This is a genomic window from Streptomyces sp. NPDC020801, assembly GCF_044334385.1.
Classification (GTDB): domain Bacteria; phylum Actinomycetota; class Actinomycetes; order Streptomycetales; family Streptomycetaceae; genus Streptomyces.
In genome coordinates this window covers 1-112,672 of the sequence record NZ_JBIRST010000018.1, presented here as the reverse complement: position 1 = coordinate 112,672, position 112,672 = coordinate 1, and the positions used below count along the sequence as shown (strand labels likewise).

Genomic DNA, 112,672 nt, shown 5'->3' with positions numbered 1-112,672 from the left:
GTGTGTGCGCCGGAGCAGTCCGTGGTCCTCCAGGGCGCGCAGATCGCGTCGTACGGTCTCCTTGGCCACGCCCAGTTCGGCGGCGAGCGTGGTGACGTCGACCGAACCCGTGCGGCGGGCGGCCTTGACGATCTCTCGCTGCCGTTCCTCCGCGGTCTTCGCCGTCATCGCCGTCACCTGCCTTCCGTGCCGTGTTTCTGGTTCGTTCGCCCGGTGGCGCTCGAACCGGTGGTGCCCGTTCGGGCCCGGTGGGGCCCATGAGGGAAGTTCTACAGCGGGTATGCGGCGGTGACCAGGTCTGTTGCGCGCCCGACCGTGCCCGATCCTGCCCGTTCGGCTCGAGGTGAGCCCATCTCGGACCTGGGGCGGAAAGGGGGCGGCGGGTGAGATCGGGCAGCCTCTGTGCCCGAACGGCGCAGCGGCGGGCCCGTTCGGTGCCCGCCCGCTCCGCAGTGTCCCCTCAGTACGGCCAGATCGGCGGGTCCGTCACGAAGTGACCGCCCAGGTAGGCGTGCGCCTCGTTGTCCGGGTCCAGCTCGCCCTGCTCGGCGATCAGCTTCCCGGCGTACGGCTCGGAGTCGTCCTGCGGCTCGTAGCCGAGCGCCCGCGCGGTGCTCAGATCCCACCACAGCCGGGTGTTGGCGGAGGAGCCGTAGACGACGGTGTGCCCCACGTGCCCGGCGGTCAGGGCCGCGTGGAAGAGCCGGGCGCCGTCGGCGGGGCTCATCCACACCGAGAGCATCCGCACACTGGTCGGCTCGGGGAAGCAGGAGCCGATGCGCACCGAGACGGTCTGAAGGCCGTGCTTGTCCCAGTAGAGCTGCGCGAGGTCCTCGCCGAAGGACTTCGACAGGCCGTAGAAGGTGTCCGGGCGGCGCGGGGTGTCGATCGGGATCAGCGCGCCGGGGTCGAGAGGCACGTCCCCCCGCGGGCGGGGGGTGTGGCCGACCGCGTGGTTGGAGGAGGCGAAGACGATCCGGCCGACGCCCTCCGCGCGGGCCGCCTCGTACAGGTTGTACGTGCCCTCGATGTTGGCCTTGAGGATCTTCTCGAACGGGGCTTCCAGGGAGATGCCCGCGAGATGGATGATCGCGTCGACGCCCCGGACCGCCTCGCGCAGGGCCTCCTTGTCGGAGAGGTCCGCGGTGATCGCCTCCGGCTCGCCCTCGATGGGCCGCATGTCGAGCAGGCGCAGCTCGTAGCCGTACCCGGGCAGCAGGCCCCGCATCAGGGTGCCGAGCCCGCCGGCGGCGCCGGTGAGCAGAACGGTGCGGGGAGCGGGCATCCTCGGTCTCCTTGGATCGCAGCCTCGACGGCCGTATGCATGGACGTTATTCACATGCATGGACACGCTATGAAGGGGGTCGCCGCCTCGTCAAGTGTGCCGTGGAGTGGTGAAATCCGCTGCCGTGTCGCCGCTTTGCGCGCTTGACCGGCCCGGAGGAACCGCCTTAGCGTGGGCATGTTCATAAGTATGGACGCAGATCAGAAACATGAGTGCCTGCCCCAGGGAGAGCCCGTGCCGTCAGCCCCCCTCGCCGAACGCCTCGGCCTCCCCACCGGGCCGCTGTTCTTCCCCGTCACCGCCTTCGGCCCCGACGGCACGATCGACCTCGACGTCTACCGCACCCATGTGCGCCAGGGCGTCGAGGCCGGGGCCGCGGCCGTCTTCGCCTGCTGCGGTACCGGGGAGTTCCACGCGCTCACGCCCGAGGAGTTCGGGGCCTGCGTCCGCGCGGCCGTGGACGCGACGGACGGCCGTGTGCCGGTCGTGGCGGGCGCCGGATACGGCACCGCGCTCGCCGTGCGCTACGCCCGGCTCGCCGAGGCCGCCGGGGCGGACGGGCTGCTCGCCATGCCGCCGTATCTCGTGGTCGCCGGTCAGGAGGGGCTGCTGCGCCACTACCGCGAGCTGGCCGCCGCGACCTCCCTGCCGGTCATCGTCTACCAGCGCGACAACGCGGTCTTCACTCCGGGCACAGTCGTCGAGCTGGCCCGCACCGACGGGATCATCGGCTTCAAGGACGGCGTGGGCGACCTCGACCTCATGCAGCGGATCGTGAGCGCCGTACGCACCGAAGTACCGGGCGAGTTCCTGTACTTCAACGGTCTGCCGACCGCCGAGCAGACCCAGCTCGCCTACCGCGGCATCGGCATCACCCTCTACTCCTCCGCCGTCTTCTGCTTCGCCCCGGAGATCGCCCTCGCCTTCCACAGGGCGCTCCGCGAGGGCGACGACGCCACCGCGCACCGGCTCCTGGACGGCTTCTACCGCCCGTTCGTCGAACTGCGCGCCCAGGGGCGCGGGTACGCCGTCTCCCTGGTCAAGGCGGGGGTACGGTGGCGCGGACTGGATGTGGGTCAGGTGCGGCCGCCGCTGCACGAACCGTCCGAGGACCACGTCACGCAGCTCGGCCGGCTGATCGAACGCGGCTGCGCGCTGCTCGGGGAGGACGTGTGAAGGCGTCGGCGTTCGTCTACCCCTGGGACGTGAACGGCGACCCCGGGGCCCCGGCGCGCATCGCCGCGCTCGGCGTGGGGCAGGTGACGCTCGCAGCCGCCTACCACTCCACCCGTGCGCTGACCCCTCGCCACCCGCGCCACCGTGTGGTCACCGCCGGGCACGCCGCCGTGCTCTACCCCGCGGACGCCCGCTGGCAGGGCCGTACCCTGCGGCCGTACCCGGCGGGCGACTGGGCGCCGGGGGACGCCTACGGCGAGGCGGCGGCGGCCCTCGCCGGGGCCGGTCTCGAGGTGCACACCTGGGTCGTCCTCGCGCACAACTCCCGTCTGGGCGCCGAGCATCCGGGCACCTCGGTCGTCAACGCCTATGGCGACCGCTATCCGTGGGCGCCGTGCATCGCGCAGGCCGCCACGCGCGCGTACCTCACCGACCTGGCCGCCGAGGCGGCGGTGCGGCCCGGGGCGCGCGGCACCGAACTGGAGTCCCTCGGATGGTACGGGCTGGCCCATCCGCACGCCCACGACAAGACCGCCGGGGTCGGCCTCGGGAACGCCGGGCAGTACCTGATGTCGCTCTGCTTCTGCCCGGACTGCCGCGCGGGCTACGGCGCGCGGGGCCTGGACTCCGACGAACTGGCGGACGCCGTACGCACCGCCCTGGAGCCGGTGTGGCAGGGGTCGGCGCCCTCCGACGGCGGCTGGCCGGGCGTCGGGAAGCTGCTCGGCGAGACGAAGGCGAACGCCACGCGCGCGTGGCGTGACGACACCGCCCGCACGCTGCAGGAGGCGGCGGTCGCGGCGGTCCGCGCGGCGGCCCCCGCCGGCTTCCGGGTACTGCTGCACGCCGACCCGGTGTCCTACCACTGCGGCGCCAACGCCGGCGTGGATCCCGGGCACATCCTGTCCGTCGCGGACGGCGTGGTGGTGCCCTGCACGGGCGGGCCCGGCCCGCTCACCCCGTTCGCCGAACAGGGACGCGCGGGCGCCGTCCTGGCCGCCAACTTCACGATCGTCTCCGGCATGGGCGGCCGGCCGGCCACCCTGGCCCAGGACGCCGATCGCGCGCGGGACCTGGGAGCGGGCGAACTGCGCCTGTATCACGCCGGGTTGGCGTCGGAGAGCGACCTGGCGGCGGCACGCTGGGCGCTCACGCGACTCTGACGGGGGCGGTCGCCGGGCCGGGCGGTCGCCGGGCCGGGCGGTTGCCGGGTGAGCCGGGCCTGGGGGCCGCGCTCGTGCATCGGATCCGGGGCGCGGGGACTCCGTGCGTTTCGGGTTGGTGCGGGTGCGGGTGCGGGTGCCGGGGGGTGTCCTGGTGGCGCAGCGTTCGGGGCTCGCGCGACTCTGACGGGGGCGGTCGCCGGGCCGGGCGGTTGCCGGGTGAGCCGGGCCTGGGGGCCGCGCTCGTGCATCGGATCCGGGGCGCGGGGACTCCGGTCGTGTCAGGTCGGGTGGGCGTCGGACGGCGAACCGGCGGGTCCCGCGGATGGGGCAGGTGCCGAAGCGGTGGCGCGGCCCGGGCGGCACTCCGCCGGAACCCGTCGGTAATGGTCCCGGGGGCCGTGGTGCTTGCGGGGCGGCCGGCCCCTCCCCATGGGAGCCGCCCCGCCGTGGGCGGCCCGCGGCGGCCGGGGAGCCCCGCGCCCGAGCCCCCGGCCGGCCGAGCGATGAGTTCCGGGACCGGCGGCGGTCTGTCCTTCGAGTGAAGGATCCGAACGACGTGAGGAGCAGCCCATGACCGACACGATCTTCGACCTCGGCCCGCAGGCCCGGGTGGTGGCCCGGCTGGCGGAGGGCGTGCGCGACGAGCAGCTCACCGACCGGACGCCGTGTCCGGACTTTGCGGTGAGCAATCTGCTGGGACATCTGGTGGGTCTGGCGGTGGCCTTCCGGGACGCCGGCCACAAGGACCTGGGTGTCACGACCGACACCAGCCCGAACGCCGCCGTGCCCGACATCGGCCCCGGCTGGCGCGAGGAGCTTCCCAAGGCCCTGGACGACCTCGCCGCCGCCTGGCGCGATCCGGCCGCCTGGACCGGCATGACCCGCGCGGGCGGCGTGGACCTGCCGGGCGAGCTCGCCGGCGCCGTGGCCGCCGACGAACTGGTGATCCACGGCTGGGACCTGGCCCGGGCCACCGGCCAGGAGTACGAGCCCGACCCGGTCGCGCTGTGGGCGTCGTACGGCTTCCTGCGCATGGCGGCCGACGACCCGAACCGGGGCAACGGCCTGTTCGGCCCGGTCGTGCCCGTCCCGGAGGGTGCCCCGCTGCTGGACCGGGCGGCCGGGCTCAGCGGGCGGGATCCGGGCTGGAAGCCGTGAACCGGCCAGGTCCGGCCGAACGGGCGGAAAGGGGCGCAGGGCGGGACGTCTGACCGTACGCTCCCCACCATGCCCCTCAGCCTCACCGTTCTCGGCACCGCCTCCCCGCACCCGCGCCCCGGCCGCCCCTGCTCGGGCTATCTTCTGCGCGGAGGCGGCGCCGAGGTCTGGGTGGACGCCGGGCCCGGCACCTTCGCGGAGTTGCAGCGGCACACCGACCCGGCACGACTCACCGCGATCTGGATCTCCCACCTGCACGCCGACCACTGCGCGGATCTGCTGGCGGCCGTCTATGCGTTCGCCTTCGGTGGGGCGACCCCGCCCGCGCCGGTCCCGGTCTACGCGCCGGCGGACCTGCCCCGGCGGCTGGCGGGCTTCTTCGGCCGTCCTGACGCCTCCTTCCTGGGTGGCATCCTCGACTTCCGGCCGCTGTACGACGGCCACGAGGTACGCCACTGGAACCTGCGCCTGGCCGCGCGCGCCGTTCTCCACGACGTGGAGGCGTACGGGCTGCGCGCCGAGTGCCAGGGGAGCGTCCTCGCCTACTCCGGCGACAGCGGACCGTGCGAGGCGCTCACCGACCTCGCCCGCCGCGCCGACGTGTTCCTGTGCGAGGCCGACATCGACCTGCGTCGCGAAGGCGGACACCAGGTCCACCTCACACCCGAGGACGCCGGGGCCTGCGCCAAGGGCGCGCGCGAGCTCCTCGTCACGCACGTGGGACCCACGCTCACCCGGGAGTCGGCCGTGGCGCGGGCCGCCGCGGTCTTCGGCGGCCGCACCTCCGCCGCCCGGGAGGGCGAGACCCGGACCTTCTGACCCGGCGGACCCCGTGTCCACCGGCGCCCGCCATGGACTTCCGCGCACTTGCACCCCCGCACCTCCACCTGCTTAACGCAGGGCGGCGGCGACCAGGCCTTCGAGGGCCTCGCGCGGTACTTCGCCGCCGCTCACCAGCCGGTCGAAGACCAGTCCGTCGATGCAGGTCAGCAGGATGTGAGTGCGATTCTCGACGTCCGTCACGCCGTGCGTGGTGAGGAATAGCCGGACGGCCTCGCGGCCGGCGTTCTCGCGGGGTACGAGGATCTCGCGCAGCTCAGGGTCACGCACGCTCTCGACGGCGCAGGCGTAGCGGGCGAGCGAGCGGCGGCGGCCCTCGCCGGTGAGTCGCTGCCGGGTGAGCAGTGCCATGCCGTCCACCAGCTCCTCGACGGTGCGCAGGGGTGGAAGCTCTTCGGCCATCGTTTGCAGTTCCGCCTGGTCGAGTTGGACCAGGCGGGTGACGAGTCCGGTGAGCAGCGCGGCTCGGGTGCGGAAGTAGGCCGACGTGGTGCCGGGCGGCATGGTCGCCTTGCGGTCGACTGCGCGGTGGGTCAGGCCGCGGATCCCTTCGTCGGCGAGTACGTCGAGAGCCGCGTCCGCGAGGAGGGTGCGCCGATCCGAAGCCATGGCTCCTTTCTACACCTGTAGAACCTCGGATAGGCTTATCTTCTACAGGTGTAGAAGAAGTGGGGCTTCGGCATGGGCAACACGGCAGTGGTGGTCGGAGGGGGCATCGGCGGGCTGGCCGCCGCGATCGGCCTGCGCCGCATCGGATGGGACGTGACGGTCGTCGAGCGCGCGTCCATGCTCGAGGACGCGGGGGCGGGCATCTCACTGGCCGCCAACGGCCTGCGGGCACTGGACGAACTCGGCGTCGGCGAGGCGGTACGGGATGCCTCGCGAGGCCAGTACAGGGGCGGCACTCGCACGCCACGGGGCGGTTGGCTGGCCCGGATGGACGGCTCGGCGCTGGAGAAGGCGGTGGGCACGCCCATCATGGGCATCCCCCGCTCCACCTTGCACCGGCTGCTTCGCGACTCCCTGCCCGCCGAGGCGCTGCTGATCGGCTCCGAGGCGGGCTCGGTCGAGCAGACCGGCCCCGGGACGGTTCGAGTCGGCTGCGGCGACACGGTGCTGGACGCCGATCTGGTGGTGGCGGCCGACGGCATCGGCAGCAAAGTGCGCAGCCATCTCTTCCCGGCCCACCCCGGCCCGGTCCACAGCGGCTCGACGGTGCTGCGCGCCATCACCGAGCAGGCGGTCGACCTGCGCACCGACTTCGAGCTGACCTGGGGGCACGGGGCCGAGTTCGGGCACATCGCCTTCCACGACGGGCGGGCCGAGTGGCACGCCGTCCTCAACCTCCCCGCCGGGACGCGGTTCGCCGACCCGCTGGCCGAACTGCGCAGAAGATTCCACACCTGGCACGGCCCGATCCCCGCCCTGCTCGACGCGACCCGGCCCGCCGCCGTGCTGCACCACGACGTTGACGAACTCCGCACGCCGCTCCCCTCGTACACGGTCGGCCGGACCGCGCTGCTGGGCGACGCGGCACACGCGATGACCCCCAACCTCGGACAGGGCGCCTGCCAGGCGCTGGAGGACGCGGTCACCCTGGCCGCCGCGCTCGCCACCGGCCCGACCGTCGAAGCCGCGCTCACCCGCTACGACGCCGAGCGCCGGCCGCGCAGCCAGGCGGTCGCGCGGGCCGCCCGGCAGGCCGGGCGAATGGGTCAGCAGCTCTCCCACCCACTGGCCGTCGCCCTGCGGAACACGGCGATGCGGCTGACACCCTCCCGCGCCGCAACGCGCATGATCCTTCGGCACCACGCCTGGGTCCCACCACAGCTGAACTGATCCGATTCGCACCCCGCCAACTCACCACCAGACACCTTCCGGAACAAAGTCGACAAGGTCCTCCCCGCACCTCCGTGCATTTCCGCCAGGCACCTCCCCGGACGTCCGCCGGTCTTCGCGTACCTCCCCTGCCGCAGGCGCTGACGAAACCGCGCGCCGCCTTCGCCCGGGACGCGGGGCTCGACCGCTTCGTGTGGGTGGCCGGCCTCGCCGAGCCCGCCCCGCTGAGAGCCGCCTTCCGCTCCGGAAGAGGTGCAATGCGGGCCGGACCGGTTCCGAGCGGGTTCTGGCCGACTCCACCGAGACGGAGGACGGCTGCCCGGCCGTCGGCTTCGTGACCGTCAGGTCGCGTGGCGGGATTGCGTATCGATCGGATAACGTCCCTCGCGCCCATGTGCGTGATGCGCGTAGACAGTGCGTGACCTGGTGCATCAACCACCAAACCAGATCCGGAGATTCCATGCGGAAGTCCCTCAGAGCAGCGGCCGTCGTCGCCAGTTGTGCCATCGCCGGTGGCGCCCTCTACGGCGCCGGTGCGGCCACGGCCGGCCAGTCGACGGCCAACTCCACCCACGAGCCCTACAACATCGGGCTCCTGGTCAAGGACATCGACACCTACTACGGCACGGCGCTCGACGCGGGCGGCGTCTACCAGGCGTCCCCGGACAGCCCGTACGCCAAGGACCTGGCGCGCGTCGACGCCGACGCCAAGCGGTACATCGACAAGGCGGCCCGCAAGGCCCACCACCGGGGCGAGAGGCCGGCCGTCGTCTTCGACATCGACGACACGCTGCTGCTCAGCCTCGACTACGAGAAGCGGTACAACTACACGTACAACCCGGCCACATGGGCCGACTACGTGAACCGGGCCGACCGCCCGGCCGTCTTCGGCAGCCCCGAACTCGTGCAGTACGCCGAGAAGAAGGGCGTCGAGGTCTTCTACAACTCGGGCCTGAGCGAGGCGCAGCGCTCCGCCGCCGTGGAGAACCTGAAGAAGATCGGCGCCGATGTGAACCTCGACGCCGGCCACATGTTCCTCAAGGACAAGGCCAACCCGCCGTCCTACCTGAGCGACTGCGCCACTCCGGGGACCTGGAACTGCACCACCGTCCAGTACAAGTCCGGCACCCGCAAGCACATCGAGGACCTCGGGTACGACATCGTCGCCAACTTCGGCGACCAGTACTCCGACCTCGACGGCGGCTACGCCGACCGGACGTACAAGCTGCCCAACCCGACGTACTTCGTGAGCTAGCCGGCACCGTTCGCACGCTGCGCGGATCGCGCCCCGCCCGGCCCACGGGACGAGCGGGGGCGGTTCGGCCGCGCGGGCGGCAACGGCAGGTGATTCGTACGGATCCTCGAACAAGGTGTGGCAGGCCGAACGGAAGTGACGTCGATTCCGTAACACGGGGAAAACCTGAAAGCGCTTCGACAGGGGAACAATCCAGCCAGCATCCGCACCGATCACTCAGGCACCGAGGAGCACCAGCCATGTCCGAAACGCAGAAGGCGGTCGACCGGCCAAGTGCCGCGCCCCCGGCGACAGGCGGCGTCGACGGCTTCTTCAGGATCTCCGAACGGGGTTCCACCTTCGGCCGGGAGATACGCGGCGGTCTCGCCACGTTCTTCACGATGGCCTACATCCTCGTCCTGAATCCGATCATCCTGGGCAGCGCCAAGGACAAGTTCGGCCACCAGCTGGACACCAGCCAACTGGTCACCGCCACCGCGCTGGTGGCCTGTGTCATGACGGTCATCATGGGGGTCGGCGGCAACCTGCCGCTCGCCATCGCCGCCGGCCTCGGCCTCAACGCCGTCGTCGCCTTCCAGCTCGCCCCGCTGATGAGCTGGGCGGACGCGATGGGTCTCGTCGTCATCGAGGGCATCCTCATCTGCGTGCTGGTGCTCACCGGGCTGCGGGAGGCGATCATGAACGCCATTCCACAGCAGCTCAAGCAGGCCATCGGCGTCGGTATCGGCCTGTTCATCGCCTTCATCGGCTTCGTCGACGCCGGCTTCGTCAGCCGCATCCCGGACGCGGCGAACACCACGGTCCCGGTTCAGCTGGGCGCCGTGGGCCGGCTGACCGGCTGGCCCGTCCTGGTCTTCTGTCTCGGGGTGCTGCTCACCATCGCGCTGATCGCGCGCAGGGTGAAGGGCGCGATCCTGATCAGCATCGTCACCATGACGGTCGTCGCGATCGCCGTCAACGCCGTCGCCGACGTCAAGAGCTGGGGACTGACCACCCCCAAGGTGCCCGACAAGATCGTGGCCACCCCCGACTTCGGACTCGTCGGTCACTTCAGCCTGTTCGGCGCCTTCGGCGAGACCGGCGCGATCACCGTCGTCCTGCTGGTCTTCACGCTGATCCTGTCGGACTTCTTCGACGCCATGGGGACCATCGTCGGCATCAGTGCCGAGGCCGGACTGCTGGACGAGCAGGGCCAGGTGCCCGGCATCGGACGGGTGCTGTTCATCGACGGCGCCGCGGCGATCGCCGGCGGCGTGGGCTCGGCCTCCTCCAACACCGCCTACATCGAGTCCGCGGCCGGCGTCGGCGAGGGCGCCCGCACCGGCTTCGCCAACCTGGTCACCGGCGGGCTGTTCGGCCTGGCGCTGTTCCTGACCCCGTTGCTGACCATCGTCCCGCTCCAGGCCGCCGCGCCCGCGCTGATCGCCGTGGGCTTCCTGATGATGACCCACGTCAAGCACATCGAGTGGGACCGCCACGAGATCGCCATCCCGGCCTTCCTCACCATCGCCGCGATGCCGTTCACGTACTCCATCACCGACGGCATCGGCGCCGGATTCCTGTCCTACGTGCTCATCAAGACCGTCCTCGGCAAGGCCAGGGAGGTCAACTGGCTGCTGTGGGGTGTGTCCGCGCTGTTCCTGGTGTACTTCGCGATCGACCCGGTGGAGCAGGTGCTGGGCGTGAGGTGACTCAGGCCTTCAACGCGGCCCGCATCACCGCCCTGGCCACCGGCGCGGCCAGCCCGTTGCCGCTGACCTCGGAGCGGGCCGCGTCCGACTGCTCCACGACCACCGCCACAGCGACCTTCTTGCCGGTCGCCTCCGAGGTGCCGTACGACGTGAACCAGGCGTACGGCACCTTGCTGTTGTTCTCGCCGTGCTGGGCCGTGCCCGTCTTGCCGCCCACCGTCACGCCGGCGATCCGCGCATTGGTGCCGGTGCCCTGCTCGACGACCGTCCGCATGGCCGACTGCAGCTGCGCGGCGGTGGTGGAGCCGAGGATCCGCTTGGAGTCCGCGGAGTCGTCGTGGTTCCGGAGCACGTTGCCGTCGCCGTCGGTGATCTGCGAGACCATGTGCGGCGAGACCGACTCCCCGCCGCCTGCGATGGCCGCCGACACCATGGCCATCTGCAACGGGGTGGCGGTGACGTCGAACTGGCCGATGCCGGTGAGCGCGGTCTGCGCCTTGTCCATGCCCGGGGGATACGCGCTCGGGTACGCCCGCACGGGCACGTCCTGCGAGTGGTCGTCGAAGCCGAACTTCTCCGCCATCGCCCGCACCTTGTCCTGGCCGAGGTCGACGGCCATCTTCGCGAAGACGTTGTTGCAGGAGTACTGCAACGCGGTGCGGATCGTGGCGTTCGCGCAGGGGGCGGCCGGGTTCTCGTTCGACAGCACCCGCGTGGTGCCCGGCAGCGTGTACGGGTCCGGGCTGCCGGTCTGCACGTCCACCGAGGCGTACAGCCCGTCCTCCAGCGCGGCGGCCGCCACGACCAGCTTGAACGTCGAGCCCGGCGGCAGCGGCCGGCGCAGGGCGCGGTTCGTCATCGGCTTGTCGGGGTCGTCGGTCAGCCGCCGCCAGGCGCTCTTGCCACCGGTGCCGAGCACGGTGGGGTCGTAGGACGGAGTGGAGACCACCGCGAGGATCTTCCCGTTGGCCGGGTCGATCGCGACGGCGGCGCCCTTCTTGTCGCCGAGCGCGTCGTACGCCGCCTTCTGCACATCCGGGTCGATCGTGGTGACCACGTCGCCGGGCGCGGCCCGCCGGCCGGTGACGGTGTCGAGCGGGTTCTTCAGCCGGCTGTCCGTGCCGTCGAGGAGGTCCTGGTAGATGCCCTCCAGCTGGGTCGCCCCGTACACCTGCGAGCTGTAGCCCGTCACCGCCGCGTACAGCTTGCCGTCGCGGTACGTGCGCCTGTACTTGAGGTCACCGCTCGTCATCTGCGCGGACCCGGTGATCGCGCTGCCGCCCACGATGATGTTCCCCAGCGGCTCCGAGTACGTCTCGATCGCCCTGCGCCGGTTGTCCTTGTCGTCCGCGAGGGCCCTGCCGTCGTAGAACTGCACCCAGGTCGCCCTGACCAGCAGAGCGAACACGAGCAGCAGCGTGAAGACGGACGCCCGCCTGATCGTCTTGTTCATCCCGCTCAGGACGACGAGCACGAGGGAGCGAATCGTTCCCTTCCGCCCCGTTTTCTCATCGGGCGTTCATGAACCGGACCCTCACGCACCCCGCCGGTCGCCGCGCAGGAAGCCCGCCTCGTACGCGGCGATCACCACCTGGGTGCGGTCCCGGACGCCGGCCTTCGCCAGCACCGCCGCCACATGCGACTTCACCGTGGCGGGCCCGATCTCCAGACGCCGGGCGATCTCCGCGTTCGTCAGCCCGGCCGTCATCAGCCGCAGCACCTCGCCCTCCCGGCCGGTGAGCCTCGCCACCCAGGCCGGCGGCGCGGCGTACGCGCGCGCGTGCTCGGTGGCCAGCGCCCGTACGGCCGACGGGAACAGCAGGGTGTCGTGGCGCGCGACCAGCCGTACCGCCTGGACCAGGGTGTCGGCGTCGGCCCGCTTGAGCAGGAACCCGCAAGCCCCGGCGCGCAGGGCGTCGTAGACGTAGGAGTCGTTCTCGAAGGTGGTGACGACGACGATCCTGGGCGGCTCGGCGAGCGTGGCCATGATCTGCTCGGTGGCCCGGATGCCGTCGACCTCGGGCATGCGGACGTCCATCAGCACCACGTCGGGGCGCACCGCACGCACCACCGACACGGCCTCCGCCCCGGTCGCCGCCTCGCCGACGACCTCGAGGTCGGCCTCGGCGGAGAGGATGGCGCGCAGGGCGGTGCGGACCATGCGCTCGTCGTCGGCGAGCACGATCCGCAGGGGCGAGGGGCTGGTCATACGGGTCCCTTCAGCGGCAGTCGTACGGACAGGCGCCACGCTCCCCGGACCGGTTGCGCGTCCACGGTTCCGCCCAGCAGCCGGGCACGGTCCGCGATGCCCCGCAGTCCGTGCCCGCCGCCGGGCCGGGAAGCGGGCCCCTTGCCCAGGGGGTTCTCCACGGTGATCTCCAGTTGCCCGTCGACGGCACCGATCCGGACGGCGACGGCGGCGTGCTCGCCCGCGTGCTTGAGCGCGTTGCTCAGCCCTTCCTGAACGATGCGGTACGCCTCGCGGGAGATCACCGGCGGCAGCGTCCGGGGATCGGCCGCGACCTCGGCCGTGACGCGCAGGCCGCCCGCGCGGGTGCGGCGCAGCAGACCGTCGAGGTCGGCGGCGAGGGTGGGCGCCGGGGCGGTGCCGGGGGCGTCGCCCTCCCGCAACAGGCCCAGGACCGCGTCGAGTTCGCCCACCGTGCGCCGTGCGGTGTCCACGATCGCGGTGAGCGCCTCGCGTACGAACTCGGGGTCGGCGTCAAGAACCCGGCGGGCCGCGCCGGCCTGGAGGGTGACCGCGCTGAGGGCGTGGCCGACCGAGTCGTGCAGCTCGCGGGCGAGCCGGTTGCGTACGGCGAGGCCGGCGGCGCGGGCCTCGGCGGCCGCGAGCCGGTCCTCGGGGCCGGGCCCGAGCAGCGCGGGCGCCCAGCGGGCCAGAAGGGCGCCCGAGCCGGCGGCGCAGGCGGCGAGCGAGACCAGCATCGCGCAGCCCGCGACGGGCGCGAGCGTCAACGCCCAGGGCCGGAACAGGACTTCGTTCAGCCCCAGCGGCGAATCGCGCAGGCCCGGGAGGAAGGGGAGCACGATCAGCACCACCGCGAACGGCGGCACGGCGAGCGACATCCCGGAGACGACACCGCCGAGCCCGAGATGCAGCGTGAACCAGGCCGCCGTACGCCCCTTCGCGGCCCGCGTCCGGGCGGGCCCGTCGGCCAGGCCGTCCGAGTCGATCCCGCACAGGGCGCGCACGGCGGCCACCGACATCGGCCGGGTCAGGGGGAACGGCGAGGTGATCGCGGCGAGCGGCAGGCCGACGGCGAAGGAACCGAGTTGCAGGGGCAGGGAGCGGAAGATGTCCGAGGAGTCGGTGAGCGGGCCGACGATCACCGTGCCGACCAGGAAGTACGGCATGGACAGGGCGCCGCCGAGGACCAGATGGATCCAGCGGCGGCGCGCGCTGCGGCCGAACAGCAGCCGGGCGGCCCTGCTCACACCGGCCGCTTCGGGGTTCCGGCCGAGCGCTCCGCGAAGAAGTGGGCGCCCAGGGCGGCCACGAGGATGCCGGAGATCATCTGGCCAGCGTAGGTGAGGTTCATCAGCTGCGTGGGCCGGTCGGCGAGGTCGTCCACACCGCTCAGAGGAGCCAGCGACAGCCAGCCGCCCCAGCAGACCAGGACCCCCGAGCCGACCCAGGCCAGGGCGAGCGGCACCACCACCGGCAGCGCCCGACCGCGGCGGAAGGCGAGCAGACAGGCCCCGGCCACGGCGGCGAGGAGGAAACAGAGGTCGGTCGCCTCCAGGGCGTGGAAGTCGGCGGTGCGGTCCGCGGCGCGTCCGGCGCTCAGTCCGGCCGCGCCGCGGACCGAGGGCGTGGAAGTCGGCGGTGCGGTCCGCGGCGCGTCCGGCGCTCAGTCCGGCCGCGCTCCCGCACGCCCACAACAGGTGCTGTGTCAGGGGGAACAGGGCGAACAGACAGGCTCCGGCCGCACACACGCGCTGGGCCGCGCCGATCGGGCCGACCGGCAGTTCCCACACCCGCCCCCGCCACAAGTGGCCCCAGCGGTCACGGGCGTAGAACAGGAACAGCGCCCCGAGGGCCAGCCCCTGCACGATGAACGCGGGGTACACCACCCCGTACACCCACTCGTCGAGGAACGGCCTGCGGCCGGTGCCGGACGGCTTGTCGACCGTCCCGCCCAGCGCTCTCACCAGCAGCTGGAGGGGGAAGCCCGTCACGATCGGCGCGAGCAGCCCGGTGGCGACCCACACCGGGAACGCGAGCGTCCAGGCCGGCACCCGCAGCCCCCAGGGCCGGGTCAGCAGCAGCGCCAGTGCGATCACGGCGGCGTCCATGAGCACGGTGACGCCATTGGCGACGACCATCGCCGTGCGGTGCTCCAGCAGCGTGCTGCCCGCCGGGATCCCGATGCGGCTGCCGGCGATCCAGGCGGCCTTGAGGCACAGGTACGGCAGACAGGCCGCAACGGCGACGAGGGGCAACGCGCGGCGGAACCGGCCGGGGCCGACGGGCCGGTGCGGGTCCGGAGCGGTGGTGGTGCTGCCCTGCTCGAGCGGGGCCGGGAGCTCGGGGGGAAGTGGCTGCGTCATGCGATCACGCTCCCGCGCGGAGCGCGCTCAGCACCTCCTGCGCGACGACGAACCGCCTCCGCCGGTCGGGGGAGACGCGTCTGCTCCCGGCGCGCCGCGAAGAGCGTCAGCCCTTCAGTACCAGCACCACCTCGTCGATCTCCTCGCCCCGCGCGGGGGCGAACCCCCGGGCCTGCGCCGTCTGCCGGAAGCCGCACTTCTCCAGCACCCGCAGCGAGCCCGCGTTGTCCGCCGCCGCCCGCGCGTACAGCGGGCGTTCGGGCACCTCGGTCAGCAGGGCGCGCAGCGCGGCCGTCGCGATGCCCCGCCCCCAGTAGGCGCGGTCCACCCAGTAGGTGACCTCGCGCTCGCCCGGCTCGCCGTAGACCGCGGCGCTGCCCACCACGTCACCGTCCGCCAGGATCGTGCGCAGCACGTCGGAGGAGGTCCGGATCCTGTCCCACCGGGCGTCGAAGGCCGCGCGGTCGGCCGGGTCCTTCGGGGTGAACGCGGCCATCCGCAGGGCCTGCGGATCGTTCATCTGCCGGAAGAACACCGGCAGGTCGCTGTCGTGGACCTCGCGGAGCACCACGTCCATGGCTCAGAGCCTCCGGGTGGCGAGCGTCAGACGGTCACGGGCGTCGAAAAGGGCATCCTTCACCATCTGCTCGTGCGCGGGCGTCAGGCGCGCCACCGGGATCGAGCAGCTGATCGCGTCCCGGGCCGGGGTGCGGTAGGGGATCGCCACGCCGAAGCAGCGCAGCCCCAGCGTGTTCTCCTCACGGTCCACGGCGTAGCCCTGCTCGCGGATCTGGTGCAGCTCCTCGATGAGCTTCTCGCGGTCGGTGATGGTGTTCTCGGTCAGCGCGGGCAGCGTCTCGGGGAGCATCTTGCGGACCTGCTCGTCCGAGTACGTGCTCAGCAGCGCCTTCCCCAGCGAGGTGGAGTGGGCGGGCAGGCGCCGGCCGACCCGGGTGAACGGGCGCAGGTAGTGCTGCGACTGGCGGGTGGCCAGGTAGACGACGTTCGTGCCGTCCAGACGCGCCAGGTGGATCGTCTCGGTCGTGTCGTCGGACAGCCGGTCCAGGGTCGGACGGGCCGCGGCGACCACCTCGTCGCCGTCGATGTAGGAGGTGCCGACGAGCAGCGCCCGCACGCCGATGCCGTAGCGCGTGCCGGTCGCGTCGGTCTCCACCCAGCCCAGCTCGACGAGGGTGCGGAGCAGCATGTACAGGCTGGACTTGGGATAGCCGACGGCCTCCTGGACCGCGGCCAGGGAGTGCATACCGGGCCGGCCGGCGAAGTACTCGAGCAACTCCACGGTCCGCACCGCGGACTTGACCTGCGCCCCGCCGCCTGTCTCGCCTGCCGACATCGCCCTTGACCCCTTCGTTGGACGAGAACCTGGAGATATAGTCTCCGACAGCATATTCATCACCAGAGACAGCGTTCAGTATATCGAACGCCGCTGATGAATGACCCCGTACTGCGGCAAGACATGTGGAGGGACCCGCGGTGGCAGCAGCACCAGTCTGGAGTGTCGACCCCCGTACCGGGAAGCAGCGGGAACAGGTTGCGGTGGAGGCCACAGTCCAGGAGGTGGACGCCGTCGTCCGGACCGCGCACGAGGCGCGCGGCCGGCTCGCCGACCGCTCGGTCCGCGCGGCCTTCCTGCGCACCGCCGCCGACGGGCTGGAGACGGCCAGGGACCAGCTCGTCGAGGCGGCCGACGCCGAGACCGCGCTCGGCCCGGTCCGGCTCACCGGGGAACTCGCCCGGACCTGCTACCAGTTGCGGGCCTTCGCGGACATCGTCGACGAGGGTGCCTTCCTCGACGTGATCATCAACCACCCCGACGACACCGCCACCCCGCCGATTCCCGACCTGCGCCGCTACAAGGTGCCCCTGGGCGTCGTCGCCGTCTACTCCGCCTCCAACTTCCCCTTCGCCTTCTCGGTCGCCGGCGGCGACACCGCGAGCGCGCTGGGCGCGGGCTGCCCGGTCGTCGTCAAGGCGCACCCCGACCACCCGGCGCTGTCCGAGCTGGTCGCCAAGGTGCTGCGGAACGCCGCCGCCCGGCACGGCATCCCCGGGGGCGTCGTCGCACTGGTGCACGGCTTCGAGGCGGGCATCGAGCTGATCAAGCACCCGCTGGTCGCCGCCGCCGGCTTCACCGGTTCGGTACGGGGCGGCCGGGCCCTCTTCGACGCGGCGGCCGCGCGTCCGGTGCCGATCCCGTTCCACGGCGAACTCGGCTCGCTGAACCCCGTCGTGATCACCGAGGCGGCGGCCGCCGAGCGGGCGGAGGCCATCGGGGCCGGTCTCGCCGGGTCGATGACCCTCGGCGTCGGACAGTTCTGCGTCAAGCCCGGACTGGTGCTCGCCCCCACGGGCGCCGCCGGCGACCGGCTGATCAAGTCCCTGACGGACGCCGTCAGCGACACCGACGCGGGCGTCCTGCTCGACCACCGTATGCGCGACAACTTCCTCGCCGGGATCGCCGAGCGGACCGCACTGCCCGGTGTCGAGTCGCCGGTGACCCCCGGCGCGGGCGGCGAGCACACCGTCAGCGCGGGCTTCTTGACGGTCCCGGCCGGGAAGCTGACCGGCGAGGGGGCGTACGACCTGCTTCTGGAGGAGTGCTTCGGTCCGGTCACCGTAGTGGCCCGCTACGAGGACGAGCACGAGGCCACGGCCGTCCTCTCCCGGCTCCCCGGCAACCTCACCGCCACCGTGCACCTGTCGGCCGGGGAGGTGGCCGGCGAGGGCCGCGGTGCCGAACTCCTCGCCGAGCTGACCCCGCTCGCCGGCCGCGTCCTCGTCAACGGCTGGCCGACCGGTGTCGCGGTGGCCCCCGCCCAGCACCACGGCGGCCCCTACCCGGCGACCACCTCTACGTCCACCTCCGTGGGCGCAACGGCGATCGAGCGGTGGATGCGGCCGGTGGCCTACCAGAACGCCCCGGAGGCCCTGCTGCCGCCGGAACTGCGCGACGGCAACCCGCTCGGCCTGCCCCGCCGCTTCAACGGCCGGCTCGAGCGCTGACCCCCACGCCCGTCCGTGCGGAAGGACACTGGGAGACTCGGGGAATGGACGCAGAGCTCCCCGAACTCCCCTTCCCGCTCCGTACCTACGGTCCCGACGGCCACTGGTCCCACGAGGACGGGGTCCTCACCGGATGGGCCGGCCCCCGGCAGGACCGGTTCGTGCCTCCCACCGGCGAGGCGCTGGACCCCGCCTCGGACGCGCCCCGGCTGCTCGGGGCGCCCGAGGGGGACTTCCAGCTGATCGCCCGGGTCACGGTCGGATTCAGCGGCTCCTTCGACGCCGGCGTGCTCTACGTCCACGTCGCCGAGCGGGCCTGGGCCAAGCTCTGCCTGGAGTACTCCCCGGACGTGCCCACCGTCTGCACGGTGGTCACCCGGGGACACTCCGACGAGGCCAACTCCTTCACGGTGGACGGCAGTTCCGTCTGGCTGCGGGTGAGCCGCACCGGCCGCGCCTTCGCCTTCCACGCCTCCCGCGACGGCGCGCGCTGGACCTTCGTGCGCCTGTTCACCCTGGGCGGGGAGGAGGAGGCGGGCGCGGCCCTGGTGGGCTTCATGACCCAGTCGCCGCTGGGCGAGGGGTGCGTGGTCACCTACGACCACATCGAGTTCAGGCCGCACTGGCCGGCCGATCTGCGGGACGGCAGCTGAGCCGCGGCCCGGCCCGGCCCGGCCCGGCCCCGGGGTACGGCCCGGCGGTCCTGCTGCGCGGTACGGCCCGGCGGTCCGGCCGCCGGGGAACCGGAGCGAAGGCGTCCACGTCCTTCGTTGCATGATCCATGACCGTGTGCGCGGAAGCCTGGTGATCCGTACGGCCGTGTCCGCCGAGGCCGAGACCATCGCCGCGCTGCACGCGCGGGCCCGGGCGACGTACTACCCGGAGGGCATCCCGGACGACGGCACCGACTGGGTGGCCGCCTGGCGGGGAGCCGTCGAACGCCCCGGCGGGCAGGTGCTGTGCGCCGTCGAGCAGGGCCGCGTCGTCGGCATCGCCTCCTTCCGTACCCCGCCGGACGGCACCGCGGACACGGTCACGCTGTTCCAGTTCCACATCGACCCCGGCCACTGGCGATTGGGCATCGGGACCGCCCTGCACGCGGCCTGCGTGGAGCAGTGGCAGGCCGAGGGCCGGCGCGCCGCCGTCCTCGACGTGCACTCCGGCAACCGGCGGGCACAGGCCTTCTACGCCCGTCTGGGCTGGACGCAGGACCCCGGGCAACCGCCCGCCGAGGGCGACCACCACCTGCGCCTGTGCTACCCGGTGACCGGCGAGGACCGGGAACCGGCCGGGGAATGAGACACGCTGCTTGAACGTTCACACACTCGGCGGAGGGCCGCTCCGCCCGCGTCCGTACGAGCTGGAGAGAACCGAGAACATGCGCGTCGAGATCTGGTCGGACATCGCCTGTCCCTGGTGCTACGTGGGAAAGGCGCGCTTCGAGAAGGCGCTGGCGGCCTTCGAGCACCGCGACCGGGTCGAGGTGGTGCACCGCTCCTTCGAGCTGGACCCGCACCGCGCCAAGGACGACGTCCAGCCCGTGCTCACCATGCTCAGCCGGAAGTACGGCATGAGCGAGGCCCAGGCGCAGGCCGGCGAGGAGAACCTGGGCCGGCAGGCCGCCGCGGAGGGACTCGCCTACCGCACCCGGGGCCGCGACCACGGCAACACCTTCGACATGCACCGCCTGCTGCACCTGGCCAAGGAGCGGGGGAAGCAGAGCGAGCTGCTGGACGCGCTGTACCGGGCCAACTTCGCCGAGGAGCGGTCCGTCTTCTCCGGGGGCGACGAGCGGCTGGTGGAGCCGGCGGTCACCGCCGGGCTCGACGCCGACGAGGTCCGCAAGGTGCTCGCCGACCCGGCCGCCTACGCCGACGAGGTACGCGCCGACGAGCGGGAGGCCGCGCGGCTCGGCGCCACCGGCGTGCCGTTCCTCGTCCTCGACCGCACCTACGGCGTCTCCGGCGCCCAGCCCGCCGAGGTCTTCGCCCAGGCCCTCACCCAGGCATGGGGCGACCGTTCGCCACTGAGCCCCGTCCCGGGCGGGGACGGCGCGCAGGCCTGCGGCCCGGACGGATGCGCGGTGCCGCGGAGCTGATCACCGGCGCGGAGGCGCAGGTCAGGGCGGATGCATAAGCGGTCCTTGGGCGAACCGCGCAGAAATCGGCAATGGACTTCGACTTCACGGGGCCGCACAGTGGTCCCATGGAGACCTTCGAGACCCTCGTCCGCACCGAGTTCGCCCCGAAGAACACCTACCTGAACACCGCGAGCACCGGGCTGCTGCCCGGCCGCACGGTCGACGCGCTGCGCACCGCCGTCGAGGCGGCGGCGGCCGGGCGGCCGACCGACATGTTCGCCGACGTCGAGGCGGCCCGTGCCGCCTTCGCCCGGCTGACCAGGGTCCCCGCCCGCCGGGTGGCGGCCGGGGCCTCGGTCGCCGTCTACAGCGGACTGATCGCCGCCTCGCTGCCCGAGGGCGCCGAAGTCCTCACCGCCGAGGGCGACTTCAGCTCCGTGGTGAACCCCTTCCACGTCCGGCGCGACCTGAAGGTGCGCAGCGTGCCGCTGGAGCAGGTCGCCGAGGCCGTGCGGCCGGGCACGGCGCTGGTCGCCGTGAGCGCCGCGCAGTCGGCGGACGGCCGGATCGCCGACCTGCCCGCGATCCGCGCCGCCGCACGCGAGCACGGGGCGCGCACCTATGTCGACGCCTCCCAGGCCGCCGGCTGGCTGGACCTCGACGCCGACGCCTGCGACTACGTCGCCTCCGTGGCCTTCAAGTGGCTGCTGTGCCCGCGGGGCGTGGCCTTCCTCGTCGTACCCGAGGACCTCGGCGGCCTCAGCCCGCTCTTCGCCGGCTGGGTGGCGGGGGAGCGGCCCTGGGACAGCTGCTACGGCCCGGTCGGCGAACTCGCCCACTCCGCCCGGCGGTTCGACGAGAGCCCCGCGCTCTTCTGCTACGCCGGGGCCCGCCGCTCCCTGGAACTCGTCGAGGAACTGGGGGTGGCAGCCGTACGCGCCCACGACCTCGCCCTCGCCGACCGCTTCCGCGAAGGCGTGCGCGCCCTCGGCCACGAGCCGCTCGCCGCGCCCGGATCGCCGATCGTCTCGGTGCCCGGCCTCGGCCACCGGCAGAGCCGGCTGAGCCGGGCGGGTGTCGAGGTCTCCGACCGCGCGGGCAATCTGCGGGCGGCCTTCCACCTGTACAACACGGCGGCGGACGTGGACCGGCTGCTCGACGTGCTGGCCGGGTGAACACCACCGGGCAGGGGCCTCCTCGCGTCCCACGCGAGGAGGCCCCTGCCCGCGGCAGCCATGGCGTTCGTTTCACCGGAGCGAGATCCCTCGCCCCGATGCCGCCTTTCCCGGGGGCCAACCCCCGGACCCCCGGCCGGCTCGACTCACTTCACCGGAGCGAAATCCCTCGCCCCGATGAAGGTCGGCCGCCGCACCGGTGCCGCGAACGGCTCCACGGCCGTGTTCTCCACACTGTTGAACACGATGAAGACATTGCTGCGCGGGTACGGCGTGATGTTGTCGCCGGAGCCGTGCATGCAGTTGCAGTCGAACCAGGTCGCCGAGCCGGCCTTCCCGGTGAACAGCCGGATGCCGTGCCGGCCCGCCAGCGAGGTCAGCGCCTCGTTCGACGGTGTGCCCGCGTCCTGCATCTGCAGTGACTTCTTGTAGTTGTCCTTCGGTGTGGCCCCCGCACAGCCGAGGAACGTCCTGTGCGACCCCGGCATGATCATCAGCCCGCCGTTGGTGTCGAGGTTCTCGGTCAGCGCGATCGAGACGGAGACGGTCCGCATGTTCGGCAGGCCGTCCTCGGCGTGCCAGGTCTCGAAGTCCGAGTGCCAGTAGAAGCCGCCGGCCCCGAAGCCCGGCTTGACGTTGATCCGCGACTGGTGGACGTACACGTCCGAGCCCAGGATCTGCCGGGCCCGGCCGACGACGCGCTCGTCGCGCACCAGCTCGGCGAACACCTCGCTGATGCGGTGCACCTCGAAGACGGAGCGGATCTCCTGGGACCTGGGCTCGACGATCGAGCGCTCGTCGGCCCTGATCCGCGGGTCGGCCACCAGCCGGTCCAGCTCCTGGCGGTAGACGGCGACCTCGTCCTCGGTGATCAGCTGGTCGACGGCGAGGAAGCCGTCGCGCTCGAAGGCCTGGAGGTCACCGGCGGGGATCGGACCGGGCGTGTCGGGGGAGCCCCAGAGGACGGGGTCCTGGCGGGGCACGGTCACCTCGGTGGCGCCGCGGGTGGGGTACAGGTCCGTGACGCCGCCCGTGACGCCGCCCGTGGCGGCGGGCGTGGTGGTGGGAGCGGTCATGGGGTTCTCACACCTCCTCGGTGAGCAGGGGGTATACGCCGTTCTCGTCGTGGTCCTCCCGTCCGGTGACGGGCGGGTTGAACACGCAGATGCAGCGGAAGTCCTCCTTGACGCGGAGCGTGTGGCGCTCGTGGCCGTTCAGGAGGTACATGGTGCCGGGCGTGATCGTGTACGTCTTCCCGGTCTCGCGGTCGGTCAGCTCGGCCTCACCCTCGACGCAGACGACGGCCTCGATGTGGTTGGCGTACCACATCGACGTCTCCGTGCCGGCGTACAGGATCGTCTCGTGCAGGGAGAAGCCGACCTTCTCCTTGGCGAGGACGATGCGCTTGCTCTCCCAGGTCCCGGACGCGGACTTCACATGCCGGTCGGTGCCCTCGATGTCCTTGAACGAACGGACGATCACGGTGGTGCGTGCCTCCTTGCTGGGGTTGTCCAGGTGTTGCGGTGCCCGGGTGTCCGGGTGTCAGGCGGTCTCGCGCACCGCCCGGGCGAGGGTGCTCAGGCCCTCGTCCAGTTCCTCGGGGCTGATGGTCAGGGCCGGCAGCAGCTTGACGACCTCGCTCTCGGGACCGGAGGTCTCGACGAGCAGTCCGAGCTCGAAGGCGCGCCGGGCGATCCGCTCCGCTCGGCCCCTGTCGTGGAACTCCACGCCCCACACCAGGCCGCGGCCGCGGTACTCCTTGACGTCGGCGAGGTTCTCCTCGGTGATCGCGATCAGCCACTGCTCGACGAGCTCGCCGCGGGCGCGGGTCTGCTTCTCCATCGCCGACCCGTCGGTCCAGTACGCCTCCAGCGCGGCCGTGGCCGTGACGAAGGCAGGGTTGTTGCCGCGGAAGGTGCCGTTGTGCTCGCCCGGCTCCCACACGTCCAGCTCCGGCTTGAACAGGCACAGCGACATCGGCAGCCCGTAGCCGCTGATGGACTTCGACACGGTGACGATGTCGGGGGTGATGCCGGCCTCCTCGAAGGAGAAGAAGGCGCCGGTGCGGCCGCAGCCCATCTGGATGTCGTCCACGATCAGGAGCATGTCCTGGCGTTCGCACAGGTCGGCCAGGGCGCGCAGCCACTCGGGGCGCGCCACGTTGATGCCGCCCTCGCCCTGCACGGTCTCCACGATCACGGCGGCCGGCTTGTTGAGACCGGAGCCCTGGTCCTCCAGGAGCCGCTCGAACCACAGGAAGTCCGGGACCTTGCCGTCGAAGTAGTTGTCGAACGGCATGGGCGTGCCGTGCACCAGCGGTATGCCGGCGCCGGCCCGCTTGAAGGCGTTGCCGGTGACGGCGAGGGAGCCGAGCGACATGCCGTGGAAGGCGTTGGTGAACGACACGATGGCCTCGCGCCCCTTCACCTTCCGGGCCAGCTTCAGCGCCGACTCGACGGCGTTGGTGCCGGTCGGGCCCGGGAACATCACCTTGTACGGCAGGTCGCGGGGACGCAGCACCAGGTCCTGGAAGGTCTGCAGGAACGTGCGTTTGGCGGTGGTCGACATGTCGAGACCGTGGGTGACGCCGTCGCGCTCCACGTAGTCGATCAGCGCACGCTTCAGGACGGGATTGTTGTGGCCGTAGTTGAGGGAGCCGGCGCCCGCGAAGAAGTCGAGGTACTCGTGGCCGTCCTCGTCGTACATGCGGCTGCCCCGCGCGCGGTCGAAGACGGTGGGCCAGCCGCGGCAGTAGCTGCGCACCTCGGACTCGACGGTCTCGAAGACGCTCAGGTCGGGCTGGGTGATGGTCACGACGAATCGCTCCTCGGGTGGGGGACTGGGAGGTCGGTTGAGGCGGGAGGGGAGTCGGCCGGGCCGCCGGGCGGCGTCGCGCAGCCGGGCAGCCCGGAGAGCGGGCTCAGAGGGCGAGCGGCCCGATGCGGTAGAGGATCTCGGGGTCGTGCGGCCCGTCCGGGAACTGCTCGGTGGCGAACAGGACCTCGCGCTCGACCGCGGCGCCGTGGCGGGCGCCGAAGGAGGTGAAGAGCCGCTCGGAGGCGGTGTTGCCGGGGGTGATCGTGGTCTCCACGAAGGCGAGTCCGCGCTCGGCGGCGACCCGGGCGGCGAGTTCGTCCAGCAGCCGGGCGGCGAGGCCCCGGCCGCGCTGGCCGGCGTCCACGGCCACCTGCCACACCAGGAGGGTCCGCGGACGGTCGGGCCGCACGTACCCGGTGACGAAACCGACCGGCTCGCCGTCCGCGCCGCGCGCCACCGCGGACGTGGCCGCGAAGTCGCGGCACCACAGCAGATAGCTGTACGAGGAGTTCACATCCAGCGTCCCGGAGTCCTTGGCAAGCCGCCACAGCGCGGTGCCGTCGGCGACGGTGGGGCGCTCGATACTGGGGGTCTCCGGCAATTCCGTGTGGGCGGTTCGCAGGTCTGCTTGTGCGGCAGTCATGCGAAATGAACTTACCGAGCCGAATTCAAAAATGCATCGTCCGTCGCTCTTACGCGAATCGCGCTCATGTGTTATCGCGTGGGCGCGCGATCGCGCGAAGGCGTGGCTTGATGTGGAGGTTTGCCCGATAATTACTGGACAAAAAGGCTGCCTATGTGGAGTGCATCACAATGACGAAACCCTCACGAGACCCCCCTGGATTGCACCGCTCGGCGTTCGCAGAACCTTCGCGTTTACGGATTGGAAAACGGGGCAGGAGAAGTGGGGCGACTGCCCGAATTGAATAGCAGAATTACCCCGCCTTTCAAGTCCCGGTAACCCCGTCGATCCGCTCCCGCAAAATGTCGGCATGCCCGTTGTGCCGGGCGTACTCCTCGATGACATGGATGAGCACCCACCGCAAGCTGACCTCCAGCCCCGCCATCGGCCCGCCGGCGATCCGCCCGGTGTCGTCCAGCCCGCGCCCCGCACTGAGCTCCCGCCCGCGGGCGATCTCCCGGCGCCAGGCGGCGAGGGCCTGGCCGAGTCCGCGATCCGGGTCGAGCGCGTACCCGGTCTCCTCCCCGAACACGGGCGGCACGTCGAGGCCGCCGACGACGCGCTGGAACCAGGTGCGCTCGACCTCGGCGAGGTGCTGGACGAGACCCAGCAGGGTGAGCGAGGAGGGCTCGGCCGAGGCCGTGCGCAGCTGCGCGTCGTCCAGTCCGGCGCACTTCAGCTCGAGCGTGGCGCGGTGGAAGGCGAGCCAGCTCTCCAGCATGGGCCGCTCGTCGCCGGTCATGAGCGGAACGGGACGCCCGTCGGGCAGCGTCGGCGGGGATTCGGTGGGCATTCCGGGAGCATGGCACGGATGCGCGGGCGGCGATGAGGGCTGCGGCCCCTTTCGGCCTCGGCTCCGGGCCGGGGCTCTGGCCCTCGGCCGGGCTCTGGCCCTCGGCCGGGCTCTGGCCCTCGGCCGGGCTCTGGCCCTCGGCCGGGTTCGGCCCGGTGCCGGGTTCTGGCCCCCGTCTCGGGTTCGGGCCCCCATGCAGGGCTCGGGCCGACGGAGGCGACGGCATCCAGGTGGGACAGGGCACCCTGCGCAGCGCCTCGCCCTGTGTGATCACGTCCTGCTCGGTGGCCGGCAGCCGCGCCACCCGGTCCTCGATCGAGGCGAAGCGGGCGGCGCCCAGTGGCGCGAGGTCCAGGAAGGGGTGGGTCGCGGCGGTGCTCTCACCTCCGGTCGTGGGTAGACGATCGGAGTGGTCGGCGGGAGGCGCGCGCCATCCGCCGACGACTTCTTAGGTCGAGCGGCCCAGCAACCATCGGATTGGTTTGAGAAGCTCAAACATATCCTTATAATCGGAACCCACAGTCACCCCATGGCGCGAAACCCGCACCGCGCGTTTTCCCTTCGTTCTCCACAGAGAGGTCGCCCCCGTGATCACGCTCTCCGGGCGCCGGGCCCGCATCCTGGCCGCCACCACTGCCACGGCCGGGCTGGTGCTCGTGGCCGGCTGCACCTCGAGCGGCAGCGGCGGCAGCGGCACCAGGACGGCCGCCGGCGGGGTCGAACTCGTCAAGGCCGGGCAGCTCACCACCTGCACCCACCTGCCGTACCCGCCCTTCCAGTCGGAGATCGACGGCAAGGTCCAGGGCTTCGACGTCTCGCTGATCGACCTGGTCGCCAAGGACCTCGGCGTGAAGCAGCAGATCCTCGACACGCCCTTCGAGAACTTCAAGACCGGCGCCTTCCTCAACTCCGGCCAGTGCGATCTGGCCGCCGCCGGTATGACGATCACCGCCGAGCGCAAGAAGCACGTCGACTTCTCCGACCCGTACTTCAACGCCACCCAGGCGGTCCTCGCCGACAAGAAGAGCGGCATCACCTCCTTCGCCGACATCAGGGCCAAGGGCAAGAAGCTGGGCGCCCAGGCACAGACCACCGGCGAGGACTACGCCAAGAGCAAGGGCTACGACCCGGTCTCCTTCCACTCCTCCGACGCGGTCCTCAACGGCCTGCGCACCGGCCAGGTCCAGGCCGTCGTCATCGACTACCCGGTCGTCCAGGGCTGGCTGAAGGACAAGGCCAACGCGGACGCCTTCAAGGTCGTCGACAACCTCAACACCGGCGAGCAGTACGGCTTCACGGTGAAGAAGGGCAACACCAAGCTCCTGGCCGCCATCAACAAGGCGATCGCCGGCGCCAAGTCCGACGGCACGTACAAGAAGCTGTACGAGCAGTGGATCGGCCCGTACGCCGCCGCCGCGGCCTCTCCCTCGGCTCCCGCCACCTCATGACCGACACCGACGCAACGGTCCAGCCCCGCAGGAAGGGGCTGACCCGGCGCCAGAAGCGCCGGCTCTCCCGCGGCGCCCAGTACGCCGTCTTCGTCGTCGCCGTGGTCGCCTTCGCGGCCTCGGCCGACTGGGGACGGCTGCAGAACCAGTTCGCCCAGGTGGACATCGCCAAGCAGATGTTCCCGGACGTCATCACGCTGGCGCTGAAGAACACCGTGCTCTACACCCTGTCGGGCTTCGTCTTCGGCCTGGTGCTCGGCGTGGTCGTCGCGCTGATGCGGCTGTCGTCCGTGGGCCCCTACCGCTGGCTCGCCGGGATCTACATCGAGATCTTCCGCGGCCTGCCCGCCCTGCTGATCTTCATCTTCGTCGGCGTCGCCGTGCCGCTGGCCTTCCCCGGCACGCAGATCGTCGGCGGTACCTACGGCAAGGTCGCCCTCGCGCTCGGCCTGGTCTCGGCCGCGTACATGGCCGAGACGATCCGCGCGGGCATCCAGGCCGTGCCCAAGGGGCAGATGGAGGCGGCCCGGTCACTGGGCTTCTCGCCGGCGCGGGCGATGGTCTCGATCATCGTCCCGCAGGCGTTCCGGATCATCCTTCCGCCGCTCACCAACGAACTGGTGCTCCTCTTCAAGGACTCCTCGCTGGTGCTGTTCCTCGGCGTCACCCTGGAGGAGCGCGAACTGTCCAAGTACGGCAACGACCTGGCCAGCACCACCGCCAACTCCACCCCGATCCTCGTCGCCGGCCTGTGCTACCTGCTGGTCACGATTCCGCTCGGCTTCGTGGTCCGCCGCATGGAGTCCGGCTCCCAGGAGGCGATCCGATGAGCCGCCCGGAGATCCAGGTCCGCGCTCTGCACAAGTCCTTCGGCGACAACCAGGTGCTCAAGGGCATCGACCTGGAGATCGGCCAGGGCGAGGTCGTCTGCGTCATCGGCCCCTCCGGCTCCGGGAAGTCCACGCTTCTGCGCTGCGTGAACCTGCTCGAGGAGCCCACCCGGGGCCAGGTCGTCGTCGGCGGCACCGAACTCACCGACCCCGACGTCGACATCGACGCCGTACGCCGCCGTATCGGCATGGTCTTCCAGCAGTTCAACCTCTTCCCGCACCTGTCGGTGACCGAGAACCTCACGCTCCCGCAGCGCCGGGTGCTGCGCCGGGACAAGGCGACGGCCGCGAGGATCGCCGCCGAGAACCTGGAGCGCGTCGGCCTCACGGAGAAGGCGGACGCCCACCCCTCCTCCCTCTCCGGCGGCCAGCAGCAGCGTGTCGCGATCGCCCGCGCGCTGGCGATGGGCCCGGAGGTGATGCTCTTCGACGAGCCGACCTCCGCGCTCGACCCTGAGCTGGTGGGCGACGTCCTCGCGGTGATGCGCATGCTGGCGCGCGAGGGCATGACGATGATGGTCGTCACCCACGAGATGTCCTTCGCGCGCGAGGTCGCCGACCGGGTCGTCTTCATGGACGGCGGGGTGATCGTCGAGGACGGCACCCCGGACCGGGTCATCGGCAACCCGGTCCACGAGCGCACCCGCCACTTCCTCTCCCGCCTCCTCGACCCGGCGATGGCCGAGGTGGAGGAGGAGACCCCGGACCAGGTGGACAAGGCGGAGCGGTAGCTCACTAGGGTGCGGTACATGAGCGATGACGCGGTGCTGCACGTGAAGGGGCGGGTGCTCGTCGGCCCGGACGAGGACCAGGTCCACGACGAGCTGTGGGTGGTCGGCGGCCGGATCTCCCACGAGCGTCCCGCCGGAGCCCGGGACGTGACGACCGTCGAGGGCTGGGCGCTGCCCGGGCTCGTCGACGCGCACTGCCACGTGGGCCTCGACGCGCACGGCCCGGTTCCCGAAGACGTCAGCGAGAAGCAGGCGCTGACCGACCGCGAGGCCGGAACCCTGCTGATCCGGGACGCGGGCTCACCCTCCGACACCCGCTGGATCGACGACCGCGAGGACCTGCCGAAGATCATCCGGGCGGGCCGGCACATCGCCCGCACCCGCCGCTACATCCGCAACTACGCCCACGAGGTCGAACCGGAGGACCTGGTCGCCTACGTCGCCCGGGAGGCCCGGCGCGGCGACGGCTGGGTCAAGCTGGTCGGCGACTGGATCGACCGCGACCTCGGCGACCTGTCGGCCTGCTGGCCGCGCGAGGCGGCCGAGGCGGCGATCGCCGAGGCCCACCGCCTCGGCGCCCGCGTCACCGCCCACTGCTTCGCCGAGGACTCCCTCCGTGACCTGGTCGAGGCGGGCATCGACTGCGTCGAGCACGCCACCGGCCTGACCGAGGACCTGATCCCGCTGTTCGCCGAGCGCGGCGTCGCGATCGTGCCCACCCTGGTCAACATCGCCCTCTTCCCCCGGCTCGCCGACGGCGGCCAGGCCAGGTATCCGCGCTGGTCGGCGCACATGCGCAGGCTCCACGAGCGCCGCTACGACACCGTCCGCGCCGCCTACGACGCCGGGATCCCGGTCTACGTCGGCACGGACGCCGGCGGCACGCTGCCCCACGGGCTGGTGGCGGGCGAGGTCGCGGAGCTGGTGAAGGCCGGCATCCCGCCGGTTCAGGCCCTGTCGGCGACCACGTGGAGCGCGCGCTCCTGGCTCGGCCGGCCGGGCCTCGACGAGGGCGCGCCGGCCGACCTGGTGGTCTACGAGGAGGACCCCCGGGCGGACGTACGGGCGCTGGCGGCACCGCGGCGAGTGGTGCTGAACGGACGGATCGTCGGTTAGGACGCACGCCGTCGGTCAGGGCGCACGCCGGCCGGTTGACGCTGCGTTACCCCGGGTGCGGGTGGGTCGTTGGGCACTCCCTCGTGTGCGCCGGTGCGTCAACCTGTGCGTTCGCACGGGCGGGGGTGCCGGCGTGACAGGAGGGAACACCCGTGCCGAAAGAATCGAAAAGACGGCCGGAAACCCCACGATGGAGTGAAGTCACTCAGGATCGCTGACCGTTCACTCTCAGTGCGTAATCCTTGCCGGGTCCCAAGCATTCCTCTCTGGGGGTCCCACACCTTGAACGGCCACACCTTCCGCAGCCCCGCACGCCGTTGCGCCACCGTCGCCGCGGCCACCGTTCTGGCCACCGGCCCGGCCACGCTGGCGGGCGCGGGCTCCGCGCACGCGACCGGCGTGCAGAACGGTCACGCGAGTGCCTCGGTCCTGCGTACCGGGCTCGACGTCTCCCTGCTCAACAAGACGGTGGACGTCCCGCTCGCCGTCTCCCTCGACGAGGTACAGGCGCCGCGCAGCGCGCGGCAGACCGCGCTGACCGCCCGCCTGGACGGCGTCGACGGCGGAAAGCCATTCAGCGTGCTCCGCGCGGACGTGGCGAAGGCGGACGCGACGGTCTCGGCGGGCGGGGCGGAAGGCACCGTGAACCTGGCCCACGCCCGCATCCACGTCCCCGGCCTGCCCCTGCTCTCCGTCATCGAGGTCGACCAGGTCACGTCCAGGGCGACCTGCGGGGCCGGAAAGCCCCCGGTCGCGACCACCGACGTCCCGGGCGCGGTGACGGTGCTCGGAAAGCGGGTGAGGCTCACCGCCGGCGGTACCACCGACGTCCGGGTGCCGGGCGTCGGCGAGGTACGCCTGGACCTGTCCAAGCGGGAGGCGACCGACCACACGGCCGCGGCGACGGCCCTCGACCTGAAGATCACCGTCAACCCGCTGAAACTCAACGTCGCCGAGGTGGAAGGCACGCTGACCCTGGCCAAGGCCACCTGCGAGTCCCCGACGGCCCCGGCGGGCCGGGAGTCCGCACCGCACACCCCGCCGCCCTCGACCCCGCCCACCGACCTGAAGCCCCAGGGCGCCCCCGCGAAGTCCGGCCTCGCGGAAACCGGAGGCAGCTCCCTGACCCCCTACCTGGCCGCAGGCTCGGCCGTCCTCCTGACAGCAGGCGGAGGCGTGGTCGCCCTGGCACGGCGACGGAGGGGCTGACGGACCCGAGTCCGAGCAGGCCCGCCGAGGTCGGGCCGCACCGTGCCGGGGGCGGAGGGACGGGGCCGCGGAAGGGTCAGCGGGCCAAGAGCGGCTGCTTCAGTCCTTGACCGGCGGACCAGCGCCCAGTGGATTATGCGACGGTGCCGACGACGGCGGCCAACTCCCGGTGGAGCGTGGAGCGCCGCGCTGATGCCGGCCCTGCCCAGTACCAGCGACACAGGTTCGGTGTGCCGATGCCGTCCGTCTCGTGCCAGGCGAACGACTCTGTGCGACTGGCCAAGGCGTGTGCTCCCCGCTTGAAGTCCGAGAAGCCGCGCGGTGGCCGAGAGCTCACGTACCGGTCCAGAGGCAGTCCGCGGCGGGCGACGGACAACGCGCGGACTTCCGGGTACGGCCAGCGGGGGTGGGTGAAGGGCGGCCGTTGCATGAAGTCTGATGCAGCCGGTGTGCCGGGGAATGCTTCCGTCGAGGCGAGCCTTTGGCGGGTGCTGCATCGCGTGCGGCGCAGTCGCGGAGGTCTCGCCGGTGCACATCCACACGGCCCGCCCATCCCACCGGAAACACAGCGGCACTTGATGCGGGCCGTGATCCGGATGGGCCGTTGAAACCCATATGTCCCGTTCTTTGGAGAGTCGTTCAAGGGCGTCGCGTCCGCGCTCCGGCACATCACGACGAGCGATTCCCGTGGTCTGCATGAGCGGCGACCCCAATCAGCGGTTCAAAGCGCGCATGAGGCGTTGGTCCTACTCCCAGCGATCGGCAAGCGACTCGGCCCGCAGCCCGGGGGCAACTGTGATGCTCGGGCCGACCAGTTGAAGATCTGAGTCACAACCGACCGTAACCAGCGAGATCACAATCCACAGCCGGAGTACTGGCCGGGGCCTGCTCGTCCCGACAAGCGGCAAGCCCGATCGGAGTTACCCGTTCGGCTCCGCGCCGGAACACTCCAAGGTCATGTTGCGTGTGTTTCCCAGCGGGACCAGCATGGAGGAGAGAACGTTTTCCACACCGTCGCCGGCCGCTTCCCGCGGGGCGATTCTCATGCTCGCCGCTTCCCGCAGCCGTGTCTGTACCTTTGCGGTTCCGTGCGTCGGTTCCGGTGCAGGCGATCGGTTTGTCCCGGCCCGGAGGCCTTTTCCGGCCGAGGGAGGAAACCCATGGCCACTGAAGCATCCATGCGGCCCGTTGAAGAGGGCACCCACCGTCCGGACGTCACTTACGCCCCGCTGGGCGGCGGCGTCGACCGTTCGGTCGTCGAGTCCACGCACACCGTCGAACCCACGTTGCTCGACTACCGGCCGAGAGCCGGTGGTGCCGCAAAGTTCGTCGACAACGGCGGTCAGGTCGTGCAGGTGGTCCAGTTGTTCCTCATCTACTGGGGCACCGCATGGACATCCACGTCACCACCGCCGACGCCGACATCGGCGCAGATCACCGCTGCGGCCCAGACCATGATGAGTAGCTCGTACATGGCCGGACTGACCGAGTACCGAGGCATCGGACGCGGTTTCGTCCGGGGGTCCACCGTGATCTCCACTGGTTCCACCCCGAACCCGCCGAACAACTTCACCGACGGACAGGTCTGGAACTTCGTCAACAGTCAACTGGCCGCCGGCACCTTGCCAGCTCCCGACGTCGACAACCAGACGCTGTACTGCGTAGTGATGCCGCCTGGGGTCAGCTCGAGTGGACCCTTTGCCGGGGAGCACAATTACAACACAAGGTCCGGACAGCGCATTCGCTACGCCTGGGTGACCAGCTCCAGCGGCCTCACCGGCTATACCCGAATCCTCAGCCATGAGCTGGTCGAGGCCGCGACCGACCCGGAAGGCACAGGGTTCCTGGGCGTCAGCGGCACATGCGCCGGGTCGGGTTGGTGCGAGATCGGCGACGTCTGCTCCTCCACTTCCACGCTCGATGGCGTGACCGTCCAGTCCTACTGGTCCAACGCGGCGGGGCAGTGTGTCGTCCCCGCGTGGCCCGCCCGCAGCTACCCGCGTATCGGCGTGCAATGGACCGGCACAGTAGGCCCGCACGCCTCCGCCCGCTGGTTCACCTTCAACTGGCCGGAATGGGAGCGCGTGGAGTGGAGGATGCTGCCCACGACACCCCGACCGGGAGCGCCTCAACTCAGGTGGGACGTCGCAGTGGAGCGTGCCTCGGGCAACAACCTGACCTACTGGATCACCGTCACCAACCTGACCGATCAGAGCGTGACGTTCGAGGGGCGCTACTGCGCACTCGGCCGCACCTGAAGCGACAGACACGCGAGGGAGCCAACAGTGATTACTGGAGTGCAGTTCCGCGGCACGCTGAACCCGAATCAAACAGGTCGCTGGTTCACGTACAACTGGGATGCGGCACAGCATGTGCTCTGGGAAGTCGTCCCCGACAGCGCACACCCCGGTGCTCCGCAGGTCGACTGGGATGTGGCCATCGAGCGCGGCGACCCCTCCCATGTCACCTACTGGATCACGATCACCAACCTGACCTCCACAGCGGTGCAGTTCGAGGCCCGGTACGCCATCGTCGCCTGAGGAGCGAGAGCCATGCGCTTTGTCATCGAGATCCCGGACGAGCTCTTCGCCCCTGCCGCCGCGGTGAGTCACGACGCCCGGGGCGGGGTCGGCCAGAACTTGGCAGACAGCCAGTCCGCCGGACCGGCGCCGTACATCACGGCAGGGGCAAAACTCTCCGGGCTCGGGTCCTATGACGCCCTGGATGCGGGGGAGGCCCGTCCGCGTGGCGGCGTGGTACCCACCGACGGCAGTGGATGCGCCCAGGACGCTGGCGCCGGGCCCGCCTGACTGACCCCCGCGATCGGCCCGAAGTCGCAAGCCCTCGCCGTTCGGTCAGCCATGATGGCAATGCAGGCACAGGTCTCCCCAAGTGATCAAAGAGCGTCGCAACTCCGTGATCACGGAATCTGTGCCTGCCTCAACTGCCGACCCAGCCCATCACTACACGTCGCGCACCGCGAGCAGTTCGACCGCGGCCCCGGACGACTCCGGCAGCGGTGCAGCGGCAGAACGCCGGGGATCTGGGGTCTGGGGCGCAGCCTCAGGGCCGGGAACCCCTCACCCCCGGCGAGTAGGGCGGGTGGGTGGGCAAGTCCCCGGTCAAGGCGGAGCTCAGCGCCCCCAGCAACCCGTCCACCGTCCCCCGGTCCCGCACCGCGAGCCGCAGCCACTCCACTCCCAGCCCCGGGAACGTGTCCCCACGCCGCACCGCGTACCCCAGGTCCCGCAACCGCCGCCGTACCCCGGCCGCCCCCGGCATCCGGACCAGCACGAAGGGGCCCTCGGCCGGCTCGATCACCCGCACCCCGTGCCCCGCGAAGGAGGCCAGGCCCGCCACCAGGTGGGCCCGGTCCGCCGCGATACGGTGCGCCGCTCGCCCCGCCTCCGCCAGCGCCCGCGGCTCCACGCACGCGACCGCCGCCGCGAGCGCCGGCGTGGACACCGGCCACAGCGGCTGGGCCCGCTCCAGCCGGGCGATCGTCTCCGCGTCGGACAGCACGTACCCGATCCGCAGGCCTGCCAGCCCCCATGTCTTGGTCAGGCTGCGCAGCACCACGAGGCCCGGCACGTCGGTACGCTCCGCCAGCGACTCCCGCTCGCCCGGCACCGCGTCCATGAATGCCTCGTCGACCACCAGTACCCGCCCCGGGCGCGCGAGCCCGGCGACGGCGGCCGCCGGATGCAGCACGGACGTCGGGTTCGTCGGGTTGCCGATCACCACCAGGTCCGCGTCCTCCGGAACCGCCGCCGCGTCGAGCCGGAAGCCGTCCGGCTCGGGCAGCAGCACCCGGCCCACGGTGTGCCCCGCGTCCCGCAACGCCGCCTCCGGCTCCGTGAACTGCGGGTGCACCACGACCGGCCGGCGCACCTTCAGCGCCCGCGCCAGCAGCACGAACGCCTCGGCCGCCCCCGCCGTGAGCAGCACCCGCTCCACGGGCAGCCCGTGCCGCGCCGCCACCGCCGCCCGCGCGGCCCGCCCGTCCGGGTAGGCCGCGAGCCCGCCGAGCGACTCGGCGATCCGCTCGCGCAGCCAGACCGGCGGGGTGTCCGCGCGGACGTTCACGGCGAGGTCGACCAGCGCGGACCCGCCGTCCCGGACCTCGGCGTCCCCGTGATGCCGAAGATCGTGCCCGCTCACCGCGGTGTCCTCAGTGCGCATGCGAGTGAGCGTGCCCTCCATGGTGGTGGTGCCCGTGGCCGTGGCCGTGGCCTTCGTGGTGACCGTCGTCGTCCGGGTGGAAGTGCGGTTGCTGCGGCAGTCCCACCTTGTCCTCGAAGCCCGGCAGCGCGATGCGGTACACGCACGAGTCGCAGTTCATCCGCAAGTCGCCCTTCACCGCCTCCTCGTACCGCTCCATCACCAGGTCGAGCAGCTCCGGCTCCGGCCCGATCACATCCGCCGGCCGCACCTCGACCTCGGGGTGCGCGGCCGCCCACTCCCCGGTCTGCTGCCGCACCCGGTCCGGCAGCACACCCGTGAACAGGAAGTACGGCAGCACGACGATGCGCCGCGCGCCGAGCCGCGCGCACCGGTCGAGACCGCTGGGCACGTCCGGAGCCGCCAGCGACACGAACGCCGTCTCCACGCCCGCGTACCCGCGCCCCTCCCACAGCAGCCGCGCCGCCTTGAACACCTCGGCGTTGGCGTCCGGGTCGGTCGAGCCGCGCCCGACCAGCAGGACGGTCACGTCGGACCGCTCCCCGGCCGTCCCGTCCAGCGCCTCCTCCAGCCGCCGCTGAAGCACGCGCAGCAGCGAGGGGTGCGGGCCCAGCGGACGGCCGTAGGTGTACGAGACCCCCGGGTGGCGTTCCTTCTCACGGGCCAGCGCCGCCGGGATGTCGCCCTTGGCGTGTCCGGCGGACACCAGCATCAGCGGCACGGCGGCGAACCGTTGCACGCCCCGCTCCACCAGCTCGGTGACCGCCTCGCCCAGCGGCGGCGGGGAAAGCTCGATGAAGCCGCCCGCGACCGGCAGTTCGGGGTGCCGGCGCCCCAACTCCCGTACGAAGTCGCGGAACGCCTCGGCTCCGGCGTCGTCCCGGGTGCCGTGACCGGCGATGAGCAGGGCGGGCGGCGTCGGGGTGGTCACAGGATCTCCTTCGAAGTGGGGTGGTACAGCAGGGCGTTGAGCGCGGCGGCGGCGACCGCCGAACCGCCCTTCTCGGACACGTTGCTCACGGCCGGCAGTCCGCTCTCGCGCAGCGCGGCCTTGGACTCCGCCGCGCCGACGAAACCGACCGGCAGGCCGATCACGAGCGCGGGCGAGGCGTCCAGCGTCAGCAGCTCCTCCAGGGCGGTCGGGGCGCAGCCGATCACCCACAGGGCGCCGGGGCCGACGTCCTCGTAGGCGAGCCGCATCGCGTGCGCCGAACGGGTCATCCCGGGCCCGGACCCGGCGTCCTTCAGCCGGCAGACGGTTTCGCGCCGGGTGATCCCGGCCGCGACCATCTCCACGTCCACGACCACGGGCGCCCCGGCGTGCAGCGCCGCGTGCGCCTCGGCGAGCTCGCCCTCGTCCAGGACGAGGTCGTCGGCGTAGTCCAGGTCGGCGGCGGAGTGGATGACCCGCTCCACCACCGCCCGGCTCAGCGGCGGGAAGTGCGAGGTGTCCAGACGGGCGCGCAGCCGCCGGAACGACTCCTGCTCGATCGGATGGACGACACGGTTCACCTGGCCTCCTCCGGACGGGTGTCCTGCCAGCGGTAGCCGCGCGGCGTGACCATGCGGCCCGCGATCGCACGGGTCGCGGTGTTGCCCACGGTCACGACCGTCATCATGTCGATCGTCGCCGGGTCCAGTTCGGCCAGCGTCGTCAGCCGGCTGGACTCGTCGGGCCGCGAGGCGTTGCGTACGGCGCCGACCGGCGTCGCCGGCTCCCGGTGTCCGGCGAGGATCGCCAGCGCCTTGGGCAGCTGCCAGTCCCGGCCCCGGGAGCGGGGGTTGTAGAAGGTCACGACGAGGTCCGCCTCGGCCGCGGCGCGCACCCGCCGTTCGATGACCTCCCACGGCGTGTGCAGGTCGGACAGACTGATCGAGACATGGTCGTGGCCGAGCGGCGCGCCGAGCACCGCCCCGGCCGCGAGCGCCGCCGTGACACCCGGCACGCCGATCACGTCGATGTCGTCGGACGCCTCGGCGAGCGCGGGGGAGGCCATGGCGTACACCCCGGCGTCCCCGCTGCCGATCAGTGCGACCGCGTGCCCGCGACGGGCCTCGGCGACCGCCGTGCGGGCCCGCTCCTCCTCGGCGCCGAGCCCGGACTCAAGGACCCGGGTGCCGGGCCGCAGCAGGTCGCGGATCTGGTCGACGTACTGGTCGAGCCCCACGAGTACGGAGGCGCGCCGCAGTTCGGCCGCGGCACGCGGAGTCAGCAGGTCCCGGGCGCCGGGCCCGAGCCCGACGACCGCGAGCCGCCCGCGCCCCGGCCGCCGAACGACGGCACAGGTGGCCATCGCGGGCTCGCCGTCCGCGCGCTCCGACTTCCGCTTGGGCACGAGGAGTTCACCGCCCCCGGCGAGCGCCGCGGCCTCCGCGACGGAGGGCGTGCCGACGGCGGCGAGCGGCGCGCTGGACGGATTGGGCACCGCGACGCCGGCCAGTTCCTCGGCGGAGTAGGTCACCAGAGGCACCCCCAGCCGCCCGGCCGCCGCGACGAGGCCCGGCTCGCCCGCCTTGGCGTCGACGGTGGCGAGTGCGGCGACGCTGCGAGCCGACAGCCCCGCGTCCCGCAGCGCGTCCTCGACCAGCCCGAGCACCTCCTCGGCCGGCACACCCCTGGAGGCGCCGACGCCGACGACGAGGGACGGCGGCCGCAGCAGTACCTCGTGCGTGCCGGGCTCGACCGCGCGGTCCGTCAGCCGGACCGTGTACGGCCCCTGCGGTGCCACCGGCAGCGCGGGCAGCGGCCACGGCACCTCGGTGTCGAGGACGACGGACTCGCCGTCCAGCAGCGCCCGCGACACCGCGGCGACGTCCCCCTCCACCGGGAGCCCGAGCGTGTCCAGCCCGGCCAGGCCCACGGAGTCCGTCGCCGTCGTCACCACGGGCTCGGCGCCCAGCAACGCGCCGACCTCCCGCGCGAGTTCGTTGGCGCCGCCGCCGTGCCCGCCGACCAGGGACACGGCGAACCGCCCGCCCTCGTCCACACACACCACACCCGGGTCGGACGTCTTGTCGCCCAGCAGCGGCGCGACCAGCCGGACGACCGCTCCCGTCGCCAGGAAGCACACGAGCTGCCCGCACTCCGCGAAGGCGGCGCGCACGGCGTCCCCGACGGGCCCGTCGTACACCCGGGTGCGGTCCGGCCACGTGGCCGCCAGCCGGTCCCGCGCAGCCGCCCCCGCCGCGGTGGCGGAAATGAGGCCGATCACTGAGCAACTCCTTCACTGGACGCCGGGGGCCGTACGCCCCACAGCAGGAAAACGGGATTGGTCGCCGCCAGCCGGGTCACGTCCCCCGGCAGCGGCACGAGCCGCGACGACTGCAGCAGCACGCCGTCGCAGTCGAACCCGGCGGCGGTGAGCGCCTCGCGCGCGGCCGGCACCCGGTCGAGCGCGGCCATGGCGACGACGACGGTCCGCCGGGCCCGCTGCGCGCACGCGCCGACGATCCCGGGCAGCTCGCGCCCTCCGCCGCCGACGAACACCGCGTCCGGATCGTCGCCGAGTCCGGCCAGCGCCTCGGGCGCCGAGCCGTGCACCGCCGCCACATCGACCCCGTGGGCGGCCGCGTTGGCGCGCACCCGCTCGATGCCGTCCGCCGTCTTCTCGACCGCGACGACGGCCGCGCCGAGCCGCGCGCACTCCACGGCCACCGAGCCCGACCCGGCGCCGACGTCCCAGACCAGGTCGCCCAGGCGCGGCCCGAGCCGGGCCAGGGCGAGCGCCCGCACCTCGAACTTGGTGATCATCGAGTCCCGGTGCGCGAAGGCGCCCTCCTCCAGCGCCCAGCCCGCGGGACCCGCCGCGGGCCCGGCGACCGTCCGTACGGCACCCAGTGCCCGCGCCTCGTCCAGGCACAGCACCACACTCACCGCCGTACCCCAGTCCCGGGCGGCCGCCTCGGCGGGCGTGACCCGTTCGACGCGCTCGCGCTCCGGGTCGCCCAGCGCGACCGCCACCACCAGCACCCGGTCGCGGCCGAGGGTGCGCGCCAGCGCGGCCCCCAGCTCGGCGGGTCCGGCTCCCGGCCCGGTCAGCACGGCGACCTTCGGCCGCGCCCGGCAGGCGTTGACGGCCGTGCGCAGGTCCCGGCCGTGCGCGCTCACCACCACCGCGTCGTCCCACGGCAGCCCGAGCCGTGCGAAGGCGGTGGCGACGGAGGAGACACCCGGACGGACATCCAGCCGCCGCGGCCCGAACCGCTCGGCCAGGGCCCGCACGATCCCGAAGAACCCGGGGTCGCCGGAGGCCAGCACGACCACCCGCCGCTCCTTGCCGAGGTACCCCTCGATGACGTCGAGCGCGGGCGCCAGCGGCCCCAGCACGACCCGCTCGGCCGTCTCCGGCAGCCGTACGGCGTCCAGGTGCCGGCGCCCGCCCACGACGAGTTCGGCGCCGAGGAGGGCCTCCGTCCCGTACGCCGTGCCGGTGCCGGTGCCGACGACCGTGATCACCTGCCCGCACCCCGCGCGCGCAGGGCCTTGCGGGCCTCCGGGTCGGCCTTGCGGTAGCCGTGGAAGTGACCCGGGTGGTACAGGTGCGAGCGCGTTCCGTGCGCGTCCAGGGCCGGGCCGACCAGGAAGAGCGTGTGCTTCCAGAGCTTGTGCTCCTTGACCGTCTCCTCCAGCGTGCCGATCGTGCACCGTACGACCAGCTCTTCCGGCCAGGTCGCCTGGTAGGCCACCACGACCGGCGTGCTGGTCGGATAGCCGCCCTCCAGCAGCTCCCGCACCAGCTGGCCGCTGCGGGCCGCCGACAGGAAGATCGCCATGGTGGTGCCGTGCCGGGCGAACTCGCGGACCTCCTCACCGGGCGGCATCGGCGTCTTGCCGCCACCGAGCCGGGTCAGGACGACCGACTGCGCGACCTCGGGGATGGTCAGTTCACGCTGTGCGAGGGCGGCGACGGCGGAGAAGGCGGAGACGCCGGGCACGACCTCCGTCTCGATGCCGATCCGCGCGCACCGGTCGAGCTGCTCCTGTGTGCCGCCCCACAGGGCCGGGTCGCCGGAGTGGATGCGGGCCACCTTCAGGCCCTCGGCGCGGGCCCGCTCGTAGACGGCGACGACGTCCTCCAGGGACATGGTCGCCGAGTCCAGGATCTCCGCGCCCTCGCGCGTGTGTTCGAGTACCTCCGCCTGGACCAGGCTGGCCGCCCAGATCACGACGTCGGCCTCGGCGATCGCGCGTGCGGCGCGGAACGTCAGCAGGTCGGCGGCGCCGGGGCCGGCACCGACGAAGGTCACCTTGCCGGCGGGGGCATCGGCCATGGGGTCGGGTCCTCTCGTACGGAATGTCACGGTGTGTACAGGTGGAGCGGGGGCCGGATGTGCGCGAGCGGGGGTTGATCCGATAGCAAGGGCACATGGCGGTCTTCGTCGCGCTCGGCGCGTTCCTGATGACGCTGGCCGGCGGCTGGACGGCTCAGCGGGTCACCGACCGCCGCCATCTGGTCCTGGGACTGGCGGGCGGCCTGATGCTGGGCGTGGTCGGCCTGGACCTGCTGCCGGAGGCGCTGCACGCGGCGGGCCGCGAGGTGTTCGGCGTACCGGCGGCCCTGTTGCTGTTCGTGGCCGGCTTCCTGCTGGCCCACCTGGTGGAGCGGCTGCTGGCCGCACGGCAGGCCGCGCACGGCGGCGACGAGGAACACCACCACCGCGTGCCGGAGGTGGGCCTCACGGCGGCCGCCGCGATGGTGGGTCACAGCGCCATGGACGGCGTGGCGATCGGCGCGGCCTTCCAGGTGGGCGGCGGCATGGGCGCCGCGGTGGCGCTGGCCGTGATCGCCCACGACTTCGCGGACGGCTTCAACACGTTCACCATCACCAGCCTGTACGGCAACGCGCGCCGCAAAGCGGTCGCCATGCTGGTGGCGGACGCGCTGGCACCGGTGGTGGGCGCCGCCTCGACCGCGTTCGTCGCCATTCCGGAGTGGTTCCTCGGCGGCTATCTCGGCCTCTTCGGCGGGGTGCTGCTCTATCTCGCCGCGGCCGAGATCCTGCCCGAGGCCCACCACGAGCACCCGGCCCGTTCCACCCTGCTGTGCACGGTCGCGGGCGTGGTCTTCATCTGGGTGGTCGTGGGCCTGGCGGCCTGACCGGTCCGCCCCCGCGCGGGTACGCCTCACAGCTTGCCGCCCCGCCCGCCCTCGCGCCGCGCGGGTGCGATGAGCGTCGACAGGTAGGGCAGGGCGGCGCCGTCGAGATCGGCGGCCGGCCGGATCGACTCCCCGGGCAGCCCCAGCGCCGACCCCCACACCGCGGTGCCGATCCGCCCGCTGTCGCGCAGCGCCTGGGCGACCTCGTGGGCCTGCCGCCCGAACTTGTACGCGACGACGGTCCCGGGCCCGTTCAGCGCCTCCTTCAGGACGGCGGCCCCGGCGGTCACGGGCACGAGCGTCAGGGGCTCGGTCCCCTCGGTGAGCACCGCCCCCGAACGCGCCGCGAGGTCCTGCATGGCGGTGATGCCGGGCACGGTCTCCACGACGGTCCCCGGTACCGCCTCGGCGACGGTCTGTGCAAGATAGGTGAAGGTCGAATAGACGTTGGGGTCACCGATGGTGGCGAAGGCGACGGAGGCGTGCGCGCGCAGAAGCCCGGCGACCCGCTCACCGGCGGCGTCCCACGCGGCCTCGCGCCGCGCCCGGTCGGACCGCTCGTTCAGCGCGAACACCACCCGGACGACCTTCTCCCCGGGCACGTAGTGCAGCACGGTGGCCTCGGCACGCCCCCGCTCCATGGTGTCCATCACCGGCACGACCACGACGTCCGCCGCACGCAGCGCGTTGACGCCCTTGACGGTCACCAGCTCCGGATCGCCGGGTCCGACTCCGACTCCGATCAGCCTGCTGCTCATGACGTCCGGCACCTCTCGACGAACCGACGGGCCACACCGGGCGAGGCCGCCCAGTGCGTGTGCAGATAACTCGCGTGCACACCTTGTTGTACGAAACCTTCGACCCGCCGGGCAGGAGCGCGTACGCCCCAGGCGGGAGCCGCCGGGGCCGTTCCCGAGCCGGGCTCGACGACGGTCCGGTGGAACTCGTGCCCGCGCACCCGCTGCCCGGCGGCGGCCAGCACGCTGTCGCTCACGGCCACGGCGTCCCGGTAACCGAGCGTGAGCCGCCCGCTCATCCGGGCGGTGACGTCCAGCACCCCGCACATCGGCCGCCCGTCCAGCTCCCGGCACAGATACAGCAGCCCGGCGCACTCGGCCGCCACGGGCGCCCCGCCCGACGCCAGCACGGCAACGGCCCTGCGCAACGGCTCGTTGGCGGACAACTCCTCCGCGTACACCTCGGGAAACCCACCGCCGACGACCAACCCACCAGCCCCCTCGGGCAGTTGCTCATCGCGGAGCGGATCGAAGGGGACGACTTCGGCACCGGCGGCAGCGAGCAGCTCGGCGTGCTCGGCGTAGGAGAACGTGAAGGCGGCCCCACCGGCAACGGCAACCCTCGGCGCCGCGCCGGCGCGGGCAGCAACCCTCGGCGCCGGGCCGGCCTCGGCGGTAACGGGCTGCGGTGGCGGCGCGTCACCCAGGACCTCACCCGGCTCCCAGCCCGCACAGGACAACGTCCCCGCGCTCCGCGCCAGCGCGACCAGCGCCGGCAGATCGCACCCCGCCTCCACCTGCCCCGCCATCGCCGCAACGGCGTCCACGGCCTGCGCCCGCCGCTCGGCGACCGGCACCAGCCCAAGGTGCCGCGACGGCGTGTCGACCTGCGGGGCCCTCCGCAGCACGCCCAGCACCGGCACCCCCACCGACTCCAGCGCCTCCCGCAGCAATCCCTCATGCCGGTCGGAGGCGACCTTGTTCAGGATCACACCCCCGACCCGCACCTCCGGGTCCCACGTCACGAACCCGTGCACCAGCGCCGCCACCGACCGCGACTGCGAGGAGGCGTCCACCACCAGCACCACCGGCGCCCGCAGCAGCTTCGCGACATGAGCGGTGGACGCCAGTTCGCCCTCCCCGGCGGCCCCGTCGTACAGCCCCATCACGCCCTCGACGACCGCGATGTCGCACCCGCGTGCCCCGTGCAGGAACAGCGGACCGATCAGCTCCGGCCCGCACAGATACGCGTCGAGGTTGCGCCCCACCCGCCCGGTGGCGAGCGCGTGATACCCGGGATCGATGTAGTCCGGCCCGACCTTGTGCGGGGACACGGAAAGCCCCCGCGCGGTGAGCGCGGCCATCAGCCCCGTGGCGACGGTGGTCTTGCCGCTGCCGGACGACGGCGCGGCGACGACCAGCCGGGGCACGGACGGGGACGTCACCACTCGATGCCCCTCTGCCCCTTCTGCCCGACGTCCATGGGGTGCTTGACCTTGGACATGTCGGTGACGAGATCGGCGAAGTCCACCAGCTTCTGGGGCGCGTTCCGCCCGGTGATCACCACATGCTGGGTCCCGGGCCGGTGCCGCAGCACGTCGACGACCTCGTCCGGGTCGACCCAGCCCCAGTGCATCGGGTACGCGAACTCGTCGAGCACGTACAGCCGGTACGTCTCGGCGGCCAGGTCCCGCTTGACCTGCTCCCAGCCCTCGCGGGCCTTCTCCTCGTTGGTGGAGTTGTCACCCTGGATGCCGTGCTGGACCCAGGACCAGCCCTCGCCCATCTTGTGCCAGTCGACGCTCCCGCCCTGCCCGGAGGCCCCGAGCACCCGCAGGGCGTTCTCCTCGCCGACCTTCCACTTCGCCGACTTGACGAACTGGAACACCCCGATCGGCCAGCCCTGGTTCCAGGCGCGCAGCGCCAGCCCGAACGCGGCGGTGGACTTGCCCTTGCCCACCCCGGTGTGCACGACCACGAGCGGCCGGTTGCGCCGCTGGCGTGTCGTCAGTCCGTCGTCCGGTACGACACTCGGCTGTCCCTGCGGCATTACGCGGCCCTCCTCGGAGTCCTCTGCATACCCTGCGTGCCCTGCGCCCCCTGCACATCCCTGACCAGCCCGGCGATCGAGTCCGCCCGCAGCTCGTCGAGCGTCACCGCGGTGCCCCCCAGCTCACCCGCGAGCTGCCCGGCCAGCCCCAGCCGCACCGGCCCCGACTCGCAGTCCACGACCACGGAGGCGATCTGCCCGGCCGCGAACAGCCGCGCCGCACGCGCCGCCAGTGCGACCGGCTCCGGACCGCCGGTGGCCCGCCCGTCCGTCACCACCACGACCAGCGCCCGCCGCGCCGGGTCCCGCAGCCGCTCCACCCGGAGCACCTCGTGCGCCCTGAGCAGCCCGGCGGCGAGCGGCGTGCGCCCTCCGGTCGGCAGCGACTCGAGCCGGGCCGCCGCCGCGTCCACCGACGAGGTCGGCGGCAGCGCGACCTCGGCCGCCGACCCCCGGAAGGTCACCAGCCCCACCTTGTCCCGCCGCTGGTAGGCGTCGAGCAGCAGCGACAGCACGGCCCCCTTCACGGCGCCCATCCGCTGCCGCGCCGCCATCGACCCGGAGGCGTCCACGACGAACAGCACGAGATTCCCCTCGCGCCCCTCCCGGGTCGCCTGCCGCAGATCGTCCCGCCGCACCACCAGCCCCGGCCCGGACCGCCCGCGCGCCCGCTGGTGCGGGGCGGCGGCCTGCACCGTCGCCGCCAGGTGCAGCTTGGTCAGGGCGCCCCGGGGCCGCCGGGCCCCGGTCGTCCGCCCGTGCTCGGTCCGCGCCCGCGACCGCCGCCCGGTGGCGCCCTCGCCGATGCCGGGAACGCTCAGCACCTTCGTACGGAAGGGCTCGCAGGCCCGGGCCGGGGTCTGCTCGCCCGCCCCGGCCCCGGAGGTCTGCGGCTCCGCGTCGTCGCCGGTCTCGGGCCGCGCCCCCGTGTCACCGCCCTGCGGGTCGCCGTCGCCCTGCGGGGGCCGCCCGCCCCCACCGGGCCCGGACCCGGGCCCGTCCGGGTCGGGGTCCTCCTCCTCAGGGGAGTCGCCGAACTGCTCCAGCGTCTCGTCCAGCCTGTCCTCGTCGAGCCCCGGCGCGTCGAAGGGGTTCCGCCGGCGCCGGTGCGGCAGCGCGAGCAGCGCGGCCTGCCGCACGTCCTCCGCGAGCACATCGGTCCGCCCCGCCCAGGCCGCCAGCGCCGTCGCCGTGCGCGCCATCACGATGTCGGCGCGCATGCCGTCCACCTCGAAGGCCGCACAGGTCGCCGCGATCTGCCGCAGCGCCCCGTCGCCCAGCCGTACCTGCGGCAGCAGCGCGCGCGCCGCCACGATCCGCGCCCGTACGGCGGCCTCCTCCTCGGCCCAGCGGGCCGCGAAGGCGGCCGGATCGTCGTCGTACGCCAGCCGCCGGCGCACGACCTCCACCCGCTGCTCCGGCTCCCGCGAGGCCGCGACCTCGACGGTCAGCCCGAACCGGTCCAGCAACTGCGGCCGCAGTTCGCCCTCTTCGGGGTTCATGGTCCCGACGAGCAGGAACCGGGCGGCGTGCCGTACGGAGACGCCCTCGCGCTCGACGTACGAGGCGCCCATCGCCGCCGCGTCGAGCAGCAGGTCGACCAGATGGTCGTGGAGCAGGTTGACCTCGTCGACGTAGAGGATGCCCCGGTGGGCGTCGGCGAGCAGGCCGGGCTCGAAGGCCTTCACGCCCTCGGCGAGCGCCCGCTCGATGTCGAGGGCGCCCACCAGCCGGTCCTCGGAGGCGCCGACGGGGAGTTCGACCATGCGGGCCGGCCGGGACTCGAGGGCCTCCGCCTCGTGCGGCCCGTCCGGGCAGGCCGGGTCCGGGGCGCCGGGGTCGCAGGAGAAGCGGCACCCGGAGACGACGTCCACCGCGGGCAGCAGCGCCGAAAGGGCCCGCACCGCCGTCGACTTGGCGGTGCCCTTCTCGCCGCGCACCAGCACACCGCCGACCGCCGGTGAGACGGCGTTCAGCAGCAGCGCGAGCCGCAGGTCGTCCTGGCCGACGACGGCCGTGAACGGGAACGGGGTACTCACTTCTCGTCGCCCTCCAAGTCGCCTTCGAGTTCCAGGTAGGTGGCGCGCAGCCGCTCCAGGGTGTCCGCGTCCGGCTCGGCCCACAGCCCACGGTCGGCGGCCTCCAGCAGCCGTTCCGTGATGCCGCGCAGCGCCCACGGGTTGGACTTCCTCATGAAGTCCCGGTTCTCGGCGTCGAAGACGTACTCGGCGCTGAGCTTCTCGTACATCCAGTCGTCGACCACGCCCGCCGTGGCGTCGTAGCCGAAGAGGTAGTCGACGGTCGCCGCCATCTCGAAGGCGCCCTTGTAGCCGTGCCGCCGCATGGCCGCCATCCAGCGGGGGTTGACCACGCGGGCGCGGAAGACGCGGTGGGTCTCCTCGCCCAGCGTCCGGGTCTTCACCTGGTCGGGCACGGCGGAGTCGCCCACGTACGCCTCGGGGCTCGCGCCCGTCAGATGGCGCACCATCGCGACCATGCCGCCGTGGTACTGGAAGTAGTCGTCGGCGTCGACCAGGTCGTGCTCACGGGTGTCGACGTTCTTCGCGGCCACGGCGATCCGCCGGAACGCGGTCTCCATGTCCCCGCGCGCCGCCCGCCCGTCCAGGCCGCGCCCGTAGGCGTAGCCGCCCCACACGGCGTACACCTCGGCGAGGTCGGCGTCGGAACGCCAGTTGCGGGCGTCGATCAGCGGCAGCAGACCGGCGCCGTACGCGCCCGGCTTGGAACCGAAGACACGGGCCGTGGCCCGGCGCCGGTCGCCGTGCGCGGCGGTGTCCTCGTCGGCGTGCGCCCGTACGTAGTTCGACTCGGCGGGCTCCTCCAGCTCGGCCACCGCCCGCACCGCGTCGTCGATCAGCCCGACCACGTGCGGGAACGCGTCCCGGAAGAAGCCGGAGATACGGACCGTGACGTCGATGCGCGGCCGGCCCAGCTCCGCCAGGGGCACCACCTCGAAGCCGGTCACCCGGCGCGAGGCGTCGTCCCACACCGGGCGGCAGCCCAGCAGCGCCAGGATCTCGGCGATGTCGTCGCCCTGGGTGCGCATGGCGGACGTGCCCCAGACGGTGAGGCCGACGGACTTGGGGTATTCGCCGGTGTCCTGCAGATACCGCTGCACCAGGGAGTCCGCGAGCGACTGGCCGACCTCCCAGCTGAGCCTGGACGGGATGGCCTTGGGGTCCACCGAGTAGAAGTTCCGGCCGGTCGGCAGCACGTTGACCAGGCCGCGGGTCGGTGAGCCGGACGGGCCCGCCGGGACGTAACCGCCCTCCAGCGCGCGGAGGATGTGGCCGATCTCGTCGGTGGTCCTCGCCAGCCGGGGTACGACCTCGGTGCAGGCGAACTCCAGCACGGCCACCGCGTCCGGCAGTTCACCTCCCAGGACGTCACGGACGAGACCGGCGGCGGCCGCGACGTCCCACCCTCGGGACTCCATTCCCTCCGCGAGCCGCCGGCACAGCTGCTCCAGCAGGTCGATCGTGTCGGCGGCCGTTCGCGCCGGGCCCTGAACCAGGTCCGTCAGCTCCACCGGCACCTTCACCGGTGCGCCAGGCTCGGCCAGCAGTTCCTTCTCCACCAGCCCGAAGTGCGCCGCCAGCGACGCCCTCAGCCCCGGCACCGCGCCCGCCTGCCCGCCCCACACCTGCGCGGCGCGCAGCACCGCGAGCACCAGGTTCACGCGCGGCTCACCGACCGGCCCGCCGCCCAGGATGTGCAGGCCGTCGCGGATCTGCACGTCCTTGATCTCGCACAGATAGCCGTCGATGTGCATGACGAACTCGTCGAACCCGGCGTCGTCCGGCTGCTCGTCCACGTGCAGGTCGTGGTGCAGCTCGGCGGCCTTGACCAGGGTCCAGATCTGGGCCCGGACGGCCGGGGCCTTCGCCGGGTCCAGGTCGCAGACGAGCGCGTACTCGTCGAGCAGCTGCTCCAGCCTGGCCAGGTCGCCGTAGGTGTCGGCGCGCGCCATCGGCGGGACGAGGTGGTCGACGACCGTGGCGTGGCCGCGCCGCTTGGCCTGGGTGCCCTCGCCGGGGTCGTTGACGATGAAGGGGTAGATCAGGGGCAGGTCGCCGAGGACCGCGTCGGGGGCGCAGCCGCGCGACAGCCCGAGGCCCTTGCCCGGCAGCCACTCCATCGTGCCGTGCTTGCCCATGTGCACGATCGCGTCGGCGCCGAAGCCACCCTCCGACGGCGCGGCCTCCAGCCAGCGGTACGCCGCCATGTAGTGGTGGGACGGCGGCATGTCGGGGTCGTGGTAGATCGCGATCGGGTTCTCGCCGAAGCCGCGCGGCGGCTGGATCATGACGACCACGTTCCCGAACCGCAGGGAGGCGAGCACGATGTCGTCGCCGTCGACGTAGAGAGAACCCGGCGGCTCGCCCCACGCCTGAAGCATGCCGTCCCGAAGCCCGGGATCCAGCCTGTCGAACCACGCCCGGTAGCCGGCGAGCGGCACCCGCGCGGGCGCGGCGGCCAGCTGCTCCTCCGTCAGCCACTCGACGTCGTGGCCGCCGGCCTCGATGAGGCGGTGGATCAGCTCGTCGCCGTTGTCGGGGTAGCCCTCGACGGCGTAGCCCGCCTCCCGCAGCGCGTCCAGCACCCGTACCGCCGAGGCGGGGGTGTCGAGGCCGACCGCGTTGCCGACCCGCGAGTGCTTGGTCGGGTAGGCGGTGAAGACCAGCGCGATCTTCTTGTCGGCGTTGGCCTGGTGCTTCAACCGGGCGTGGCGTACGGCGATTCCGGCGACGCGGCCGGCCCGCTCGGGGTCGGCGACGTACACGGGCACGTCGCCGGTCCCCTGCTCCTTGAAGGAGAACGGCACCGTGACGAGCCGCCCGTCGAACTCCGGGATCGCGACCTGCATCGCCGCGTCCATGGGGGAGAGGGCGGCGTCGGACCCGTCCCAGACCGCGTGCGAGGAGGTGAGGCAAAGGCCCTGCAGCACGGGGATGTTCAGGTCGGCGAGCGCGCCGATGTCCCAGGACTCCTCGTCGCCGCCCGCCGACGCCCGCGAGGCGTGCGTGCCGCCCGCGGCGAGGACGGTGGCGACCAGGGCGTCGGCCCTGCCCAGGATCTCGTACAGCCCGGCGTCCGCGCCGCGCAGCGAACCGCAGTACACGGGAAGGGCGTTGGCGCCCCGCGCCTCGATGGCGTCGCACAGCGTGTCGACGAACGCCGTGTTCCCGCTCAGCTCATGGGCCCGGTAGAAGAGCACGCCGATGGTCGGGCGGCCGCGGGCGAAGGGACGCTCGCCGTGGACGCCGTACTCGGGCATCTTCTGCGGCTCGGTGAATCCCTCTCCCGTCAGCAGCACGGTGTCGGACAGGAACCGCGCGAGTTCGGTGAGGTTGGCGGGACCGCCCTCGACGAGGTACCTGAGTGCTTCGGCGACGACACCGGCCGGCACGGACGACTCGGCCATCAACTCCGCGTCCGGGACGGTCTCTCCACCGAGCAGCACGGTCGGGATGCCGGAGGCCTTCAGGGCGGCCAGCCCGTCCTCCCAGGCACGTTTGCCGCCGAGCAGCCGTACGACGGCGAGGTCCGCGCCGTCGAGCAGTGCGGGCAGCTCGGCCCGCACGTCCACGCGGGTCGGGTTGCCGATCCGGTAGGAGGCGCCGGAGGCACGGGCCGCCAGCAGATCGGTGTCGGCGGTCGACAACAACAACACTGTGCTCATGCGGGCGCTCCCGGTGGAATGAAGGGCAGTCCTTGCGGCGCGCCCGACTCGATGAGCCGCCAGAGCGCGTCCGTGTCCGCGTGCTGTTCGATCAGGTCGCCGAGCCGGTCGAGCTGCGCCTCGCGCAGCGCGGCGAACGACGTGTCGGGGGCGGGTACGAAGCGGCGGCCCGCGGTGGCCGCCACCTCGCGCAGGAAGGCCCGCCGGAAACCGTCCGACTCCAGCGAGCCGTGCCAGTGCGTGCCCCAGACGGAGCCGGCCCGGCAGCCGTCGAGGAAGGGGACCCCGCCGGTGACCTCGGCGATCCCGTGGTGGATCTCGTAGCCCTCGACCCGCTCGCCCAGGGCCTCGCCGGCCGGCCGGGTCAGGGTCTTCTCCCGGGCGAACCGGACCCGTACCGGCAGCAGTCCGAGCCCGTCGACGTGCCCGCGCCGGCTCTCGACCTCGTCCTCGATGTGCTCGCCGAGGATCTGGAAGCCGCCGCAGACGCCGAGCACGGGCCGCCCCTCGGCAGCCCTGCGCCGCAGCGCCTCGGCCAGTCCCCGCTCCCACAGCCAGTCCAGCGCCCGGACCGTGCCCCGGGTCCCCGGCACGACCACGAGGTCCGCGTCGGCCAGTTCCTCGGGCCGGTCCACGAAGCGCACGACGACGCCCGGTTCGGCGGCCAGCGCGTCCACGTCCGTGAAGTTGGACATCAGCGGAACGGCGCAGACGGCGACCCGCAGGACTTCCTCGCCGACGGGGGCGCTGACTTCGGACTCCCGCACGGTGCCCCGCAACGGCACCCTCCCCCAGGCTCTCAACGGCGTTCGAGCAGGTGGGACCCCCATCCCGTCCTCCTCGTCGATGCCGAGCCCGTGCCGGAACGGCAGGACGCCGTAGGTACGCCGCCCGGTGAGCCCGTGCAGCATGTCGAGGCCGGGTTCGAGGAGGGAGACATCGCCCCGGAACTTGTTGACGAGGAACCCGGCGACCAGTTCCTGGTCCTCGGGGGAGAGCAGGGCGACGGTGCCGAAGAAGGAGGCGAAGACGCCGCCGCGGTCGATGTCGCCGACGACGAGCACGGGCAGCCGCGCGTTCCGCGCGATTCCCATGTTGACGATGTCGGTCCGGCGCAGATTGATCTCCGCCGGGCTGCCCGCCCCCTCACAGATCACCGCGTCATACGTGCCCCGCAACTCGGCGAGGCAGTCCAGCACGGTCCCGAGGAGCCCCTGCTGACGGCCGCCGTGGTAGCCGCGCGCGCTCAACTCGCCGACCGGCCTGCCCAGCAGCACCACCTGGCTGCTCTGCTCGCCGCCCGGCTTGAGCAGCACCGGGTTCATCAGCGCGGTGGGCTCGATCCGGCAGGCCTGGGCCTGCATGGCCTGCGCCCGCCCGATCTCGGCGCCCTCGCGTGTGACGAACGAGTTGAGGGACATGTTCTGCGCCTTGAAGGGCGCGACCTTGACCCCCTGCCGCACCAGCCACCGGCAGATCCCGGCCGTGACGACGCTCTTCCCGGCGTCGGAGGTGGTGCCGGCGACGAGCAGCCCGCCGCTCATGAGGTACGTCCCTTCGTCCGACGGTTGCAAAGGAGCCTGGCGACGGCGCACGTGCCGAGCGCGAGCCAGCTCACGCGCCGGGAGAGCCGTACGGCCCGTTCGATGTCACCCACCTGGACTGCACGCCCGGGGCTGTTGAGCACCGGCCGGTGCTCCACACGCCCCCCGTACGACAACGTGCCCCCCAGCCGCACCCCGAGCGCCCCCGCGAACGAGGCCTCGACCGGCCCGGCGTTGGGGCTCGGGTGCTTGGCGGCGTCGGCGCGCCAGGCCCGTACGGCGCCTCGCGGATCAGGACCCGCCACGGCCGCCGCGGCGGCGGTGAGCCGTGCCCCCGGCCAGCCCGCGAGGTCGTCGAGCCGGGCGGAGGCCCAGCCGTAGCGGCGGTGGCGCGGGGACTTGTGGCCGACCATGGCGTCGAGGGTGTTGACGGCCCGGAACCCGAGCAGCCCCGGCACACCGGCGACGGCGCCCCACACCAGCGCGCCCACCACCGCGTCGGAGGTGTTCTCGGCGACGGACTCCACGACGGCCCGGGCGATCGAGTCGGCGTCCAGGGCCTGCGGGTCGCGCCCGCACAGATGGGGCAGTCGCGCCCGGGCGCCGGCCACGTCCCCGGCCTCCAGCGCCCGCCCGATCGCGCGCGCCTCCCGCCCGAGCGAGGTCCCCCCGACGACGGCCCAGGTGGCGGCGGCGGTCAGGGCGGCGGAGGCGGTACGGGAGGGGCGTACGGCGGACGCGGCGAGCGCGGCCGACGACACGACGCCCCCGACGCACACCGCGGTGTGCAGGGCGCCCCATCCGCGGTGGTCCCGCCACAGCGCGCGTTCCACGGCGCCCGCGGCCCGCCCGAACGCGGCGACCGGGTGCCCGCGGCGTGGATCGCCGAGGAGCAGGTCACCGAGGAGGCCGGCGGCGGCGCCGTACGCGAAGACGCGATCGGCACCCATCGGTTCAGCCGACCGTGGGGCCGGGCAGAGCGTCGCTGTTGAACCTCGGTCGGCAGCCGCGCATGGCGATATGTCCTCACTCAGGGTGTCCACGCCCTGGTTCGACTAGACCGGCGGTGAGAGTTCCTGGCTCCCGGGGATGTTCTTCCCCGGTCACAGTGGCGGGACCGCGCCGGACTCGCACCGGCTTCCTCTCCTGCCGCCGTAGATGGCTCCGGCAGTCCACCACGCCCGCGAACACCCGTCAACTTGCCGTTGACCTGCGAAGCGGTACTGAGATGAGGCCCACACCGCCGATGTGAAAAGCCCGCCCTGCCCGGTCCGCCGGGGCGGCGGTCGGGCAGGGCGGGCGGTGAGGTGCGAGGAGCCGCGAGCGGGTGCTCGGACAGGTGCTCGGGCCGGCGCTCGGGCTCGGGCCGTGGCCGTGATCGGTGTCAGGCCTTGGCCATGATCAGGTAGATCCCGTAGGCCACCGCGGCGGCGCACGCGGCGAAGCAGACGTATGCGCCGGTGACCGCGAGTGCCCCGCCGCCGCTGCCCTGGGTGACGGCACGCTCCCGGCGGGAGAGGCCGGCGATGCCCAGGGTGAACAGGGCCACGAGGCCCACGGTGACGCCGAGGCTGACGCCGAAGACGGAGCCGAGGGCTGCCCAGTCGATCTTCATGGTGATGCTTCCTTCGGTAACCGGGTCGGGCTCAGACGGCGGCGGCCGGCGGGACCGCCTGGGCGGCCGTGTGCGCCGGGTCGGCGCCGGGCGCGGTCGCCGGGGCGGGGATCGTGGCCGCGAGGTCCTCCGTCGCCGGGGCGGCGGCCTCGGTCACGGGAGCCGCCGGGGGCGGGGACACGGCGGCGATGGCCTGGGTGACCACGCCGGCCGGCTCCTCGGCCTCGTTGACGTTGGTGTGGTCGACGACCTGACGCCGGGAGAGCTTCCAGATCCCGGCGCTCGCGGTCACCAGGAACACGGCGACCAGCGCGGTGCCCCAGTCGCCGAGGGCCGTCACGGCCTCCGCGCCGGCGCCGACCAGGGCCGCGGCCGGCAGCGTGAGCACCCAGGCGACGGCCATCCGGGTGGCGGTGGACCAGCGGACCACGCCGCCCTTGCGGCCCAGACCCGCGCCCATCACCGAGCCGGAGACGACGTGCGTGGTGGAGAGCGAGAAGCCGAGGTGGGAGGAGGCCAGGATGGCCGTGGCCGCGCTGGTCTGGGCCGCGAAGCCCTGCTGCGGCTGCAGGTCGGTCAGGCCCTTGCCCATGGTGCGGATGATGCGCCAGCCGCCGATGTAGGTGCCGAGCGCGATGGCCAGGCCCGCGGACAGGATGACCCAGGTGGGAGGGTTGGAGCCGGGGGCGATGGCGCCGCCGGCGATCAGGGCGAGGGTGATGACGCCCATCGTCTTCTGCGCGTCGTTGGTGCCGTGGGCCAGCGAGACCAGGCCCGCGGAGGCGACCTGGCCGGCCCGGTGGCCCTTCTCGGCCGCCTTGCCGTCCGACTTCCGGCCGATGGTGTACGACAGCCTGGTCGAGACCATGGCCGCGATGCCCGCGACGACCGGAGCGGCGACGGCGGGGAGCAGCACCTTGGTGACGAGCACGTCGCCGTGCACCGCGCCGAAGCCGGCGGAGGCGATCGCCGCACCGATCAGGCCGCCCATGAGGGCGTGCGAGGAACTGGACGGAAGCCCGACCAGCCAGGTCAGCAGGTTCCAGAGGATCGCGCCGACCAGGGCGGCGAAGATGACCTCGGGACGGATGCCGGTCTCGTCGACGAGACCCTTGGAGATCGTGTTCGCGACCTCCACCGAGAGGAAGGCGCCCACCAGGTTGAGCGCGGCGGACATGGCCACCGCGACCTTGGGCTTGAGCGCGCCGGTCGAGATGGTCGTGGCCATCGCGTTGGCGGTGTCGTGGAAACCGTTCGTGAAATCGAACGCAAGTGCGGTTATCACCACAATCGCGAGGATCAGCGAGAAGCTTTCCATTTACCCAGGCAATCGTTCGAGGTCATTGGCTGGTCGAACGTACGTAACGTGGGTGAACGGAAGATGAACTGAGGCGGTCTTCGTGGTGTCCGTTCCGGTGGCCGGCGGCCGGCCGTGGACCGGCCGCCGGCTCAATCCCGCTCACCACAGGCCTTCCCGCTTTGACAGGATCACCGCATGGCCGAGACGCGGTGTGACAAAGGTGACGTACGGGACCCGAGCGAGGAGGAGTCCCGCGCCTGGCGGGAGCTCGTCGCGACGGCCCGCCGCACGGTGGCCGACGGGCTGGTCGTCGGCACCTCGGGCAACGCCTCGGTGCGCGTGGGCGGCACCGTGCTGGTCACACCCTCGGGAGTGCCGTACGACCGGCTCACGCCGCAGGACGTGACCGGCGTCGACCTCGACGGCCGGCAGGTGCTCGGCACCCTGGTGCCGACCAGTGAGCTGCCCATGCACCTCGCGATCCATCGCGGCACCGACGCGCGCGCCGTCGTCCACACCCACGCCGTGCACGCGACGGCCGTCTCGACGCTCGTCCCCGAACTGCCGGTGATCCACTACATGGCGGGCGCGCTCGGCGGCCCGGTCCGGGTGGCCCCGTACGCGACCTACGGTACCGAGGAACTGGCCGAGAACATGATGCGCGCCCTCACCGGCCGCTCCGGCTGCCTCCTGCAGAACCACGGCACCGTCACCTACGGCACCACCCTCGAGCAGGCCTACGACCGCACGGCCCAGCTGGAGTGGATGTGCCGCCTGTGGCTGACGGCGTCCTCGGTGCCGGGCCTGACCCCGTCGCTGCTGACACGGGAACAGCTGGCCCTGGCGGAGGAGCGGCTGCGCGGATACGGACAGCGGGGACCGGCCTGACGAGGGGGCCGGGGAGGTCCGGGCGGTCGGGGTGGCCCCGGGGGCCGAGGTGGTCTGGGTGGCGAGGTGGGGGAGCGCGCAACGGAGTGGCGAAGGCGTGAAGGCGGCTCTTCCTGGAACTCGCAGGAGCATGTCACCCCGACCCTTCCTCCCGCTGGCCGGTGGCCCGGTGCGCCACGACACTGGAGCCGTGCGCACACTCAAAGCGACGGCCGCGGCCGTCACCGCAGCCCTGGCGGCCGGCGCGGCGAGTGTCGTCGCGGGCCGGCTCGCCAGCGACGCCGCGCTCAAGGCAGCCCCGGGCCGGCCCCTGCCCACCGAACCCCGGCTCACGGTGCACGGCACGGCCGCGGGCCAGATCACGCTCACCCGGGACCTGGCCTCCGTGCGCCCCGGTATCTACGGCCTGGCGGGCAACGGCTCCCACGCGGTCGTCGGCCCCGTCGTGCCGAACGCCCCGCACCCCCCCGACACCGTCGTACGCCGTCTGGAACGCGTCACCCACGGCGTCCTGGGGCCGCGCGACAAGGTCTGGCTCACCCCGAACGTGCACGTCGGCAACCCGGACACCGCCCTCGGCCTCGACCACGCCGACATCGACATCCCGGGCGAACTCGGCGCGCTGCCCGCCTGGTTCGTGCCCGGCGTCCGCGAGACCTGGGTCATCACCGTGCACGGCCTGGGCACCACCCGCGAACTCCCCCTGAACGTCATGGGTTTCCTCAACCGCCGGCACTTCCCGGTGCTGGACCTCGCCTACCGCGGCGACCTCGGCGCGCCCCGCCCCCCGGACGGCCTGAACCACTTCGGCGAGACCGAGTGGCGCGACCTGGACGCGGCCATCCGCTACGCCGTGCGGTACGGGGCAGAGCGGGTCGTCCTGCACGGCTGGTCCACCGGCGCCACGATGGCGCTGCGCGCCGTTCTCCACTCCGGGCTGCGCGACCGCATCTCGGGGCTGGTCCTGGACTCGCCGGTGCTCGACTGGGAGGCGACGCTGCGGGCCCTGGCCAGGGCGCGGCACACTCCGGGCGCCCTGCTGCCGCTCGCGGTGCGCGCCGCCCAGGGGCGCACGGGCCTGTACGGCGACCGCCTCGCCGAGGTGACCGACCCCGCGCGGCTCACGGTGCCGACGCTGATCTTCCACGGCCCTGACGACGAGGTGGCCCCCTGGCGCCTCTCCCGCCGCCTCGCCGACGGCCGCCCCAACCTGGTCGCCCTCCACACGGTGCCGAACGCACCGCACGGGGCGATGTGGAACGCCGATCCCGAGGGCTACGAGGAAGCACTGCGACGCTTCCTCACCCCGCTCATGTGAGGTGTGGGCCGGGGCAGGGCGGGAGCGGCAGCAGCCGTTCCGTTTGGGACCGTGGCACTGGCCTGTTCGCACCGCCTCCCCGCTCTCGGGACCCCTGCGTTGGCCATCCCCGTCGCCCGCGGTGACATTCCGTTTGGGTTTTCGGACCGTCAACCGGAAGACTGCACCCGTGACGTCCCGTATCCCGCGCGACTCCAGGCTTCGACTCGTCCGCCCGCGACCCCTGGCCGCCGCCCCCCGAGCCGTGAACCAGCGGCGCTCGCGCCGCCCCGCACCGCGCCCCCCGGAGGGCACCCCGGCGCCCGCGGAGCTGGCCAGAATGGCGCGTTCCGGTCTGGCGGGCGCGGCCCGCGTCGCCCGCTGGGCGGACGCCGCCCTGGGCCCCGGCCGTGACGGGGCGACCGCCGACGGCAAGGCCACCCTCTCGGAGGCGACCGCCGAACGGGCGGCCGGCGACCTGGGCCTGACCACCGCTCAGGTCCGCGCCGACTGGGACACCGCCCGCCTCGCCGGCCTCGTCGAGGTGCACGGTGACAACGCCCGCCCCGGCTGGCGGCTGCGCGCCTGGGACCGCGACGACAGCGCCGTACTGCGCGGCTGGGTCGCACTCTTCGACGCCTGGTCGCTCGCCTGCCCGGAGCCCGGCGGCCATGAGGCCGCCGCCGTCGCCGAGGTCGTCTCGGCCATGCCGCAGGTGCTCTCCTTCCTCCAGCTGTCCGCCGGCCCCGTCCCCGTGGACCAGCTCCTCGACCTCCTCCAGCAGCGCGTCACCGAACTGCGCACCGAACGCTGCGAGGTCCCCTACGGCCCGCAGCCCGACCCCATGGCCCCGGCCTCGGCCGCCCCCGAGCCGGCCGGTCCGGCGGCCTCGGCCGCCCCGGCCGTTGCCGTTGCCGTCTCCACCGACGCCGGCACCGTCGCCGCGCCCGTCGCCGGCACCTCGCTCGCCCCCCTCCTGGACTGGGCCCTGCGCGCCCTCGCCTCCGTCGGGGCCCTCACCTACGGCGACGGGCAGGCCACGCTCACCCCGCTCGGCAGCTGGGCGGTCTGGGTCAAGCTGGAGCAGATCTGCGTCGCCGCCCAGAGCCCCGCCGGCAACATCGAGCAGTCCGCCGAGGACATGCTCCGCGGCTGTGCCCAGCTGCGCCCGAACGCGGCCCGGGCCGAGTACCGCGCCTGGCTCGCCGCCCGCCCCGTCGGCAGCGCCGTCACCGAACTCCTCGGCGCCGCCCGCGGCGAGGACGCCCTGCTGCGCGGACTTGCCTTCGAGGCGCTGCGGGTGGTCGGCGCCCCCGCCGAGCCCGACGTGCGTTCCGTGCTCGACGAGCCGGCGCTGCGGCCCTACGCCCTGCTGTGGCTGGCCGAGCACGACGGCGTCGACCCCGAGGACGCCCACGAGGTGCTCACCCGGGACGAGGCCACCTGGCTCTGGGTGGACACCGCCGCCGCCGTCGCCGACCACGGCGAGGCCCCGATGCTCGTCCGCCACCTGGAGTCCGCGGTGCAGCCCACCGTCCCCGCGCTGCTCGACGAGGTGCGGGCCGTGGGCCATCCCCGCACCGTGCAGGTGCTGGTCGCGCTCGCCGCCGCCCACCCCGACCCGGCCCTGGCGAAGGCGGTCCGCCGGGCCGCCTTCCAGGTGCACACCGGCGGCAGCTAGTGCTGTGGCCGGAAGGGTTTGCCGGAAAGCCCGCGGCGTCCGGTGCGGTGCATCGCAGGGCGGAGCATCGCCCGCGTACTGGATGTACTCGGGTGATGCGACAACGCGGCGAGGTGCCGTGCCGGGCGTCGCGAGTCGGTGAACCCTTCCGGTCGCAGCACTAGCTAGGTCCTGTCCGCCGATCCCGGTCGGCCCCGGCGGCCCGGCTCAGCCCTCGATGCGGGGCGCGTAGGTGCCGAAGCTCCAGATGTTGCCCTCGACGTCCCGGGCCATGTAGTCCCGCGAGCCGTAGTCCTGGTCCGTCGGGGGCATCAGGATCTCCACCCCGTGATCGACCGCCCGCTGGTAGTGGCCGTCCACGTCGTCCACCACGACGTACACCCCCGCCGGGCCCGCGCCGCGCATCGCCTCGTCGAAGCGGCCCCCGCGGCCCTTCGAGCCGAGCATCACCGCGCCGTTGCCCTGTACCAGCTCGGCGTGCTGGACCAGGCCGTCCTCGTCCTCGTACAACGACAGCTCGGTGAAGCCGAGGGCCTCGGTGAGTTGCTTGAGGGCCGCCCTGGCGTCCGCGTACAGCAGCGTGGGGCAGATGCTGGGGCGCGCTGCGGTGCCTGCCGTGCCTGCCATGCCGATCACTCCCTTGTGCGTCGGTACTTGCCGAAAGATCCGGTTCGCCGCTCAGTCTGGCACCCGCCACTGACAACGCCCCGCCGCAAACACCCGGGAAAAACGCTTGCACGCCCCCGTTAGACTGGCCCCATGGCCATTCTCCTCGCGCATTAGACGGCGGGAACGTCCTCAGCCGCCCATCCCGCCACCCCACCCGCCCTGGAGTCTGTCCGTGATCTCCGCTTCCGGCATCGAGCTGCGCGCCGGTGCCCGCATCCTCATCGAGAACGCCACCTTCCGCGTCGCCAAGGGCGACCGCATCGGCCTGGTCGGCCGCAACGGCGCGGGCAAGACCACCCTCACCAAGGTCCTGGCCGGCGACGGCATCCCCGCCGCGGGCAACGTCACCCGCTCCGGCGAGGTCGGCTACCTCCCGCAGGACCCCCGCACCGGCGACCTCGACGTGCTCGCCCGTGACCGCATCCTCTCCGCGCGCGGCCTCGACGTGCTGATCCGCAAGATGCGCGAGAACGAGCAGCGCATCGCCAGCGGCAAGGGCAGCACCCGGGAGAAGGCGCTCAAGCAGTACGAGCGGCAGGAGACGGAGTTCCTCACCAAGGGCGGGTACTCCGCCGAGGCCGAGGCCGCCACCATCGCCGCCGCGCTCAACCTGCCCGACCGGGTGCTCGGCCAGCCCCTGCACACGCTCTCCGGCGGCCAGCGCCGCCGTATCGAACTGGCCCGCATCCTCTTCTCCGACGCGGACACCCTGCTCCTCGACGAGCCGACCAACCACCTCGACGCCGACTCGATCGTCTGGCTGCGCGACTACCTGAAGACCTACCGCGGTGGCTTCATCGTCATCTCGCACGACGTCGACCTGGTCGAGACGGTCGTGAACAAGGTCTTCTACCTGGACGCCAACCGCGCCCAGATCGACGTCTACAACATGGGCTGGAAGCTCTACCAGCAGCAGCGCGAGGCGGACGAGAAGCGCCGCAAGCGCGAGCGCGCCAACGCCGAGAAGAAGGCCGCCGCCCTGAACGCGCAGGCCGACAAGATGCGCGCCAAGGCCACCAAGACGGTCGCCGCGCAGAACATGGCCCGCCGTGCCGACAAGCTGCTCTCCGGTCTGGAGGCGGTCCGCCAGTCCGACAAGGTCGCCAAGCTCCGCTTCCCGGAGCCCGCACCCTGCGGCAAGACCCCGCTGATGGCCGAGGGCCTGTCCAAGTCGTACGGCTCGCTGGAGATCTTCACCGACGTCGACCTGGCCATCGACAAGGGCTCCCGGGTCGTCATCCTCGGGCTCAACGGCGCCGGCAAGACGACCCTGCTGCGGCTCCTCGGCGGAGTCGAGAAGCCCGACACCGGCGACGTCGTCCCCGGCCACGGCCTCAAGCTCGGCTACTACGCCCAGGAGCACGAGACCCTGGACGCGGACCGCACGGTCCTGGAGAACATGCGCTCGGCCGCCCCCGACATGGACCTCGTCGAGGTCCGCAAGGTGCTGGGCTCCTTCCTGTTCTCCGGCGACGACGTCGACAAGCCGGCCCGGGTCCTCTCCGGCGGCGAGAAGACCCGTCTGGCGCTCGCGACCCTGGTGGTCTCCTCCGCCAACGTCCTGCTGCTGGACGAGCCCACCAACAACCTCGACCCGGCCAGCCGTGAGGAGATCCTCGGCGCGCTGCGCACCTACAAGGGCGCGGTCGTCCTCGTCACGCACGACGAGGGCGCGGTGGAGGCGCTGCAGCCGGAGCGGATCATTCTGCTGCCCGACGGTGTCGAGGACCTGTGGGGTGCCGACTACGCGGATCTCGTCGCCCTCGCTTGATCGAACGGCTGATCAACTGCGTCTGGATCATTCGGCCCATTGGTGATCCATCATCTGTGTGAGATCTCCTCGTATCGAGGTGTGTCGTACATCGATTTCCCGGCCGAGCCCTTATCTGCCAAGGGCTCGGCCGTCGCGCGCCTGTGACCTGGCACTTCGCGGAAGAACCCGTTCGGCGGTATGGACGTCGCCGTATGGAAGGAGCGATTCCACTTGTGGGGACGCGCCCCTGTCGTCACAAGCCTGTCTCACGGACCTTGCCGAATGGGTGGCCATCGCGCCCCGGAGGGGTGATCATGAGGAGACCAGAGCGCACTTCCCATGAGGAGGCACGGGTGGCCGAGACTCTGAAGAAGGGCAGCCGGGTGACCGGCGCCGCGCGCGACAAGCTCGCGGCAGACCTGAAGAAGAAGTACGACGCCGGTGCGAGCATTCGGGCGTTGGCCGAGGAAACCGGCCGCTCGTATGGCTTCGTCCACCGGATGCTCAGCGAGTCGGGCGTCACGCTCCGCGGGCGTGGCGGGGCGACACGGGGCAAGAAGTCCGCGTCGGCCTGACCGACCGCGGGCGCCCCATCGGCCTTCGATGGTGGCCACCCGGTCGGTCGACCGATCGGCCGGGTGGTTACTGTGCAGTCACTTACGATGCCCCGAGGGCATCCAGGACGACCGCACCCATCGGAGGCGCCCCATGGCTTCGCCCGAGCACGACCTTGAACCGGTAATCGACCCAGTACTCGAGCCGGTACTCGACAAGGACGGCGTACGGCTCACCGTCGACGACGCGATCGCCACGGTGACGCTGGCCAACCCGGCCAAGCGCAACGCGCAGAGCCCCGCTCTGTGGCGGGCGCTCACCGAGGCCGGGCGGCTGCTGCCGGGCTCCGTCCGTGTCGTGGTGCTGCGCGGCGAGGGCAAGTCCTTCTCCGCGGGCCTCGACCGGCAGGCGTTCACGCCCGAGGGCTTCGACGGCGAGCCGTCGTTCATCGACCTCGCGCGCGGCGGCGACGCCGAGCTGGACGCGACCATCGCCGAGTACCAGGAGGCGTTCACCTGGTGGCGGCGCAGCGACATCGTGTCGATCGCCGCCGTGCAGGGGCACGCCATCGGGGCGGGTTTCCAGCTCGCCCTCGCCTGTGACCTGCGTGTCGTCGCGGACGACGTGCAGTTCGCCATGCGCGAGACCAGCCTCGGGCTGGTACCGGACCTCACCGGCACCCATCCGCTGGTGGGGCTGGTCGGTTATGCCCGCGCGCTGGAGATCTGCGTGACCGGCCGGTTCGTGACCGCCGCGGAGGCGGTGAACAGCGGGCTGGCGAACCTCGCCGTGCCCGTGGACCAGCTCGACGGTGCGGTGCGGGACCTGGCCGCGGCGATCCTCGCCGCGCCCCGCAGCGCCGTGGTCGAGACCAAGGCGCTGCTTCAGGGCACCCAGGGCCGCTCCTACGAGGAGCAGCGCGCCGCCGAACGCGCGGCCCAGGCCCGCCGCCTGCGCGACCTGGCCGGCATCGGCGACTGACCCCACCACTCGCCCGGCCCCACCACGCCTCCGGGCGCGGCCGGGGTGCGGCCGTGCGCGGCCGCGGCGACGGCCGTGTCCGGCCGCCCCGAACCGCGGCACGGCCGCGCCCTCCGGGCGCGCCGGCCCGGCAGGGGACCTCTGTCCCACTGGGGCCCGGCCGACGCCGGCGTCGCCGCGGTCCTCGGCCTGTGGCTGCTCGTGCTCGCCGCCATCCCCGGCCTGCGGCACCTGCTGCCGATGCGGCGCACCCACCCCGGCGTACGGGCGGGGCCGTACCGGGACGCCGCCGCGCTCGTGCGGCGCGACCGGGCCATGGAGAGCGCCGGCGTGCAGTCGGTCCGTGTCCGGCTGCGCCGCAGAAGGGCCCAGGTCGCGTGGTCTCGCACTTCCGGGACCAGGGCGGTGCTCAGGGCCGTCAACCGGGTGCTGACCGGGCTCGTCGTGCTGGTGCTGGTGCTGGTGCTGGTGCTGGTGCTGGTGCTGGTGCTGGTGCTGGTGCTGGCGGTGCTGCCGGTGCCGGCGGTGCAGTGCTCGCGGCCGGGCCGGGTGCGGCCGCCCTCGTGGTGGCTCCCCACCGGACGGCACGACGTGCTGCGCAGCACCGCCGAGCGGACCCGGTGACGCGGACCAGTTGGACGGTGTGGCGCGCGCCCATGTCCACCTGACGGGCCGCCGCGACGCCCCCGCGCCCCGGGTGCGGCTCCTGCTGGAGCCGCACGTGGACCCGGGGGGTGGCGCTGGACGGCCTCACGAGCCGTTCACTGGCCCGGGCCCGGGACTCGGCCGGCCTCACGGCGCTCCCGGCGGAGGTGAGACTGCGGGCCGTCAAGCACCGGGCGGAACACGTCAGTTGACGTGCCCTGCCGGAACCCGTAAGCCGGAAGCCAGGGTGAGAGGCCGGAAGCCGCAAGCCAGGGTGAGGAGCCGGAAGCCGGGGTGAGAGCTCAGAAGCCGTGCCGCATCCCGCCGTCCACCGGCAGCATGATCCCGGTCAGATAGGAGGCCCCCGGTGACAGCAGGAACGCCGCCGCACGTCCGAACTCCTGCGGCATCCCGTACCGCCGCAGCGGAATGCGCGACTCGTTCGCCGCCCGGGTCGCCTCCGGGTCCGCCGACAGCCCGTCCAGCTCGCGCACCCGGTCGGTGTCGATACGGGCCGGCAGCAGTCCGACGACCCGGATGCCGCGCGGCCCCAGCTCGTCCGCGAGGGACTTGGCGAACCCGGCGAGACCGGGCCGCAGACCGTTGGAGATGGTCAGCCCCGGAATCGGCTCGTACACCGAACCGGACAGCACGAAACCGATGACGCCGCCGGCCTCCAGCTCGGCCGCAGCCGCCCGGGCCAGCCGTACCGCGCCCAGGAACACCGACTCGAACGCCGCCTGCCACTGCTCGTCGGTGTTGTCCGCGACGAAGCCGGGCGGCGGCCCGCCGACGCTGACGAGGACGCCGTCGAAGCCGCCGAAGTGCTCGTGCGCGGCCGCGATCAGCCGTGCCGGAGCCTCGGCGTCCGCGTTGTCCACGGCCACTCCGACGGCGTTCGGGCCCAGCTCGGCCGCCGCGTCTGCGACGCGCTCACCGTCCCGCCCGGTGATGACCACCTTCGCCCCGTCGGCGACCAGCTCGCGCGCGGCCGCGTTCCCCAGTCCGCGCGTCGCCCCGGTGACGACGTACACCCGGTCCTTCAGTCCAAGATCCATGGCCCCTATCCTGCCCGCTCGTCCCCGTACAGGGCGAGGGCGGTGTTCACCAGGCCGATGTGGCTGAACGCCTGCGGGAAGTTGCCCAGCTGCCGGCCGGACCCGGATGCGCCGTCCACCTGGTACTCCTCCGCCAGCAGCCCCACGTCGTTGGCCAGACCCACCAGCCGTTCGAACAGTTCCCGGGCCTCCTTCGTCCGGCCGGTCATGTGCAGCGCGTCGGCGAGCCAGAACGAGCACACGAGGAAGGTGCCCTCGCCGCCGGGCAGCCCGTCGACGGTCGCCGAGTCCGTGCCGTAGCGGCGTACCAGACCGTCTTCGCCCAGCTCCGCGCGGACCGCGTCGACGGTGCCGACCACCCGTGGGTCGTCCGGCGGCAGGAAGCCCACGCGCGGGATGAGCAGCAGCGAGGCGTCCAGCTCACGCGAACCGTAGTACTGCGTGAAGGTGTTCCGCTCGGGGTCGTACCCCTGGTCGCACACCTCGCGGTGCACCTCGTCGCGCAGCGCCCGCCAGCCGTCCGGGTCGCCGCGCAGCGACGGGTCCTCCTGCAGCGTGCGCACCGCGCGGTCGGCGGCCACCCACACCATCACCTTGGAGTGCACGAAGTGGCGCCGCCCGCCGCGCACCTCCCACAGCCCCTCGTCGGGCTGCCGCCACGCCCGGCGCAGGAAGTCCAGCAGCGCGCACTGCATCGACCATATGTGCGGCTTGGGGGAAAGGCCCGAACGCCGGGCCAGCGACAGCGAGTCCATGACCTCCCCGTACACGTCGAGCTGGAGCTGCCTGACGGCGTCGTTGCCGATTCGCACGGGCGCCGAGCCGGCGAAGCCGGACAGCCACGGCAGCTCGTACTCCGGCAGTCGCCGCTCGCCCGCGAGGCCGTACATGATCTGCAGGTCCGCCGGACTGCCCGCGACCGCGCGCAGCAGCCAGTTCCGCCAGGCCTCGGCCTCCTCCTGGTAGCCGACCGCCAGCAGCGCGTTCAGGGTGAGGGTGGAGTCGCGCAGCCAGCAGTAGCGGTAGTCCCAGTTGCGTACGCCGGCCAGTTCCTCGGGCAGGGAGGTGGTGGGGGCGGCGACGATGCCGCCGGTGGGGGCGTAGGTGAGTGCCTTGAGGGTGATCAGGGAGCGGACCACGGCGTCCCGGTGCGGGCCGTCGTAGCGGCAGCGCGCCGCCCAGACCCTCCAGTCGGCGACGCTGTGCTCCAGGGCCTGGTAGGGGTCGATCAGCGGCGGGCGCGGGTCGTGCGAGGGGTGCCAGGTCAGGACGAAGGCCACCCTCTCGCCCTCGGCGACGGTGAACTCCGCGTGTGTGCCGAAGTCCTCGCCCCAGGTGCGCACCTGGGGCTCGCTGCGCAGCCAGGCGGAGTCGGGCCCGGCGACGGCGACCCGGTGGCCGTCGGCCCTGCGCATCCACGGGATGATCGAGCCGTAGTCGAAGCGCAGCCGGAGCGTGCTGCGCACGGTCACCCGGCCGCTCAGGCCCTCCACCACGCGGACGAGGTCGGGAGCGCGGTCCCGCTGCGGCATCAGGTCGGTGACGCGTACGGAACCCTCCGGGGTGTCCCACTCGGTGTCGAGGACGAGGGTGTCCGGACGGTAGGCGCGGCGAGTGCAGGGACCCGTGGCGCCCTTGGGCGCGATGCGCCAGTGGCCGTTGTCCTCGTCGCCGAGCAGTCTGGCGAAACAGGCGCCGGAGTCGAAGCGGGGCAGGCACAGCCAGTCGACCGAACCGTCCCTGCCGACCAGGGCGGCGGTCTGCTCGTCACCGATGAGCGCGTAGTCCTCGATCCGCGGATGCACGGATGTCCGGATTCCCGGCGGACCGCGGGGTCAATCAGGGACGGGCCGCGCGGGTGAAACGGCCGGCCGCCACGGGGGGCCGCGCTCCCCGCCCGGCGGAGGCTGCCTACACCGCCGCTGCTTCCGTCTCCCGCGCCGCTTCCCGGCCCGTCGCCCGGGCCCGTTCGCGGGCCTCGCGGCGGGCCAGGATCAGCCAGCCGACCGGGACGCCCGCCGCGAACAGCCACCACTGGATGGCGTACGGCAGGTTGATGTCCCCTATGCCGATCCAGCTGCTGTCCTCCTTGGGCGACGGGAGCAGCTCGGGGCCGCCGTCCTTGGGTGCGGGCGAGACCAGTTCGATGTAGCCGCCGAGTACCTCCTTGGCGGAGGTGTCGCCCGAGTCACGCAGCAGCGCGCCGATCTGCTCGCTGTTGATCAGCATGATCTGGCGGTCCGGCAGCCCCTTGACGTTCTTGATGCCGCTCGCGGCCGTCGTCTCGTCCTGCATCAGCCGGCCGGTGACCGTGATCTCGCCCGCGGCGGGTACCGGGATCTTCGGGAAGGAGGTCTGCGAGGCGGGTGAGGGGACCCAGCCGCGGTTGACGAGGAGGACCCTGCCGTCGTCCACCACGAAGGGGGTCAGCACGTGATAGCCGACCTGGTCGTCCGTGTTCGTCCGCCGCCGCACCACCAGTTCGTGGGCGGTGTCGAAGTGACCCCTCGCGGTCACCCGGCGGTAGATGTCGTCGTGCGCGACCGACCCGCCGGCCGAGGTGAGCGACTCGGCGGGCACGGGCTTGGCCGCCAGCGAGGCGTTGATCACCTTGTTCAGCGCCTGCCGGTGGTCGTGGCGGTGCAGCTGCCAGAAACCCAGCCAGATCATCGTCGGGATGAGCAGGAGCGCCACGAGGGTGAGGATCACCCACTGGCGGGTCAACAGGAAGCGGTACACCCCACGACGGTACCTCTCGGGCCGTGGGGTGTTCTCGGCAGGGGTGTGCTCAGACGCGGTCGACGATTCCGACCCTCCCCTCCGCGCGGGCGCAGTGCGCACCGCAGTACCAGTGCCCGTCGACGTCGACGCCCTGCCCGATGATCTGGACACGACAGTGCTCGCAGATCGGCGCCATGCGGTGGATCGCGCAGGCGAAGCAGTCGAAGACGTGCACCGAGCCCTGGGCGTGCACCTCGAAGGTCATTCCGTAGTCATTGCCGCATACTTCACATCTCGCCATGCGCCACAGAGTGAGCCGTGGCCGCCGTGCGGGCGAGCGGGCGGTGGGCGAGTCGCCCGGTAATCACCCGTACGTCCGTCAGCCGCCGTCCGCCGGCTCCACATCCCCGAGCAGCTGGCCGAACGCCGCCTCGTCGACCACCGGTGTGCCGTACTGGCGCGCCTTGGCCACCTTCGTCGTGCCCGAGTCGGGGTCGTTGGTGACGAGCAGGCTGGTCAGCCGGGACAGGCTGGTGGCGATGTGCAGCCCGGCCCCGGTCGCCCGGTCCTCCAGCAGCTCGCGGTCGACCGAGGTGTCACCGGAAAAGGCGACCCGCATGCCCTGCTTGAGCCGTTTGCCCTCTTCGTAGCGGCCCGGGTTGGGATAGGGACATGCGGGCCTCTTGCGGGACGGGCGCCAACTGCCCGGCCGGTAGCCGCCGTAGCCGCCCGACGGCTGCCGGGGCACGGGCCGGTCCGACCACTCCGTCAGCGGACGGCACTCCAGCAGCGGCAGCCGGACACCACCCGCCGCCGCGGCCCGCAGACTGGGCCGGAACGCCTCCGCCAGCACGCGCGCGTCGTCCAGCGCGTGGTGCGCCCGCTGCTGGACGACGCCGAAGTGCGCCGCCAGCGACTCCAGCTTGTGGTTCGGCAGCGGCAGGTCCAGCTCCTTGGCGAGCGCGATGGTGCACAGCCGCTGCCGCACCGGCGCCACCCGGCTCGCGCGCGCGTACTCCCGGGCGATCATCTGCCAGTCGAACACCGCGTTGTGCGCGACGAGCACCCGGTCCGCCAGCCGCTCGGCGAACTCCGCCGCAATGTCCGCGAAGAGCGGCGCGCCCTCGAGTGCCTCGCTCGTCAGCCCGTGGATCCACACCGGACCCGGATCGCGCTCGGGGTTGACCGTCGTGTACCAGTGGTCCTCGACCTCGCCGCGCGCGTCCAGCCGGTAGACCGCCGCGGAGATGATGCGGTCGTCCCGGGCCAGGCCGGTGGTCTCCACGTCAACGACCGCGTATCCCTGCGGATACGCGGCCGGCCACGGTGTGGGGGAGGACGCTGCCCTCATGCGGTCTTCGAGCATGGTTCATGAGGATACGGGCCACTACCGACAGTCCGAGCGCGACCGCCCCGGGCGGTGTGTGCGCACGTGAGCGCGCACAATTCGCCAAGCATAAGGAAGCGGGCATATCCCTACCGGGCGAGCAGGGACCGCACCAACGCCCGTACGGAGCCGAGGAACAGTCGCTCCGGGTCCACCGGACGGGCCAGCGCGCGGGCCAGCGCAGGGTCGTTCCCGGCGGCCGCGCCGCTCCACAGCTCCTCCTCGGCCGGGTGCTGTGCCGGGGCGCGTTCGCGGTTGCGCTCCACCAGCACATGGCCGACCACGTGGAACTGCACGGCGCGTACCAGCTCGGCGGCCCGGGCACCGCGCAGCCCCGCCGCGTGCGCCTCAACCACCAGGGCCTGCTGGGCGGGCAGGAACATCCGCTCGGTCAGCCCCCGTTCGTGCACCATCGCCACCAGGTGCGGACGGTCCCGCAGTTGCCGGCGCAGTTCACGCGCGACGGAGACGACGCGCTGCTCGGGGGTGCGCCCCGAGGGCCGGATCTCGCCCAGGTCGGCGACGGTCCGCTCGACGAGCGCGTCGAGCAGTGCCTCGCGGTTGCCGACGTGCCAGTAGATCGAGGTGACGGCGGTGCCCAGCTCGGCGGCGAGCTTGCGCATGGTCAGCGTGCCCGGACCCTGCTGCCGCACCAGGCCGGCCGCGGCCGCCAGGATCTCCTCCCGGGTCAGTGCACCTCTCGCCACGACCGCCTCCGACCTGCTTCCGGCTTCCCTTCCGAGTTCTGGGTGTGCATGGGTGTTTACCCGCGCCGGAGACTGCTGTAACTGTGTTACAGGTGACTGACGGCCCATCAGGAGAAGGGCGGTACGGCACATGGCACGCGTACGTTACGGAGCGCGGACCGAGGCGGAGACCGCCGCCGCGCGCACCGCGGCCGCGCGGCTTCCCGACATCTGGTCCACCGGCGTGGTGGCCCTGTGGGAGACCGACCCGGACGCGGTCGCGGCGGTCCTGCCACCACCTCTGAAACCCACCGGCAGTCCACTCGTCCGGGTGAACATCAGCAAGGTCGACCTTCCCGGCTACCCCCTGGGTGCCGGCTCCTTCGCCGTCGCCGCCGCCCACGACGGCGTCGACGGCTGGTACCCGCTGGTCATGCCGATGACCCAGGAACGGGCCCTGACCGGCGGCCGGGAGGTCTTCGGGGAGCCGAAGAAGCTCGGCGAGGTGACCGTCGAGCGCGACGGCGATCTCGTACGGGCCGTTCTGGCCCGGCACGGCATCGCCTTCGTGGAGGTGCGCGGCACGGTCGCCGGGGAGCTGGTGCCGCCACCGCCCGCACCGAAGACCGACTTCTACTTCAAGTTCCTGCCCGCCGTGGACGGTTCCGGCTTCGACGCCGACCCGGTACTGGTGCACTGCGTGCGCCACGAGAAGGTGCGCCGGCTGGAGCGGGTCACCGGGGAGGTCGTGCTGCGCGAGTCGGCCTGCGACCCGGTCGCCGACCTCCCCGTGCGCCGCCTGACAGAGATCACGCTCGGTGAGAAGACCAGCGACCAGCGCGGCCGGGTCGTCGAACGGGTCGACGCACAGGCCCTGTTGCCGTATGTCCACCAGCGCTACGACGACCCGCTGCAGATCCACGACGGCCCACCCGAAGGGAGCCGGTGATGGAACTCGGCAGCGGGCAGGTGGCCGTCGTCACCGGTGCGGCGAGCGGGATCGGGCTGGCCATGGCCCGGCGGTTCGCGGCCGAGGGCCTGAAGGTGGTCCTCGCCGACGTGGAGGAGGCGGCCCTGGACAAGGCGGCGGCGGACCTCCGCGCGGACGGCGCCGAGGTGCACGCGCGCGTGGTCGACGTCGGCGAGCGCGACCAGGTGCGCGACCTCGCCGAGTCGGCGTACGAGACGTACGGCGCCGTCCACGTCCTGTGCAACAACGCCGGGGTCGGCTCGGGCGCCGAGGGCCGCATGTGGGAGCACGACCCCAACGACTGGCAGTGGGCCTTCGCCGTCAACGTCTGGGGCGTCTTCCACGGCGTCCAGGCGTTCCTGCCCCGCATGATCGCCTCCGGCGAGCCGGGCCACGTCGTCAACACCTCCTCCGGCGACGGAGGCATCGCGCCCCTGCCCACCGCCTCCGTGTACGCCGTCACCAAGGCGGCCGTCGTCACCCTGACCGAGTCCCTGTACGCGCACCTGAAGGCGGAGCACGCGCGCGTGGGGGCGTCCGTCCTCTTTCCCGGGCCGCACATGCTGCGCACCGGCCTGTGGGAGTCGTACCGCAACCGGCCGGCCCGCTACGCCAAGCAGCGGCCCCGCAGGACCCCGTACCGCAGCCTCGGCCAGTGGGAGGCCGCGATGCGGGCGGTGGGCAGGGAGGTCCGGTTCACCCCCGTCGAGGAGGTCGCGGAGCTCGTCGTGGACGGCATCCGCGCGGACCGCTTCTGGCTGCTGCCGCCGAGCGAGCACAGCGACGACCGGATCCGCGCCCGGGCCCGTTCGATGCTCGACCGCGCGAACCCGTCGTACCTCGAAAGCTTCGTCCTGGACTGAGAGGAGGCCGCCGTGACCGACGCCGTGACCGACCGGGACCCGTATCTGATCATCTCCTCCGACTGCCACGCCGGACTGCCCACCGAGGAGTACCGGCCGTATCTGGACTCCCGCTTCCACCGGGACTTCGACGAGTTCCTCGCGGGCCGCGACCGCCGCCGCGCGGAGATGACACGCCTGGGCATCCGCAACGAGGCGTTCGCGGACAAGTGGTTCCAGGACAACGAGGAGGGCCTGCGCGGAGGCTGGGACAGCGCCCAGCGGCTCAAGGAGCTCGACGGCGACGGGGTGGCCGCCGAGGTGGTCTTCCCGGACGCCGACGCCGTCGACAGCCGGACCGCGGCGCCCTTCGGCGTGGGTCTCGGCCTGTCCGGCGACCAGGACCCGGAGCTGGGCATGGCGGGCGCGCAGGCGCACAACCGCTGGCTGGCGGAGTTCGTCCGCGAGCATCCCGAACGGCACTGCGGAGTGGCCCTGCTGCCCGTCACCGCCGAGGTGCCCGAGGTGGTCGCCGAAATCCACCGGGCCAGGGAGTCCGGTCTCGGCGCGCTGATGATCCCGGCCATGTGGGCCGGCAAGGAGCCCTACCACGACCGCCGTTACGACCCGGTGTGGGCGGCGGCCGCGGAGTGCGGGATGCCGGTGCTCACCCACTCGGGCGCGGCCCCCCGCCACGAGTACGGCGACCATCTGGGCATCTACGTCTCCGAGGTCACCTGGTGGCCGGCCCGGCCGCTGTGGTTCCTGCTCTGGTCCGGAGTCTTCGAGCGCCACCCGCAACTGCGCTTCGGTGTGGCCGAGTCGGGCTGCTGGTGGCTGCCGAACCTGCTGTGGTTCATGGACCGCCTCTACCTCGGCGCGCACGGCGGCAAGAAGCTGTCCCCCTTCGCGGAGCTGACGCGCCCGCCGCACGAGTACCTCGACGGGCAGGTGTTCGTCTGCGCCACCAACACCAAGCGCCGCGAACTGGCCCAGCGCTACGAGATCGGCGTCGACAACATCCTCTGGGGCAGCGACTTCCCGCACCCCGAGGGCACCTGGCCCGACACGCGCGCGTGGCTGCGGCGCACCTTCCACGACATCCCGGTCGCCGAGACCCGCCGCATGCTGGGGCTCGCCGCGGTCGAGGCGTTCGGCTTCGACACCCGCAAACTCGCCCCGCTGGCCCGCCGCATCGGGCCGACCCCGGCCGACCTCGGCCAGCCGGAGGACCAGGCGGCGGTGGAGGCGTCCTGGGCGCGTTCGCGCGAGGTGGGCCGGCACTGGCTGACCGGCGAGGACTTCCCGGCCCTCGGAGTGACCCCGTGAGCGACGACCGCTACACGGTGATCTCGGCCGACTGCCACGCGGGCGCCGACCTGCTCGACTACCGGCCGTACCTGGAGCGGCGGCACCACGACGACTTCGACGCGTGGGCGGCCGTGTACGTCAACCCCTACGAGGACCTGCTCGCCGACACCGCCGACCGGAACTGGAACTCCGAACGCCGGCTGGCGGAGCTGGAGGAGGACGGGATCGTCGCGGAGGTGGTGTTCCCGAACACCATCCCGCCGTTCTTCCCGTCCGGCTCCCTGCTGGCCCCGCCCCCGACCGCGGCGGAGTTCGAGCGCCGCTGGGCCGGCCTGCGCGCCCACAACCGCTGGCTGGCCGACTTCTGCGCGGCGGCCCCCGGCCGCCGGGCCGGCGTCTGCCAGATCCTCCTGAACGACGTCGAGAAGGCCGTGAAGGAGATCAGGTGGGCGGTCCGCGCGGGCCTGACGGGCGGCGTGCTGCTGCCCGGCACCCCGCCCGGCTCCGGCCTGCCGGAGCTGTACTCGATGGCGTACGACCCGATCTGGGCGGTCTGCGCCGAGCTGGGCGTCCCCGTCAACCACCACGCGGGCTCGGCGTCCCCGCCGCTCGGCGGCGAACCGGCGGCCCGCGCGGTGTTCATGGTGGAGACGACCTGGTTCTCGCACCGCGCGCTGTGGCACCTGGTCTTCGGCGGCGCCTTCCGCCGCCACCCGGACCTGAACCTGGTGCTGACCGAGCAGGGCTCGGGCTGGATCCCCGGGGTGCTCGACATGCTGGACTACTACCACGGCCGGCTGGTCGCGGCGGCGACGAGGGCGGCCACGGCGGAGTCGAAGTTCGGCGCGGGTCTCGCGGAACACATGGGCGACCGCCCCTGGGAGGTGTGGCGGGCCAACTGCCATGTCGGCGCCAGCTTCATGCGCCCGCACGAGGTGCCGCTGCGGCACCGCATCGGCATCGGCAAGATCATGTGGGGGAGCGACTACCCGCACGACGAGGGGACCCACCCGTACTCCCGGGAGGGCCTGCGCTGCGCGTACGCGGGCCTGCCCAGCGACGAGGTGGCCGCGATGGTCGGCGGGAACGCCGCCCGGGTCTACGGCTTCGACCTCGGCCTCCTGGACCCGATCGCGGCGAAGGTGGGCCCGACGGTGGCGGAGCTGGCCGAGCCGCTGACCGAACCACCGGCGGACGCGACCAGCCCGGTGTTCGCGCGGGGGGCTTCGGTACGGGTCTGGTGAGGGTGCTCGCCCCCGGTGCGTCCGTCCGGTGCCGCAACCGTGCGATCCGCCGTCCGGTGCCGCAACCGTGCGATCCTCCGTCCGGTGCCGTAACCGTGCGATCCTCCGTGCTGTGACGGAACCAACGCATGACGAGGCGCACGGCGGCGCGCTCGGCTCCCGCCTCAACTGGCTGCGGGCCGGCGTCCTCGGCGCGAACGACGGCATCGTGTCCACCGCGGGACTGGTCGTCGGCGTGGCCGGCGCGACGGACTCCCGCTCGGCCCTGCTGACCGCCGGGCTGGCCGGCCTGCTCGCCGGGTCGATGTCCATGGCCGCGGGGGAGTACGTGTCGGTGTCGACCCAGCGGGACTCGGAGATGGCCGCGCTGGCCATGGAGAAGCGGGAGCTGCGCGAGCAGCCCGAGGCCGAGCTGCTGGAGCTGACCCGCATGCTGCAGGAGCGCGGTCTGTCGCGTGAGGTGGCCCGGGAAGCGGCGGAACAGCTCACCGCGCGGGACGCGCTCCGGGCCCACGCGCGCGTGGAGCTCGGCATCGACCCCGACGAGCTGACCAACCCCTGGCACGCGGCCTGGGCGAGCTTCCTGGCCTTCACGGTCGGCGCCCTGCTGCCCCTGCTCGCGATCGTGCTGCCGCCGGCGGCCTGGCGGCTCGTGGTCACCGTGGTGTCGGTGCTGGCCGCCCTCGTACTCACGGGCTGGAGCAGCGCGCGGCTGGGTGCGGCGAAGCCGGGCCGGGCGGTGCTGCGGAACATGACCGGCGGAGCACTGGCCATGGCCGTGACCTACGCGGCGGGCGCCCTGCTGGGAGCCGCCGGCATCTAGGACGCCCGGCGCCCGCCGGTCCCGGGCCCGCGACGGGCGGTCCCCGGCGACGGCGTACGGTGAGGTGCGCTCGACCACCCCCCGAGCGCAGCACCACCGCCGAGAACGAGAAGGATCCTCGCCATGCGCGCCACCACCATCCACGCCCCCTACGACATGCGGGTGGAGGAGGTGCCCGAACCGGTGGTGCAGTTGCCCACCGACGCCGTGGTACGGGTGTTGCGGGCCTGCATCTGCGGCAGCGACCTGTGGGCGTACCGGGGCGAGGCGGCACGGCAGCCCGGCCAGCGGATCGGGCACGAGTTCCTCGGCGTGGTCGAGGAGACCGGCTCCGAGGTGACCGGCGTGCGGCGCGGGGACCTCGTCGTCGCGCCCTTCGTGTGGTCCGACGGCGTCTGCGACCACTGCCGCGAAGGTCTGACCACCTCCTGCGAGCACGGCGGCTTCTGGGGCTCCGTGGGCCACGACGGAGGCCAGGGCGAGGCCGTACGGGTGCCGTTCGCCGACGGCACCCTCGTCCGGCTGCCCAAGGACGCCGCTTCCGACGACCACCTGCTGTCCGCGCTGCTGACCCTGTCCGACGTTCTCGGCACCGGCCACCACGCCGCCCTCGGCGCGGGTGCCCGGCCCGGAGCGACCGTCGCGGTGGTCGGCGACGGGGCGGTCGGCCTGTGCGCGGTGCTCGCCGCCAGGCGGCTGGGTGCCGAGCGCATCATCGCCCTCGGCCGTCACGAGGCCCGCACGGACATTGCACGCCGCTTCGGCGCCACCGACGTCGTCGCCGAGCGCGGCGACGCGGCCGTGGAGGCGGTCCGCGAGCTCACCCGCGGCCAGGGCGCACACGCGGTCGTCGAGGCGGTCGGCACCGAGCAGTCGATGCGCACGGCCGTCCACATCACGCGCGACGGCGGCGCCATCGGCTTCGTGGGCGTGCCGCACGGCAGCGGGACGGGGCTGGACCTCGGCGTCATGTTCGACCGGAACATCGCGCTGCGCGGCGGAGTCGCGCCGGTCCGGGCCTACATCCCGGAGCTGCTGCCCGACGTCCTCGACGGGACGATCGACCCCTCGCCGGTCTTCGACATGACGGTCGGACTGGAAGGCGTCCCGGACGGCTACAAGGCCATGGACGAGCGCGTCGCGCTCAAGGTGCTCGTCACCGGCTGAGCCCGCACCGGCCGCACCCGCCACCGACTGCATCCGTCCCCGGCCGCACCCGCCACCGGCCGAGCCCCGTTCACCAGTGGATCGGCAGCGGCAGCGCCGTCAGCAGCCCCGACACCGCGACCACCACGCCGAGGAGGACGACCTCCGCCCGCGCGGGGGCGTACGCGGTCAGCGGGTCGGGCGCCCGGCGCAGCCGGATGCGCGCCCACAGGGCGAGCAGCGCCACACCGGCCACCAGGATCACCTTGGCGAGCAGGGCGCGCCCGTAGGCGGTCGTCGTCAGCTGGTGCAGAACGGTGTCCGCCGGCATCCGGCGCAGGGTGCTCCACACACCGGTGGCGGTGACGAGGGCCAGCAGCGCGGCCGCCACCCGCGCGTAGCGGCCCAGCAGGACGGCGCCCTCCTCGGCTCCGTGCCGGCGCCGCAGGGTGCGCAGGGTGGACAGCAGCCCGCCCGCCCACAGGGCCGCGCAGGTCAGGTGCACGAGCGTGAGAGCCGAGCCCGCCAACGGGCTCTGCTCGGCATCGGGGTGCGCGCGCAGGGCCTCGGCCACGATCACCACCGCGAGCGGCCACATCCGGGTCGCCGGGCGGCGCGAGAGCGTGCACAGGCCGGCGAGGAGGAAGGCGTTGACCTCCAGCAGGGCGAGGCAGCCGTCCCGGGTCCGGTAGAGGCCGCCGACGTCGATCTGCGCCAGGCCGTGCGGCACCAGGTTGCCGGTCGCCACCACGCAGGCGAGGCCCAGGGCGGCGAGGAAGCCGGCGGCGGCCGCGTACAGGGACCAGCTGCGCGGCGGCTCGGTGGCGCCGGGGACACCGCTTGCCAGCCGGTTCACGAACAGCTCGCCCACGGGGACGCACACGGCCGCGAACAGCACCCCACGCAGCAGGGCCACGCCGCCCACGCCGGGTGCGGCGGCCTCGCCGGTGCCGTGCAGGGCGGCCGACGGGCCGAGCAGCGGGATCAGCGCGGCGAGGGCCACCAGGGCGAGGACGGCGGCGGCCCGGACGGCCGCACCACGGCGCCCGGTCCGACGCGTGTCGCCCGCCTCGGCGGCCGGTCGTATCAGCGTCACCCCAGGATCTTCACCAGCCGCCGCAAACGGGGGCAAGTGGGCGCAAGCAACTGGGGGAACGGCGTTCCGGGCAAAGGCACTTCGCCGGACGCCTCCCGAACTCAGGCCCAGCGGGCCGCGTCCGACCCGCAGGGCACGGGCGGCCGCGTCCAGTCGCGGGGGCCACCGGCGAAGGCGACGGGCGGCAGGGCGTACCGCAGCCTCCCGATCCGGCTGCCGCTCTCGCCGAGCCACGGGTCGGGCCGGCAGTACGCGGCACCCTCCCGTGCCCCCACCGGAACACCCGCCGCCTGCCCGGACCCGTCCGTCAGCCAGGCCGCCGTCCGTGCCAGCGCCAGCCGTACGACCCGGCTGCCGCCCTCGTGGGACTGCTCGGTCAGCGCCCGCAGCACCGCCGCCGCCAGGAGATGGCCCGTGCCGTGGTCCAGGGCCTGCGCGGGCAGCGCACCGGGGTGCTCCGCCGCCCCCTCGATCGCCGCGATGCCGGTGGCGGCCTGGACGAGACTGTCGAAGCCCCGCCGGCCGCCCCAGGGGCCGTGGCCGCCCCACGCCGACAACTGCGCCACGACCAGCCCGGGCCGCCGCTCGGCCAGCGCCTCGGGGGAGAGCCCGAACCGGTCCAGGGCGCCCGGCCGGTAGCCGGTGACGACGACGTCCGCCCCGGCGAGCAGGTCCTCCAAGTGGGCTCCGGCTGCTTCCAGGTCCAGCGTCGCCGAGCGCTTCCCGAAGCCCGTGTCCGCGTGCTGGTCGGCCAGTTCGGGCAGGTGTGGCGCGTCCACGCGCAGCACGTCCGCGCCCAGCAGGGCGAGGGTGCGGGTGGCGACGGGGCCCGCGACGACCCGGGTCAGGTCGAGGACGCGCAGTCCGGCGGCGGGCAGCAGGGGAGCGCCCTCGACGGGCGTGAGCACGCGCGCGCGTGCCGCGTCCAGCCGTTCCCGCTCGACCAGCGGCCGGGCGGCCACCGCGGCCCCCTGCTCGTGCGCCGCCCACTCCTCGGGGGTGCGCAGGGCGACGGCAAGGCCCCCGGCGGCGTATACGGCCTCCTCGACGTCCAGGGCCGGGCGCTCGGCGAGCGCGGCCTGCACGGCCAAGACGGTGTCCGGGCCCTTCACCGGCCCGAGCGCGGCGAGCAACCGCTCCCGGTGGTGCGGATAGTTCGCGTGGGTGCGCACCCAGCCGTCGGCGGTCCGCCAGAACCGCGACAGCGGTGCGAAGGACACCGGCGCCCGCCCGTCGACCAGCAGATGCCGCTCACTGACGAACGCAGTGGCGACGGCCCCGTCGTCCACGCGTACCCCGGGCACCTCGGCGAGCCCCGCCCGCAGCGCCCCCAGCTCGGCGGCCGCCAGGGCACAGGCACCCACGCACGCGCGTGCCAGATCCCGCACGGGAAGGCGCGCCGAAAGCGCGCCCTCCCGCTCCACGAGGGTGATCCGCGGAACAAGGGCGGGGTCCCCGCCCAGCGCGGACCATGCGGACGAGACGAACGAGATGTCAGTCATGACTGCACTATGCAGTATTGACTGAATCAATATATGGACCTATCGGGTCACCGCGTCCAGTGCGTTGACGATCCCGAACCCGTAGAAGCCGTTGACGCGCTTGCCGCCCACGCAGGTGGCGTCCACGACCCCGTCGCCGTTCCCGTCGTAAGGGCCGGCCGGGCAGCCCGGGTTGTCCGCCTGGGCCTTGAGCAGCGCCTGCAACTCGGCCGGGTTCGCGTGCGGGTGGGCGGACTTCAGCAGCGCGGCCACGGCGGCGACGTGCGGGGTGGCCATGGACGTGCCCTGGAGGAAGCCGTACTGGTTGTTCGGCAGCGTGGACAGGATGCGGCCGTTCTTCGACGGCGTGTCCGGGATCTGGTACTTGTCGCCGCCCGGTGCGGCGACGTCGATGACGCCGGCGCCGTAGCTGGAGTAGTAGGACTTGGCGCCCTTGACCCCGACCGCGCTGACCGTGACGACGCCCGGCATCTGGGTCGGCACGTCGAAGCACTTGTGCGGGTCGACCGTCCGGTTCACGGGGGTGGAGTCGTCGGGGCTGGAGCCGTCGGTGAGCGCGTCGGAGTCCAGGTCGTCATTGGAGTTCCCGGCCGCGGCGACGTTGAGGGTGCCCCGGCTCTGTGCGTACAGCTGGGCCCGGTTGACCGCGTCGACGATGGCCTTCTGGTCGGGGTCGTCGAGGCAGTTGTACAGCCACGGGTCCACGTAGTAGCTGTTGTTGGTTATCTCCACCCCGTGGTCGGCCGCGAACACGAAGGCACAGACGACGCTTTCGGGATAGAACAGCTGGCCCGCGTCCGGCTGGGCGACCGTGATGCCGGCGACCTTCACGCCGGGCGCCACGCCCGCGACACCGATGCCGTTGCGGGCCGCGGCTATCTCGCCCGCCACATGCGTGCCGTGGTAGTGGTCGGCGTCCACCGGCCGCCACGAGCCGTACGTGGTGTCGGCCTTGCCGCTGACGCAGTTCGCGGACTGGCCGGGGGAGAAGTTCGGGGCGATGTCCGGATGGGTGTCGTCGACACCGGTGTCGATCACGGCGACCGTGACGTTTCGGCTGCCCGGGTCGATCTTCGCGGCCCGGTCGGCGCCGATCGCCCGCAGGTCCCACTGGTCGGCCTCGAGGGGCTCGGTGTCGCCCGCCGACGCCTGCGAGGCCTGCGAGGCCTGCGAGGCCTGCTCCACTTTCGCGGCCTCCGCCTTGGACAGGTACTGCACGGCGCCCTCGTCGGTCGTCCCGGACGCGCTCAGCGGCGCGGTGCGCGTGGCCCCGGCCGACTGCACCCCGCGTACCGCGCGCATCTGCCGGCCGAAGTCCGGGTTCGCGGAGTGGACGACGATGACGCCGATCCTGTCGTACGTCACGACGACGGTGCCGCCGGCCGCGCCGATCGCCCGCTGCACGCTCGCGATCGTGTGAGGGTCGGTCCGGGTGTTGACGACGTAGGCGAGGGTGGGGGCGTCGGCGGTGCGCGCGGCGGACTGCGCGCGGGGCGCCGCCGACGCGGCCGACGGAAGGAAGCCGAGCGAGGCGGTCAGCGACAGCACGACCGGTACGGCGAGGGCGAGCCGGCGTCTGGAACGCAGATGAGCCATGGGGTCTCCACATCATCCGGGTACAGAACAGCCCGAGACACAGATGTCGCTCGGGCAGGTACATGACGGGTGGTGCAGGGTGAAGCTATCTCCCGCTCTCACCCCTCAGCAATGACTCGGCAATGACTTGCCCAGGTCGCTTGCGAAAGAGCTCATAGGACTTGAACCGGTCCTCGCGTGGCGCCGTGGACCTTGTGCAGGGAGCGCGAGCACGATCGAGCCCCCTGCCGCAGCCCTGTCCGCAACGCGAGGAGACCGAAGTGGCCACCGAGACACCGCCACCCTCGAAAACCCAGGTCCTGCTTCCCTCCACCGAGGAGTTCACCGCGGTGCAGGAGAGCGCGGAGTTCGGTGAACTGCGCCGCTCCTACCGTTCCTTCGCCTTCCCGCTGACCGTCGCCTTCATCGCCTGGTACCTGCTGTACGTCCTGCTCTCCAACTACGCGGGCGACTTCATGGGCACCAAGCTCCTCGGCAACGTCAACGTCGCCCTCGCCCTGGGTCTCGCCCAGTTCCTCACCACGTTCCTCATCGCCTGGTGGTACGCGCGGCACGCCGCCGCCAGGCTCGACCCCAAGGCGGAGGCCATCAAGTCCCGGATGGAGGGCGGAGAATGAACCCGGCAGTCACCCTCGCCGCGGGTGAGGCGAGCCAGCACCGGCCGCTGATCGTCACCCTGTTCGCGGTGTTCGTCGTCGCCACCCTCGTCATCACCGTCTGGGCGGGCCGCCAGACCAAGGGCGCCGCCGACTTCTACGCCGGTGGACGGCAGTTCACCGGCTTCCAGAACGGCCTCGCGGTCTCCGGCGACTACATGTCCGCCGCGTCCTTCCTCGGCATCGCGGGCGCCATCGCCCTGTTCGGCTACGACGGGTTCCTGTACTCCATCGGCTTCCTGGTCGCCTGGCTGGTCGCCCTGCTCCTGGTCGCCGAGCCGCTGCGCAACTCCGGCCGCTACACCATGGGCGACGTACTGGCGTACCGGATGCGCCAGCGCCCCGTCCGCACGGCGGCCGGCACGTCGACGATCGTCGTGTCGATCTTCTACCTGCTGGCCCAGATGGCCGGCGCCGGCGTCCTGGTCTCGCTGCTGCTCGGCATCACCAGCGACGGCGGCAAGATCGGCATCGTCGCGCTGGTCGGCGTGCTCATGATCGTGTACGTCACCATCGGCGGCATGAAGGGCACCACCTGGGTGCAGATGGTCAAGGCCGTGCTGCTGATCGCCGGCGCCATCCTGCTCACCTTCCTGGTCCTGCTGAAGTTCCACTTCAACGTCTCGGACCTGCTCGGCAGGGCCGCCGACAACAGCGGCAAGGGCGCCCCCTTCCTGGAGCCCGGCCTGAAGTACGGCGCGAGCGGCACCACCAAGCTGGACTTCGTCTCGCTCGGCATCGCCCTGGTGCTGGGCACCGCGGGCCTGCCGCACATCCTGATCCGCTTCTACACCGTCCCCACCGCCAAGGCCGCCCGGAAGTCGGTGATCTGGGCGATCGGCCTGATCGGCGCCTTCTACCTGATGACCCTCGCCCTCGGCTTCGGCGCCGCCGCGCTCATCAAACCGGACGAGATCATCGCCTCCAACAAGGCCGGCAACACCGCGGCCCCGCTGCTCGCCCTGCACCTGGGCGGTGTCGACTCCAACTGGGGTGCCATCCTCCTCGCCAGCATCTCCGCGGTCGCCTTCGCCACGATCCTCGCGGTCGTCGCTGGCCTGACCCTGGCCTCGTCGTCGTCCTTCGCGCACGACATCTACGCCAACGTCATCAAGAAGGGCGCCGCCACCGAGAAGCAGGAGCTCGGCGCGGCCCGCTGGGCGACCGTCGGCATCGGCGCGGTCTCCATCGTGCTGGGCGCCATGGCCCGCGACCTGAACGTCGCGGGTCTGGTCGCCCTCGCCTTCGCTGTCGCCGCCTCCGCCAACCTGCCGACCATCCTCTACAGCCTGTTCTGGAAGCGGTTCACCACCTCCGGTGCCCTGTGGTCGATCTACGGCGGTCTGGTCACCGCGGTCGGCCTGGTGCTGTTCTCGCCGGTGGTCTCGGGCAGGCCGACGTCGATGTTCCCGGACGTCGACTTCCACTGGTTCCCGCTGGAGAACCCGGGCATCGTCTCGATCCCGGCCGGCTTCGTCCTGGGCGTCGTGGGCACCCTCCTGTCGAGGGAGGCCCCGGACACCGCCAAGTACGCGGAGCTGGAGGTGCGGTCCCTGACGGGCACGGGCGCGCACTGAGAGCCCGGCCCGCCGCAGGCGGCCGCGTCGCGGGGGTCGTACGGTCCTACGACGCGGCCGCCGGGTACCTCGTGGGATCGGGTTGCTGTCGATGTCGGTGGTGTCACGTACGCTCGCAGGTGACGGAGAATTGAGTGACCGCGACAGTGATCCACGCCAGTGATCCACGACGAGGGAGGGGGCCCACGTGCTCATCGACACCTACGGCCGGGTGGCCACCGACCTGAGGGTCTCGCTGACCGACCGGTGCAACCTGCGCTGTACGTACTGCATGCCCGAAGAGGGACTGCAGTGGCTGGCCAAGCCCGATCTGCTCACGGACGACGAGATCGTCCGCCTGATCGACATCGCGGTCACGTCGCTGGGTATCAAGGAGGTCCGCTTCACGGGCGGCGAGCCCTTGCTGCGTCCCGGCCTGGTCGGCATCGTGGAGCGCGTCGCGGCCCTCGACCCGCGCCCCCAGACCTCCCTCACCACCAATGGCATCGGGCTCAGGCGCACGGCGACCGCCCTGAAGGCGGCCGGCCTGGACCGGGTCAACGTCTCCCTGGACACCCTCAGCCCGGACGTCTTCAAGGCCCTCACCCGCCGGGACCGCCACAAGGACGTCCTCGAAGGTCTGCAGGCCGCCCGCGAGGCCGGCCTGAACCCGGTCAAGGTCAATACGGTCCTGATGCCGGGCCTGAACGAGGACGAGGCCCCCGACCTGCTGGCCTGGGCCGTGGAGCACGACTACGAACTCCGGTTCATCGAGCAGATGCCCCTGGACGCCCAGCACGGCTGGAAGCGCGAGGGCATGGTCACCGCCGGCGACATCCTGGCCTCGCTGCGCACCCGCTTCGAGCTGACTCCCGAAGGCGCCGAGGAACGCGGCTCCGCCCCGGCCGAGCGCTGGATCGTCGACGGCGGCCCGCACCGCGTCGGCGTCATCGCCTCCGTCACCCGCCCGTTCTGCGCGGCCTGCGACCGCACCCGCCTGACGGCCGACGGCCAGATACGCACCTGCCTGTTCGCCACCGAGGAGACCGACCTGCGCGCCGCCCTGCGCTCCGGCGCCCCCGACGAAGAGGTGGCGCGCATCTGGCGGCTGGCGATGTGGGGCAAGAAGGCCGGCGCGGGCCTGGACGACCCCTCGTTCGTCCAGCCGGAGCGGCCGATGTCCGCGATCGGCGGCTGAGGTCCGGGGGCCGGACCGGAGGGCGGGGCCGGCCGAGCCTCAGGCGCCTTCGGGCGCCTGCCACTCCTTGAGGAGAACGACGTCCTTCAGGAACCCCCGCACACCGAGGAACTGCGACAGATGCTCCCGGTGCTCCTCGCACGCCAGCCATGTCTTGCGGCGCTCCGGTGTGTGGATCTTCGGATTGTTCCAGGCCAGCACCCACACGGCGGCGGTGCGGCAGCCCTTGGCGGAGCAGATCGGGGTTTCGTCAGTCACTGGTTCGTCTCACAGCCACGGCACACAAGGCGACGCCGAGCAGCCACGGGGGGAGCTGCCCGGCGTCGGTCTGTCGCTCCGACGGGGGATGCGGAGCGCGTACGAAGTATGTCACGGGTGACCCGTCGCCCGGCACCGGAACAACATGATTGATCTGAGCTTTTCTTGAGCTTGCTGCTCGGTGGTCCTCCGGCGCGGTGAGCGGCCCAGGTCACACGCCGTCGGTGCCGGCGCGCTGGTGTCCGGGTGGCTCGCTGTGCGCACCCGTCGCGGAGTCGCCGGCGGCATCCTCCGCGGCGGACCCCGTGAAGCCGTCGTCCGTCCCCGGCGAGGTGATCATCGGCGGCGTCGGCATGGCCACGAACGTCGACGGCAGTTTCGGCGCGTTCTCCCGGCCCGCGTTGGCGACCACCACAGCGATGTAGGGCAGGACCAGCCCCAGCACCAGCGCCACGATCGCCACGTAGCGTTCGACGTTCCAGAGCGACACCGCGAGGATCACCGACAAGGTGCGGATCGTCATCGAGATGACGTACCGGCGCTGACGGCCGCGCACGTCCTCCTGCAGCCCCGTCCTGGCTCCCGTGATCCGGAACACCTGGACGTTGCCACCGCCATGCTGTTTCCGCATCACATCCACCATTCGTCCGTATCGGACAGCTCCCCGGCCCCTACCCGGTCCGTGACCGGTCGGGAACACCGGCACGCACATCTCCACGGTACGCCGCGGCCGTACCGCCTACGAGAGGGGCCCCGCCTGCCTGCGCGAACACCCCGAGCGCTCCCGCTCGCGCGCCCCGCGCCCCGCGCCCCTCCACTCCCGGCCGCACCGGGCGTGCGTCGTACCGCCGACCGGCCGACACTGGGCGTAATGCTCACGTCGAGCCGGACGAGGAGGCAGCCATGGGCTGGTTGTGGGCGATCATCGTGGGTTTCGTACTGGGCCTGATCGCCAAGGCGGTCATCCCGGGCAAGCAGCACAGCCCGCTCTGGCTGACCACCATCTTCGGCATGCTCGGGGCGATCGCCGGCAACGCGATCGCCCGCGCGGTCGGCGTGGCCGAGACCTCCGGCATCGACTGGACCCGGCACGCCTTCCAGCTGGTCGCCGCGATCATCATTGTCGCCCTCGGGGACATGGCGTACATGGCGCTGTGGGGCAACAAGAAGCAGCAGCGGGCCCAGCAGGGCATGTAAGCGGACACGCGGACACAAGCCCGGACACGCGGACACACGCTCGGGCACGCGGACACACGCCCGGGCACGCGGACGCGCGCCGCGGCGAAGAGACCGAAGGGGCGGTCTCCCCGCATCCGGGAGACCGCCCCTTCGGCACGCGCGCACGGCGACCGCTCAGCCGCCCGTGACCTCCACCGCCGCCAGGTTCTTCTTGCCCCGGCGCAGCACCAGCCAGCGGCCGTGCAGCAGGTCCTCCCTGGCGGGGACCGCGTCCTCGGCGGTGACCTTGACGTTGTTCACGTAGGCGCCGCCCTCCTTGACCGTGCGGCGCGCGGCCGACTTGCTGGCCACCAGGCCGACCTCGGCGAAGAGGTCGACCACCGGGCCCAGTTCCGCGACCTGGACGTGCGGCACCTCGGACAGGGCCGCGGCCAGCGTCCGCTCGTCCAGCCCGGCCAGCTCGCCCTGGCCGAAGAGGGCCCTGGACGCGGCGATCACGGCGGCCGTCTGGTCGGCGCCGTGCACCAGCGTCGTCAGCTCCTCGGCCAGCGCGCGCTGCGCGGCCCGGGCCTGGGGACGCTCCTCGGTCTGCTGCTCCAGCTCCTCGATCTCCTCACGGGACCTGAAGCTGAAAATGCGCAGGAACTTGGAGACGTCACGGTCGTCGGCGTTGACCCAGAACTGGTAGAAGGCGTACGGCGTGGTCATCTCCGCATCGAGCCAGACCGTGCCGGACTCCGTCTTGCCGAACTTGGTGCCGTCGGCCTTGGTGATCAGCGGAGTGCCCAGCGCGTGTACCACGGCCCCCGGAACGACCCGGTGGATCAGGTCCGTGCCCGAGGTGAGGTTGCCCCACTGGTCGCTGCCGCCGGTCTGCAGGCTGCAGCCGTACCTCCGGTACAGCTCCATGAAGTCCATGCCCTGCAGGATCTGGTAGCTGAACTCGGTGTAGCTGATGCCGGCGTCGGAGTTGAGCCGCCGGGAGACCGCCTCCTTGGCGATCATCTTGTTGACCCGGAAGTGCTTTCCGATGTCCCTCAGGAACTCGATGGCCGACAGGCCCTGGGTCCAGTCCAGGTTGTTGACCATCACTGCCGCGTTCGAACCGTCGAAGTGCAGCAGGGGCGCGATCTGGGCCCGCAACCGCTCGACCCAGCCCGCCACCACCTGCGGGTCGTTCAGCGTGCGCTCGGAGGTCGGCTTCGGGTCGCCGATCAGGCCCGTGGCGCCCCCGACCAGCGCCAGCGGCCGGTTCCCGGCCTCCTGGATGCGGCGCATCGTGAGGATCTGCACCAGGTTGCCGAGGTGGAGACTGGGCGCGGTCGGGTCGAAACCGCAATAGAACGTGACGGGACCGTCCGCGAACGCCTTGCGCAATGCGTCCTCGTCGGTGGAGAGGGCGATGAGCCCCCGCCACTTCAGCTCGTCGACGATGTCCGTCACGGTTCTCGCGTCTCCTTGATGATCATGCGGCAGCCGGGTGACAGCCGACTACGAGGTTATACGCCCTGACTGACAGAGCTCATATTGAAATCCGGGACGCGCAGCGCGGGCATCGCGGCCCTGGTGAAGTAGTCGCTCCACTCCCGCGGCAGTGTCTTCTCGGAGCGCCCGGCCTCGGCCGCCCGGCCCAGCAGGTCCACCGGCGACTCGTTGAAGCGGAAGTTGTTGACCTCGCCGGTCACCTCGCCGTTCTCGACCAGGTACACCCCGTCCCGGGTCAGGCCCGTCAGCAGCAGGGTCGCCGGGTCCACCTCGCGGATGTACCACAGGCAGGTCAGCAGCAGCCCGCGCCGGGTGCCGGCGACCATCTCCTGAAGGGAGCGGTCCGTGCCGCCGTCCAGGATCAGGTTGCCGATCGCCGGGGCCACCGGCAGCCCGGTCAGGCCCGCGCTGTGCCGGGTGGTCGTCAGCCGCCTCAGCTCCCCGCCGCCGATCCACTCGGTGGCCCGTACGGGCAGCCCGTTGTCGAACACCGACTGGTCGCCCCCGGAGGAGTGGGCGACCACGAACGGGGCGCACTCCAGGCCGGGTTCGTCCGGGTCGCTGCGCAGGCTCAGCGGCAGCTCGGTGAGCCGCTCGCCCACGCGCGTGCCGCCGCCCGGCTTGGAGAACACCGTGCGGCCCTCGACCGCGTCCCGGCCCGAGGACGACCAGAACTGGTAGATCAGCAGGTCCGCCACCGCGCTCGGCGGCAGCAGCGTCTCGTACCGGCCCGCGGGCAGCTCGATCCGTCGCTCCGCCCAGCCGAGCCGTACGGCCAGTTCCGCGTCCAGCGCCGCCGGGTCGACGTCCTTGAAGTCCCGCGTCGACCGCCCCGCCCACGCCGACCGCGTACGGTCCGGCGACTTGGCGTTCAGCTCCAGCGTGCCGTTGGGCTGGTCGTACCGCAGCCGCAGCCCTGTCGACGTACCCAGGTAGGCCGACACCATCTCGTGGTTGGCGAAGCCGTACAGCTCGCGTCCGCCCGCCCGCGCGCGGGCGAACGACTCGCCGAGCGCCGGCGCGAAGTCCGCGAACACCGCCGAGGAGGTCTCGGCGGGCGCGTCGGTGAAGCCGGGCGACTCGGGCACCCCGGCGACCAGTGGCTGCGCGTCCTCGGCGGGGCCCGCTCCGCGCGCGGCGGTCTCGGCGGCCCGCACCAGCGGCTCCAGCTCGTCCTCGGTCACGGCGGACCTGGACACCACCCCGGAGGCGGTGCCCTCCTTGCCGTCGACGGTCGCGATGACGGTGAGCGTGCGCCCGCGCGTGACACCGTTCGTGGTCAGCGCGTTGCCCGCCCAGCGCAGGTTCGCGGACGAGTGCTCGTCGGCGATCACGACGCACCCGTCGGCCCGGGACAGCCCGAGGGCACGCTCGACGACCTCGTGCGGCTTGGTGTTACGCGGGCTCATCGACCGGCCTCCTGCGTCGTGTTCAGAATGTTGACGCCCCTGAAGAGGGCCGACGGGCAGCCGTGGGAGACGGCCGCGATCTGGCCGGGCTGGGCCTTGCCGCAGTTGAAGGCACCACCCAGGACGTACGTCTGCGGGCCGCCGACGGCCGCCATGGAGCCCCAGAAGTCGGTGGTGGTCGCCTGGTAGGCGACGTCCCGCAGCTGCCCGGTCAGCCGCCCGTTCTCGATCCGGAAGAACCGCTGCCCGGTGAACTGGAAGTTGTACCTCTGCATGTCGATGGACCAGGACCGGTCGCCGACGACGTAGATACCCCGGTCGACGCCGCCGATGAGATCCTCGGTCGACATTCCCGCCGGGTCCGGCCGGAGCGAGACGTTGGCCATGCGCTGGACGGGCACATGGCCGGGGGAGTCGGCGAAGGCGCACCCGTTGGACCGCTCGAACCCGGTCAGCCTCGCGATCCTGCGGTCCAGCTGGTAGCCGACCAGGGTCCCGTCCTTCACCAGGTCCCAGGACTGGGCTTCGACGCCCTCGTCGTCGTACCCGACGGTCGCCAGGCCGTGCTCGGCGGTGCGGTCACCGGTGACGTTCATCAGCTCGGAGCCGTACCTGAGGTTGCCGAGCCGGTCGAAGGTGGCGAAGGAGGTGCCGGCGTAGGCGGCCTCGTACCCGAGCGCCCGGTCCAGTTCCGTCGCGTGCCCGATGGACTCGTGGATGGTCAGCCACAGGTTGGAGGGGTCGACCACCAGGTCGTAGACGCCCGCCTCGACGCTCGGCGCGCGCATCTTCTCGGCGAGGAGGCCGGGGATCTGCTCCAGCTCGCTCTCCCAGTCCCAGCCCGTCCCGGTCAGGTACTCCCAGCCGCGCCCGACGGGCGGCGCCAGCGTCCGCATGGAGTCGAACTCCCCGCTGGACTCGTCCACCGACACGGCCGTCAGCTGCGGGTGCAGCCGCACCCGCTGCTGCGTGGTCACGGTCCCCGCGGTGTCGGCGTAGAACTTGTTCTCGTGCACGGTCAGCAGCGAGGCGTCCACGTGGTTGACCCCGTCGGCCGCCAGCAGCCGCGCGCTCCACTGAGTGAGCAGCGCGGACTTCTCCTCGTCGGGTACGGAGAACGGGTCGATCATGTACGACGACACCCACGTCTTCTCGGCGTGCACGGGCTCATCGGCGAGCTCCACACGCTCGTCCGACCCGGCCGCGCCGATCACCTGCGCGGACAGCTTGGCCATCGCCACGGCCTGCGAGGCGACCTTCGCGGCGGCGTCCGGCGTCAGGTCGACCCCGGAGGCGAACCCCCAGGTACCGCCGTGCACGACCCGCACCGCGTATCCCCGGTCGGTGGTGTCCGACGACCCGGCGGGCCGGGCGTCCCGGAACCGCCACGACGCGCTGCGCACCCGCTCGAACCGGAAGTCCGCGTGCTCGGCACCGAGCGACCGCGCACGTGCCAGCGCGGCGTCGGCGAGGGCGCGTAGAGGAAGGGCCGTGAAGGCCTCGTCGATCGTATGTGGCACGGGGTCTCCCTGCTGTCGTCGCCTGTCGGGTCCGATCATGTCGCGCGGGCGGCGGCGGGGACCACACGTTTCCGGGTCGAGTCCGCTGTTTTCTGTAGGGACTCGACAGTGAGTCCCGCACGCCACTGTCGATGCCCGATTGTCCGCCGACGTGGCGGGACCGATAGGTTTTCGGTGAAGCCGCCTGTCATCCACGTGTTCGGGCGGGCTGTCGGAACACTTCAGACCGCTACGAAAGGGTGATCCGTTGAGCCGCTCGGTTCTCGTCACCGGAGGCAACCGGGGCATCGGCCTCGCCATCGCCCGCGCGTTCGCCGACGCCGGCGACAAGGTCGCCATCACGTACCGCTCCGGGGAGCCGCCGGCCGGCTTCCTCGCGGTCAGGTGCGACATCACCGACCCCGAGCAGGTGGAGCAGGCCTACAAGGAGATCGAGGCCGAACACGGTCCGGTCGAGGTGCTCATCGCCAACGCGGGCGTCACCAAGGACCAGCTGCTGATGCGGATGAGCGAGGAGGACTTCACCTCGGTCATCGACACGAACCTCACCGGTACCTTCCGCGTCGTCAAGCGCGCCAACCGCGGCATGCTGCGCGCCAAGAAGGGCCGCGTCGTCCTGGTCTCCTCGGTCGTCGGCCTGCTCGGCTCGGCGGGCCAGGCCAACTACGCCGCCTCCAAGGCCGGCCTGGTCGGCTTCGCGCGCTCCCTCGCCCGTGAGCTGGGCTCGCGCAACATCACCTTCAACGTCGTCGCCCCCGGCTTCGTCGACACCGACATGACCCGGGCGCTGGGCGACCAGCAGCGCGAGGCGATCCTGTCGCAGGTGCCGCTCGGCCGTTACGCGCAGGCGGAGGAGATCGCGGCGGCGGTGCGGTTCCTCGCCTCGGACGACGCCTCGTACATCACTGGAGCCGTCATTCCCGTTGACGGCGGACTGGGAATGGGTCACTGATCACCATGAGCGGAATTCTCGAGGGCAAGCGCGTCCTGATCACCGGTGTGCTGATGGAGTCCTCCATCGCCTTCCACACCGCCAGGCTGGCCCAGGAACAGGGCGCCGAGATCATCCTCACCGCCTTCCCGAGGCCCACGCTGACGGAGCGCATCGCCAGGAAGCTCCCCAAGCCCACCAAGGTCATCGAACTCGACGTCACCAACGACGAACACCTCGGGCGCCTGGCCGACGTGGTCGGCGAGGAGCTCGGCGGCCTCGACGGAGTCGTCCACTCCATCGGCTTCGCGCCGCAGGACGCGCTCGGCGGCAACTTCCTCAACACGCCGTTCGAGTCGGTGGCCACCGCCATGCACGTCTCGGCGTTCTCCCTGAAGTCGCTGACCATGGCCTGCCTGCCGCTGATGCAGAACGGCGGCTCGGTCGTCGGCCTCACCTTCGACGCCTCCTTCGCCTGGCCGCAGTACGACTGGATGGGCCCGGCCAAGGCCGCCCTGGAGGCGACCAACCGCTACATGGCCCGCGACCTGGGCAAGCAGAACATCCGCTGCAACCTCATCTCCGCGGGCCCGATCGGCTCCATGGCCGCCAAGTCCATCCCGGGCTTCGCCGAGCTGGCCTCCGTGTGGGACAGCCGCTCGCCGCTGGAGTGGGACCTGAAGGACCCCGAGCCGGCCGGCCGCGGCGTCGTGGCTCTTCTGAGCGACTGGTTCCCGAAGACCACCGGCGAGATCATCCACGTGGACGGTGGTCTGCACGCCGTCGGTGCGTGATCGCTGCCACCGAGGGCGACTGACGTTTGAGGGCCCGCACCCCCCCCCGGGGGTGCGGGCCCGCTGCGTTCGAGGGGCGGGCCGGGGTTGCCGAGTTCACCCGATCGGCCCACCCGGCCGGGCGCGGCACACCTGCGGCCGTGCACCCTGGGAGTACGCCCTCACCTCGCTTTTTCCTCCCCAGCCCGGCCGAGGAGGTCCCCCTTGTGCGCCTGTCCCGCAGCCTGGCCTCAGCGACCGTGGCCGTCGCCCTCGTGCTCTCCCTGCCGTACGAGGCGATGCCGCACGCGCGCGTGCGTGCCGGCCGTCCCACGGCGTCCGAGCCGTTCGGCGCCACCTGCCGCACCAGTGTCTCCGGCTCCCATGTGACCGCCTACTGCCACAACCCCTATCCCGAGACCGACCGGGTCGGCCTGCACGTGGAGTGCGCCCGCTGGTGGGACCTCGACAGCGACGGCTCCCCGGTGGACGTGGGGCCCGCGCAGACCGTACGGATGAGCGGCCGCTGCTGGGAGGAGGTCCGCTCGGCGTGGATCAGCCACGAGCGGGCGGCGGGCTGAGCCGGCCCGGACGGCACAGGAACGGGTAGCTCGCCGCCTCGGCCCCGGCCGCGTCCGCGTCGCCCGCGCGGATCGCGTCGACCAGCCGTGTGTGGTCCATGTAGTCCTCCGCAGTCAGCTCCGCGCCGACGTCCGCGCGCAGCCAGTCCCGCAGCACCTCGCCCAGGTCCGCGTACATCGCGGTCAGCACGTCGTTGTGGGAGGCGGACACCACCGCCAGGTGGAAGGTGGTGTCCGCGCTGACGAACGCCTCCGCGTCGCCGGTCCCCCACGCCTCCTCGCGGCGCAGGAGCAGCGTGTCCAGCTGCTTGAGGTCCTTCTCGGTGCACCGCTCGGCGGCGAGTCTCGCCGCGGCCGACTCCAGCGTGGCGCGCAGCTCGGCGATGTGCCGCGGGTCGGCGTCGGCGAAGCGGCGGTGCATCACGCCCGCCAGCTCGCTGGTCGCCACGACGTAGGTGCCCGAGCCCTGGCGGATGTCCAGCAGACCGTTGTGGGCGAGTGCGCGGACCGCCTCGCGGACGGTGTTGCGGGCGACCCCGAGCTGCTCCACCAGCTCGGGCTCCGTGGGGATACGGGAGCCGACCGGCCACTCACCCGAGGTGATCTGGTTCCGCAGCGCGGCGATGACCTGCTCGGACAGCGCCGACCGGCGCGGATGGCTCAGGGGCATGGCACACCTTCGCACGCGAGGCCCCGGGGACGGCCCCCGGGCCGTGGACAGCCAATCATCCCATGATTCTATGATGGGCGCATGGCAAGCGAGGAGACACCCCGGACGGCGACGTCCACCACGGCCGAACCCGCCCCGGCCGCGACCACCGCGTCCCCGGAGCCCCGTACCCCCCGGGAGCCCGAGGCGGGCGCCACGCGCGCGTGGACGACCCGCCTGGTCGTCGTGGGCATCGTGCTGTCCGCGCTGAACCTCCGCCCCGCCATCACCAGCCTCGGCGCACTCCTGGAGGAGGTCCGCGACGGGCTCGGCATGAGCGGCGGCGTGGCCGGAGCGCTGACCTCCGTGCCCCCCCTCTGCTTCGCCGTCTTCGGCGTGACGGCGCCCCGGCTGGCCCGCCGCTTCGGCCCCGCCGCGGTGGTGTGCGCGGGTATGGTCGCCATCACCGCCGGACTGCTGATCCGGCCTTACGCCGGCAGCGCGGCCGCCTTTCTGGCCGCCAGCGCCCTCGCGCTCATGGGCATCGCCGTGAGCAACGTCCTGATGCCGGTCATCGTCAAGCGCTGGTTCCCGGACCGAGTCGGTTCCATGACCGGCCTGTACTCGATGGCCCTCGCCCTCGGTACCTCGTCCGCCGCCGCGGTGACCGTGCCGCTGACCGGCGCGCTCGGCGGGAGCTGGCAGCCGGGGCTCGCCGTGTGGGCGGCGCTCGCCGCGCTCGCCGTGCTGCCGTGGCTGCCGCTGGTGCGGGACCGGGGCACGACGCCGTCCGCACCGGCTCCGACGCGGCAGCAGCCGGCGCGGGAGGGCCGGCACCACGGGCGGGACGGCCGACGGCCCGCGCAGACGCAGGCCGCCCCCGCGCAGACCCAAGCCCACGAGCCGCGGATCGCCCGCAGCGGTACCGCCCGGGCGCTGGCCGTCTTCTTCGGGCTCCAGGCCACCGCCGCCTACATCACCATGGGCTGGATGGCGCAGATCTTCCGCGACGCGGGCGTGCCCGCCGGCACGGCCGGACTGCTGCTCGCCGTCACGATGGTGATGGGCGTGCCGCTCGCCTTCGTCATCCCGCGCCTGGCCACCCGGCTGCCCCACCAGGGCCCGATCGTGCTGGTGCTCGGCGTCTGCGGTCTGGCCGGCTACGCGGGCCTGTACTTCGCGCCGGCCGCCGGCGCCTGGGCCTGGGCGCTCCTCCTCGGCGTCTCCAACTGCGCGTTCCCGCTGGCGCTCACCATGGTCGGCATGCGGGCCAGGACCGGCGCAGGCGTGGCCCAGCTGTCGGCGTTCGCCCAGAGCACCGGCTACCTGATATCCATCCCCGGGCCGCTGCTCGTGGGCGTGCTGTACCAGAGCAGCGGCGGCTGGGGGCTGCCGATCGCCCTCATGACCGGCCTGATGCTCCCCCAGATGGCGGCGGGCTGGCTGGCCGGCCGCGACCGCACGGTGGAGGACGAGGCGGCGCGCCGAGGCGGCCCCGACGGCACCCTTGCGGACGAAGGGTGCGAGACTGGGGCCATGCAGCCTGTGCTCGACCCGAACCCGCCGAACGGCCAGAAGAAGATGCTGCTCGTCTTCGGCTCGTTCTTCGCCATCTTCGTGATCATCGCCGTCATCGCGACGATCGCCTCCCCCTGACCCCTTCGGACCCTGTCCGGGCACCCGGGGTGGGGCCAGCCCCACCATCCCCTAGGGGGTGAGGGTCAGGGTCAAGTGGGTGGATCACCGGATGGGTTGAGGCACGCCGAGTCCGTAGCTTCGAGGTGTGACCGCGGGAAGCGGTCCGCGGACCACTCGAAGACCAGCGGAGGCGATCATGTCGGCCCGTACGCACACCCGGCCCCGCCCGGCGACTCGGGGCGGCGTCGGCCCCCGGCTGCCGTGGTGGGCCCTGGCCCTGCCGGCCCTCGCCTTCGCCACGCTCCTCGTCCTGATACTGAACCCGTCGAACGCCCATGCGGCAACCGGGGATCCCGCGATCACCCAGCTGTTCCAGCGCGCCCAGGAGCTGCTCGCGCGATGAAGCCTCCGGGCGGGCGCCCGGCCGCCCTCGGCGACCGCCCGCACCGTCCGCGCCGTCCGGGAAGCCGCATGTCAACCCCCTGCGCCCCGTGGCCTGTTTCATGCGAAGCTGGGTGCCATGAGCGTCGCAGAACCCCGCAGGATTGTTCTCTTCCGGCATGCGAAGGCCGACTGGCCACAGGTGACCGACCACGAGCGGCCTCTCGCAGAGCGGGGCCGCAAGGACGCCCCGGTCGCCGGGCGCAGGCTGGCCGACACCGGTATTCCCTTCGACCTGGCTCTGTGCTCGACCGCGACCCGCACCCGCGAGACCTGGAAGCTCGCCGTCCACGAACTGCCGCACCGGCCGAAGACCGTCTACGAGGAGCGGGTCTACGAGGCCTCGCCCGGCGAGCTGATCACCGTGCTCAACGAGACGCCGGACGACGTGCAGAACGTGATCATGATCGGCCACAACCCGGGCATCCAGGGTCTGGCCGAGGTACTGTCCGGAGCGGCCGAGGACGACGCCCGCGAGTGGATGAGCCGCCGGGGCTTCCCCGCCGCCGCCTTCGCCGTCGTGTCCTTCGACGGCTCGTGGAAGGGCCTGGAGCCGGGCGTGGCCACACTGCTCGACTACTGGGCTCCCTCGGAGTAGCCCGCCCGTCCGCTCGTGCGCAGGGCCCGGCACCCTTTGCGGGTGCCGGGCCCTGCGCACGAATGGCGTTTGGGCGGGGACGGGGGAGCGGGACGCGGACGCTCAGCTCTCCTCGTGCGCGTCCGCCGCCTCGACCTCTTCGCGGGTGACTCCCAGCAGATACAGGACCGTGTCGAGGAAGGGCACGTTCACCGCGGTGTGCGCCGCCTCGCGGACCACCGGCTTGGCGTTGAAGGCGACCCCGAGACCGGCCGCGTTCAGCATGTCAAGGTCGTTGGCGCCGTCGCCGATCGCCACGGTCTGCGACAGCGGAACGCCCGCCTCGGCGGCGAACCGGCGCAGCAGCCGCGCCTTGCCCGCCCGGTCGACGATCTCGCCGGTGACCCGGCCCGTGAGCTTGCCGTCGACGATCTCCAGTGTGTTGGCTTGCGCGAAGTCCAGCCCGAGCCGGTCCTTGAGATCGTCCGTGACCTGGGTGAAGCCGCCCGAGACGACGCCCACCTGGTAACCGAGCCGCTTCAGCGTACGGATCAGGGTGCGCGCACCCGGCGTCAGCCGCACCTCGCTGCGCACCTTGTCCACCACCGAGACGTCCAGTCCCTGAAGCAGCGCCACGCGCGCGTGCAGCGACTGCTCGAAGTCCAGTTCACCGCGCATCGCGGCCGCCGTCACCTCGGCGACCTTGTCCTCGCAGCCGGCGTGCGCGGCGAAGAGCTCGATCACCTCGTCCTGGATGAGCGTGGAGTCCACGTCCATCACGACCAGGCGCTGCGCCCGCCGGTGCAGGCCCGCCGCGACGACCGCGACATCGACACCGAGTGCCGCCGCGTCCGTCACAAGGGCGGTGCGCAGCGGCTCCGTAGCCACGCCGGACACCGCGAACTCCACCGCCGTGACGGGGTACTTGGCCAGCCGGAAGATTCGGTCGATGTTGCCGCCGGTCTTGGTGATGCGTGCGGCGATCTGCGCGGTCGCCTCCGCCGTGAGGGGGTGGCCGAGAACGGTGACCAGGGAGCGCCCGGAACCGCGCGGCCGGTTGTCGCCGCGGCCGGAGATGATCTCCGCCTGCATCTTCATCGACTCGGCCCAGCTGTGCACGGTGGCCCGCAGATCGCCCTCCACCGCGGCGGGCGGCTCGGTGACGAGCGCGCAGAGCACCATCCGGCCGCGGGTGACGACCTGCTCGATGTCGACCACGTCGACGGAGTAGGCCGCGAGGGTGTCGAAGAGTCCGGCCGTGATGCCCGGCCTGTCCTTCCCGAAGATCTTGACGAGAAGGGTGGGTTCGTCGGAGGTCTGCGAAGCGCTCATGGTGTTTCCACCGTATCCGGCACCCAGTGCCTCACGCCCCTCAGGTCCGCCTGGCGGACACCGAACACCGGGGCGTCCATCAGTCGGTGCACGGCCCACGCCCCGGTCACCAAGGCCCGCGCACGGAGCCCATCCCCGTACGCGCCCGAGGCGACTTTGGCATGTGCCCGCCCGGCCGAGCGGGTGGACGCCGGCCCGGTCCAGCGCGTCGGTTCAGCGCGGCACCTCGGGTCACCTCTGCGGCGGCCCGTCAGCCCGCGGGGGCGGGGGCGGGGGCGGGGGACCGTCGTCCGGTGCGGGCGGCGGCCACTGCCCCGGCCGGGGCCGCGGGCGGCGCTCCGGCGGCCGTGAGGGCGGGCGCGGAGGCGGGGGAACGGGGCCGATCATCGTCGGCGACCCGTACACGTCGTCGGGCGGAGTCGCCGGACGGGGCCGACCTGCCGTACCGCCCTGCCCCCGGCCCCGGGGCGGGCGGGCGTCCTCCGGCTTCCGCAGCCCGTCGGGCAGCCGGAGATAGGGGTTGGTGGCGGGGTTCGGCGGCCGGTACGGCGAACCGGGGACATAGGGCCCGGCCGCCCCTGCGGGGTCCACCGGACCCGGGCTCGGTGCGGCGGACCGTACCGCAGCCGGTACGTCGCGGCCGGCGCCCTCCGCCGAGTTCCGCGCAGCCCCCGCGTCACCCAGTGCCAGGGGTGCCGCGCGCCGCCCCGCGGCCCCGGTCGCGCTCGCCAGCAACGCCCCAACGGCCCCCGCCCCGGCACCCCACGCGGCGCCCAGGAGCAACGCGGTGCCCAGGTGCCCGTGCAACTCGATCCCCGCGCCGAACGCGTCGAAGCCGAGCACGGACAGCGAGGCGTCCACGGACACCTGCGTCAGCCATGCGAGCAGCGGCAGCGCCAAGGCCGTGACGATCCCCAGCCGCACCGCACACCGCCCCGCGAAACCCAGCACACCCGGACCGCGTACGAAGCCGAAGGCGTCACCAGCGCCTGGAGCCGCATCCGCTCCGGCAGCAACCCCGGCTCCCGGAGCAACCCCGGCTCCCGGAGCAACCCCGGCTCCCGGAGCAACCCCGGCTCCCCGAGCCGCATCCGCTCCCCGAGCCACTCCGGGCTCCCGAAGCACCCCGGGCCCGCCCACCCCGGAGGTCCGGCCCGCCATCCCCACCGGAGTTCGTACCGCCGTCAGCACCCCCGCCAGGAGCATCATCAGGGCCGCCGCCACCCCCAGCAGCCACACCCGGCCGTCCAGGTCGGCCAGCCGCCCGAGCGTGACCGGCTGGTCGGAGCGCACGGTCAGGAGCTTGTCCAGGGGATCCGGCAGGAGCTTGGCCAGTTCGCCGGTCGCCCTGCCGTCCCAGGGGACGAGGAGGCCGATCGGGAGGCCCAGCCAGACCCCGTTGGGCGCGCCCAGCAGCGCGGCGCCCGCGATGCGCCGGGGGTGGGCGTCGCCGATCGCCGCGTACGCGGCCGCCGCCAGACCCGCCGCCACCGCCAGCAGCAGCACCGTGACCAGCGCGGACACGGCCGGCCGCACGACCCGGTGCACGGCCTGCCAGCCGCGCGGCAGCGGAGTGCGGCGCGAGGCGAGCAGGGCGATCAGCAGGATTCCGGCCGACCAGCCGAGTCCGCCGAGCAGCGTGGGCGCCGTGTCGACGGTGAAGCCGACCGACGCCTTGGCGTCGATCAGCTTGCCGATGTTGCCGGGGAGCAGCCCGCCGATGTCCCCGAGATCGCCGAGCCCGGGGATGCCGACGCCCCCCGGCCCTCCGCCGCCGGGCAGCTTGCCCAGCCCCAGCGAGCCCCCGTCGATGGTGACGACGTCGTGTCCAGCCCAGGCCAGCCCGCCCAGCATGGCCACGAACAGCGCCACCACCGCCCCCGCGCGGGCGAGGAGTTCGGCCGGGGAGATCACAACTCCGGCCGTGCGCAGGGACCGTAGGAAGAACCAGGACAGGAGCAGCGCGCCGACCAGGCTCACGCCCAGTGGCGTGATCTGGATGGCGGTGTGTGCCTCGGCCCCTTTCAGGCCGAAGGCGGACACATCGCCGGACGGCGTGACCGCACCACCCGCCCCAAGTGCCACCACCGCGGCGGTCATCGGCCCGAGCGAACCGGCCGAGTCCGCCTGCAGCAGGTGCAGCCCGAGCGCCGCCGTGCCCGCCATCCCGACCAACGCCCAGCTCACGCAGACGATGGCGGACAGCAGCACGTCCGGCCACGGCAGGCGTGCACCGTGCCGCGCGGTCCCGGCTTCCGTGGCAGTGTTCATGGCAGACCCCCCGATCCGCTGCACGGCACGGTTGCCGCGCATGTCCCCCTCGCGTGGAATACCACTCTCCGGCCGGGTTTCAACCCCGTCAACGCAAACGGTCGAAGCGTGCGTTACGTACTCATGACAAGGCCCGACTTTCGGTCAGAGGGTGGAGCCTGAAATAGTTCCCCACGATGTTCGACATCCCTAGACTCCCTGTGATGGGGGTAACTCGGGGGACAACTCAGTGGGGCATGGAGTGCCGGAACTCGTACTGGAATCAAACGGACGTACCTGGACGCTCGACCCGTCCAGGTCATACACCCTCGGACGCGATCCGCAGGGGGACATCGTGTTCGACGACGCCAGGGTCTCCTGGCGGCACGCCACGGTCAGCCACAACGGCCGCAGTTGGGTCATCGAAGACCACGGCAGCACCAACGGCACGTTCGTGCAGGGCCAGCGGATCCACCAGATGGAGCTCGGCCCGGGCTCGGCCGTCCACCTGGGCAACGCGACCGACGGACCGCGCCTGAACCTCTCGGGCGCCGCGGCCGCCGTCACCACGCCGCAGGCCCAGCCGCAGCCGTACGCCGCGCAGGGCGCCGGCCCGGGATGGGCCCAGCAGGCGCCGCCGCAGCAGCAGGGGCAGGGGCAGCAGGCCGGCTGGCAGCAGCCGCAGCCGGGGCCGTCGATCCCTCAGCAGCAGGGGCCCGGTGGAGGCGCGGGGGCGCCGCCGGTCTACGGCGACCGCAGCCCGACCACGTTCCACCAGTTCTCCCTCGGCCGTGTGATGCGCATCGGCCGCGCGCTGGAGAACGACCTGGTGGTCTCCGACCTCCAGGTCTCCCGCAATCACGCGGAGTTCCACGCCACGCCCGACGGCCGCTTCGAGATCCGCGACCTGGGCTCGCACAACGGCACCTACGTCAACGGCCACCCGGTCCCCAAGGGCGGCTCGGTGCAGCTGGGCCCGACCGACATCGTGGGCGTCGGCCACTCGACGTTCCGGATCGTCGGCGACCGGCTCGAGGAGTTCGTCGACACCGGTGAGGTGTCCTTCTCCGCCCGCCATCTGACCGTCACGGTCGACGGCGGCAAGCAGATCCTGAAGGACGTCTCCTTCGGCGTCCCGGAGAAGTCGCTGATCGCGGTCATCGGCCCGTCGGGCTCCGGCAAGTCGACCCTGCTCAAGGCGCTCACCGGCTACCGGCCCGCCGACCAGGGCGAGGTCCTCTACGACAACCGGAACCTGTACAAGCAGTTCGCCGAGCTGCGCCAGCGCATCGGTCTGGTCCCGCAGGACGACATCCTGCACAAGGAGCTGACCGTCAAGAAGGCCCTCAAGTACGCGGCCAAGCTGCGCTTCCCGGCCGACACCACGGCCGCCGAGCGGGAGGCCCGCATCGACGAGGTGCTCCGCGAGCTGAAGCTGGACATCCACAAGGAGAAGAAGGTCACCTCGCTCTCCGGCGGCCAGCGCAAGCGCGTGTCGGTGGCCCTGGAGCTGCTCACCAAGCCGTCGCTGATCTTCCTGGACGAGCCCACCTCCGGCCTCGACCCGGGCATGGACCGCGACGTCATGCAGCTGCTGCGCGGCCTTGCCGACGACGGCCGTACCGTCCTCGTCGTCACCCACTCCGTGGCCGAACTGGCGATCTGCGACAAGCTGCTGGTGATGGCGCCCGGCGGCAGCGTCGCCTACTTCGGGCCGCCGGAGGAGGCGCTGAACTTCTTCGGCTACGACAGCTGGGCCGACGTCTTCTCCGCCTTCGAGAACTACCGCGACTACGACTGGGCGGGCCGCTGGAAGGGCTCGCAGCACTACCAGATGTACGCCGCGGACATCGATGCCGTTGCCCCGCAGTCCGTACACATGCCTCCGCCGCAGGCCATCAAGCCGCCCAAGCCGCAGGGCTGGGGCTCGCAGCTGCTGACCCTGATCCGGCGGTATGTGGCGGTGATCGTCTCCGACAAGGGCTTCCTGGCGCTGACGGTGATCCTGCCGGCGGTGCTCGGCGCGGTCAGCCTGCTGATCGACCACAACAGGGGTCTGCTGGTCAACCCGGTCAATCCGCGCACCGGCATCCACATCCCGAACGGCACGGCCACCACGGTGCTGCTGATCCTCGCGGTCGGCGCGTGCTTCGCGGGCGCCGCGAACTCCGTCCGTGAGCTGATCAAGGAACGGGTCATCTACGAGCGGGAGCGCGCGACCGGCCTGTCCCGCTCGGCGTATCTGATGTCCAAGGTGGTCGTGCTCGGCGCGGTCACGGTGCTGCAGGGCCTGATGGTCGGCCTGATCGGCTTCTCCAGCCGGGAGATCCCCGACAAGGGCGTGGTCCTGGGCAACGCGACGCTGTTCGAACTGTGCCTGCCGATCATGGCGCTCGGCTTCACCTCGATGATGTTCGGCCTGGTCATCTCCTCGCTGGTGAAGACCGCCGAGAAGACCATGCCGCTGCTGGTGATGTTCGCCATCATCCAGGTCGTGTTCACCGGCTGCCTGTTCACCCTGAACGGCACGGTGGGCGTCAACCAGTTCTCGTACCTGATGCCCTCGCGCTGGGCGGTGGGCGCCGCGGGCGCCACGCTGGACTTCAACAACATCGCCCCGAACACCGACGACCCCGGCAAGACCGACGCGCTGTGGAACCACACCGCCTCGGCCTGGACTCTCGACATGGTCGCGCTGATCGTCCTCGGCGTCGTCTGCGGCTTCCTCGTGGCCCGCTTCCTGCGGCGGCACGAGCCGGAGGTCATGCGCAAGTGACGGCGGTGCGCACGGCCGCCGACGGCTCCGTGCGCATGCGAAGGGCGGCGCCCCCCGACGGGGTGCCGCCCTTTCCGCGTGTCGTCAGAGGTCCGCGCCGGCCTCAGTACGCGCTGTTGACGTTGTCGATCGAGCCGTAGCGGTGCGCCGCGTAGTTGGCGGCGGCCGTGATGTTGGCGACCGGGTCGTAGATGTTCTTCGACGTGCCGGCGACGTGGTACGCGTTGAAGGTCGGGTCGATGACCTGCAGCAGGCCCTTGGACGGGATGCCGTTGACCGCGTTGATGTCCCAGTTGTTGATGGCCATCGGGTTGCCCGAGGACTCCCGCATGATGTTGCGGTGCAGGCCGCTGTAGGAGCCCGGGATGTTGTTCTGCTTCATGATGTTCAGCGCGTGCCGGATCCAGCCGTCCAGGTTGTTGCCGTAGCTGGTGGAGGCGGCGACCGTCGCCATCTGCGGGCGCTGCGCGGCGCGGCTCGCGGCCTGCTTGGCCTGGCGGGCGGCCTCGGCCCTGCGCTTCGCGGAGGCCTGGACGGCGGCCTTCTTCGCGGCGGCCTCGGCCTTCTGCCTGGCGGCGGCCCGGGATCCGGCCTGCTTCTTGGCCTCGATGGCCTCGATCTTCACGCTGGCACCGGCGAGCTGGTCGGTGACGCTGGCCTTGACGTCCTTGACGGGCGCGGCGGCTATCTGGGCGGCCGGGGCCGCGGCGACGGCGTCGGCGCTGGTCGTCGTCTGGGCCTCGCTGGGCGTGGCGGAGAGGGCGAGGGCGGCGGCGCCGAGGGTGGCGGCACCGGCGACGGCGATCTTGTGGGCCTTGGTCAGGGAACGACTACGGCGGCGGAAGGGGATGTTTGCGGGCATGGCGAAATGGACCTCTTCGAGTAGCGCGGAGGTCGCTCTCCGGACTGCGGGAGGGGGTCCTTCCCACACGAGCACCGTGAGCGGAAACCCGCGGCGCTGAGCGACGAGAGCCATTCTTAGCGGCCGCAAAATGCCAGGGCAAAGGTGTGACGTACGAAGCTCGATAGTGGATCGCGAACAGACAAAACGGGACAGACAGGGATGTCTGTCCCGTTCACAGGGGGACCTTGTGTCTCCTATGTCCGTTCGTACGTGATGTGCGCCCTATGTGCGTCCTCACATCGTGGGAGGGTCGTCCTCACCGGCAGTTGCCGTCGCAACGCTCTCTGTGAGCGTTGTCCTCCGGGAGAACGAGATGCACGTCGCCGAACTCGTGCCAGAGATAGTGCCCGCGCAACGCCTCTTCATAACTCCGGTCGATCCCCGCCCGCCCCGCCACGGCCTCCAGCATCAGAAGATGCGAGGCCTGCGGCTCGTGCAGACCGGTCACGAGTCCGTCGACGACCCGCACCCCGCGCTCGGGCGTCACCACGAGGGAGGTCCACCCCGCGGCCGCCCGCACCACCCCGTCCCCACCCGCCGCCGACTCCACGGCCCGCACCGCCGTCGTCCCCACGGCGATCACCCGGCCACCACCCGCCCGTGCCGCGTTGATCAGCCGCGCGGAAGCCTCCGGCACCGAGTACCGCTCCGGATACGGCGGCTCGTGGGCCTCGGCCGAGGCCACCCCCGTGTGCAGGGTGACCGGCGCGAACTGCACTCCCCGGCTCACCAGCCCGGCCACCAGCCGCGCCGTGAACGGCCGCGCCGCACTCGGCATCTCCGCACTGCCCGACCCGTCGGTGGACGGCACCGCGAACACCGTCTGGTACACGGACAACGGCTGGTCCCGCTCCGTATAGGAGTAGCGAATGGGTCTGCCGTGCGCCCGCAGCATCCCGAGGACCCCCGCCCCCGCCACCCGCGCCCACCACAGTCGCGCGCTCCCCGCGCTCAACGGCTCCTCCAGCACCAGCCGTACGCCCCCGGGCAACACCACCTCCACACCCGCGGGCCCTCCCGCACGCGCGCGCGTGGTGCCCCGCCCGTCCGGTTCCCGCAGCTCCACCGCCCAGCGCCCGTCGTCCCCGGGCGCGGAGAAGTGCACCACCACGCGCGTGTGCCCGATCCGGCCGTCCACCGCGGCCGCCAGCGTGGGCGAGGTGTTCACCACCAGCAGGTCCCCGGCCCGCAGCAGCCCCGGCAGCTCCTTGAAGGCGTGGTGCGACACCTCCGTCCCCCGAGACACCAGCAGCCGTACGGCATCCCGGTCCAGCCCGGGGCCGCGCTGCTCGGCCGGCACGCGCGCCGACAGCTCCTGAGACACCCTCCCCCACTCTCGAACGGGCTCGAGCGGGGGGACCCCCATCGCCGCCGTCACCGCTCCTCCAGCAGGGCAGGCGCGCCGTAGCGGCCGCTCGCCGGACGTTCGTCCAGCAGCCGCAGGAAGGCCGGCACCACATCGGCCGGCGCCGGCCGCGGGGCGTCGTCCTCGGGTACGGCCGCCGCGTACAGGCCGGTGGCCATGTCCCCGGGATCCACCGCCCACACCCGCAGCCCCGGTTCCTCCTCGGCGAGCACGGCCGCCAGGTGGTCCAGCGCCGCCTTGGACGCCCCGTAGCCACCCCACCTCTCGTACGCCTCGACGGCCGCGTCCGAACTCACCGTGATCAGCGTGCCCGCCGCCGACTCCCGCAGCGCCGGCAGCGCCTGCTGCACCAGGCCGAGCGCGGCCACCGTGTTCACCTCCAGCGCCCGGCGCAACCCCTCCAGCGGCAGCTCCGCCAGAGGCAGCAGCGGCTCGGCACCGAGCGCGCTCGCGTTGTGCACCACCAGGTCGACGCCCCCGAGCCCGCGCGCCGCGGCCACCAGCCCGGCCCGGTGCCCGGCGTCCGTGACGTCCCCGGGCAGGGCCTCGACCCGGGTCCCGTGCACGGCCACGGCCCGCGCCGTGTCAGCCAGCGTCCGAGCGCCTCTCGCGTCCAGCACCAGATCCCAGCCCCGCCCGGCCAGGGCTTCGGCCAGTGCCCGCCCCAGCCCCTTCGAAGCCCCCGTGATGACCGCTACCGGCATGACACCCGTCCCCTTGTCATGACAGCCCGTCCCCTGCCCACGGGCTGTCGTCGTCCGCCTCGTGATCGGCGTGCCCCTCACCGTAGGAACGAGCCCCCTCCGCCACCTCGGGCGCGGGGCCGGGACCGCCGCGGTACTTCGCCCTAGGACAATGGGCCGGGGTCCCGGGCCCCGGGCCGTCAGGCCGGGCCGCCGGACCTAGGCCCAGCGCCCCAGGCGGGGCCGTCACAGGTCCGATCCGTGCTGTCACACCCCGCCGGTACCGTGAGGACATGAGTCACGGCCCCCGGTCCGGCCTCGCCGCGGTGAGCTCCGCGCTGCTGGCCATGAGCAGGCACCTCGAGGTGCACGACGTCCTGAAGACGATCGTCGTCTCCGCCCGCGAGCTGCTCGACGCGCAGTACGCCGCCCTCGGCGTCCCGGACGACCACGGCGGCTTCGCCCAGTTCGTGGTCGACGGGGTCAGCGACGAGCAGTGGCGGGCCATCGGCCCCCTCCCGCGCCAGCACGGAATCCTCGCCGCGATGCTGCGTGCGGCGAAGGCCGAGCGCCTCGCCGACGTGCGCAAGGACCCGCGCTTCGAGGGCTGGCCGGCCGCCCACCCCGACATGTCCGACTTCCTGGGCCTGCCGATCCGCGACGGCGACGAGGTCATCGGCGCCCTCTTCCTCGCCAACAAGCTGCGTCCCGCGGGGGGAGGACACCCCCCACACCCCCCGAGTCCCGGCGCGCACAGCGGCTGCGGCTTCACCGAAGAGGACGAGGAGCTGCTGGCCCTCCTGGCCCAGCACGCCGCGATCGCCCTCACAAACGCCCGCCTCTACGAGCGCAGCCGCGAGCTGACCATTGCCGAGGAGCGCTCCCGCCTCGCGCACGAGCTGCACGACGCGGTCAGCCAGAAGCTGTTCTCCCTGCGCCTGACGGCCCAGGCCGCCGCCGCGCTCGTCGACCGCGACCCCGCGCGCGCCAAGGGCGAACTGCAGCAGGTGGCCGTGCTCGCCGCGGAGGCCGCGGACGAACTGCGCGCCGCCGTGGTGGAACTGCGCCCCGCGGCCCTCGACGAGGACGGCCTGGTCGCCACCCTCCGCACCCAGATCCAGGTCCTCGACCGCGCCCACACCGCGCGCCTCACCTTCACCGCCCGCGGCTTCCGTGCCCTGCCGGCCACCCAGGAGGAGGCCCTGCTCCGTGTCGCCCAGGAGGCCCTGCACAACGCGCTGCGGCACTCGGCCGCGGAGCACGTCGACGTCACCCTGGACCGCCGCGGCTGCGGCGCCGTCCTGCGGGTCACCGACGACGGCGGCGGTTTCGACCCGAACACGGTGCGCCGCGCCGGCCGCCACCTCGGTCTGGTCTCCATGCGCGACCGGGCCGGCGGCGTCGGCGGCCGGCTCACGGTGGAATCGGCGCCCGGCAAGGGCACGACGATCGAGATGGAGGTCCCCGGTGGCTGACGCAATCAAGGTGCTGCTCGTCGACGACCACCAGGTGGTCCGCCGGGGCCTGCGCACCTTCCTGGAGGTGCAGGACGACATCGAGGTCGTCGGCGAGGCCGCGGACGGCGCCGAGGGAGTCGACCGGGCCCAGGAACTCAAGCCCGACGTGGTCCTCATGGACGTCAAGATGCCCGTCATGGACGGCGTGGAGGCGCTGCGCCGGCTCCGCGAGCTCGACAACCCCGCGCGCGTGCTGATCGTCACCAGCTTCACCGAACAGCGCACGGTGGTACCGGCCCTGCGCGCGGGCGCCGCCGGCTACGTCTTCAAGGACGTGGACCCCGACGCACTCGCCGGCGCCATCCGCTCCGTGCACGCCGGCCACATCCTGCTCCAGCCGGAGGTCGCGGGAGCCCTGCTGTCCCAGGAGGAGGGCAACTCCGGCCAGGGCCGGGGAACCTCGCTGACGGATCGGGAGCGGGAGGTGCTCGGCCTGATAGCGGACGGCCGCTCCAACCGCGAGATCGCCCGTGTCCTGGTGCTCTCCGAGAAGACCGTCAAGACGCACGTGTCGAACATCCTGATGAAGCTCGACCTGGCGGACCGCACCCAGGCCGCGCTGTGGGCCGTACGCCATGGTGTGACCGGCTGACCCGCCCCGCCCGCGACGCGGCCACGGCAATACGGAAGGTCCCACTCCGGACTGAGATTCATACCGTAGTGGGAATGTCCCCCGGATGGCGCATCCTCCGCGGGCCCCGGCCGTTCTCCAGTGCGTGCCGCGGCGACTGCCACGGCAATCACCAGAAGGGCTCAGAAGTGAAGAACCTGAAGAAGGCAGCGGCCGTGACGATGGTGGCCGGCGGACTCCTGGCCGCCGGCGCCGGAATGGCCTCCGCCACCGACGGCGCCTGGGCCTGCGGCGTCGCCAAGGGCTCCCCTGGCGTCGTCTCGGGCAACGTCGTCCAGGCCCCGGTCGACATCCCGGTCAACGCCGTCGGCAACAGCGTCAACGTCATCGGCGTCCTGAACCCGGCCTTCGGCAACCTCGGCCTCAACCACTGAGCCCAGGCCCCACCCCGACGCCCACGGCCTCCCGGCTCCCCCGGGAGGCCGGTCGGCTCCTCGGGGGAGCCGGGAGGCCGTGGGCATGCGTGCCTTCCCAGTGCCCGGCGCGTGGCGGACCCCAGGACGGCTCGGCTGGGCGCGGGGGTCCTTCCAGCTCGAAGAGCCCCGGGGGAGAGGAACCTCTTCAGCGCCCGGCCGAGCGACCCGCGTCGGCCCCCGCGCCGACACCCGGCAGGCCGGCGCTCGGCTCACCCGGCTCTCACCGCGCCCCCTTCTCCCGCTCCTCCACCACGGAGTTGTACGCGGCGACCTGCGCCCGCCGGGCCGTCCGCTCCACCGGCCGCAACGCAGCTCCCCGCGCGGCCATCTCGGACGCACTGACCGCACCCCCGTGCCCGTTCGCGTACGCCAGCGACACCAGCAGCCCCACCCGCTGCGCCAGCTCCAGCACCCGCACCGCCCGCGGTGGATACCCCGGCGCCAGCACCTCCTGCCCCCGACCCCCCTGCGCCCGCGCCCGGTACGCGTCGATCGCCGCCTCCGCCACCGGCCCTGACCCGGCCACATCCATCCGGGACAGCACCTCCGTGGCCTCCCGCAGCGCCTCCGCCAGCTCCCGCTCGGCCTCACCGAGCGACGGCACGTCGGCGGGCGGCGCCTCCCGCACGGGCAGCACGTGCCACACCACCTCGGCGTGCACGTCGCCCTCCGGCCCGACCTCGTACACCTCCGGCACCAGCCCGAACGCGGCACCGTGACAGATCACCGCCTCCTCGGCGTCCAGCGCCCGCGCATTGAACTCCGGCGGCCCGCTCAGCCCCAGCGGATGCCCCGGCGCGGGCAGCGCCACCCGCAGTGCCGTCACCCCCAGCGCCCGCAGCCGCCCCAGCGCGAGCGTGAGCCCGACCGGGCCCGGCTCGCCGGGCAGTCCCTCCAGCCGATGGACGGCATCGTCACCCACGATGGCGAGCACGGCGTCGTCTGGAGAGACAAGTCCGGACAAAAGGGCGTTTCCCCAAGCGGCGAGGCGTCCAGAGCGCGGTTCCGAAAGCATGCCCCCACCCTAAGGACCGGACCGATGGAACGGCCCGCCCGGCTCGTGGCGTAGATTCGTTGAGGGCTGCGCCCACCGGCGCGGCGGACCGAGCCACAGGCGTACCGACAGCCGAGACCGGCGGCACACTGCAAGGGGAGACAACGCGCTCATGAGCGATGTTCTGGAGCTTCAGGACGTATCCGTGGTCCGCGAGGGCCGGGCTCTGGTGGACCAGGTCTCCTGGTCGGTCAAGGAGGGCGAGCGCTGGGTCATCCTCGGCCCGAACGGCGCCGGCAAGACCACCCTCCTGAACGTCGCCTCCAGTTACCTCTTCCCCAGCAGCGGCACCGCCACGATCCTCGGCGAGACCCTCGGCAGGCCCGGTACCGACGTCTTCGAGCTCCGCCCGCGCATCGGCATGGCAGGCATCGGAATGGCGGAGAAGCTCCCCAAGCGCCAGACCGTGCTGCAGACCGTGCTGACCGCCGCCTACGGCATGACCGCCGGCTGGCAGGAGGAGTACGAGGACGTCGACGAGCAGCGCGCCCGCGCCTTCCTCGACCGCCTCGGCATGAGCGACTACCTCGACCGCAGGTTCGGCACCCTCTCCGAGGGCGAGCGCAAGCGCACTCTGATCGCCCGCGCCCTGATGACCGACCCCGAGCTCCTCCTGCTCGACGAGCCCGCCGCCGGCCTCGACCTCGGCGGCCGCGAGGACCTGGTCCGCCGCCTCGGCCGGCTCGCCCGCGACCCGATCGCCCCCTCGATGATCATGGTCACCCACCATGTCGAGGAGATCGCCCCCGGCTTCACCCACGTTCTGATGATCCGTCAGGGCAAGGTCCTCGCCGCCGGACCGCTGGAGCTCGAACTGACCTCCCGCAACCTCTCCCTGTGCTTCGGCCTCCCGCTCGTCGTCGATCAGGCCGGCGACCGCTGGACCGCCCAGGGCCTTCCGCTCTCCTAGCCGACCCCATTGCGCCCTGTCGGTCCTGCGACCCGCGGTCCTACGATGACCGCGTGAACGACATCGACGCATGGGTGTGGTGGCTCGTCGGCGCGGCAGCGCTCGGAATCCCCCTCGTGGTGACCGCGATGCCGGAGTTCGGCATGTTCGCGGTGGGCGCCATCGCCGCCGCGATCGTCGCCGGCTTCGGCTTCGGCGTGGTCGTCCAGGTGATCGCCTTCGTCGTGGTCTCGGTCGCGCTCATCGCCGTGGTGCGGCCCATCGCCTACCGGCACAGCAGGCAGAGTCCCCAACTGGCCACGGGCATCGACGCGCTGAAGGGCAAACAGGCCGTCGTACTCGAACGGGTCGACGGCTCCGGCGGCCGTATCAAGCTCGCCGGAGAGATCTGGTCGGCGCGCTCGCTGGACACCGACCGTGCCTACGAAGTGGGCGAGGAAGTGGACGTCGTGGACATCGAGGGGGCCACCGCCATCGTCATGTGACCTTGCCCGAAGGGGGTGTTGGCGCAAGTGAACCGAACACCCCCCGCAGTACGCGACGGTCTGTCAGACTCGACCAGCAAGATCTTCAACAGCGGTAAGAGCCCATAGGATCTTCCGAAAGCGCCGAGGCGGAGAAGGGTACGGGGAGCCGACGATGGAACCGGTCATCATCGTCCTGATCATTCTGGTGGTGTTGGTCTTCATCGCCCTGATCAAGACCATCCAAGTCATCCCACAGGCCAGCGCCGCCATCGTGGAGCGGTTCGGCCGCTACACGCGGACGCTCAACGCGGGCCTCAACATCGTCGTCCCGTTCATAGACACCATCCGCAACCGCATCGACCTGCGCGAACAGGTCGTACCGTTCCCGCCGCAGCCGGTGATCACCCAGGACAACCTGGTCGTCAACATCGACACCGTCATCTACTACCAGGTGACAGACGCCCGGGCCGCCACCTACGAGGTCGCCAGCTACATCCAGGCCATCGAGCAGCTCACCGTCACCACCCTCCGCAACATCATCGGCGGCATGGACCTGGAGCGCACCCTGACCTCCCGCGAGGAGATCAACGCGGCCCTGCGCGGCGTCCTCGACGAGGCCACCGGCAAGTGGGGCATCCGGGTCAACCGCGTCGAGCTCAAGGCCATCGAGCCCCCGACCTCCATCCAGGACTCGATGGAGAAGCAGATGCGCGCCGACCGGGACAAGCGCGCCGCGATCCTCCAGGCCGAGGGTGTCCGGCAGTCGGAGATCCTGCGCGCCGAAGGTGAGAAGCAGTCCCAGATCCTGCGCGCCGAGGGTGAGGCCAAGGCCGCCGCCCTGCGCGCCGAGGGCGAGGCCCAGGCCGTCCGTACGGTCTTCGAGGCCATCCACGCCGGCGACCCCGACCAGAAACTGCTCTCCTACCAGTACCTCCAGATGCTCCCGAAGATCGCCGAGGGCGACGCCAACAAGCTCTGGATCGTCCCCAGCGAGATCGGCGACGCCCTCAAGGGCCTCTCCGGCGCCGTCGGCAACTTCGGCCCCCTGGGCGGCGGTTCGGGCGGCAACGGCTCCTCGGACAGCCACGGTGGCACGGGCCCGGGCAGGGAACGCCGAGAGAAGCCCTCCATCGACTGAGGCGGGCTCGAAACCAGCGGTCCCCGCACCCGACCCAGGGGCGCGGGGAACACGACCGGCCGGGACTCGGCCGCAGCCGCGATGGAACCGAACCCGGTGAACGACTAGGCGGCTTCCCGCACCAGCCAGTCCGGCAGCGCCTCGAACTCGTCCTGGCCCAGGGTGAGCAGCATCGCGTTCGCAGGGGTCGGCTCGAAGGGCTCGCGCAGCAGCGGCATCCCCGCCTGCTCCGGAGTACGGTCCGCCTTGCGGTGATTGTCCTCCGCGCACGAGGCCACCGTGTTCAGCCAGGTGTCCTGCCCGCCCTGCGAGCGTGGCACCACGTGGTCCACGGTCGTCGCCCGCCGCCCGCAGTACGCGCACCGGTGCCGGTCACGCACCAGGACACCCCGCCTGGACCACGGGGCTTGTCTTCGGAAGGGCACCCTCACATACCTGCACAGCCTGATCACCCGAGGCGCGGGTATGTCGACCGCGGCTCCCCGCATACGCAGTTCGGGGTGGGCCTGCTCGACGACGGCCTTGGCCTGCAGCACCAGAACGACGGCTCGGTTCAGGGTCACCGTCGACAGCGGCTCGAAGCTCGCGTTCAGCACCAGCGTGTCCCGCATACCAGCCCACCTCCCGTGTGCACCTGCCCACCCCCTGGCGGGCTTGGATCAACTCTGGACGGGCGCGCCGAGATGGACAACGCAATAAAAAATGCCCGCCTCCGATCACTTCCAAGACCAGAGGCGGGCAAACGTTCAATGAACGTCACTCTGCGCGGCGGGCACCGGCGGGCACCTCAGCCCTCGGCGGGATTCTCGTACTCACCGATCAGCTGGGCGCGCGCCAGCGTGTGGAACCGCAGGTTGAAGCCAACGGCCGCGGGAGAGGCGTCCGAGTCCGGGCCCAGCTTCTCCTGATCGACCGCGTACACCGTGAAGACGTAACGGTGCGGCCCGTCCCCGGGCGGCGGCGCGGCACCCCCGAAGTCCTTCGTCCCGTAGTCGTTGCGCGCGTGCACGGCACCCTCGGGCAGCCCCTCGAACTTGCCGCCGCCCGCACCCGCCGGCAGCTCCGCCACCGAGGCCGGGATGTCGAACAGCACCCAGTGCCAGAACCCGCTGCCCGTCGGGGCGTCGGGGTCGTAGCAGGTCACGGCGAAGCTCCTGGTCTCGGGCGGGAAGCCCGCCCAGCGCAGCTGCGGCGAGGTGTTCCCCGCCGCGTGGACCTGAGCGTCCTTGAGCGTCGCGCCCTCCCGGACGTCGTCGCTCGTGACCGCGAACGACGGCACGGGCGGATGGAAGTCGTGGGGGAGCGGCCGCCTCTTGAGCTCGGTCACCTCGGTACCTCCTGGTCGGTTACGTGGTGATACCGGTGGTTCCCCGTTGGCGGAACCACCGGTTCCCGAGCCTAGAACCAACTGCGCTTGCTGCCGACCTCGGCGATCCACTGGTGGAGGTACGCCGCCCAGTCGGTCCCCTGGTAGTCGTGCAGGCCCACCTGGAAGGACCGGTAGGTGTCGCTGCCCTCGCTGAAAAGACCCGGCTTCTTGTCCATCTCCAGCACCACGTCCATCGCGTGCTCGTCGGCGACGAAGCTCAACTCCACCTGGTTCAGTCCCCGGTACTGCGACGGCGGGTGGAACTCGATCTCCTGGTAGAACGGCAGTCGCTGGCGCGTACCGCGGATGTGGCCGCGCTCCATGTCGGCGTTCTTGAACCGGAAGCCCAGCTGGATGAACGCGTCCAGGATCGCCTTCTGCGCCGGCAGCGGGTGCACGTTGACCGGGTCCAGGTCACCGGAGTCCACCGCACGGGCGATCGCCAGCTCCGTGCACACCCCGATGTGCATGCCCCGCAGCGACTGCCCGTCGATCATGGTGACCGGCGTCTCCCACGGGATATCCAGCCCGAACGGCACCGCGTGCACGGCCCCGGCCTGCAGCTCGAAGGCACCGCCCAGGCGCACCTTCGTGAACTCGATGTCCTGCTTGTACTCCTGGTCGCCGCTCTCCACCTCGACCTTGGCCTGCAGCCCGACCGAGAGCCCCTCGATCTCCTGGTTCACGGACCCGCCCTGGATCCGCACCTCGCCCTGGACGACCCCGCCGGGCACGACGTTGACCTCGTGCAGCACCGTCTCCACCGACGCCCCACCCGCCCCGAGGCTCGCGAGCAGCTTCTTGAACGCCATGACTCTCCCTTTACGTGTGGTCCCTGACCCCTACAAACGCGATCCGGCCGCGACCGGTTCCGCGCCCACACCCTGGCAAGGAGAGGGAACCTTGACCACCCCTTGACACCCACCCGTCTGGACTACGCTCGGACGGCATGATCGCCCCCTCGGACCGTACGCCCCTGCCCAGAGAGTTCTTCGACCGGCCCGTCCTGGAGGTCGCCCCCGACCTCCTCGGCCGTGTCCTCGTCCGTACGACCCCGGACGGTCCGATCGCCCTGCGCCTGACGGAGGTCGAGGCCTACGACGGCCCCAACGACCCCGGCTCCCACGCCTACCGCGGCCGCACGGCGCGCAACGGCGTGATGTTCGGGCCCCCCGGTCATGTGTACGTCTACTTCACCTACGGCATGTGGCACTGCATGAACCTGGTGTGCGGGCCCGAGGGGCGGGCGAGCGGGGTCCTGCTCCGCGCCGGCGAGATCGTCGAGGGCGCCGAGCTGGCCCGCACCCGACGAGTCTCGGCCCGCAACGACAAGGAACTGGCCAAAGGCCCGGCCCGCCTGGCCACGGCCCTGGGCGTCGACCGGGCCCTGGACGGCACCGACGCCTGCGCCACCGGCGACACCCCCGTACGGATCGTGGCCGGCACCCCCGTCCCCTCCGACCAGGTGCGCAACGGCCCGCGAACCGGAGTCGCGGGCGACGGCGGCGACGGCGACGTCCACCCCTGGCGCTTCTGGGTCGCCAACGACCCGACGGTGAGCCCGTATCGGGCTCATGTGCCGAAGCGCCGCTGAAGTTGACTCGGCCCTGGAAGGTGCGTAACGTGGCCCGAGCCGCTGAACCGGGTACGGCGATCGCCTGCAGCCGGAGCGGCCAACCCACTACTACCGAGCACCCCTCTCAGCGGGGTCGATTGTGGCGTGCACGCATGCCCTAATTCGAACTCGCGGAGGCCGATTATGAATCGGCACGGGAATCGGCTAACGTAGTGAATGTCGAAAAGGCCGACGGGCGAAAGTCCGAGGCCGGAAGGCAAACCCCCCGACTGGGAATCGGATCGGAAAAAGATCTGATAGAGTCGGAAACACCGAAGGGAAGCGCCCGGAGGAAAGCCCGAGAGGGTGAGTACGAAGGAAGCGTCCGTTCCTTGAGAACTCAACAGCGTGCCAAAAGTCAACGC

At 72.4% G+C, this 112,672-nt stretch carries 106 protein-coding genes, 2 pseudogenes and 1 riboswitch (1 of these 109 cut by a window edge); of the genes and pseudogenes, 53 read left to right on the top strand and 55 right to left on the bottom strand.

Features of this window, described 5'->3' with window-relative positions; translation table 11 throughout:
* Both ACH4UM_RS30785 and ACH4UM_RS30780 read right to left on the bottom strand, forming a co-directional pair.
* Nucleotides 1-168 carry the 5' portion of a DeoR/GlpR family DNA-binding transcription regulator gene (locus ACH4UM_RS30785; protein ID WP_398186355.1) on the bottom strand. Its footprint begins 603 nt before the window's first position, so the window shows 168 of its 771 coding nt (coding positions 1-168); it begins with the start codon at nt 166-168; its stop codon lies off the left edge, out of view.
* 292 nt (nt 169-460) lie between these two features.
* On the bottom strand, nt 461-1,285 hold the full coding sequence (locus ACH4UM_RS30780; protein WP_398186352.1) for an NAD-dependent epimerase/dehydratase family protein: 825 nt from the start codon (nt 1,283-1,285) through the stop codon (nt 461-463).
* A gap of 234 nt (nt 1,286-1,519) precedes the next feature.
* Here ACH4UM_RS30780 and ACH4UM_RS30775 point away from each other — a divergent pair, with 234 nt between their 5' ends.
* The 4 genes from ACH4UM_RS30775 to ACH4UM_RS30760 all read left to right on the top strand — a co-directional run bounded on the left by ACH4UM_RS30775 (nt 1,520) and on the right by ACH4UM_RS30760 (nt 5,604).
* Nucleotides 1,520-2,461 (top strand): 5-dehydro-4-deoxyglucarate dehydratase, encoded by a 942-nt coding sequence (locus ACH4UM_RS30775; protein WP_398186350.1) that lies wholly within the window; start codon nt 1,520-1,522, stop codon nt 2,459-2,461.
* Nucleotides 2,458-3,624 carry a hypothetical protein gene (locus ACH4UM_RS30770; RefSeq protein ID WP_398186347.1) on the top strand — a complete coding sequence of 389 codons (1,167 nt, stop codon included), beginning with the start codon at nt 2,458-2,460 and terminating at the stop codon, nt 3,622-3,624. The genes ACH4UM_RS30775 and ACH4UM_RS30770 overlap by 4 nt, the downstream gene beginning before the upstream one ends.
* 573 nt (nt 3,625-4,197) lie before the next feature.
* Nucleotides 4,198-4,785 (top strand): TIGR03086 family metal-binding protein, encoded by a 588-nt coding sequence (locus tag ACH4UM_RS30765; RefSeq protein WP_398186344.1) that lies wholly within the window; start codon nt 4,198-4,200, stop codon nt 4,783-4,785.
* Between the two features lie 69 nt (nt 4,786-4,854).
* Nucleotides 4,855-5,604 (top strand): MBL fold metallo-hydrolase, encoded by a 750-nt coding sequence (locus tag ACH4UM_RS30760; protein WP_398186342.1) that lies wholly within the window; start codon nt 4,855-4,857, stop codon nt 5,602-5,604.
* Between the two features lie 72 nt (nt 5,605-5,676).
* On the opposite strand, the gene ACH4UM_RS30755 is transcribed toward ACH4UM_RS30760, so the two are convergent.
* Complete coding sequence (locus tag ACH4UM_RS30755) at nt 5,677-6,234, bottom strand: TetR/AcrR family transcriptional regulator (RefSeq protein ID WP_398186339.1); 558 nt, start codon at nt 6,232-6,234, stop codon at nt 5,677-5,679.
* 72 nt (nt 6,235-6,306) lie between these two features.
* Between ACH4UM_RS30755 and ACH4UM_RS30750 the strand changes: the two genes are divergently transcribed.
* From ACH4UM_RS30750 to ACH4UM_RS30740, 3 genes are all read left to right on the top strand, one after another.
* Nucleotides 6,307-7,464: an FAD-dependent monooxygenase gene (locus ACH4UM_RS30750; RefSeq protein WP_398186336.1), complete on the top strand. Its 1,158-nt coding sequence runs from the start codon at nt 6,307-6,309 to the stop codon at nt 7,462-7,464.
* A gap of 460 nt (nt 7,465-7,924) precedes the next feature.
* Nucleotides 7,925-8,719, top strand: a complete 795-nt coding sequence (locus ACH4UM_RS30745; RefSeq protein ID WP_398186333.1) for an HAD family acid phosphatase — start codon at nt 7,925-7,927, stop codon at nt 8,717-8,719.
* A gap of 239 nt (nt 8,720-8,958) precedes the next feature.
* The gene (locus tag ACH4UM_RS30740; protein ID WP_398186329.1) at nt 8,959-10,410 is read left to right on the top strand and encodes an NCS2 family permease; all 1,452 of its coding nucleotides are present in this window, start codon (nt 8,959-8,961) and stop codon (nt 10,408-10,410) included.
* Nucleotide 10,411: 1 nt separating this feature from the next.
* On the opposite strand, the gene ACH4UM_RS30735 is transcribed toward ACH4UM_RS30740, so the two are convergent.
* From ACH4UM_RS30735 to ACH4UM_RS30710, 6 genes are all read right to left on the bottom strand, one after another.
* Nucleotides 10,412-11,863, bottom strand: coding sequence for a penicillin-binding transpeptidase domain-containing protein (locus ACH4UM_RS30735; RefSeq protein WP_398186326.1), 1,452 nt, complete (start codon nt 11,861-11,863; stop codon nt 10,412-10,414).
* 81 nt (nt 11,864-11,944) lie between these two features.
* Nucleotides 11,945-12,619, bottom strand: coding sequence for a response regulator (locus ACH4UM_RS30730; protein WP_398186323.1), 675 nt, complete (start codon nt 12,617-12,619; stop codon nt 11,945-11,947).
* A complete protein-coding gene (locus tag ACH4UM_RS30725; RefSeq protein ID WP_398186321.1) occupies nt 12,616-13,866 on the bottom strand; it encodes a sensor histidine kinase in 1,251 nt (416 codons plus the stop codon). Before ACH4UM_RS30725 ends, ACH4UM_RS30730 begins: the two co-directional genes overlap by 4 nt.
* Nucleotides 13,863-14,138 carry a hypothetical protein gene (locus ACH4UM_RS30720; protein ID WP_398186318.1) on the bottom strand — a complete coding sequence of 92 codons (276 nt, stop codon included), beginning with the start codon at nt 14,136-14,138 and terminating at the stop codon, nt 13,863-13,865. Before ACH4UM_RS30720 ends, ACH4UM_RS30725 begins: the two co-directional genes overlap by 4 nt.
* A 950-nt stretch (nt 14,139-15,088) precedes the next feature.
* Nucleotides 15,089-15,559, bottom strand: coding sequence for a GNAT family N-acetyltransferase (locus tag ACH4UM_RS30715; protein ID WP_398186315.1), 471 nt, complete (start codon nt 15,557-15,559; stop codon nt 15,089-15,091).
* 3 nt (nt 15,560-15,562) lie between these two features.
* Entirely contained in the window at nt 15,563-16,336 is a 774-nt protein-coding gene (locus ACH4UM_RS30710) for an IclR family transcriptional regulator (RefSeq protein WP_398186313.1), read from the bottom strand.
* Nucleotides 16,337-16,476: 140 nt separating this feature from the next.
* Between ACH4UM_RS30710 and ACH4UM_RS30705 the strand changes: the two genes are divergently transcribed.
* From ACH4UM_RS30705 to ACH4UM_RS30685, 5 genes are all read left to right on the top strand, one after another.
* Nucleotides 16,477-18,006, top strand: a complete 1,530-nt coding sequence (locus tag ACH4UM_RS30705) for an aldehyde dehydrogenase (NADP(+)) (protein ID WP_398186311.1) — start codon at nt 16,477-16,479, stop codon at nt 18,004-18,006.
* A 44-nt stretch (nt 18,007-18,050) separates the two neighbouring features.
* The gene (locus tag ACH4UM_RS30700; RefSeq protein ID WP_398186308.1) at nt 18,051-18,659 is read left to right on the top strand and encodes a DUF1349 domain-containing protein; all 609 of its coding nucleotides are present in this window, start codon (nt 18,051-18,053) and stop codon (nt 18,657-18,659) included.
* Between the two features lie 121 nt (nt 18,660-18,780).
* Nucleotides 18,781-19,305: a GNAT family N-acetyltransferase gene (locus tag ACH4UM_RS30695; protein ID WP_398186305.1), complete on the top strand. Its 525-nt coding sequence runs from the start codon at nt 18,781-18,783 to the stop codon at nt 19,303-19,305.
* Between the two features lie 79 nt (nt 19,306-19,384).
* The gene (locus ACH4UM_RS30690) at nt 19,385-20,104 is read left to right on the top strand and encodes a DsbA family oxidoreductase (RefSeq protein ID WP_398186513.1); all 720 of its coding nucleotides are present in this window, start codon (nt 19,385-19,387) and stop codon (nt 20,102-20,104) included.
* Between the two features lie 71 nt (nt 20,105-20,175).
* On the top strand, nt 20,176-21,261 hold the full coding sequence (locus ACH4UM_RS30685) for an aminotransferase class V-fold PLP-dependent enzyme (RefSeq protein ID WP_398186303.1): 1,086 nt from the start codon (nt 20,176-20,178) through the stop codon (nt 21,259-21,261).
* A gap of 146 nt (nt 21,262-21,407) precedes the next feature.
* On the opposite strand, the gene thpD is transcribed toward ACH4UM_RS30685, so the two are convergent.
* The 5 genes from thpD to ACH4UM_RS30660 form a co-directional block, all read right to left on the bottom strand.
* A complete protein-coding gene (gene thpD, locus ACH4UM_RS30680) occupies nt 21,408-22,337 on the bottom strand; it encodes an ectoine hydroxylase (protein WP_398186300.1) in 930 nt (309 codons plus the stop codon).
* A gap of 7 nt (nt 22,338-22,344) precedes the next feature.
* Nucleotides 22,345-22,743: an ectoine synthase gene (locus ACH4UM_RS30675; protein WP_398186297.1), complete on the bottom strand. Its 399-nt coding sequence runs from the start codon at nt 22,741-22,743 to the stop codon at nt 22,345-22,347.
* Nucleotides 22,744-22,803: 60 nt separating this feature from the next.
* Complete coding sequence (gene ectB / locus ACH4UM_RS30670) at nt 22,804-24,075, bottom strand: diaminobutyrate--2-oxoglutarate transaminase (RefSeq protein WP_398186294.1); 1,272 nt, start codon at nt 24,073-24,075, stop codon at nt 22,804-22,806.
* 106 nt (nt 24,076-24,181) lie between these two features.
* On the bottom strand, nt 24,182-24,721 hold the full coding sequence (ectA, locus tag ACH4UM_RS30665; protein ID WP_398186292.1) for a diaminobutyrate acetyltransferase: 540 nt from the start codon (nt 24,719-24,721) through the stop codon (nt 24,182-24,184).
* A gap of 304 nt (nt 24,722-25,025) precedes the next feature.
* Entirely contained in the window at nt 25,026-25,553 is a 528-nt protein-coding gene (locus ACH4UM_RS30660) for a DinB family protein (RefSeq protein ID WP_398186290.1), read from the bottom strand.
* Between the two features lie 587 nt (nt 25,554-26,140).
* On the opposite strand from ACH4UM_RS30660, the gene ACH4UM_RS30655 reads away from it, so the two are divergent.
* From ACH4UM_RS30655 to ACH4UM_RS30635, 5 genes are all read left to right on the top strand, one after another.
* Nucleotides 26,141-27,001, top strand: a complete 861-nt coding sequence (locus tag ACH4UM_RS30655; RefSeq protein ID WP_398186289.1) for a transporter substrate-binding domain-containing protein — start codon at nt 26,141-26,143, stop codon at nt 26,999-27,001.
* Entirely contained in the window at nt 26,998-27,831 is an 834-nt protein-coding gene (locus ACH4UM_RS30650) for an amino acid ABC transporter permease (protein WP_398186286.1), read from the top strand. The genes ACH4UM_RS30655 and ACH4UM_RS30650 overlap by 4 nt, the downstream gene beginning before the upstream one ends.
* Nucleotides 27,828-28,622 carry an amino acid ABC transporter ATP-binding protein gene (locus tag ACH4UM_RS30645; protein ID WP_398186284.1) on the top strand — a complete coding sequence of 265 codons (795 nt, stop codon included), beginning with the start codon at nt 27,828-27,830 and terminating at the stop codon, nt 28,620-28,622. Before ACH4UM_RS30650 ends, ACH4UM_RS30645 begins: the two co-directional genes overlap by 4 nt.
* A gap of 18 nt (nt 28,623-28,640) precedes the next feature.
* On the top strand, nt 28,641-29,738 hold the full coding sequence (locus ACH4UM_RS30640; RefSeq protein WP_398186281.1) for an amidohydrolase family protein: 1,098 nt from the start codon (nt 28,641-28,643) through the stop codon (nt 29,736-29,738).
* Nucleotides 29,739-30,020: 282 nt separating this feature from the next.
* Nucleotides 30,021-30,947, top strand: a complete 927-nt coding sequence (locus ACH4UM_RS30635) for an SCO1860 family LAETG-anchored protein (RefSeq protein ID WP_398186278.1) — start codon at nt 30,021-30,023, stop codon at nt 30,945-30,947.
* A gap of 133 nt (nt 30,948-31,080) precedes the next feature.
* On the opposite strand, the gene ACH4UM_RS30630 is transcribed toward ACH4UM_RS30635, so the two are convergent.
* Nucleotides 31,081-31,230: a hypothetical protein gene (locus ACH4UM_RS30630; protein ID WP_398186277.1), complete on the bottom strand. Its 150-nt coding sequence runs from the start codon at nt 31,228-31,230 to the stop codon at nt 31,081-31,083.
* Between the two features lie 877 nt (nt 31,231-32,107).
* On the opposite strand from ACH4UM_RS30630, the gene ACH4UM_RS30625 reads away from it, so the two are divergent.
* The 3 genes from ACH4UM_RS30625 to ACH4UM_RS30615 are packed head-to-tail and all read left to right on the top strand — an operon-like array spanning nt 32,108 to nt 33,757.
* The gene (locus ACH4UM_RS30625) at nt 32,108-33,205 is read left to right on the top strand and encodes a hypothetical protein (RefSeq protein ID WP_398186274.1); all 1,098 of its coding nucleotides are present in this window, start codon (nt 32,108-32,110) and stop codon (nt 33,203-33,205) included.
* Nucleotides 33,206-33,232: 27 nt separating this feature from the next.
* Nucleotides 33,233-33,487, top strand: coding sequence for a hypothetical protein (locus ACH4UM_RS30620; protein WP_398186271.1), 255 nt, complete (start codon nt 33,233-33,235; stop codon nt 33,485-33,487).
* A 12-nt stretch (nt 33,488-33,499) separates the two neighbouring features.
* A complete protein-coding gene (locus ACH4UM_RS30615; protein WP_398186269.1) occupies nt 33,500-33,757 on the top strand; it encodes a hypothetical protein in 258 nt (85 codons plus the stop codon).
* A 253-nt stretch (nt 33,758-34,010) separates the two neighbouring features.
* On the opposite strand, the gene cobC is transcribed toward ACH4UM_RS30615, so the two are convergent.
* From cobC to cobM, 6 genes are read right to left on the bottom strand one after another with little or no spacing between them, the layout of a single operon-like run.
* Nucleotides 34,011-35,129, bottom strand: a complete 1,119-nt coding sequence (gene cobC / locus ACH4UM_RS30610; protein ID WP_398186266.1) for an Rv2231c family pyridoxal phosphate-dependent protein CobC — start codon at nt 35,127-35,129, stop codon at nt 34,011-34,013.
* Entirely contained in the window at nt 35,119-36,060 is a 942-nt protein-coding gene (locus ACH4UM_RS30605; RefSeq protein WP_398186264.1) for a sirohydrochlorin chelatase, read from the bottom strand. Before ACH4UM_RS30605 ends, cobC begins: the two co-directional genes overlap by 11 nt.
* Nucleotides 36,057-36,641 (bottom strand): precorrin-8X methylmutase, encoded by a 585-nt coding sequence (locus tag ACH4UM_RS30600; protein WP_398186261.1) that lies wholly within the window; start codon nt 36,639-36,641, stop codon nt 36,057-36,059. The genes ACH4UM_RS30605 and ACH4UM_RS30600 overlap by 4 nt, the downstream gene beginning before the upstream one ends.
* The gene (gene cobJ / locus ACH4UM_RS30595) at nt 36,638-38,341 is read right to left on the bottom strand and encodes a precorrin-3B C(17)-methyltransferase (protein ID WP_398186258.1); all 1,704 of its coding nucleotides are present in this window, start codon (nt 38,339-38,341) and stop codon (nt 36,638-36,640) included. Before cobJ ends, ACH4UM_RS30600 begins: the two co-directional genes overlap by 4 nt.
* Nucleotides 38,338-39,585 (bottom strand): precorrin-6y C5,15-methyltransferase (decarboxylating) subunit CbiE, encoded by a 1,248-nt coding sequence (cbiE, locus tag ACH4UM_RS30590; protein WP_398186255.1) that lies wholly within the window; start codon nt 39,583-39,585, stop codon nt 38,338-38,340. Before cbiE ends, cobJ begins: the two co-directional genes overlap by 4 nt.
* Nucleotides 39,582-40,400, bottom strand: a complete 819-nt coding sequence (cobM, locus tag ACH4UM_RS30585) for a precorrin-4 C(11)-methyltransferase (protein ID WP_398186253.1) — start codon at nt 40,398-40,400, stop codon at nt 39,582-39,584. The genes cbiE and cobM overlap by 4 nt, the downstream gene beginning before the upstream one ends.
* Before the next feature lie 95 nt (nt 40,401-40,495).
* Between cobM and ACH4UM_RS30580 the strand changes: the two genes are divergently transcribed.
* Nucleotides 40,496-41,227 (top strand): ZIP family metal transporter, encoded by a 732-nt coding sequence (locus tag ACH4UM_RS30580; RefSeq protein WP_398186250.1) that lies wholly within the window; start codon nt 40,496-40,498, stop codon nt 41,225-41,227.
* 26 nt (nt 41,228-41,253) lie between these two features.
* Here the strand turns inward: ACH4UM_RS30580 and cobI are convergent, their stop codons facing one another.
* From cobI to ACH4UM_RS30535, 9 genes are all read right to left on the bottom strand, one after another.
* A complete protein-coding gene (gene cobI, locus ACH4UM_RS30575) occupies nt 41,254-41,985 on the bottom strand; it encodes a precorrin-2 C(20)-methyltransferase (protein WP_398186247.1) in 732 nt (243 codons plus the stop codon).
* The gene (locus ACH4UM_RS30570; protein WP_398186244.1) at nt 41,982-43,412 is read right to left on the bottom strand and encodes a cobyrinate a,c-diamide synthase; all 1,431 of its coding nucleotides are present in this window, start codon (nt 43,410-43,412) and stop codon (nt 41,982-41,984) included. The genes cobI and ACH4UM_RS30570 overlap by 4 nt, the downstream gene beginning before the upstream one ends.
* The gene (cobO, locus tag ACH4UM_RS30565; RefSeq protein ID WP_398186241.1) at nt 43,406-44,014 is read right to left on the bottom strand and encodes a cob(I)yrinic acid a,c-diamide adenosyltransferase; all 609 of its coding nucleotides are present in this window, start codon (nt 44,012-44,014) and stop codon (nt 43,406-43,408) included. Before cobO ends, ACH4UM_RS30570 begins: the two co-directional genes overlap by 7 nt.
* Nucleotides 44,014-46,053, bottom strand: a complete 2,040-nt coding sequence (locus tag ACH4UM_RS30560; RefSeq protein ID WP_398186238.1) for a putative cobaltochelatase — start codon at nt 46,051-46,053, stop codon at nt 44,014-44,016. The genes cobO and ACH4UM_RS30560 overlap by 1 nt, the downstream gene beginning before the upstream one ends.
* Nucleotides 46,050-49,718 (bottom strand): cobaltochelatase subunit CobN, encoded by a 3,669-nt coding sequence (gene cobN, locus ACH4UM_RS30555; protein ID WP_398186235.1) that lies wholly within the window; start codon nt 49,716-49,718, stop codon nt 46,050-46,052. Before cobN ends, ACH4UM_RS30560 begins: the two co-directional genes overlap by 4 nt.
* Nucleotides 49,715-51,262 carry a cobyric acid synthase gene (locus ACH4UM_RS30550; protein ID WP_398186232.1) on the bottom strand — a complete coding sequence of 516 codons (1,548 nt, stop codon included), beginning with the start codon at nt 51,260-51,262 and terminating at the stop codon, nt 49,715-49,717. The genes cobN and ACH4UM_RS30550 overlap by 4 nt, the downstream gene beginning before the upstream one ends.
* Nucleotides 51,259-52,212 (bottom strand): cobalamin biosynthesis protein, encoded by a 954-nt coding sequence (locus tag ACH4UM_RS30545; RefSeq protein ID WP_398186230.1) that lies wholly within the window; start codon nt 52,210-52,212, stop codon nt 51,259-51,261. The genes ACH4UM_RS30550 and ACH4UM_RS30545 overlap by 4 nt, the downstream gene beginning before the upstream one ends.
* A gap of 99 nt (nt 52,213-52,311) precedes the next feature.
* Nucleotides 52,312-52,455, bottom strand: a riboswitch (cobalamin riboswitch).
* A 191-nt stretch (nt 52,456-52,646) separates the two neighbouring features.
* Nucleotides 52,647-52,877 carry a hypothetical protein gene (locus ACH4UM_RS30540; protein ID WP_398186228.1) on the bottom strand — a complete coding sequence of 77 codons (231 nt, stop codon included), beginning with the start codon at nt 52,875-52,877 and terminating at the stop codon, nt 52,647-52,649.
* A gap of 31 nt (nt 52,878-52,908) precedes the next feature.
* Entirely contained in the window at nt 52,909-54,195 is a 1,287-nt protein-coding gene (locus ACH4UM_RS30535; RefSeq protein ID WP_398186225.1) for an anion permease, read from the bottom strand.
* 177 nt (nt 54,196-54,372) lie between these two features.
* Between ACH4UM_RS30535 and ACH4UM_RS30530 the strand changes: the two genes are divergently transcribed.
* From ACH4UM_RS30530 to ACH4UM_RS30520, 3 genes are all read left to right on the top strand, one after another.
* Nucleotides 54,373-55,065 carry a class II aldolase/adducin family protein gene (locus tag ACH4UM_RS30530; protein ID WP_398186223.1) on the top strand — a complete coding sequence of 231 codons (693 nt, stop codon included), beginning with the start codon at nt 54,373-54,375 and terminating at the stop codon, nt 55,063-55,065.
* Nucleotides 55,066-55,255: 190 nt separating this feature from the next.
* Nucleotides 55,256-56,383: an alpha/beta hydrolase family protein gene (locus tag ACH4UM_RS30525; protein WP_398186220.1), complete on the top strand. Its 1,128-nt coding sequence runs from the start codon at nt 55,256-55,258 to the stop codon at nt 56,381-56,383.
* Nucleotides 56,384-56,552: 169 nt separating this feature from the next.
* Nucleotides 56,553-58,043 carry a hypothetical protein gene (locus ACH4UM_RS30520; RefSeq protein ID WP_398186217.1) on the top strand — a complete coding sequence of 497 codons (1,491 nt, stop codon included), beginning with the start codon at nt 56,553-56,555 and terminating at the stop codon, nt 58,041-58,043.
* A gap of 207 nt (nt 58,044-58,250) precedes the next feature.
* Here the strand turns inward: ACH4UM_RS30520 and ACH4UM_RS30515 are convergent, their stop codons facing one another.
* The gene (locus ACH4UM_RS30515) at nt 58,251-58,670 is read right to left on the bottom strand and encodes a VOC family protein (protein WP_398186214.1); all 420 of its coding nucleotides are present in this window, start codon (nt 58,668-58,670) and stop codon (nt 58,251-58,253) included.
* 214 nt (nt 58,671-58,884) lie between these two features.
* On the opposite strand from ACH4UM_RS30515, the gene ACH4UM_RS30510 reads away from it, so the two are divergent.
* From ACH4UM_RS30510 to ACH4UM_RS30490, 5 genes and pseudogenes are all read left to right on the top strand, one after another.
* Nucleotides 58,885-60,483 carry an ABC-F family ATP-binding cassette domain-containing protein gene (locus tag ACH4UM_RS30510; protein ID WP_398186211.1) on the top strand — a complete coding sequence of 533 codons (1,599 nt, stop codon included), beginning with the start codon at nt 58,885-58,887 and terminating at the stop codon, nt 60,481-60,483.
* A 335-nt stretch (nt 60,484-60,818) separates the two neighbouring features.
* Nucleotides 60,819-61,040: a helix-turn-helix domain-containing protein gene (locus ACH4UM_RS30505; protein WP_398186208.1), complete on the top strand. Its 222-nt coding sequence runs from the start codon at nt 60,819-60,821 to the stop codon at nt 61,038-61,040.
* A 133-nt stretch (nt 61,041-61,173) separates the two neighbouring features.
* Entirely contained in the window at nt 61,174-62,001 is an 828-nt protein-coding gene (locus ACH4UM_RS30500) for an enoyl-CoA hydratase/isomerase family protein (protein ID WP_398186205.1), read from the top strand.
* 159 nt (nt 62,002-62,160) lie between these two features.
* Nucleotides 62,161-62,399, top strand: a pseudogene (locus ACH4UM_RS30495) (DUF6286 domain-containing protein); the annotation flags it as partial.
* A 7-nt stretch (nt 62,400-62,406) separates the two neighbouring features.
* Nucleotides 62,407-62,858, top strand: a pseudogene (locus ACH4UM_RS30490) (alkaline shock response membrane anchor protein AmaP).
* A gap of 90 nt (nt 62,859-62,948) precedes the next feature.
* Here ACH4UM_RS30490 and ACH4UM_RS30485 read toward each other — a convergent pair.
* The 6 genes from ACH4UM_RS30485 to ACH4UM_RS30460 all read right to left on the bottom strand — a co-directional run bounded on the left by ACH4UM_RS30485 (nt 62,949) and on the right by ACH4UM_RS30460 (nt 68,519).
* The gene (locus ACH4UM_RS30485; protein ID WP_398186203.1) at nt 62,949-63,704 is read right to left on the bottom strand and encodes an SDR family oxidoreductase; all 756 of its coding nucleotides are present in this window, start codon (nt 63,702-63,704) and stop codon (nt 62,949-62,951) included.
* A 5-nt stretch (nt 63,705-63,709) separates the two neighbouring features.
* Nucleotides 63,710-65,509, bottom strand: coding sequence for a glycoside hydrolase family 15 protein (locus ACH4UM_RS30480; RefSeq protein WP_398186201.1), 1,800 nt, complete (start codon nt 65,507-65,509; stop codon nt 63,710-63,712).
* Nucleotides 65,510-65,615: 106 nt separating this feature from the next.
* On the bottom strand, nt 65,616-66,443 hold the full coding sequence (locus tag ACH4UM_RS30475; protein WP_398186198.1) for an SURF1 family protein: 828 nt from the start codon (nt 66,441-66,443) through the stop codon (nt 65,616-65,618).
* Between the two features lie 49 nt (nt 66,444-66,492).
* Nucleotides 66,493-66,726, bottom strand: a complete 234-nt coding sequence (locus ACH4UM_RS30470; protein ID WP_189708537.1) for a hypothetical protein — start codon at nt 66,724-66,726, stop codon at nt 66,493-66,495.
* Nucleotides 66,727-66,804: 78 nt separating this feature from the next.
* Complete coding sequence (locus tag ACH4UM_RS30465; protein WP_398186195.1) at nt 66,805-67,791, bottom strand: DEDDh family exonuclease; 987 nt, start codon at nt 67,789-67,791, stop codon at nt 66,805-66,807.
* Nucleotides 67,792-67,901: 110 nt separating this feature from the next.
* Complete coding sequence (locus tag ACH4UM_RS30460; RefSeq protein ID WP_398186193.1) at nt 67,902-68,519, bottom strand: TetR/AcrR family transcriptional regulator; 618 nt, start codon at nt 68,517-68,519, stop codon at nt 67,902-67,904.
* 130 nt (nt 68,520-68,649) lie between these two features.
* On the opposite strand from ACH4UM_RS30460, the gene ACH4UM_RS30455 reads away from it, so the two are divergent.
* From ACH4UM_RS30455 to ACH4UM_RS30430, 6 genes are all read left to right on the top strand, one after another.
* Nucleotides 68,650-69,447 carry an acetoacetate decarboxylase family protein gene (locus tag ACH4UM_RS30455; RefSeq protein ID WP_398186190.1) on the top strand — a complete coding sequence of 266 codons (798 nt, stop codon included), beginning with the start codon at nt 68,650-68,652 and terminating at the stop codon, nt 69,445-69,447.
* On the top strand, nt 69,447-70,331 hold the full coding sequence (locus tag ACH4UM_RS30450) for an SDR family NAD(P)-dependent oxidoreductase (protein ID WP_398186188.1): 885 nt from the start codon (nt 69,447-69,449) through the stop codon (nt 70,329-70,331). Before ACH4UM_RS30455 ends, ACH4UM_RS30450 begins: the two co-directional genes overlap by 1 nt.
* Before the next feature lie 24 nt (nt 70,332-70,355).
* A complete protein-coding gene (locus ACH4UM_RS30445) occupies nt 70,356-71,639 on the top strand; it encodes an amidohydrolase family protein (protein ID WP_398186511.1) in 1,284 nt (427 codons plus the stop codon).
* Nucleotides 71,636-72,865, top strand: a complete 1,230-nt coding sequence (locus ACH4UM_RS30440) for an amidohydrolase family protein (RefSeq protein ID WP_398186185.1) — start codon at nt 71,636-71,638, stop codon at nt 72,863-72,865. Before ACH4UM_RS30445 ends, ACH4UM_RS30440 begins: the two co-directional genes overlap by 4 nt.
* Before the next feature lie 112 nt (nt 72,866-72,977).
* Nucleotides 72,978-73,688, top strand: a complete 711-nt coding sequence (locus ACH4UM_RS30435; RefSeq protein ID WP_398186183.1) for a VIT family protein — start codon at nt 72,978-72,980, stop codon at nt 73,686-73,688.
* Between the two features lie 123 nt (nt 73,689-73,811).
* Nucleotides 73,812-74,855, top strand: a complete 1,044-nt coding sequence (locus ACH4UM_RS30430; RefSeq protein ID WP_398186181.1) for a zinc-dependent alcohol dehydrogenase family protein — start codon at nt 73,812-73,814, stop codon at nt 74,853-74,855.
* 70 nt (nt 74,856-74,925) lie between these two features.
* Here ACH4UM_RS30430 and ACH4UM_RS30425 read toward each other — a convergent pair whose 3' ends face one another.
* The 3 genes from ACH4UM_RS30425 to ACH4UM_RS30415 all read right to left on the bottom strand — a co-directional run bounded on the left by ACH4UM_RS30425 (nt 74,926) and on the right by ACH4UM_RS30415 (nt 79,028).
* Nucleotides 74,926-75,930, bottom strand: a complete 1,005-nt coding sequence (locus ACH4UM_RS30425) for a CopD family protein (RefSeq protein ID WP_398186178.1) — start codon at nt 75,928-75,930, stop codon at nt 74,926-74,928.
* Nucleotides 75,931-76,031: 101 nt separating this feature from the next.
* Nucleotides 76,032-77,432 (bottom strand): CoA transferase, encoded by a 1,401-nt coding sequence (locus ACH4UM_RS30420; protein ID WP_398186175.1) that lies wholly within the window; start codon nt 77,430-77,432, stop codon nt 76,032-76,034.
* Nucleotides 77,433-77,471: 39 nt separating this feature from the next.
* Nucleotides 77,472-79,028, bottom strand: coding sequence for a S8 family serine peptidase (locus ACH4UM_RS30415; protein WP_398186172.1), 1,557 nt, complete (start codon nt 79,026-79,028; stop codon nt 77,472-77,474).
* Nucleotides 79,029-79,288: 260 nt separating this feature from the next.
* Here ACH4UM_RS30415 and ACH4UM_RS30410 point away from each other — a divergent pair, with 260 nt between their 5' ends.
* The 3 genes from ACH4UM_RS30410 (at nt 79,289) to moaA (ending at nt 82,438) form a co-directional block, all read left to right on the top strand.
* A complete protein-coding gene (locus ACH4UM_RS30410) occupies nt 79,289-79,645 on the top strand; it encodes a DUF485 domain-containing protein (RefSeq protein ID WP_398186169.1) in 357 nt (118 codons plus the stop codon).
* On the top strand, nt 79,642-81,261 hold the full coding sequence (locus tag ACH4UM_RS30405) for a cation acetate symporter (RefSeq protein WP_398186166.1): 1,620 nt from the start codon (nt 79,642-79,644) through the stop codon (nt 81,259-81,261). Before ACH4UM_RS30410 ends, ACH4UM_RS30405 begins: the two co-directional genes overlap by 4 nt.
* 187 nt (nt 81,262-81,448) lie before the next feature.
* Nucleotides 81,449-82,438 (top strand): GTP 3',8-cyclase MoaA, encoded by a 990-nt coding sequence (gene moaA / locus ACH4UM_RS30400; protein ID WP_398186164.1) that lies wholly within the window; start codon nt 81,449-81,451, stop codon nt 82,436-82,438.
* Nucleotides 82,439-82,477: 39 nt separating this feature from the next.
* On the opposite strand, the gene ACH4UM_RS30395 is transcribed toward moaA, so the two are convergent.
* Complete coding sequence (locus tag ACH4UM_RS30395; RefSeq protein ID WP_398186161.1) at nt 82,478-82,696, bottom strand: hypothetical protein; 219 nt, start codon at nt 82,694-82,696, stop codon at nt 82,478-82,480.
* A 211-nt stretch (nt 82,697-82,907) separates the two neighbouring features.
* Nucleotides 82,908-83,327: a DUF3099 domain-containing protein gene (locus ACH4UM_RS30390; RefSeq protein WP_398186158.1), complete on the bottom strand. Its 420-nt coding sequence runs from the start codon at nt 83,325-83,327 to the stop codon at nt 82,908-82,910.
* A 272-nt stretch (nt 83,328-83,599) separates the two neighbouring features.
* Here ACH4UM_RS30390 and ACH4UM_RS30385 point away from each other — a divergent pair, with 272 nt between their 5' ends.
* Nucleotides 83,600-83,893 (top strand): GlsB/YeaQ/YmgE family stress response membrane protein, encoded by a 294-nt coding sequence (locus ACH4UM_RS30385; protein WP_398186157.1) that lies wholly within the window; start codon nt 83,600-83,602, stop codon nt 83,891-83,893.
* A gap of 156 nt (nt 83,894-84,049) precedes the next feature.
* Here ACH4UM_RS30385 and tyrS read toward each other — a convergent pair whose 3' ends face one another.
* Genes tyrS through ACH4UM_RS30370 form a run of 3 tightly spaced genes read right to left on the bottom strand, consistent with a single transcriptional unit; the run spans nt 84,050 to nt 88,328 of the window.
* A complete protein-coding gene (gene tyrS / locus ACH4UM_RS30380; RefSeq protein WP_398186153.1) occupies nt 84,050-85,318 on the bottom strand; it encodes a tyrosine--tRNA ligase in 1,269 nt (422 codons plus the stop codon).
* Nucleotides 85,319-85,374: 56 nt separating this feature from the next.
* Nucleotides 85,375-86,769: a metallopeptidase TldD-related protein gene (locus ACH4UM_RS30375; RefSeq protein ID WP_398186151.1), complete on the bottom strand. Its 1,395-nt coding sequence runs from the start codon at nt 86,767-86,769 to the stop codon at nt 85,375-85,377.
* A complete protein-coding gene (locus ACH4UM_RS30370) occupies nt 86,766-88,328 on the bottom strand; it encodes a TldD/PmbA family protein (protein WP_398186148.1) in 1,563 nt (520 codons plus the stop codon). The genes ACH4UM_RS30375 and ACH4UM_RS30370 overlap by 4 nt, the downstream gene beginning before the upstream one ends.
* Nucleotides 88,329-88,536: 208 nt before the next feature.
* On the opposite strand from ACH4UM_RS30370, the gene fabG reads away from it, so the two are divergent.
* From fabG to ACH4UM_RS30355, 3 genes are all read left to right on the top strand, one after another.
* Nucleotides 88,537-89,241, top strand: coding sequence for a 3-oxoacyl-[acyl-carrier-protein] reductase (gene fabG / locus ACH4UM_RS30365; protein ID WP_398186146.1), 705 nt, complete (start codon nt 88,537-88,539; stop codon nt 89,239-89,241).
* Between the two features lie 5 nt (nt 89,242-89,246).
* Nucleotides 89,247-90,014, top strand: a complete 768-nt coding sequence (gene fabI / locus ACH4UM_RS30360) for an enoyl-ACP reductase FabI (protein WP_398186143.1) — start codon at nt 89,247-89,249, stop codon at nt 90,012-90,014.
* Between the two features lie 206 nt (nt 90,015-90,220).
* The gene (locus tag ACH4UM_RS30355; protein ID WP_398186141.1) at nt 90,221-90,574 is read left to right on the top strand and encodes a hypothetical protein; all 354 of its coding nucleotides are present in this window, start codon (nt 90,221-90,223) and stop codon (nt 90,572-90,574) included.
* Here the strand turns inward: ACH4UM_RS30355 and ACH4UM_RS30350 are convergent.
* A complete protein-coding gene (locus tag ACH4UM_RS30350) occupies nt 90,549-91,244 on the bottom strand; it encodes a FadR/GntR family transcriptional regulator (protein WP_398186138.1) in 696 nt (231 codons plus the stop codon). The genes ACH4UM_RS30355 and ACH4UM_RS30350 overlap by 26 nt on opposite strands.
* Nucleotides 91,245-91,325: 81 nt before the next feature.
* On the opposite strand from ACH4UM_RS30350, the gene ACH4UM_RS30345 reads away from it, so the two are divergent.
* The 3 genes from ACH4UM_RS30345 to ACH4UM_RS30335 all read left to right on the top strand — a co-directional run bounded on the left by ACH4UM_RS30345 (nt 91,326) and on the right by ACH4UM_RS30335 (nt 93,900).
* Entirely contained in the window at nt 91,326-92,879 is a 1,554-nt protein-coding gene (locus tag ACH4UM_RS30345) for a CynX/NimT family MFS transporter (protein WP_398186136.1), read from the top strand.
* 178 nt (nt 92,880-93,057) lie between these two features.
* The gene (locus ACH4UM_RS30340) at nt 93,058-93,264 is read left to right on the top strand and encodes a hypothetical protein (protein ID WP_398186133.1); all 207 of its coding nucleotides are present in this window, start codon (nt 93,058-93,060) and stop codon (nt 93,262-93,264) included.
* Nucleotides 93,265-93,381: 117 nt separating this feature from the next.
* Nucleotides 93,382-93,900 carry a SixA phosphatase family protein gene (locus ACH4UM_RS30335; RefSeq protein ID WP_398186130.1) on the top strand — a complete coding sequence of 173 codons (519 nt, stop codon included), beginning with the start codon at nt 93,382-93,384 and terminating at the stop codon, nt 93,898-93,900.
* Between the two features lie 102 nt (nt 93,901-94,002).
* Here ACH4UM_RS30335 and serB read toward each other — a convergent pair whose 3' ends face one another.
* On the bottom strand, nt 94,003-95,211 hold the full coding sequence (gene serB, locus ACH4UM_RS30330) for a phosphoserine phosphatase SerB (RefSeq protein WP_398186127.1): 1,209 nt from the start codon (nt 95,209-95,211) through the stop codon (nt 94,003-94,005).
* Nucleotides 95,212-95,442: 231 nt separating this feature from the next.
* Complete coding sequence (locus ACH4UM_RS30325; protein ID WP_398186124.1) at nt 95,443-97,482, bottom strand: streptophobe family protein; 2,040 nt, start codon at nt 97,480-97,482, stop codon at nt 95,443-95,445.
* A gap of 241 nt (nt 97,483-97,723) precedes the next feature.
* Here ACH4UM_RS30325 and ACH4UM_RS30320 point away from each other — a divergent pair, with 241 nt between their 5' ends.
* The gene (locus tag ACH4UM_RS30320) at nt 97,724-100,237 is read left to right on the top strand and encodes an FHA domain-containing protein (protein ID WP_398186121.1); all 2,514 of its coding nucleotides are present in this window, start codon (nt 97,724-97,726) and stop codon (nt 100,235-100,237) included.
* Nucleotides 100,238-100,340: 103 nt separating this feature from the next.
* On the opposite strand, the gene ACH4UM_RS30315 is transcribed toward ACH4UM_RS30320, so the two are convergent.
* The 3 genes from ACH4UM_RS30315 to ACH4UM_RS30305 all read right to left on the bottom strand — a co-directional run bounded on the left by ACH4UM_RS30315 (nt 100,341) and on the right by ACH4UM_RS30305 (nt 103,211).
* Nucleotides 100,341-101,099 (bottom strand): transglycosylase SLT domain-containing protein, encoded by a 759-nt coding sequence (locus tag ACH4UM_RS30315; protein WP_398186118.1) that lies wholly within the window; start codon nt 101,097-101,099, stop codon nt 100,341-100,343.
* 298 nt (nt 101,100-101,397) lie between these two features.
* Nucleotides 101,398-102,519 carry an S-adenosylmethionine:tRNA ribosyltransferase-isomerase gene (locus ACH4UM_RS30310; protein ID WP_398186115.1) on the bottom strand — a complete coding sequence of 374 codons (1,122 nt, stop codon included), beginning with the start codon at nt 102,517-102,519 and terminating at the stop codon, nt 101,398-101,400.
* On the bottom strand, nt 102,516-103,211 hold the full coding sequence (locus ACH4UM_RS30305) for an SDR family NAD(P)-dependent oxidoreductase (protein WP_398186112.1): 696 nt from the start codon (nt 103,209-103,211) through the stop codon (nt 102,516-102,518). Before ACH4UM_RS30305 ends, ACH4UM_RS30310 begins: the two co-directional genes overlap by 4 nt.
* 272 nt (nt 103,212-103,483) lie before the next feature.
* Between ACH4UM_RS30305 and ACH4UM_RS30300 the strand changes: the two genes are divergently transcribed.
* From ACH4UM_RS30300 to chpE, 3 genes are all read left to right on the top strand, one after another.
* Entirely contained in the window at nt 103,484-104,665 is a 1,182-nt protein-coding gene (locus ACH4UM_RS30300) for a GAF domain-containing sensor histidine kinase (RefSeq protein WP_398186110.1), read from the top strand.
* Entirely contained in the window at nt 104,658-105,299 is a 642-nt protein-coding gene (locus ACH4UM_RS30295; RefSeq protein ID WP_398186107.1) for a response regulator, read from the top strand. Before ACH4UM_RS30300 ends, ACH4UM_RS30295 begins: the two co-directional genes overlap by 8 nt.
* A gap of 167 nt (nt 105,300-105,466) precedes the next feature.
* A complete protein-coding gene (gene chpE / locus ACH4UM_RS30290) occupies nt 105,467-105,712 on the top strand; it encodes a chaplin ChpE (RefSeq protein ID WP_398186104.1) in 246 nt (81 codons plus the stop codon).
* A 262-nt stretch (nt 105,713-105,974) separates the two neighbouring features.
* Here the strand turns inward: chpE and ACH4UM_RS30285 are convergent, their stop codons facing one another.
* Entirely contained in the window at nt 105,975-106,769 is a 795-nt protein-coding gene (locus ACH4UM_RS30285) for a hypothetical protein (RefSeq protein ID WP_398186101.1), read from the bottom strand.
* Nucleotides 106,770-106,920: 151 nt separating this feature from the next.
* Here ACH4UM_RS30285 and ACH4UM_RS30280 point away from each other — a divergent pair, with 151 nt between their 5' ends.
* The 3 genes from ACH4UM_RS30280 (at nt 106,921) to ACH4UM_RS30270 (ending at nt 109,323) form a co-directional block, all read left to right on the top strand.
* Entirely contained in the window at nt 106,921-107,718 is a 798-nt protein-coding gene (locus ACH4UM_RS30280) for an ABC transporter ATP-binding protein (protein WP_398186098.1), read from the top strand.
* A gap of 53 nt (nt 107,719-107,771) precedes the next feature.
* Complete coding sequence (locus ACH4UM_RS30275; protein WP_398186095.1) at nt 107,772-108,203, top strand: NfeD family protein; 432 nt, start codon at nt 107,772-107,774, stop codon at nt 108,201-108,203.
* A 154-nt stretch (nt 108,204-108,357) separates the two neighbouring features.
* Nucleotides 108,358-109,323 (top strand): SPFH domain-containing protein, encoded by a 966-nt coding sequence (locus ACH4UM_RS30270; protein ID WP_398186092.1) that lies wholly within the window; start codon nt 108,358-108,360, stop codon nt 109,321-109,323.
* 104 nt (nt 109,324-109,427) lie between these two features.
* Here the strand turns inward: ACH4UM_RS30270 and ACH4UM_RS30265 are convergent, their stop codons facing one another.
* From ACH4UM_RS30265 to ACH4UM_RS30255, 3 genes are all read right to left on the bottom strand, one after another.
* Entirely contained in the window at nt 109,428-109,934 is a 507-nt protein-coding gene (locus ACH4UM_RS30265) for an HNH endonuclease (protein WP_398186089.1), read from the bottom strand.
* Nucleotides 109,935-110,110: 176 nt separating this feature from the next.
* Complete coding sequence (locus ACH4UM_RS30260) at nt 110,111-110,650, bottom strand: YbhB/YbcL family Raf kinase inhibitor-like protein (RefSeq protein WP_398186086.1); 540 nt, start codon at nt 110,648-110,650, stop codon at nt 110,111-110,113.
* A gap of 71 nt (nt 110,651-110,721) precedes the next feature.
* Nucleotides 110,722-111,504 carry a sporulation protein gene (locus ACH4UM_RS30255; protein WP_398186084.1) on the bottom strand — a complete coding sequence of 261 codons (783 nt, stop codon included), beginning with the start codon at nt 111,502-111,504 and terminating at the stop codon, nt 110,722-110,724.
* A 137-nt stretch (nt 111,505-111,641) separates the two neighbouring features.
* Here ACH4UM_RS30255 and ACH4UM_RS30250 point away from each other — a divergent pair, with 137 nt between their 5' ends.
* Nucleotides 111,642-112,286, top strand: a complete 645-nt coding sequence (locus ACH4UM_RS30250) for a DNA-3-methyladenine glycosylase (RefSeq protein ID WP_398186081.1) — start codon at nt 111,642-111,644, stop codon at nt 112,284-112,286.
* The last annotated feature ends 386 nt before the right edge of the window (nt 112,287-112,672 follow it).

Bases quoted from the DNA above. Each gene is read 5' to 3' on its own strand.
- ACH4UM_RS30715 (WP_398186315.1), bottom strand. From the start codon at position 15,559: ATGGACGTGGTGCTCCGCGAGGTCCACGACAGCGACCTGCCGGTGTTC.
- ACH4UM_RS30300 (WP_398186110.1), top strand. From the start codon at position 103,484: ATGAGTCACGGCCCCCGGTCCGGCCTCGCCGCGGTGAGCTCCGCGCTG.
- ACH4UM_RS30540 (WP_398186228.1), bottom strand. From the start codon at position 52,877: ATGAAGATCGACTGGGCAGCCCTCGGCTCCGTCTTCGGCGTCAGCCTC.
- ACH4UM_RS30340 (WP_398186133.1), top strand. From the start codon at position 93,058: ATGTCGGCCCGTACGCACACCCGGCCCCGCCCGGCGACTCGGGGCGGC.
- ACH4UM_RS30660 (WP_398186290.1), bottom strand. From the start codon at position 25,553: ATGCCCACCGAATCCCCGCCGACGCTGCCCGACGGGCGTCCCGTTCCG.
- ACH4UM_RS30745 (WP_398186333.1), top strand. From the start codon at position 7,925: ATGCGGAAGTCCCTCAGAGCAGCGGCCGTCGTCGCCAGTTGTGCCATC.
- ACH4UM_RS30695 (WP_398186305.1), top strand. From the start codon at position 18,781: ATGATCCATGACCGTGTGCGCGGAAGCCTGGTGATCCGTACGGCCGTG.
- ACH4UM_RS30345 (WP_398186136.1), top strand. From the start codon at position 91,326: ATGGCAAGCGAGGAGACACCCCGGACGGCGACGTCCACCACGGCCGAA.
- fabI (WP_398186143.1), top strand. From the start codon at position 89,247: ATGAGCGGAATTCTCGAGGGCAAGCGCGTCCTGATCACCGGTGTGCTG.
- ACH4UM_RS30325 (WP_398186124.1), bottom strand. From the start codon at position 97,482: ATGAACACTGCCACGGAAGCCGGGACCGCGCGGCACGGTGCACGCCTG.
- ACH4UM_RS30545 (WP_398186230.1), bottom strand. From the start codon at position 52,212: ATGGGTGCCGATCGCGTCTTCGCGTACGGCGCCGCCGCCGGCCTCCTC.
- ACH4UM_RS30710 (WP_398186313.1), bottom strand. From the start codon at position 16,336: ATGTCGGCAGGCGAGACAGGCGGCGGGGCGCAGGTCAAGTCCGCGGTG.
- ACH4UM_RS30405 (WP_398186166.1), top strand. From the start codon at position 79,642: ATGAACCCGGCAGTCACCCTCGCCGCGGGTGAGGCGAGCCAGCACCGG.
- ACH4UM_RS30550 (WP_398186232.1), bottom strand. From the start codon at position 51,262: ATGAGCGGCGGGCTGCTCGTCGCCGGCACCACCTCCGACGCCGGGAAG.
- cobO (WP_398186241.1), bottom strand. From the start codon at position 44,014: ATGCCGCAGGGACAGCCGAGTGTCGTACCGGACGACGGACTGACGACA.
- ACH4UM_RS30740 (WP_398186329.1), top strand. From the start codon at position 8,959: ATGTCCGAAACGCAGAAGGCGGTCGACCGGCCAAGTGCCGCGCCCCCG.
- ACH4UM_RS30420 (WP_398186175.1), bottom strand. From the start codon at position 77,432: ATGACTGACATCTCGTTCGTCTCGTCCGCATGGTCCGCGCTGGGCGGG.
- ACH4UM_RS30370 (WP_398186148.1), bottom strand. From the start codon at position 88,328: ATGATCGGACCCGACAGGCGACGACAGCAGGGAGACCCCGTGCCACAT.
- ACH4UM_RS30305 (WP_398186112.1), bottom strand. From the start codon at position 103,211: ATGCCGGTAGCGGTCATCACGGGGGCTTCGAAGGGGCTGGGGCGGGCA.
- ACH4UM_RS30375 (WP_398186151.1), bottom strand. From the start codon at position 86,769: ATGAGCCCGCGTAACACCAAGCCGCACGAGGTCGTCGAGCGTGCCCTC.
- ACH4UM_RS30735 (WP_398186326.1), bottom strand. From the start codon at position 11,863: ATGAACAAGACGATCAGGCGGGCGTCCGTCTTCACGCTGCTGCTCGTG.
- ACH4UM_RS30700 (WP_398186308.1), top strand. From the start codon at position 18,051: ATGGACGCAGAGCTCCCCGAACTCCCCTTCCCGCTCCGTACCTACGGT.
- cobC (WP_398186266.1), bottom strand. From the start codon at position 35,129: ATGCGCACTGAGGACACCGCGGTGAGCGGGCACGATCTTCGGCATCAC.
- ACH4UM_RS30350 (WP_398186138.1), bottom strand. From the start codon at position 91,244: ATGCCCCTGAGCCATCCGCGCCGGTCGGCGCTGTCCGAGCAGGTCATC.
- cobM (WP_398186253.1), bottom strand. From the start codon at position 40,400: ATGGCCGATGCCCCCGCCGGCAAGGTGACCTTCGTCGGTGCCGGCCCC.
- ACH4UM_RS30580 (WP_398186250.1), top strand. From the start codon at position 40,496: ATGGCGGTCTTCGTCGCGCTCGGCGCGTTCCTGATGACGCTGGCCGGC.
- ACH4UM_RS30650 (WP_398186286.1), top strand. From the start codon at position 26,998: ATGACCGACACCGACGCAACGGTCCAGCCCCGCAGGAAGGGGCTGACC.
- thpD (WP_398186300.1), bottom strand. From the start codon at position 22,337: ATGACCGCTCCCACCACCACGCCCGCCGCCACGGGCGGCGTCACGGGC.
- ACH4UM_RS30500 (WP_398186205.1), top strand. From the start codon at position 61,174: ATGGCTTCGCCCGAGCACGACCTTGAACCGGTAATCGACCCAGTACTC.
- ACH4UM_RS30450 (WP_398186188.1), top strand. From the start codon at position 69,447: ATGGAACTCGGCAGCGGGCAGGTGGCCGTCGTCACCGGTGCGGCGAGC.
- ACH4UM_RS30625 (WP_398186274.1), top strand. From the start codon at position 32,108: ATGGCCACTGAAGCATCCATGCGGCCCGTTGAAGAGGGCACCCACCGT.
- ACH4UM_RS30455 (WP_398186190.1), top strand. From the start codon at position 68,650: ATGGCACGCGTACGTTACGGAGCGCGGACCGAGGCGGAGACCGCCGCC.
- ACH4UM_RS30485 (WP_398186203.1), bottom strand. From the start codon at position 63,704: ATGGATCTTGGACTGAAGGACCGGGTGTACGTCGTCACCGGGGCGACG.
- ACH4UM_RS30285 (WP_398186101.1), bottom strand. From the start codon at position 106,769: ATGCTTTCGGAACCGCGCTCTGGACGCCTCGCCGCTTGGGGAAACGCC.
- ACH4UM_RS30530 (WP_398186223.1), top strand. From the start codon at position 54,373: ATGGCCGAGACGCGGTGTGACAAAGGTGACGTACGGGACCCGAGCGAG.
- ACH4UM_RS30385 (WP_398186157.1), top strand. From the start codon at position 83,600: ATGGGCTGGTTGTGGGCGATCATCGTGGGTTTCGTACTGGGCCTGATC.
- ACH4UM_RS30390 (WP_398186158.1), bottom strand. From the start codon at position 83,327: ATGCGGAAACAGCATGGCGGTGGCAACGTCCAGGTGTTCCGGATCACG.
- ACH4UM_RS30415 (WP_398186172.1), bottom strand. From the start codon at position 79,028: ATGGCTCATCTGCGTTCCAGACGCCGGCTCGCCCTCGCCGTACCGGTC.
- ACH4UM_RS30265 (WP_398186089.1), bottom strand. From the start codon at position 109,934: ATGCGGGACACGCTGGTGCTGAACGCGAGCTTCGAGCCGCTGTCGACG.
- ACH4UM_RS30685 (WP_398186303.1), top strand. From the start codon at position 20,176: ATGGACTTCGACTTCACGGGGCCGCACAGTGGTCCCATGGAGACCTTC.
- ACH4UM_RS30750 (WP_398186336.1), top strand. From the start codon at position 6,307: ATGGGCAACACGGCAGTGGTGGTCGGAGGGGGCATCGGCGGGCTGGCC.
- ACH4UM_RS30470 (WP_189708537.1), bottom strand. From the start codon at position 66,726: ATGGCGAGATGTGAAGTATGCGGCAATGACTACGGAATGACCTTCGAG.
- ACH4UM_RS30755 (WP_398186339.1), bottom strand. From the start codon at position 6,234: ATGGCTTCGGATCGGCGCACCCTCCTCGCGGACGCGGCTCTCGACGTA.
- ACH4UM_RS30760 (WP_398186342.1), top strand. From the start codon at position 4,855: ATGCCCCTCAGCCTCACCGTTCTCGGCACCGCCTCCCCGCACCCGCGC.
- ACH4UM_RS30430 (WP_398186181.1), top strand. From the start codon at position 73,812: ATGCGCGCCACCACCATCCACGCCCCCTACGACATGCGGGTGGAGGAG.
- ACH4UM_RS30640 (WP_398186281.1), top strand. From the start codon at position 28,641: ATGAGCGATGACGCGGTGCTGCACGTGAAGGGGCGGGTGCTCGTCGGC.
- ACH4UM_RS30535 (WP_398186225.1), bottom strand. From the start codon at position 54,195: ATGGAAAGCTTCTCGCTGATCCTCGCGATTGTGGTGATAACCGCACTT.
- cobN (WP_398186235.1), bottom strand. From the start codon at position 49,718: ATGAGCACAGTGTTGTTGTTGTCGACCGCCGACACCGATCTGCTGGCG.
- ACH4UM_RS30465 (WP_398186195.1), bottom strand. From the start codon at position 67,791: ATGCTCGAAGACCGCATGAGGGCAGCGTCCTCCCCCACACCGTGGCCG.
- ACH4UM_RS30730 (WP_398186323.1), bottom strand. From the start codon at position 12,619: ATGACCAGCCCCTCGCCCCTGCGGATCGTGCTCGCCGACGACGAGCGC.
- ACH4UM_RS30515 (WP_398186214.1), bottom strand. From the start codon at position 58,670: ATGGCAGGCACGGCAGGCACCGCAGCGCGCCCCAGCATCTGCCCCACG.
- serB (WP_398186127.1), bottom strand. From the start codon at position 95,211: ATGAGCGCTTCGCAGACCTCCGACGAACCCACCCTTCTCGTCAAGATC.
- ACH4UM_RS30645 (WP_398186284.1), top strand. From the start codon at position 27,828: ATGAGCCGCCCGGAGATCCAGGTCCGCGCTCTGCACAAGTCCTTCGGC.
- ACH4UM_RS30765 (WP_398186344.1), top strand. From the start codon at position 4,198: ATGACCGACACGATCTTCGACCTCGGCCCGCAGGCCCGGGTGGTGGCC.
- ACH4UM_RS30255 (WP_398186084.1), bottom strand. From the start codon at position 111,504: ATGGCGTTCAAGAAGCTGCTCGCGAGCCTCGGGGCGGGTGGGGCGTCG.
- ACH4UM_RS30615 (WP_398186269.1), top strand. From the start codon at position 33,500: ATGCGCTTTGTCATCGAGATCCCGGACGAGCTCTTCGCCCCTGCCGCC.
- ACH4UM_RS30280 (WP_398186098.1), top strand. From the start codon at position 106,921: ATGAGCGATGTTCTGGAGCTTCAGGACGTATCCGTGGTCCGCGAGGGC.
- ACH4UM_RS30780 (WP_398186352.1), bottom strand. From the start codon at position 1,285: ATGCCCGCTCCCCGCACCGTTCTGCTCACCGGCGCCGCCGGCGGGCTC.
- ACH4UM_RS30250 (WP_398186081.1), top strand. From the start codon at position 111,642: ATGATCGCCCCCTCGGACCGTACGCCCCTGCCCAGAGAGTTCTTCGAC.
- ACH4UM_RS30335 (WP_398186130.1), top strand. From the start codon at position 93,382: ATGAGCGTCGCAGAACCCCGCAGGATTGTTCTCTTCCGGCATGCGAAG.
- cobI (WP_398186247.1), bottom strand. From the start codon at position 41,985: ATGAGCAGCAGGCTGATCGGAGTCGGAGTCGGACCCGGCGATCCGGAG.
- ectA (WP_398186292.1), bottom strand. From the start codon at position 24,721: ATGACTGCCGCACAAGCAGACCTGCGAACCGCCCACACGGAATTGCCG.
- ACH4UM_RS30315 (WP_398186118.1), bottom strand. From the start codon at position 101,099: ATGCCCGCAAACATCCCCTTCCGCCGCCGTAGTCGTTCCCTGACCAAG.
- ACH4UM_RS30690 (WP_398186513.1), top strand. From the start codon at position 19,385: ATGCGCGTCGAGATCTGGTCGGACATCGCCTGTCCCTGGTGCTACGTG.
- ACH4UM_RS30270 (WP_398186092.1), top strand. From the start codon at position 108,358: ATGGAACCGGTCATCATCGTCCTGATCATTCTGGTGGTGTTGGTCTTC.